This is a genomic window from Streptomyces sp. NPDC028910 (assembly GCF_055564955.1).
The window spans coordinates 1-97,504 of sequence record NZ_JBVHVF010000029.1; the positions used below are offsets into that span (position 1 = coordinate 1).

General features: G+C 72.2%; 81 protein-coding genes. 42 read left to right on the top strand and 39 right to left on the bottom strand.

Going from position 1 to position 97,504, the window contains the following annotated elements; translation table 11 throughout:
- The first annotated feature begins 193 nt into the window (after positions 1-193).
- Positions 194-841: a TetR/AcrR family transcriptional regulator gene (locus ACZ4TV_RS27875; RefSeq protein WP_468137767.1), complete on the top strand. Its 648-nt coding sequence runs from the start codon at positions 194-196 to the stop codon at positions 839-841.
- Here the strand turns inward: ACZ4TV_RS27875 and ACZ4TV_RS27880 are convergent.
- The gene (locus tag ACZ4TV_RS27880; protein ID WP_468137768.1) at positions 805-2,463 is read right to left on the bottom strand and encodes an FAD-dependent oxidoreductase; all 1,659 of its coding nucleotides are present in this window, start codon (positions 2,461-2,463) and stop codon (positions 805-807) included. The two genes, ACZ4TV_RS27875 and ACZ4TV_RS27880, sit on opposite strands and share 37 nt — an antisense overlap.
- Positions 2,464-2,610: 147 nt before the next feature.
- Here ACZ4TV_RS27880 and ACZ4TV_RS27885 point away from each other — a divergent pair, with 147 nt between their 5' ends.
- Both ACZ4TV_RS27885 and ACZ4TV_RS27890 read left to right on the top strand, forming a co-directional pair.
- Positions 2,611-3,786 (top strand): SchA/CurD-like domain-containing protein, encoded by a 1,176-nt coding sequence (locus ACZ4TV_RS27885; RefSeq protein ID WP_468137769.1) that lies wholly within the window; start codon positions 2,611-2,613, stop codon positions 3,784-3,786.
- Between the two features lie 13 nt (positions 3,787-3,799).
- The gene (locus tag ACZ4TV_RS27890) at positions 3,800-4,057 is read left to right on the top strand and encodes an acyl carrier protein (RefSeq protein ID WP_468137770.1); all 258 of its coding nucleotides are present in this window, start codon (positions 3,800-3,802) and stop codon (positions 4,055-4,057) included.
- Positions 4,058-4,155: 98 nt separating this feature from the next.
- On the opposite strand, the gene ACZ4TV_RS27895 is transcribed toward ACZ4TV_RS27890, so the two are convergent.
- Together ACZ4TV_RS27895 and ACZ4TV_RS27900 are read right to left on the bottom strand one after the other, a co-directional pair.
- Entirely contained in the window at positions 4,156-5,262 is a 1,107-nt protein-coding gene (locus tag ACZ4TV_RS27895) for a methyltransferase (protein ID WP_468137771.1), read from the bottom strand.
- A 34-nt stretch (positions 5,263-5,296) separates the two neighbouring features.
- Entirely contained in the window at positions 5,297-6,415 is a 1,119-nt protein-coding gene (locus tag ACZ4TV_RS27900) for a right-handed parallel beta-helix repeat-containing protein (protein WP_468137772.1), read from the bottom strand.
- A gap of 378 nt (positions 6,416-6,793) precedes the next feature.
- Between ACZ4TV_RS27900 and ACZ4TV_RS27905 the strand changes: the two genes are divergently transcribed.
- Positions 6,794-7,156 carry a hypothetical protein gene (locus tag ACZ4TV_RS27905; RefSeq protein ID WP_468137773.1) on the top strand — a complete coding sequence of 121 codons (363 nt, stop codon included), beginning with the start codon at positions 6,794-6,796 and terminating at the stop codon, positions 7,154-7,156.
- 149 nt (positions 7,157-7,305) lie between these two features.
- Positions 7,306-11,097 carry an nSTAND1 domain-containing NTPase gene (locus ACZ4TV_RS27910; protein ID WP_468137774.1) on the top strand — a complete coding sequence of 1,264 codons (3,792 nt, stop codon included), beginning with the start codon at positions 7,306-7,308 and terminating at the stop codon, positions 11,095-11,097.
- 175 nt (positions 11,098-11,272) lie between these two features.
- Here the strand turns inward: ACZ4TV_RS27910 and ACZ4TV_RS27915 are convergent, their stop codons facing one another.
- Together ACZ4TV_RS27915 and ACZ4TV_RS27920 are read right to left on the bottom strand one after the other, a co-directional pair.
- Positions 11,273-12,067 (bottom strand): hypothetical protein, encoded by a 795-nt coding sequence (locus tag ACZ4TV_RS27915; RefSeq protein WP_468137775.1) that lies wholly within the window; start codon positions 12,065-12,067, stop codon positions 11,273-11,275.
- 202 nt (positions 12,068-12,269) lie between these two features.
- Entirely contained in the window at positions 12,270-12,845 is a 576-nt protein-coding gene (locus ACZ4TV_RS27920; RefSeq protein ID WP_468137776.1) for a GNAT family N-acetyltransferase, read from the bottom strand.
- A gap of 444 nt (positions 12,846-13,289) precedes the next feature.
- On the opposite strand from ACZ4TV_RS27920, the gene ACZ4TV_RS27925 reads away from it, so the two are divergent.
- Together ACZ4TV_RS27925 and ACZ4TV_RS27930 are read left to right on the top strand one after the other, a co-directional pair.
- Positions 13,290-13,841, top strand: coding sequence for a streptavidin (locus ACZ4TV_RS27925; protein WP_468137777.1), 552 nt, complete (start codon positions 13,290-13,292; stop codon positions 13,839-13,841).
- Positions 13,842-14,058: 217 nt separating this feature from the next.
- Positions 14,059-15,303 carry a cytochrome P450 gene (locus ACZ4TV_RS27930; RefSeq protein WP_468137779.1) on the top strand — a complete coding sequence of 415 codons (1,245 nt, stop codon included), beginning with the start codon at positions 14,059-14,061 and terminating at the stop codon, positions 15,301-15,303.
- A gap of 40 nt (positions 15,304-15,343) precedes the next feature.
- Here ACZ4TV_RS27930 and ACZ4TV_RS27935 read toward each other — a convergent pair whose 3' ends face one another.
- The 6 genes from ACZ4TV_RS27935 to ACZ4TV_RS27960 all read right to left on the bottom strand — a co-directional run bounded on the left by ACZ4TV_RS27935 (position 15,344) and on the right by ACZ4TV_RS27960 (position 22,072).
- On the bottom strand, positions 15,344-16,543 hold the full coding sequence (locus ACZ4TV_RS27935; protein WP_468137780.1) for a thiolase family protein: 1,200 nt from the start codon (positions 16,541-16,543) through the stop codon (positions 15,344-15,346).
- Positions 16,540-18,081, bottom strand: a complete 1,542-nt coding sequence (locus ACZ4TV_RS27940) for an AMP-binding protein (RefSeq protein WP_468137781.1) — start codon at positions 18,079-18,081, stop codon at positions 16,540-16,542. Before ACZ4TV_RS27940 ends, ACZ4TV_RS27935 begins: the two co-directional genes overlap by 4 nt.
- Before the next feature lie 50 nt (positions 18,082-18,131).
- Positions 18,132-19,295, bottom strand: coding sequence for an 8-amino-7-oxononanoate synthase (locus ACZ4TV_RS27945; protein WP_468137782.1), 1,164 nt, complete (start codon positions 19,293-19,295; stop codon positions 18,132-18,134).
- Positions 19,296-19,311: 16 nt separating this feature from the next.
- Positions 19,312-20,493, bottom strand: coding sequence for a beta-ketoacyl-[acyl-carrier-protein] synthase family protein (locus ACZ4TV_RS27950; protein ID WP_468137783.1), 1,182 nt, complete (start codon positions 20,491-20,493; stop codon positions 19,312-19,314).
- Positions 20,493-20,735 (bottom strand): acyl carrier protein, encoded by a 243-nt coding sequence (acpP, locus tag ACZ4TV_RS27955; protein ID WP_468137784.1) that lies wholly within the window; start codon positions 20,733-20,735, stop codon positions 20,493-20,495. The genes ACZ4TV_RS27950 and acpP overlap by 1 nt, the downstream gene beginning before the upstream one ends.
- Positions 20,736-20,836: 101 nt before the next feature.
- On the bottom strand, positions 20,837-22,072 hold the full coding sequence (locus ACZ4TV_RS27960; RefSeq protein WP_468137785.1) for an MFS transporter: 1,236 nt from the start codon (positions 22,070-22,072) through the stop codon (positions 20,837-20,839).
- Between the two features lie 370 nt (positions 22,073-22,442).
- Here ACZ4TV_RS27960 and ACZ4TV_RS27965 point away from each other — a divergent pair, with 370 nt between their 5' ends.
- The 15 genes from ACZ4TV_RS27965 (at position 22,443) to ACZ4TV_RS28035 (ending at position 39,615) form a co-directional block, all read left to right on the top strand.
- Positions 22,443-23,756, top strand: a complete 1,314-nt coding sequence (locus ACZ4TV_RS27965) for an adenosylmethionine--8-amino-7-oxononanoate transaminase (protein ID WP_468137786.1) — start codon at positions 22,443-22,445, stop codon at positions 23,754-23,756.
- A 387-nt stretch (positions 23,757-24,143) separates the two neighbouring features.
- A complete protein-coding gene (locus tag ACZ4TV_RS27970) occupies positions 24,144-26,198 on the top strand; it encodes a chorismate-binding protein (protein WP_468137787.1) in 2,055 nt (684 codons plus the stop codon).
- The gene (locus ACZ4TV_RS27975; RefSeq protein ID WP_468137788.1) at positions 26,195-26,671 is read left to right on the top strand and encodes a GNAT family N-acetyltransferase; all 477 of its coding nucleotides are present in this window, start codon (positions 26,195-26,197) and stop codon (positions 26,669-26,671) included. The genes ACZ4TV_RS27970 and ACZ4TV_RS27975 overlap by 4 nt, the downstream gene beginning before the upstream one ends.
- Positions 26,668-27,606 (top strand): arginase family protein, encoded by a 939-nt coding sequence (locus ACZ4TV_RS27980; protein ID WP_468137789.1) that lies wholly within the window; start codon positions 26,668-26,670, stop codon positions 27,604-27,606. The genes ACZ4TV_RS27975 and ACZ4TV_RS27980 overlap by 4 nt, the downstream gene beginning before the upstream one ends.
- Entirely contained in the window at positions 27,603-27,926 is a 324-nt protein-coding gene (locus ACZ4TV_RS27985; RefSeq protein WP_468137790.1) for a chorismate mutase, read from the top strand. The genes ACZ4TV_RS27980 and ACZ4TV_RS27985 overlap by 4 nt, the downstream gene beginning before the upstream one ends.
- A complete protein-coding gene (locus ACZ4TV_RS27990; protein ID WP_468137791.1) occupies positions 27,923-28,510 on the top strand; it encodes a hypothetical protein in 588 nt (195 codons plus the stop codon). Before ACZ4TV_RS27985 ends, ACZ4TV_RS27990 begins: the two co-directional genes overlap by 4 nt.
- Entirely contained in the window at positions 28,507-29,667 is a 1,161-nt protein-coding gene (locus ACZ4TV_RS27995; RefSeq protein WP_468137792.1) for a LeuA family protein, read from the top strand. Before ACZ4TV_RS27990 ends, ACZ4TV_RS27995 begins: the two co-directional genes overlap by 4 nt.
- Entirely contained in the window at positions 29,664-30,437 is a 774-nt protein-coding gene (locus tag ACZ4TV_RS28000; protein WP_468137794.1) for a class I SAM-dependent methyltransferase, read from the top strand. Before ACZ4TV_RS27995 ends, ACZ4TV_RS28000 begins: the two co-directional genes overlap by 4 nt.
- A complete protein-coding gene (locus ACZ4TV_RS28005; protein ID WP_468137796.1) occupies positions 30,427-31,674 on the top strand; it encodes a GNAT family N-acetyltransferase in 1,248 nt (415 codons plus the stop codon). Before ACZ4TV_RS28000 ends, ACZ4TV_RS28005 begins: the two co-directional genes overlap by 11 nt.
- On the top strand, positions 31,671-33,737 hold the full coding sequence (locus tag ACZ4TV_RS28010; protein WP_468137797.1) for a LeuD/DmdB family oxidoreductase small subunit: 2,067 nt from the start codon (positions 31,671-31,673) through the stop codon (positions 33,735-33,737). The genes ACZ4TV_RS28005 and ACZ4TV_RS28010 overlap by 4 nt, the downstream gene beginning before the upstream one ends.
- Positions 33,737-34,807, top strand: coding sequence for an isocitrate/isopropylmalate dehydrogenase family protein (locus tag ACZ4TV_RS28015; RefSeq protein ID WP_468137799.1), 1,071 nt, complete (start codon positions 33,737-33,739; stop codon positions 34,805-34,807). The genes ACZ4TV_RS28010 and ACZ4TV_RS28015 overlap by 1 nt, the downstream gene beginning before the upstream one ends.
- Positions 34,808-34,810: 3 nt before the next feature.
- Entirely contained in the window at positions 34,811-35,716 is a 906-nt protein-coding gene (locus ACZ4TV_RS28020; protein WP_468137800.1) for an aminotransferase class IV, read from the top strand.
- Positions 35,716-37,077 (top strand): hypothetical protein, encoded by a 1,362-nt coding sequence (locus tag ACZ4TV_RS28025; protein WP_468137801.1) that lies wholly within the window; start codon positions 35,716-35,718, stop codon positions 37,075-37,077. The genes ACZ4TV_RS28020 and ACZ4TV_RS28025 overlap by 1 nt, the downstream gene beginning before the upstream one ends.
- The gene (locus tag ACZ4TV_RS28030) at positions 37,074-38,342 is read left to right on the top strand and encodes an MFS transporter (protein ID WP_468137802.1); all 1,269 of its coding nucleotides are present in this window, start codon (positions 37,074-37,076) and stop codon (positions 38,340-38,342) included. The genes ACZ4TV_RS28025 and ACZ4TV_RS28030 overlap by 4 nt, the downstream gene beginning before the upstream one ends.
- A 55-nt stretch (positions 38,343-38,397) precedes the next feature.
- Positions 38,398-39,615, top strand: coding sequence for a 3-deoxy-7-phosphoheptulonate synthase (locus ACZ4TV_RS28035; protein ID WP_468137803.1), 1,218 nt, complete (start codon positions 38,398-38,400; stop codon positions 39,613-39,615).
- A 62-nt stretch (positions 39,616-39,677) separates the two neighbouring features.
- On the opposite strand, the gene ACZ4TV_RS28040 is transcribed toward ACZ4TV_RS28035, so the two are convergent.
- On the bottom strand, positions 39,678-40,319 hold the full coding sequence (locus tag ACZ4TV_RS28040; protein WP_468137858.1) for a 4'-phosphopantetheinyl transferase family protein: 642 nt from the start codon (positions 40,317-40,319) through the stop codon (positions 39,678-39,680).
- 140 nt (positions 40,320-40,459) lie between these two features.
- Here ACZ4TV_RS28040 and ACZ4TV_RS28045 point away from each other — a divergent pair, with 140 nt between their 5' ends.
- On the top strand, positions 40,460-41,815 hold the full coding sequence (locus ACZ4TV_RS28045; RefSeq protein WP_468137804.1) for a cytochrome P450: 1,356 nt from the start codon (positions 40,460-40,462) through the stop codon (positions 41,813-41,815).
- A gap of 97 nt (positions 41,816-41,912) precedes the next feature.
- On the opposite strand, the gene ACZ4TV_RS28050 is transcribed toward ACZ4TV_RS28045, so the two are convergent.
- The 5 genes from ACZ4TV_RS28050 to ACZ4TV_RS28070 all read right to left on the bottom strand — a co-directional run bounded on the left by ACZ4TV_RS28050 (position 41,913) and on the right by ACZ4TV_RS28070 (position 51,183).
- Positions 41,913-43,622 carry an AMP-binding protein gene (locus ACZ4TV_RS28050; RefSeq protein ID WP_468137805.1) on the bottom strand — a complete coding sequence of 570 codons (1,710 nt, stop codon included), beginning with the start codon at positions 43,620-43,622 and terminating at the stop codon, positions 41,913-41,915.
- A complete protein-coding gene (locus ACZ4TV_RS28055; protein ID WP_468137807.1) occupies positions 43,619-48,331 on the bottom strand; it encodes an amino acid adenylation domain-containing protein in 4,713 nt (1,570 codons plus the stop codon). Before ACZ4TV_RS28055 ends, ACZ4TV_RS28050 begins: the two co-directional genes overlap by 4 nt.
- Positions 48,332-48,373: 42 nt before the next feature.
- Positions 48,374-49,198 carry an SDR family NAD(P)-dependent oxidoreductase gene (locus ACZ4TV_RS28060; protein WP_468137808.1) on the bottom strand — a complete coding sequence of 275 codons (825 nt, stop codon included), beginning with the start codon at positions 49,196-49,198 and terminating at the stop codon, positions 48,374-48,376.
- Between the two features lie 30 nt (positions 49,199-49,228).
- Complete coding sequence (locus tag ACZ4TV_RS28065) at positions 49,229-50,380, bottom strand: MFS transporter (protein WP_468137809.1); 1,152 nt, start codon at positions 50,378-50,380, stop codon at positions 49,229-49,231.
- A 224-nt stretch (positions 50,381-50,604) separates the two neighbouring features.
- The gene (locus ACZ4TV_RS28070) at positions 50,605-51,183 is read right to left on the bottom strand and encodes a streptavidin (RefSeq protein WP_468137811.1); all 579 of its coding nucleotides are present in this window, start codon (positions 51,181-51,183) and stop codon (positions 50,605-50,607) included.
- 15 nt (positions 51,184-51,198) lie between these two features.
- Between ACZ4TV_RS28070 and ACZ4TV_RS28075 the strand changes: the two genes are divergently transcribed.
- From ACZ4TV_RS28075 to ACZ4TV_RS28120, 10 genes are all read left to right on the top strand, one after another.
- The gene (locus tag ACZ4TV_RS28075) at positions 51,199-51,471 is read left to right on the top strand and encodes a hypothetical protein (RefSeq protein WP_468137812.1); all 273 of its coding nucleotides are present in this window, start codon (positions 51,199-51,201) and stop codon (positions 51,469-51,471) included.
- An 83-nt stretch (positions 51,472-51,554) separates the two neighbouring features.
- On the top strand, positions 51,555-53,738 hold the full coding sequence (gene asnB, locus ACZ4TV_RS28080; RefSeq protein ID WP_468137813.1) for an asparagine synthase (glutamine-hydrolyzing): 2,184 nt from the start codon (positions 51,555-51,557) through the stop codon (positions 53,736-53,738).
- Positions 53,739-53,850: 112 nt separating this feature from the next.
- The gene (locus ACZ4TV_RS28085) at positions 53,851-54,549 is read left to right on the top strand and encodes a class I SAM-dependent methyltransferase (RefSeq protein WP_468137814.1); all 699 of its coding nucleotides are present in this window, start codon (positions 53,851-53,853) and stop codon (positions 54,547-54,549) included.
- Complete coding sequence (locus tag ACZ4TV_RS28090; protein ID WP_468137815.1) at positions 54,546-55,403, top strand: isocitrate lyase/phosphoenolpyruvate mutase family protein; 858 nt, start codon at positions 54,546-54,548, stop codon at positions 55,401-55,403. The genes ACZ4TV_RS28085 and ACZ4TV_RS28090 overlap by 4 nt, the downstream gene beginning before the upstream one ends.
- Entirely contained in the window at positions 55,400-56,518 is a 1,119-nt protein-coding gene (gene aepY, locus ACZ4TV_RS28095; RefSeq protein WP_468137816.1) for a phosphonopyruvate decarboxylase, read from the top strand. Before ACZ4TV_RS28090 ends, aepY begins: the two co-directional genes overlap by 4 nt.
- A complete protein-coding gene (locus ACZ4TV_RS28100) occupies positions 56,515-57,288 on the top strand; it encodes a metallophosphoesterase (protein ID WP_468137817.1) in 774 nt (257 codons plus the stop codon). Before aepY ends, ACZ4TV_RS28100 begins: the two co-directional genes overlap by 4 nt.
- 76 nt (positions 57,289-57,364) lie before the next feature.
- The gene (locus ACZ4TV_RS28105) at positions 57,365-58,633 is read left to right on the top strand and encodes an ATP-binding protein (RefSeq protein ID WP_468137818.1); all 1,269 of its coding nucleotides are present in this window, start codon (positions 57,365-57,367) and stop codon (positions 58,631-58,633) included.
- 1 nt (position 58,634) lies between these two features.
- Complete coding sequence (locus ACZ4TV_RS28110; protein WP_468137820.1) at positions 58,635-59,555, top strand: TauD/TfdA family dioxygenase; 921 nt, start codon at positions 58,635-58,637, stop codon at positions 59,553-59,555.
- The gene (locus ACZ4TV_RS28115; RefSeq protein ID WP_468137822.1) at positions 59,552-60,613 is read left to right on the top strand and encodes a methyltransferase; all 1,062 of its coding nucleotides are present in this window, start codon (positions 59,552-59,554) and stop codon (positions 60,611-60,613) included. The genes ACZ4TV_RS28110 and ACZ4TV_RS28115 overlap by 4 nt, the downstream gene beginning before the upstream one ends.
- 53 nt (positions 60,614-60,666) lie before the next feature.
- The gene (locus tag ACZ4TV_RS28120) at positions 60,667-61,836 is read left to right on the top strand and encodes a GNAT family N-acetyltransferase (RefSeq protein WP_468137824.1); all 1,170 of its coding nucleotides are present in this window, start codon (positions 60,667-60,669) and stop codon (positions 61,834-61,836) included.
- A 128-nt stretch (positions 61,837-61,964) separates the two neighbouring features.
- Here ACZ4TV_RS28120 and ACZ4TV_RS28125 read toward each other — a convergent pair whose 3' ends face one another.
- The 13 genes from ACZ4TV_RS28125 to ACZ4TV_RS28185 all read right to left on the bottom strand — a co-directional run bounded on the left by ACZ4TV_RS28125 (position 61,965) and on the right by ACZ4TV_RS28185 (position 78,859).
- On the bottom strand, positions 61,965-63,176 hold the full coding sequence (locus ACZ4TV_RS28125; protein ID WP_468137825.1) for an MFS transporter: 1,212 nt from the start codon (positions 63,174-63,176) through the stop codon (positions 61,965-61,967).
- Positions 63,173-63,838: a thymidylate kinase gene (locus ACZ4TV_RS28130; protein WP_468137826.1), complete on the bottom strand. Its 666-nt coding sequence runs from the start codon at positions 63,836-63,838 to the stop codon at positions 63,173-63,175. The genes ACZ4TV_RS28125 and ACZ4TV_RS28130 overlap by 4 nt, the downstream gene beginning before the upstream one ends.
- A 62-nt stretch (positions 63,839-63,900) precedes the next feature.
- Positions 63,901-65,370, bottom strand: a complete 1,470-nt coding sequence (locus tag ACZ4TV_RS28135; protein ID WP_468137828.1) for a nitrosuccinate lyase — start codon at positions 65,368-65,370, stop codon at positions 63,901-63,903.
- Positions 65,370-67,343: an FAD/NAD(P)-binding protein gene (locus tag ACZ4TV_RS28140; protein ID WP_468137829.1), complete on the bottom strand. Its 1,974-nt coding sequence runs from the start codon at positions 67,341-67,343 to the stop codon at positions 65,370-65,372. The genes ACZ4TV_RS28135 and ACZ4TV_RS28140 overlap by 1 nt, the downstream gene beginning before the upstream one ends.
- Entirely contained in the window at positions 67,333-68,874 is a 1,542-nt protein-coding gene (locus ACZ4TV_RS28145) for a glutamine synthetase family protein (protein WP_468137830.1), read from the bottom strand. The genes ACZ4TV_RS28140 and ACZ4TV_RS28145 overlap by 11 nt, the downstream gene beginning before the upstream one ends.
- Positions 68,871-70,370 (bottom strand): amidase, encoded by a 1,500-nt coding sequence (locus ACZ4TV_RS28150; protein ID WP_468137831.1) that lies wholly within the window; start codon positions 70,368-70,370, stop codon positions 68,871-68,873. Before ACZ4TV_RS28150 ends, ACZ4TV_RS28145 begins: the two co-directional genes overlap by 4 nt.
- Positions 70,360-72,069, bottom strand: a complete 1,710-nt coding sequence (locus ACZ4TV_RS28155) for a hypothetical protein (RefSeq protein ID WP_468137832.1) — start codon at positions 72,067-72,069, stop codon at positions 70,360-70,362. The genes ACZ4TV_RS28150 and ACZ4TV_RS28155 overlap by 11 nt, the downstream gene beginning before the upstream one ends.
- A gap of 28 nt (positions 72,070-72,097) precedes the next feature.
- Positions 72,098-72,502 carry a GNAT family N-acetyltransferase gene (locus tag ACZ4TV_RS28160; protein ID WP_468137834.1) on the bottom strand — a complete coding sequence of 135 codons (405 nt, stop codon included), beginning with the start codon at positions 72,500-72,502 and terminating at the stop codon, positions 72,098-72,100.
- Positions 72,489-73,802 (bottom strand): adenylosuccinate lyase, encoded by a 1,314-nt coding sequence (gene purB / locus ACZ4TV_RS28165; RefSeq protein ID WP_468137835.1) that lies wholly within the window; start codon positions 73,800-73,802, stop codon positions 72,489-72,491. The genes ACZ4TV_RS28160 and purB overlap by 14 nt, the downstream gene beginning before the upstream one ends.
- Positions 73,803-73,875: 73 nt before the next feature.
- A complete protein-coding gene (locus tag ACZ4TV_RS28170) occupies positions 73,876-75,843 on the bottom strand; it encodes an AfsR/SARP family transcriptional regulator (RefSeq protein WP_468137836.1) in 1,968 nt (655 codons plus the stop codon).
- A 63-nt stretch (positions 75,844-75,906) separates the two neighbouring features.
- Positions 75,907-76,227 carry a PqqD family protein gene (locus tag ACZ4TV_RS28175; RefSeq protein WP_468137838.1) on the bottom strand — a complete coding sequence of 107 codons (321 nt, stop codon included), beginning with the start codon at positions 76,225-76,227 and terminating at the stop codon, positions 75,907-75,909.
- Positions 76,227-77,009: a hypothetical protein gene (locus tag ACZ4TV_RS28180; protein WP_468137839.1), complete on the bottom strand. Its 783-nt coding sequence runs from the start codon at positions 77,007-77,009 to the stop codon at positions 76,227-76,229. Before ACZ4TV_RS28180 ends, ACZ4TV_RS28175 begins: the two co-directional genes overlap by 1 nt.
- A 710-nt stretch (positions 77,010-77,719) precedes the next feature.
- Positions 77,720-78,859: an MFS transporter gene (locus tag ACZ4TV_RS28185; RefSeq protein WP_468137859.1), complete on the bottom strand. Its 1,140-nt coding sequence runs from the start codon at positions 78,857-78,859 to the stop codon at positions 77,720-77,722.
- A gap of 215 nt (positions 78,860-79,074) precedes the next feature.
- Between ACZ4TV_RS28185 and ACZ4TV_RS28190 the strand changes: the two genes are divergently transcribed.
- The 4 genes from ACZ4TV_RS28190 to ACZ4TV_RS28205 all read left to right on the top strand — a co-directional run bounded on the left by ACZ4TV_RS28190 (position 79,075) and on the right by ACZ4TV_RS28205 (position 82,666).
- Positions 79,075-79,899, top strand: a complete 825-nt coding sequence (locus tag ACZ4TV_RS28190; protein WP_468137840.1) for an NAD-dependent epimerase/dehydratase family protein — start codon at positions 79,075-79,077, stop codon at positions 79,897-79,899.
- A gap of 83 nt (positions 79,900-79,982) precedes the next feature.
- On the top strand, positions 79,983-80,972 hold the full coding sequence (locus tag ACZ4TV_RS28195; protein WP_468137841.1) for a YdcF family protein: 990 nt from the start codon (positions 79,983-79,985) through the stop codon (positions 80,970-80,972).
- Positions 80,973-81,047: 75 nt separating this feature from the next.
- Complete coding sequence (locus ACZ4TV_RS28200) at positions 81,048-81,719, top strand: HAD-IA family hydrolase (RefSeq protein WP_468137842.1); 672 nt, start codon at positions 81,048-81,050, stop codon at positions 81,717-81,719.
- Positions 81,716-82,666, top strand: a complete 951-nt coding sequence (locus ACZ4TV_RS28205; protein WP_468137843.1) for an ROK family protein — start codon at positions 81,716-81,718, stop codon at positions 82,664-82,666. The genes ACZ4TV_RS28200 and ACZ4TV_RS28205 overlap by 4 nt, the downstream gene beginning before the upstream one ends.
- A gap of 6 nt (positions 82,667-82,672) precedes the next feature.
- On the opposite strand, the gene ACZ4TV_RS28210 is transcribed toward ACZ4TV_RS28205, so the two are convergent.
- The 7 genes from ACZ4TV_RS28210 to ACZ4TV_RS28240 all read right to left on the bottom strand — a co-directional run bounded on the left by ACZ4TV_RS28210 (position 82,673) and on the right by ACZ4TV_RS28240 (position 89,898).
- Entirely contained in the window at positions 82,673-84,241 is a 1,569-nt protein-coding gene (locus ACZ4TV_RS28210; protein WP_468137845.1) for a hypothetical protein, read from the bottom strand.
- A gap of 129 nt (positions 84,242-84,370) precedes the next feature.
- The gene (locus ACZ4TV_RS28215; RefSeq protein WP_468137846.1) at positions 84,371-84,565 is read right to left on the bottom strand and encodes a hypothetical protein; all 195 of its coding nucleotides are present in this window, start codon (positions 84,563-84,565) and stop codon (positions 84,371-84,373) included.
- A 99-nt stretch (positions 84,566-84,664) separates the two neighbouring features.
- Entirely contained in the window at positions 84,665-85,324 is a 660-nt protein-coding gene (locus ACZ4TV_RS28220; RefSeq protein ID WP_468137848.1) for an ABC transporter ATP-binding protein, read from the bottom strand.
- Complete coding sequence (locus ACZ4TV_RS28225; protein ID WP_468137861.1) at positions 85,317-86,237, bottom strand: oligopeptide/dipeptide ABC transporter ATP-binding protein; 921 nt, start codon at positions 86,235-86,237, stop codon at positions 85,317-85,319. Before ACZ4TV_RS28225 ends, ACZ4TV_RS28220 begins: the two co-directional genes overlap by 8 nt.
- 191 nt (positions 86,238-86,428) lie before the next feature.
- Positions 86,429-87,295, bottom strand: coding sequence for an ABC transporter permease (locus ACZ4TV_RS28230; RefSeq protein WP_468137849.1), 867 nt, complete (start codon positions 87,293-87,295; stop codon positions 86,429-86,431).
- The gene (locus ACZ4TV_RS28235) at positions 87,288-88,253 is read right to left on the bottom strand and encodes an ABC transporter permease (protein WP_468137862.1); all 966 of its coding nucleotides are present in this window, start codon (positions 88,251-88,253) and stop codon (positions 87,288-87,290) included. The genes ACZ4TV_RS28230 and ACZ4TV_RS28235 overlap by 8 nt, the downstream gene beginning before the upstream one ends.
- A gap of 46 nt (positions 88,254-88,299) precedes the next feature.
- Positions 88,300-89,898 (bottom strand): ABC transporter substrate-binding protein, encoded by a 1,599-nt coding sequence (locus ACZ4TV_RS28240; RefSeq protein ID WP_468137850.1) that lies wholly within the window; start codon positions 89,896-89,898, stop codon positions 88,300-88,302.
- A gap of 180 nt (positions 89,899-90,078) precedes the next feature.
- Between ACZ4TV_RS28240 and ACZ4TV_RS28245 the strand changes: the two genes are divergently transcribed.
- Together ACZ4TV_RS28245 and ACZ4TV_RS28250 are read left to right on the top strand one after the other, a co-directional pair.
- On the top strand, positions 90,079-91,053 hold the full coding sequence (locus ACZ4TV_RS28245; protein WP_468137851.1) for a fibronectin type III domain-containing protein: 975 nt from the start codon (positions 90,079-90,081) through the stop codon (positions 91,051-91,053).
- A gap of 62 nt (positions 91,054-91,115) precedes the next feature.
- Complete coding sequence (locus ACZ4TV_RS28250) at positions 91,116-93,215, top strand: ATP-binding protein (protein WP_468137852.1); 2,100 nt, start codon at positions 91,116-91,118, stop codon at positions 93,213-93,215.
- 158 nt (positions 93,216-93,373) lie between these two features.
- Here the strand turns inward: ACZ4TV_RS28250 and ACZ4TV_RS28255 are convergent, their stop codons facing one another.
- Positions 93,374-93,559, bottom strand: a complete 186-nt coding sequence (locus ACZ4TV_RS28255; RefSeq protein WP_468137853.1) for a DUF5999 family protein — start codon at positions 93,557-93,559, stop codon at positions 93,374-93,376.
- A 154-nt stretch (positions 93,560-93,713) separates the two neighbouring features.
- Between ACZ4TV_RS28255 and ACZ4TV_RS28260 the strand changes: the two genes are divergently transcribed.
- Positions 93,714-94,151: an SRPBCC family protein gene (locus ACZ4TV_RS28260; protein ID WP_468137854.1), complete on the top strand. Its 438-nt coding sequence runs from the start codon at positions 93,714-93,716 to the stop codon at positions 94,149-94,151.
- Between the two features lie 297 nt (positions 94,152-94,448).
- Positions 94,449-95,228 carry an LppU/SCO3897 family protein gene (locus ACZ4TV_RS28265; RefSeq protein ID WP_468137855.1) on the top strand — a complete coding sequence of 260 codons (780 nt, stop codon included), beginning with the start codon at positions 94,449-94,451 and terminating at the stop codon, positions 95,226-95,228.
- 87 nt (positions 95,229-95,315) lie between these two features.
- Here ACZ4TV_RS28265 and ACZ4TV_RS28270 read toward each other — a convergent pair whose 3' ends face one another.
- Positions 95,316-96,545: an acyl-CoA dehydrogenase family protein gene (locus ACZ4TV_RS28270; RefSeq protein ID WP_468137856.1), complete on the bottom strand. Its 1,230-nt coding sequence runs from the start codon at positions 96,543-96,545 to the stop codon at positions 95,316-95,318.
- 191 nt (positions 96,546-96,736) lie between these two features.
- Between ACZ4TV_RS28270 and ACZ4TV_RS28275 the strand changes: the two genes are divergently transcribed.
- Complete coding sequence (locus tag ACZ4TV_RS28275) at positions 96,737-97,381, top strand: TetR/AcrR family transcriptional regulator (protein WP_468137857.1); 645 nt, start codon at positions 96,737-96,739, stop codon at positions 97,379-97,381.
- Positions 97,382-97,504: the final 123 nt, after the last annotated feature.

The following is a 97,504-nucleotide window of genomic DNA, read 5'->3' on the forward strand; positions in this document are numbered from 1 at the left end:
TGTCCCCTCCCCCCCCCTTCTCCCCCCCCCCCCCCCCCCCCCCCCCCCCCCTTCCCCCCCCCCCCCCCCCCCCCCCCCCCCCCCCCCCCCCCCCCCCCCCCGGCCGCCTTCCGCGGCACGACACCGCACGGCACGACACGGCACGGCACCACACGGCACCACACCGCACCACACCGCACGAAGGGACCCGCCCATGGCACGGATGCCGTCGGCCGAGCGGCGCCGGCAGCTGACCGAGGCCGCGATCCGGGCGATGACCCGCGACGGCGTCGCCGCGACGACGACCCGGTCGATCTGCGCCGAGGCGGGCGTGTCACTGAGCGTCTTCCACTACTGCTTCGACTCCAAGCAGGCCCTGCTGGAGTCCGTCATCGCGGCGATCACCGATCACAGCATCACCGTGGTGAGGGAGGCGATCCAGCCGAAGGCCACCCTTCGGGAGACGGTCCGGGCCGGCTTCCAGGCGTACTGGGACCACGTGTCCGCCCATCCCGGCGAGCACATGCTCACGTACGAACTCACGCAGTACGCCCTGCGCCGGCCGGGCTTCGAGCACCTGGCACGACGGCAGTACGCGCTGTACGCCGACACCTACGCCGAGCTCGTCGAACAGCTCCGTCACCACATGGGCTTCGAGCTCCGCGTCCCCGTCCCCGTCCTGGCCCGCTATCTGGCCGCCATGACCGACGGACTGACGCTGAACCACCTCGTTCTCGGCGATGCGGCGATCTCGGCGGACATCCTCGACACGATCACCGACCACGTGGCGGGCCTCGTCGGCGGCGACTCCCGCCGGGGAGAGGGTCAGGACCGGTCCAGCAGGGTGGCCAGGACCTTGTAGAGGACCGATTCCGGATCCTGCACGGCCTCCGCCGAGCGCCAGGCCACGAAGCCGTCGGGACGCACCAGGACCGCGCCGGCCGCGGTCGTGCCGTGCGCCTCGGCCCAGTCGGCCCCGTTCTCCGGGATCAGGTCGGCCTCCGGCCCGGTGCCGATCGCGTACGCGTCCAGGCGCAGCTCCAGCCGCTTGGCGACGGACAGCGCCGCACCGCGCCAGGGCGTGCCCTCGGAGCTGAGCACGACGAAGGACCGCTCGTAGAGGTCAACGGTCGACTTCGGCTCCCGCTCCCCCGGTCCGCGCAGCCACAGGTGCGGCGCACGTGTGCCCGGATCGCCGCACAGCCGCATCCGTTCGGGCACGACCGGCAGGTCCGGGTCGGCTCCCACGACCGCGCCCTCGTTGTAGCGGTAGCCCATGGCCACGGAGAGGACACCGCTCTGCCGTCCGCCGCCGCGCGGGGCGGGCGCGGGGACCGACTTGGGGTCGGGCTCGTACCCGGGGTGGCTGTGCTCCACGGAACGGGCCGAGGCGCGCTCGCTCGTCGCCCGCGCCACCGGCAGGCGCTCGGCCTCGTACGACTGCAGCAGGCCCGGGCCCGCCGCACCGTTCAGCACCGCGGCGAGCTTCCAGGCGAGGTTGTGGGCGTCCTGGATACCGGTGTTCGAGCCGAACGCCCCGGTCGGGGACATCTCGTGGGCCGCGTCACCGGCCAGGAAGACCCGGTCGGCCGCATAGCGCAGCGCGACCCGCTGGGCGGCGTGCCACGGAGCCTTTCCGGTGATCTCGACGTCCAGGTCGGGTGCGCCGACGGCCCGGCGGATGTGCGCGACGCAGCGCTCGTCGGTGAAGTCGTCCAGCGTCTCGCCCCGGTCGGGGTGCCACGGCGCGTGGAAGACCCACCGCTCGCGGTTGTCGACCGGCAGCAGGGCCCCGTCGGCGTCGGGCTTGGTCAGGTAGCAGACGATGAAACGCCGGTCGCCGATCACGTCCGCCAGCATGCGGGACCGGAAGGTGATGCTCACGTTGTGGAACAGGTCTCCGGGACCGCTCTGGCCGATCCGGAGCTGTTCCCGCACCGGGCTGCGCGGCCCGTCGGCGGCGACGAGGTAGTCCGCGCGGACCGTGCTGTGCTCCCCGGTCTCCCGGTTCTTGACGAGCGCGGTCACCCCTCGCCCGTCCTGCTCGAAGGAGAGCAGTTCGGTGGAGAACCGCAGGTCCGCCCCGAGGGAGGGGGTGACGGACATCAGGACCGGCTCGATGTCGTTCTGGCTGCACAGGCACCATGCCGACGGGCTGAAGCGCGCGAGCGCGCCACCCGGGTCGATCTGCTCGAACAGCCACTCCTGGTCGTCACCGGTCAGCGAGCCGCCTTGCATGATGCCGTGGTTGTCCGCCAGGACCGAGGCGGCCTCGCGGATCCGGTCCTCGACGCGGGCGACCCGGAACAGTTCCATCGTCCGTACGTTGATACCGCGTCCGCGCGGATGCGTGGAGGTACCCGCGTGCTTCTCGACCAGCATGTGGGTGATGCCATGCCGGCCGAGGAACAGCGAGGTGCACAGGCCCACCAGCGAGCCGCCCACGATGAGGACTGGGACGCGGTGGTCGACGTTTTCCTTCATGGCTCTTCCATGCCCTGTACGAGCGCGGTTCCCTCGCTCGTTCACCCGCTTGGTTCTCTCCTCTCGCGCCGCAGGGATTACGGGACAACGATCGGTTCCGGTGGCGCCGCCCCGTGGCGACCGCGTGGTCTCGAAGGAGTGTGAACGATGACGACCTTGTCGGAACGGATATCCCAGTCCGCCTTCGACGACTCGAGGCTTCGGGTCGTGCTGCTGCTGGATCTGTACGACGGTGCGCAGAACAAGTTCCTGGAGGTGTACGAGAACCTCCGCAAACAGGTGTCCTCCGTCCCCGGACACATCCGCGACGAGTTGTGCCAGTCGATCGAGAACCCCTCGCAGTGGCTCATCACCAGCGAATGGGAGAGCGCACCGCGGTTCTTGGCCTGGGTCAGCAGCGAGGAACACGTCGCATCCGTCCAGCCGCTCCACGGCTGCGTACGGGACACGCGCTCGCTTCGCTTCAGCGTGCTGCGGGAGACCGGAAAGAATCCCGTGTCCGTCTCCGTCCCCGCCTTCGGCTCGTCCTCCGCCTCGCTTTCCGCTTCCACGGACGCCGCGGACCGGCCCGGGGGCCGCCTCCAGGTCGCTCCGCGACGCGGGGACGGCGTGGTCCGCCACGCCCTGACCTTCACCGTGAAGCCGGGCAGCGAGCCCGAAGTGGCGCAGCTGCTGGGCGGGTACGCCTCCCCGCAGGCGCAAGTCGACGGGAGCACCCGGCTGCGCCGCACCTCTCTCTTCATGCACGGCAACCGCGTCGTACGGGCGGTGGAGGTCGAGGGCGACCTCCTCGTGGCATTGCGCCATGTGGCCCAGCAGCCCGAGGTCAGGGCTCTCGAAGAAGCCATCAACCCGTACCTGGAGCAGGACCGGGATCTCAGTGACCCCGAATCCGCCCGGCTGTTCTTCACCCGTGCGGCGCTCCCGGCGGTCCACCACGTGGCGGCCGGCGGCCCCGAGGCCGCGGGCGTCGGGCGGCACGCGCTCTTCTACCCCGCGAAGGACGGGTGCGGCACGGCACTCGCCCGGCTGCTCGCCGGTCAGGACGATGCGGCCGTGGGCGACCCGACGAGTCCCATCGAGGCCAGCACCGTCTTCCAGCGCGACGACGTCGTCGTCCGGCTCCTGGACGTGCGGGGCCCTCTCGATGCCCGGCCCGCTCTGGCGCTCGGCGTCGAGGGCGGTCACAAGGCGGCCGTGCTCGCCCGGTTGCTCGACAGCGCCAAGGACGGCGTCCCCACCACAGATCAGGAGATCTCACGCTTTCTCGCGCGCTCTGCAATGCGCCTGATCACCGACCGGCGTACGCCGGCGCAAGCCTGAGGAGATGTCCGTCATGACCGCTCGACTGACCATGGAAGAACTGGCCGCTCTGATGAAGAAGGGCGCGGGCGTCACCGTCGATCCCGCCGACATGGCGGGCCGCCCCGACGCGAAGTTCGACGAGTGGGGGCTCGACTCCCTGGGGCTCCTCGGCATCGTCGGCGAGCTGGAGAACCGGCACGGGCGGCCGCTGCCCGCCGAGGCGGACCGGTGCAAGTCGCCGCGCGAGTTCCTCGACCTCGTCAACAACGCCCTGACCGCCGGGACCTGAGGGCTTCGGACGGACAGGCACGGCCCGGCCCGCGTGCCGACGCCCCGAGACCGGCTCCTCGCCGGTCTCGGGGCGTTCGTGGCAGAGGCCGGCCGGGATCAGCCCGGAACGGTGCACTCGAATGCGTGCAGGTACGCGTTGACCGGACGGATGTCGCCGATCACCAGGCCGGCGTCCTCCATACGGGTGCGGAGGCTTTCCTTGGTGTGCTTGGCCCCGCCGACGTTGAGCAGCAGGAGCAGGTCCATGGCCGTGGTGAACTTCATCGACGGCGTGTCGTCGACCAGGTTCTCGATGATCACGACCCTGGCTCCGGGGCGGGCCGCGCCGACGACGTTCCGCAGGGTCCTGCGGGTGCTGTCGTCGTCCCACTCCAGGATGTTCTTGATGATGTACATGTCGGCTTCGACTGGGATGGACTCCCGGCAGTCCCCGGGAACGATGCCGGTCCGCTCGGCGAGCGGACCGCCGTCCCGCAGGCGGGGGTCCGCCTTCGCCACCACGCCCGGCAGGTCGAGCAGCACCCCCCGTACCGTCAGGTGCTTCTCCAGCAGACTCGCCAGTACGTGTCCCTGGCCGCCTCCGATGTCCGCGACCACCGAGACGCCGGTCAGGTCGAGGAGGTCCGCGACGTCCAGCGCCGACTGCATGCTGGACGTGGTCATGGCCCGGTTGAACACGTGGGCCGACTCGTGGGCGTCCTGGTGCAGGTAGTCGAAGAACCCCTTGCCGTACAGATCGTGGAACACGCTCCCGCCGGAACGCACGGCGTCGTCGAGCCGTGGCCAGGCCTGCCAGGTCCAGGGTTCCGTGCACCACAGGGCGATGTAGCGCAGGCTGTGCGGATCGTCGTCGCGCAGCAGCCGCGACATCTCCGTGTGGGTGAACGTCCCGTCCTCGGTCTCCGTGAAGATCCCGTAGCAGGACAGGGCGCGGAGCAGCCGTAGCAGGGGCTGCGGCTCGCAGTGCACCGCCGTGGCGAGCTCGGCCGCGGTGGCCGGCGAATCCCCCAGGGCGTCGGCCACGCCGAGACGGGCCGCCGCTCGTACGGCCGCGGCGCAGGCCGCTCCGAAGACGAGCTCCCGCAGGCGCATGGCGGGCTGGGGGGTGTGCGCGGGGGCCGGGATCGGGGTGGCGGTGGTGGTGATCTGGGTGGTGGGGATGGATGTGGAGGTGGAGGTGGAGGTGGAACTTACCGTGGTCATACGGTCTCGATTCTCCTGATGAGGGGGAACACGGTCAGCACAATCCGGCCGGTACGGAGGTCTCGCACCGATTGCGGAGGAACTGGTTGCCCGTTCCGCTTCCCTGGTCGACCAGGTCGGCCGGCTGGTTGTCCCTCACCTCGTTGTCATAGATGACGTTGTCGGTGTTCGTCGCGCCCACGAAGCTCTTGAACAGCAGGATTCCGCCCGACAGCGGTGAGGACCCGACGTTGCCGCGAATGGAGTTCGCCCGCACGATCGTCTCCTCGGCCCCCGTGAGGACGATGCCCACGCCCTGGATGGCGGGGAGGCGGCTGGTGCCCTTGCAGAACTTGTTGTTCTCGTGGATGCGGTTGCCACGGATGGTCATGTCACCGGCGCCCGGCTCGCCCTCGTCGCCGACGACGAACACGCCAGCGCAGTTGCCGGTGAGGGTGTTCCAGTTGACGGAGAGGTTCCTGACCCGCCTGACCGTGACACCGATCCGATTGCCCATCAGCCTGTTGTTCCGGATGACGGTGCCCAGGGTGTCGATGGCGCCGCCCTCCCGTTCGACGGTGTTGGCGATGAAGATTCCCGCGTCGGTGTTGTCGCGGGCGACGTTGTCGCGGAACAGCCCGCGGGTGGACCTCTCCTGGGCGATGCCCCAGATGCCGTTGTTCTCGGAGATCACCCGCTCGACTCTCAGCCGGTCGGTGGAGGAGGCCCAGATACCGTTCCGCTTGAAGCCGGAGACGGTCAGCGACCGGATGTTCACCCCGTCGACGGGCTGATCCTCCGTGCCCATGACGCAGATGCCGGTGTCGGCCTGCGAGCAGGCGCCGGCCTGCCTGGCCTGGGCCTTGGCCCGGGCCGCCGGTGCGGTCTGTGTGGTCCGTGTGGTCCGTGTGGTCCGCGCGGTCGGTGGCTTGATCACCGTCTCGGCCCCCCACCCCCGCAGGGTCAGCCTCTTCGTGATCAGCACGTTCTCGTAGTAGGTGCCGGGCATGACGGTGATGATGTCGCCCGGCCGTGCGGCGTTCACCGCGTCCTGGATCGAGTCGCCCGGACGCACCCTGGCCGCGGCCGCGGCCGCGGGTGGCGCGAACACGCCGAGACCTGCGGCCATGACGACTGCGATGGACGTGAGGGACTTGAGTTGTCGATTCGTCACGATGCCGAAGTTATGGGCGTTTGCGACGATTCGCCACACCGAGTAAGCGGATGGATACATCCGGTGGGCAAACGGCCGCATTTTGCCGTCCGGAGGAGTGGATCGAGGGACCGGGGGTGACACCGGCCCGGGTCGTGACGCCGGATCAGGTCCGGCCTTGCGGCCTGTCGCCCGCCCTGACGGTCCCAGGGGGCACGTCACACGGCGCCGTGGCGGCGCGGGCCCCGGGCGGCTGTTGCCTCCCGTTCGGTGACGGCGCTGGTCACAGGGGGTTTCCCGCGCGCTCCGGTGACGGGCAACAGGCAACCCGTCGACTCCGGGTCCCGCCGGCGGAAGGCTGAAGCCGTCCACACGAGGCAAGAACCGCAAGGGGAAATCATGCGCAAGATGTTCCGCGGCGCCGCCGCTCTCGCGACCTCCGCCGCCGCCGTGATCGCGCTCAGCGGTACGGCCCTGGCCAAGCCGGTCGACGCGTGGGCCGGATGCCCGGACGGGGCGGTCTGCATCTACCCCCAGAACCAGAACCCCGCCGTCAAGCCGACCCACGTCTTCTACAGCTACGGGGCCCACAACGTGAACAACCAGTTCGGGAACCACTGGGTCCTCAACAACCAGTACGGCGGTGCGACCGCAAACCTGTGCACGGGTTACGGCGGCTCGGGCTGCGGGCACCCCATCGCCGCGAAGACCGGCGTCTACGCCGACCTCACGCCGATCAACTCGGTCCGCCTCAACCCGTAGCACCTCTCGTCAGGACGGTTCCGGAGCCGCCGTTCTTCGACGGCTCCGGACGTTCCTGTGTTCGTCATACCGGGCCGAAGGTCCGGTCTTCCGTCCGACCCCCGCTGTAGCCTGGGCACTGCCATCTCGGTGCCTGGGCGCGCATTGCCATGGGGGATGTTTTGGGGGATCCGGACCGCCGGCGGAAGACCGATCACCAGCACGCATCCGGCGACACCGCGATGCCCTTCCCCGTACAGCTGAGACGTCTGCGGATGCAACGCGGCCTGTCCCTCGCGGACCTCGCACGGCAGACGCACTACAGCAAGGGCTATCTGAGCAAGATCGAGACCGGCTCGAAGCGCGTCACCGTCGATGTCGCGCGGCGCTGCGACGACGTACTGCGGGCAGGGGGCGAACTGCTGCGGATGGTCCAGGAGACGGGACCGCCCGACGCCGACCCCGACCCCGACCGCGACACCGGCGCTGGCGCGGGCGGCGATGCCGATGCCGATGCCAGTGTCGGGTCGCAGGCGGGCGGCGCATGTCCCTACCGCGGCCTGCCCGCCTTCACCGCGCGGGAGGCGCGGTGGTTCTTCGGGCGGGAGCGGGCAACGGCCGAGCTGGCCGAACGGGTCTTCGAGCGGATCGGCAGCGGGCCGCTGATGCTGGTCGCCCCGTCGGGCGCCGGCAAGTCCTCCCTGCTCAACGCCGGTCTCGTCCCGGCCCTGCGGCGCGGCGACTTCCCGATGCCGGGCGCCGACAGCTGGCCGGTGGTGAGGTTCACCCCCACCGCGCATCCGCTGGAAGAGCTGCTGGACCGTGCCGGGAAGGTCCTGGGCAGCGATCTCGGCATCACGGCGCGGGAGTTGCGGGAACGGCCGCACGCGCTGCTCGAAGCCGTCCACCGACTGGCGGACCCTCCTCCCGCGGATCCTCTTCCCTCGGGGGTGCGGGACCGGCGGCCGCCGCCGCTGCGTCCGGTGCTGCTCGTCGACCAGTTCGAGGAGCTGTTCACCCTCTGCTCCGACGAGGACGAGCGGCGCGCGTTCGTACGGGTGCTGTGCGCCCTGGCCGCCTCCCGCCCGGCGCCGACCGCTGAGGACCCCGCCGTCGTGGTGCTCGGCGTACGGGCCGACTTCTCCGGGAACTGTCTGGACCTCCCGGAGCTGGCCCCCGTCTTCACCGGAGGGCTGTTCGTGCTGCCACCGATGACCCCGGCGGAGCTCCGGGAGTCGATCATCCGCCCGGCGGAGCTCGCCGGGCTCACCCTCGAACCGGGCCTGGTGCCCCTGCTGCTGCGCGACGTCGGCCTGCGCGACGATCCGCCGGACCGGACCCCCTCCGGTGCGCTGCCCCTGCTCTCCCACGCCCTGATGGCCACCTGGCGGCAACGCGAGGGCGCCACCCTGACCGTCGCCGGATACGAGCGCACCGGCGGCATCCAGGGGGCGATCGCCCGTACGGCCGAGGAGGTGTTCGCCCGCCTGTACCCGGCCGAGCAGAACACGCTGCGCCGCGTCCTGGTGCGGCTGGTCCACGTCGCCGACGGTACGGGGGCCGCGCGGCGCCGGATGAGCCGGACCGCCCTGATGGAGCAACTGGTCGACGCGGGGTCCGCCGCGGCCGCGCTCGACACCTTCGTACGGGCCCGTCTGATCACCATGGACAGCGACACCGTCGAGATCACCCACGAGGCCCTGCTGCACGCCTGGCCACGGCTGCGCGGCTGGATCCGCGCCGACCGGGCCGGGCTCCTGATCCACCAGCAACTGGCCCACGCCGCCGCCGAATGGGAGCGCGAGGGCCGCGATCCCTCGGCCCTCTACCGCGGGACCCGGCTGGAGACGGCCCGTTCCTGGGCCGACGAGCTCGACGGCCGGAGCCGGCTCGGCGCCCGGGAAGCCGCCTTCCTGCGGGCGAGCCAGGCCGCGCAGGACGGCCGTGAGCGGCAGGCCGGGCGCCAGCTGCGGTTGCGTCAGCGGATGCTGGCCACGCTCGTGGTCCTGCTGGTCCTCGCCGTGGGCGCCGGCGCTCTGGCGTACCAGCAGCGCGCGGGTGCGCTCGGCCAGGAGCGCGTCGCCCGTTCGCGGGCGCTGGCCCTGCAGTCCGCGGCGCTGGCCGCGGGCCAGCCGGAGGCGTCGATACTGCTCGCCGGGGAGGCCTACCGGACCGCGGCGACGAGCGAGGCGCGGGGGGCCCTGCTGAGCACCCAGGCCCAGCCGTTCATCGCCCGCCTGGGCGGGCACGGCGGGCCGGTCAACGCGGTGGCCTTCGCGCCGGGCAACGGTTCGCTGGCGACGGCCAGTTCCGACGGGACGGTGACCCTGCGCCGGGTGGCCGACCGCCGGACGACCGCGACCCTCACCATGCCCGGCCGCGTACGCGCGGTCGCCTTCAGCCCGGACGGGCGGACCCTCGCGGCGACCTCCGCGGACGGCCCGGCGCGGCTCTGGGACACCGCCGGTCACGGCGCGACGGCGGTTCTCCCGGCGGCCACGGCGGGCGCCCGGGCCGTGGCCTTCGCGCCCGACGGGCGGACGATGGCGATCGCCGGCCCCGACGGGACGATCCGGCTGTGGGAGGCCGCCGGGGACCGCCGCGCCCTCGCGTCCCTCGCCGGCCATACGGGGCGGGTCAACGCCCTGGCGTACGCCGCGGACGGCCGGACGCTGGTCTCGGCCGGCGCCGACCGCACCGTACGGCTGTGGGATCCGGTGGACGCCCGTCCGCTGGCCGTCCTCGCCGGGCACACCGACGAGGTGCTGGGGGCCGCGTTCGCCCCGGACGGCCGTACGGTCGCCACGGGAGGCGTCGACCGGACCGTGCGGCTGTGGGACGTGGGCGGGCGCCGGACGACCGCGACCCTGACCGGGCACAGCGACGACGTCAACTCGGTCGCGTACACGCCGGACGGGACGACGGTCGTCAGCGCGGGCGGCGACGGTACGACCCGGCTGTGGGACGTGGCCGGAGGCCGGCTGACGGCGACGCTCGCCGGGCACACCGACTACGTCCTCGGGGTGGCCGTGGACACCCGTGGCGCGGTGCTGGCCACCGCCGGCTTCGACCAGTCGGTGGTGCTGTGGGACCTGCGGGGCGCGGTGCTGACCTCGCGGCCGTTCACGGAGATCTGGCACGCCGCGTACAGCCCGGACGGAAAGCTGCTGGCCACCGCGGAATCGGATCACGCGGTGCGGCTGTGGGAGGTGGCGGGGCGCCGGGTCCTGGCCACGTTCTCGGGGCACAGCGAGTCGGTGTTCTCGGTGGCCTTCGCCCCCGACGGACGGACCCTGGCCTCGGCCGGCTCCGACGGCACGATCCGGCTGTGGGACGTGGTGACGCACCGCCCGCTCGCCGTCCTCGCCGGGCACACGGACTTCGCCAACGACGTGGAGTTCAGCCCGGACGGCCGCACCCTGGCGAGCGCCGGCGACGATCTGACGGTCCGGCTCTGGGACGTCCCCGGGCGCCGCCCGCTGGCCGCCCTCACCGGCCATACGGGTGCGGTACGGGGGGTGGCCTTCAGCCCGGACGGGCGGACCCTCGCGAGCAGCGGCAACGACGGGACCGTACGGCTGTGGGACGTCCGGCGCCGCCGCTTCGAGGCGGCGCTGGCCGGTCACACCGGCTCCGCGCGGGGCATCGCCTTCTCCCCCGACGGCCGTACGCTCGCCAGCAGCGGCAACGACCGTACGGTGCGGCTGTGGGACGTGGCCGGGCGCCGGACGGTGGCCGCGCTGTCCGGTCATGCGAACGCGGTGTGGGGCGTCGTCTTCGCCCCCGGCGGGCGCATGGTGGCCAGCAGCAGCACGGACGGCACCGTACGGCTGTGGAACCTGGACGTCGGGGCACGGCTGGCGGCGATCGACCGCTTGCGGCAGGGCCTCGCCCCCGGGGAACCGGACAGACCGGAGCGGGCGCCCGCTACGAGTTCGGGCTCGGTTCGACGCCGGACGTAGAGGGCGAGCTCAGGCACTGCGGCGCGGCTTCCCCTTCGAGGCCGTCTTCTGGGCGCCGGGCTTCTTCGCGGCGGCCGCCGCGCCGTTGGACTGGGGCCGCGGTCCGGCCCGCACGGGTGAGCCGGACGTGCACCGGAGCGCTGAGCGTGGTCGTTCACCTGTGCGAGCGCCGGTGTCAGGCTGCCTCGCGGCGCCTGAGGGCGTAGAAGGTGATGGCGCCGAGCAGGAGGATCCCGGCGCCGACGCCGGCCAGCGGCGCGAGCTTGCCCACAGGCGAGTCGTCGTCCTTCGCGGCAGCCGCCACGCCGCCGGTCCCGCCCTGTTCGCCGGTCCCGTTCGCACCGGCCGGCGAGGGACCCTGGGCGGCGTCGTCACCGAAGAAGAACACCGGGCTGTTTCCGGAGCTCGGTGTGCCGGAGACATCCACGGTCAGCGAGATCGGTACGACGATGCCCTTCGCCTCGCTGTGCGGCTCGGCGACCTGCGCCTGGATGTAGTACGTGCCGGGCACGTCGTATCCGTTGGAGTCGGGGCTCTTCGCGCCGTCCTGCTCGGTGATCGCCCAGGGCCCGCAGACCCGCTCGAAGTGACCGGTCTTCCCCGTGAACAGCTCCGCCGCGCGGTGGTCCTGGTTGCACAGCGTCGACTCACGCTGGGCGTTGTAGACGGTGACGCTCCACCCGCTGGTGGCGGAGTGGGGGAAGTCGACCGGGACGTCCACGCCGGCCTTGACCGTCAGTTTCTGGCCCGCCTTCAGCTCCACCCGCCAGAAGGGGGCCTCACCGACGACGATGGACTGCCGGTGGGTGCCCGGTCCGATCGGGGTCGCGCTGTTGAAGGAGAAGCCGCCCTCGGCGGCGGCCCCCGTGCGGGGCTCCGGAGTCCGCGCGCCGGCCCCCTGGGGCGTCTTGTCCGCGACGGCGCCGCGGTCCCCCTCCCGTTCGCCGACGGCTCCGAACTCCCGTTCCACCACGCCGTCCGCGGCCCCGGCCGCCTCACGACCTGCCTTGCGGAGCCCATCCTCGCGCCCGGCGCCCGGATCAACCTCAGCGTCTTCACGCCCGACGACCCGGACCACCGGGAGTGACCGGCCCGACCGCGCCGCTCAGGACGGCGGTCCGCCGACGGGCCGCTGGAGGTCCCGGCAGTCCATCAACGTCGTCCTGCGGGACTCAACGACCCCCCTCACCGAGCCGACGAGCCTGCCATTGGTCCGCCGTCATCCGCCAGACGACATCGATGCCCACTTCGCCAGGAGCGACGGGTCCCTCGGGGGCCTGTCTGCGTGCGACCTCGGCGAATCCCAGGCGTCGGGCGACGGCTCCGCTGGCGGGGTTGGCAGCATCGTGATGGATCTCGATGCGGTCGATGCCCGCCCACTGGAAACCCTGGCGCACCAGGCCCCCGGCGGCCATCGTGGCCAGACCACGTCCGGTGTGGTGAGGGTGAAGCCAGTAGCCGATGTCGAGGCCGCCCGCGCCGACGCGGCGCATGAGACCGCAACTGCCGATCACCTCGGCATCCGACGTGATCGCATAGCCGAAGGCCTGCCCGGTCTCCCACTCTTCCTCGGTCCGGGCGAGGAAGTCCGAGGTTCGCTGTCTGCCAGGGTCCGCGGCCCAGGGCATCCACGGCACCAGATGGTCCAAGGACTCGCAGATCGCCCGTTGCAAGGCGTCGAGATCGCTCATGCGCCACCGGCGCAGCTCGACCTGGTCACAACGGAGGACTTCGGCAGGCTCTTCCATGCGCCGGATGTTCTCCCGGTCCACGTGGTCGCGACAACGCATTATCGGCTGCCCGTCACCCAACCGGGCAGGGCACGGCCCCCGAGGCGACCGGCGTAGCGGCGCCATCCGCTCCGCTTCCCTGGCCGGGACGGAGTTGACGAAGTAGCCGTCGATACTCGGCCATAGTTTGGCCGAAACTCCTTTGCAGAAAATGTTGTTGAGAACCCTCGGATCAATAGTACGATTTCCACCGAACATGTGCCCTTGGCAACCATCGACCCGGACCTCGACCATCCTGTTCTGCCGCCAAAGGGCCATGCCGCATTACCGATTGTTCACCGGCACCACCAGGTGTACGGCCGAGGTCACAAACCTTCACGGGTGAGATGCGGCCCGACGCGCGCAACATGCGCGTCGCGCGTCTCGCCGGGCAACAACTAGGGGAGTTTTTCCGTGTCTCACATGCGTAAGATCGTGGTTGCAGCCATCGCCGTTTCCCTTACCACCGTCACGGTTACGGCCAGCGCGTCGGCGGACACCGTCAAGGCCTCCAAGACGCAGGCCTCGACCGTCAGCGCCGGGATCACCGGCACCTGGTACAACCAGCTCGGCTCGACCTTCATCGTCACCGCCACCCCCGACGGCGGCCTCACCGGCACCTACGAGTCGGCCGTCGGCAACGCCGAGAGCCGCTACGTCCTGACCGGCCGCTACGACAGCGCCCCCGCCACCGACGGCAGCGGCACCGCCCTCGGCTGGACGGTGGCCTGGAAGAACGACTACCGCAACGCCCACTCCAACACCACCTGGAGCGGCCAGTACGTCGGCGGCGCCGAGGCGAAGATCAACACCCAGTGGCTGCTGACCTCCGGCACCACCACCGCCAACGCCTGGAAGTCCACCCTCGTGGGCCACGACACCTTCACCAAGGTGAAGCCGTCGGCCGCTGCCATCGACGCCGCCAAGAAGCTGGGCGTCAACAACGGCAACCCCTTCGAGGCCGGCCAGCAGTAACCGCGTCCGGGCACTGAGGTGCCGAGGCGCTGAACCGAACGCGTGCGGGCCGTCCCGGGGAGTCCCTTCGGGCGGCCCGCACGTGCGCGGCCGCACCCCCGGGCGGCGTCCGCACGAGACGCGTCTCACACAGGTTCGGCCCCGGCGGGTATTCAGCGTGATCATGAACGCTTGGTACCGTCGATCGGGGGAAGGTGGAATTGACGTGATGGTGGCAATGCCCGTTGACAGTGTGGATCTGTTCGACCAGGGGTATGCGCTCGACCCATATCCGGCGATGGCGGCGCTCCGCGAGAACGAACCCGTGAAGTACGACGAGAACACGGGGCTTTGGCTGATCAGCCGGTACGAGGACGTGCGCGCGATTCTGCTCGACCCGGAGAATTTCCTTCCGGACAATGCGATCGACGCGATCGGAAGATTCTCCGTGCAGACGCTGCGCGTTCTCGCACGGGTCAAGTTCGACCTCCCTCAAACGCTTGCGAACAACGGCTCCGAGAGCCACGCCGGTTACCGGCGCATCATGACCAGACTGCTCAACGCCCAGGCCGTCAACGCCTCGGTCCCGATGGTCGAGAAGGTCGTGGCGCAATCCCTCGACGAGGTCGAGCAGCGGCTCGCCGCCGACGGCGTGTGCGATCTGGCGACGACCCTCGCGCGGGACGTGCCGTTCCGGGTGATGCTGCGGCTCCTCGGTCTGGAAACCGCCATCGATGTCGGCATAGACACCCTGGCCCGGTGGAGCGACGCGTCCCTGGAGCTGTTCTGGGGGCGGCCGCGGGGCGAGCGCGAAGTGCAGCTGGCCCGCGAGGCCGCCGAGTTCTACGCCTGGCTCACCGCGCTGGTGTCGAAGCCGGCGCCCGAGGAGGCCACGCTGCTCGGCGCGCTCGCCGCGCACCGGCTGCCGGACGGGAAGCCGCTGAGCGTGACCCAGGCGGCGGCCGTGGTCTACTTCATGATCATCGCCGGCCAGATGACGACGACCCAGATGCTGAGCACCATGTACCGCAGGGCGCTCGAGGAGCCGGGCCTGTGGCAGCGGTTCGCCGCGCAGCCGGCCACCGTGGAGCCCTGGACCGAGGAGGTGCTGCGGCGGGATCCGCCCATCACCACCTGGCGTCGGGTCACCGGCCGGCCGATGACCCTGTCCGGCGTGGATCTCCCGGCAGGGGCTCCGCTGCTGCTGATGCTGGCGTCCACCGGATCGGACGCCGAGGTCTTCGAGAACCCGGAGCAGATCTGTCCGCACCGGGCCAACGTGCGCAAGCACCTCTCCTTCGGGGTGGGGCGCCATCGCTGCTCCGGGGCCGAACTGGCCAGGATGGAGGCCGACGTGGTGATGCGGATGACCGCCGCCCGGCTGCCGGACCTCCGGCTCTCGGTACGGTCCTCGCCCGAGATGCTGGCGCTGCTCTCCTTCCGCGCCCCGCTGCAGGTCCTGGTAGAGCGGGACACCCCGTAGGCCCTGTCCGGGGCCCGCGCACCCGGCGTCCGGCCGGTGGTCAGTCCCCCGGAAAGCGTTCGAACAGGGTGGCGATGCCCAGCCCACCCGCCGCGCCGAGCGTGGCCAGGCCGTACCGGGCCTGGCCCGCCAGCGGGTCGACGGTCCCGAACATGTCCGAGAACATCCGCGTCACCAGTACGGCCCCGGAGGCCCCCCAGGGATGGCCGAGCGCGAGCGCGCCGCCGCCCCGGTTGACGCGCTCCTCGGGGATGCCCAGTTCGTCCAGGCAGGCCAGTACCTGTCCGGCGAAGGCCTCCGTGAACTCCACCAGGGGTACGTCGGCCAGGTCCAGGCCGGGATTGCGCTTCAGCAGCCGCCGCACCGCCGGCACGGGCCCCCAGCCGAGGATCTCCGGGTCCACGCCGCTCACCGCCGAGTCGGCCACCCGCAGCCCCCGGGACAGGCCCAGCTCGCGGAACTTCCGCTCGGACAGGACCGCGACCATGGCCGCGCCGTCGTTGACCGGGCAGGAGTTGCCCGCGGTGACCGTGCCGCCCTCGACGAACGCGGGCCGCAGCCGGGCGAGCTTCTCCAGGCTGGTGTCCGGGCGAGGGCACTCGTCCGCCGTCACCACCACCGTGCCCGCCTTGCCGACGCGGACCTCCACGGGCACCAGCTCGGCGTCGTAGCGCCCCGCCCGGGCGGCTTCGACCGCCTTGCGGTGGCTGGCGAGGGCGTACCGGTCCTGCCGCTCCCGGGTGATCCCGCCCCGCCGTGCCACGTTCTCCCCCGCGACGCCCATGTCGGGGTCCCCGAACTCGGCGGGCACGAAGTGCGGGCGGGCGTAGAACCGTGGCGTCCCGTGGGGCACCGCCGGGCGCTCCACCCGCCAGGGCGCGGTGCTGGCGCTCTCCGCGCCGCCGGCCAGGATGACGTCCCCGGCCCCCGAGGCCACCAGCCGGGCCGCCAGGTTGACGGCTTCCAGGCCGCTGCCGCACTGCCGGTCCACGGTCGTCGCCGGAACGCCGATGCCGAGGCCCGCGCTGAGCGCGGCGTACCGGGCGGGGTTGCCGCCTGAGCCGCCCGCGTTGCCGACGATCACATCGTCGACGTCGGCTCCGGTGAGGCCCACGTCGTCCAGCACTGCGGTGAGCACGGGCCCGAGGAGCTCGTGGATCGGTGTGGCGGCGAAGGCGCCGCCGATCCGGCCGATCGGGGTCCGCCGCGCCGCCGCGACGATGGGCTGCTGCCCCTTCACGAAACCTCCCGCATGCAGTGGCGACCCTCCAGGAGGATGCTCCGCACCCGCCCGTGGTCGATCTTTCCGCTGGGTGTGCAGGGCAGCTCGTCCGTCTCGAAGAGCCGCCGGGGGCACTTCTGCCGCGACACGTGGGCCGCGGCCCGGTCGCGTACCTCGGCCAGGCCCAGGCGGGCCCCGGGCCGCCACCGGACCACGGCGCACACCAGGTCGCCCCAGTGCTCGTCGGGCAGTCCGACGACCGCGGCCTCGGCGATCTCCTCCAACTGGAGCAGGGCGGCCGTGACCTCCTCCGGGTACACGTTGAGCCCGCCGCTGATCAGCATCCCCTTCTTCCTGCCGAGGAGATGCAGATAGCCGCGCTCGTCGACGCGGCCGATGTCCCCGACGCTGAACCAGCCGTCCTGGTCCGGGGCCTCACGGTGCTCGGCGGACAGGTAGCGGGTGAAGAGCATGTCGCTGCGCACGTACACCTGGCCCGTCTCGTTCACGCCGACCTCCTCTCCCGAGGGGGAGCGCAGCGAGAGCTCGACCCCGGCCGCCGGCCGGCCGACCGACTCCCGCGGACCGTCGTCGTCGCCGTGGAGGACGGAGACGAGGCTGAGTTCGGTCACCCCGTAGAACTCCACGGCGTCGGCGTCCGGGAAGAGGTCCGCGGCCAGGGCGCGGCGGGCGGGGGACCATTTCGCACCCACCGAGAGCAGGGAGCGCACGTGTGGGATCCGGCGGCCCGGGTGCCGGCGCGCGTGTTCGAGCAGCGCCTGGAACATGGTCGGCACCAGGTAGAGCCGGGTGACGCGGTGCCGCTCGATGTGGTCGAGCGCGCGGCCCGCGTCGAAGGCGGGCATCAGGCAGACGGTGGCGCCCACGTGCAGCCCGTGCACCAGGCCGAAGAGGAAGTGCGAGTGCGCCAGGGAGCCCGGCAGCAGGATCGTGTCGGTCGCGCCGATGCCGAACTCGGCGGTGTAGCGGTCGAAGGTGCGCAGCCAGGACCGGTGCGAACGGACCACCCCCTTGGGGCGGCCCGTGCTCCCCGAGGTGAAGCCCACGTAGAACGGCGCGCTGTCCGATACCTCGATGAACTCCTCAGCTCCGCCGGGGAGTTCGCTTATCCCGTGGTGGCGCAGCCATTGCTCGAAGCCGGGTCCGGCCACTTCCACCAGGGTGGACGGGGGTGCGTGCTCCGCGACCGGCCCGTCGGCGGTTTCGCAGAACAGCCGCACCGGCGGTGTGTCGCGCAGGACGGCGCCCAGTTCGGCGCCGCTCCACGCCGGGTCGAGGACCATCACCGGAATGCCGGCGACCGCGGCGCCGAGGAATATCCGCGGGAACTCCTCGCTGTTGCCGAGGAGTACGGCGATCCGGACCTCGGGGCCGGGCGCCGGGCCGAACTCGGCGCGCAGCGCCCGGGCGACGGCGAGCGCGCCGCGCCGCAGCGCGCCGTAGCTCCACCGCCGCCCGGGGCCGTCGCCGATGGCGAGCGCGGCCCGGTCGGGTGACGTCGTGGTGTGCGAGAGGAATCCGCTGGCGATCGTCATGACACCCTCAATCGCTCGGCCCGGGCCACGGTCGTCCCGGGGCGACTGCCTTACCAGGGACTGTGCTTGACCACCACTTCGATCGCACGGTCGATCTCGGCCTCGGTCAGGTCGGCCCGGGAGGTGAGCCGGATGCGGGAGAACCGGTCGGGCACCGACGGCGGGCGGAAGCACGCCACCTTGAGGCCGTCGGCCAGGCAGTTCTCCGCCCACTGCGCGGTCTGTGCCGCGGAGGGCCCGCGTACGGAGACCACGGCCGCCTGCGCCTCGGTCACCGGCAGTCCGGCGGCCGCGAGGCGTTCGGCGAGGGCCACCGCCACCGCGCGGGTACGCGCCGGACGGTCCGGCTCCGCGCGCAGTACCCGCAGCGCCGCGAGGGCTCCGGCGGCGGAGGCCGGTGCGAGCCCGGTGTCGAACAGGAAACTGCGGGCCATGTTCATGACGTGGTCGATCACCCGACGGGGGCCGATCACCGCGCCGCCCTGCGCGCCGAGGGATTTGGACAGGGTGATGGTGGTGACGACGTCGGGGCTGCCGGCCAGTCCGGCGGCGGCCACGGCGCCCTCGCCCCGCTCACCGATGACGCCGAACCCGTGCGCGTCGTCGACGAGCAGACCCGCGCCCTGTCGGCGGCAGACGCCGAGGACGGCCGCGAGGTCCACGAGATCGCCGTCGACCGAGAACACCGACTCGGTCACCGCCACCGCACGCTGCTGTTCCCGTTCCGCCAGCACCCGTTCCAGCGCCTGCGGATCGGCGTGCGCGATGTCGACCACGTCCGCGCCCGACAGCCGGTAACCGTCGATCAGCGAGGCGTGGTTGAAGGCGTCGGAGGCGATCAGGGTGCCGGGGCGGGCCAGTGCGGTCACCGCGCCGAGGTTGGCCAGGTAGCCGGAGGAGAAGACCAGCGCGGCCTCCGCACCGCTGAACTCCGCCAGCTCCCGTTCCAGTTCGGCGTGCACTTCCGTCGTGCCGGTGGCCAGCCGGGAGCCGGTCGACCCGGCCCCCCAGGTCAGGGACGCGTCGGCGACCGCCTGGACCACGTCGGGGTGGCGGGTGAGGCCGAGGTAGTCGTTGCCGCCGAAGTCGATCACACTCGGGCGGGCGCCCCGGACCTGGAGCCGGCGGGTGAGGCCGGCCCGGTCCCTGCGCCGCGTGCTGTCGTCGATCCACGCGAACACGTCGTGCGGATCGCTCTTTCGCTCTGCTTGCATCGCTTCGCTCCGAACGCTATCCGGCAGGGCCGAGGACGAGGACGCCGTTGTGGCCGCCGAAGCCGAACGACTGGGTGAGGGACGGTCCGGGCTGCCATTTGCGGCCCTCGCCGGTCACCACGTCCACGGCCAGTGCCGGGTCGACCGTGGCGAGGCCGATCGTGGGCGGTATCAGCTCGTGCCGCATGGACAGGAGCACCGCTACGGCCTCCAGCGCACCGCCGGCGCCGAAGGCGTGCCCGGTCGCCCCCTTGGTGGAGGTCACGGGCGGGCAGTCCTCGAACACCGAGAGGATGGCGTTGGTCTCCGCCTCGTCGTTGCGCAGTGTTCCCGTACCGTGGGCGTTGATCTGCCGTACGTCCCTCGGGTCCACCCCGGCGTCCTGGAGGGCCAGCCGGATGCACCGGGCGGCGTCGCCGCCGCCGGGGGCGGGCATGGTGATGTCGTGCGCGTCGGCCGTGCTGCCCGACCCGAGCACCTCGCCGTAGAGGGTGGCGCCGCGCGCCACCGCCGTGTCCCATTCCTCCAGCACGAGCACCGCGGCGCCCTCGGCGATGGCGAAGCCGTCGCGTTCGGCGTCGAAGGGGCGGGTGCGGCCGGAGGACGACAGGGCCCGCATGTTGGTGAAGCCGGCCACGATGGTGGGTGTGATGGCCGCCTCGGTGCCACCGGCGAGCACCCGGTCACAGGTGCCGTCGGCGATCATCCGCGCGGCGTGCCCGATGGCGTGGGTGCTCGCGGCGCAGGCGGTCTCCAGGCTCTCGCACGGGCCCCGCCATCCCTGGCGCATGGCCACCGTCGCGGCGGCGGCGTTGGCCATCATCATCGGCACGAGGAAGGGGGAGACCCGCCTGCCGCCGCGCTCGTGGTGGATGACGCTCTGCCGTTCGAAGGTGCTGACACCGGCGAGGGCCGTGGCGACGACGACGCCGCTGCGTTCGGCGTCCACCTCCGTGAGGCCCGAGTCGCGGTAGGCCATATCGGCGGCCGCGACGGCGAATTGGGTGAACCGGTCGGTGTGCCGGGCTTCCCGGACGTCCATCCAGGGGGACGGGTCCCAGTCCGTCAGCTCCCGGTGACCCTCCGGCGGTACCTGGAAGAGGCCCTCCCAGAAGGCCTCCGCCCCCGTGCCGCAGGCGCTCACGACGCCGAGTCCGGTGACCGCGACGCGGCGCGCCCCGTATGTCCCGCCCTTCATCAGGCGACCAGCGACAGGATGAGCCGGTGCAGGTCGTCGACGGTCTGGATGTCCTCCACCGCCTCGTCGGGCACCGATATGCCGAACTCTTCCTCGATGGCCATGACCAGCTCCACCTGGATGAGACTGCTGGCGCCGAGATCCTCGGTCAAGCTCGCGTCCGGGGTCACGGACTCCTGCTTGACCTGCAAGACGTCGACGGCGCAGGTGGTGAGCCGGTCGAAAACGTCGTCGTTAGCCACGGGTGGCCAACCTCCCCCAGAATCAGATGAATTGTCTGTGTTCTTACTGTTCCAGTCCCGTTGCCGCCGTGTCAGCGCCGCAAGGCCGGAAGTCATCAAGGTCACACTTTCCGCGCGGGCTCCGGCAGCGCGGAGGCGGGCGTCCCGGCCCGGCCCGCGCGGCCCGCGCGGCCCGCGGACACCCTCGGCAGGACGACCAGGGCCAGAGCGATCAGCTCCAGGCACGCACCGGCCCACCCCAGGGCGGCCGGTGAGAGCCGGTCGAGCACCGCCCCGCCGACCGCTCCGCCCAGGGCCACGCCGAGGTACGACGCGGAACTGTTGACGGAGATGGCCACGCTCGGGGCCGTCGGCGCCAGGTCCAGCACGCGGTGGATGGCGGTGGGCGGTTCGGCCCAGTAGAGCGTGCCCCAGGCGACCGTGACGGCGAGAAAGACCGCCACCACGGCTGCCGAGTCGGAGGCGAAGTAGCTCGCCAGTACCGCCAGCAGCGCCATGCTCACCACGACACCCGACACCGAGGCGGTGAAGGTGCGTTCGGCCCCGATGCGGTCGCTGAGGCGGCCGCCGATCGCGTTGCCGAACGCGCCCGCGACGCCGAACACCAGCAGGACGACGCTCACGCTGGCGTCGTCCATGCCCGTGGTGGCCCGGGTGAAGGCGGCCAGGTAGGTGAAGACGGTGAAACAGCCCGCCACGGCGAACAGGTTGGCCAGGACGGACAGGAGCACCGGTCGCTGGGCACCGATCCGCACCCGGTCGCGCATGCTGATCACCGGCGGCTGGGGCACTGCGGGCAGCACCAGGAAGAGGCCGATGAACACGGGCAGGGCCAGCACGACGACCAGCACCAACGTGAGGCGCCAGCTGCCGAGTTGCCCGACCAGCGTACCGCCGGGCACACCGAGCGCCGTGGCCACCGTGAGCCCGCCGATGATCAGTGACACCGCCCGGCCCCGGTAGCGCTCCCCCGCGAGCGCCGTCGCGGTGGCCGCCGCGGTGTTCATGTAGAGCGCGGCGCTGATCCCGGCCAGGATCCTGGCCGCCATCAGCACCCCGTACGTCGGGGCGAGGGCGCCCAGTACGTTGGCGAGCAGGAAGGCCAGCATCGAGCCGCGCAGCATGACGCGCCGGGACAGGCCGGCGGTCAAGGTCATCAGGACCGGGGCGCTGATCGCGTAGCTCAGCGCGAAGGCCGTGACGAGCTGTCCGGCCACCGGCTCGGACACGTCCAGTTCACCGGCGATACGGGGAAGAATCCCGCTGATGACAAAGCCGTCGGTTCCGACGGCAAAGGAGCCGATGGCGAGAAGCGCCAGAATCACCTTGTGGGGCATGACGCCTCCCGGGGACCCTGCGCGGGATCACGCATGTCAGGATCGTGAATTTCCCAGCTCCCCTTTCCAGTGGAGCCGATCTCGTGAACCGGCTTTACGAACGGGGTTGTTCGGATCAACGTACCAGCAAGCAAGTCCCGACAATAACGGCATCGGCGTGAGGGCGATCACGCTGACCCCTGGCCGAAAACCTTCCCCCTTCCAGCGGCCTAATCTGGAAGGGAAGCCGATTTCCAGTCAAACCCCGCCCGCTCTCACCGGATGTGGCTTGAAGTCGACGGGTCGGTCGTTATATTCGGACCGTTTGTCAACCCTTGATTCCGGCGAAGCGTCCTCAAGAGGACGAAGCGTCAGGGAGGATTCGGATCACATGACTTCAGCCGTGCCGCCCATGGATCCCGGGCAGCTCATCGCCCTCGACCGGGCCCATGTGTGGCACCCCTACGCACCCATGCCGGGGCGGACCGACCCGGTGATCGTCGAGTCGGCCTCGGGCGCACGACTGCGGCTCGCCCGGCCCGTGGAGGGCGTGGACGAGCTGGTCGACGGAATGTCCTCGTGGTGGGCGGCCGTCCACGGCTACGGACACCCGGTGCTCGATGAGGCCGTGCGCGATCAGCTCGGCAGGATGAGCCATGTGATGTTCGGCGGCATCACCCACGAGCCCGCCGTACGGCTGGCCGCGAAGCTCGTCGAGATCACGCCCGAGCCGCTCAGGCACGTGTTCCTGTCCGACTCCGGATCGGTGTCGGTCGAGGTCGCGATCAAGATGTGCCTGCAGTACTGGCGTTCCGTCGGCCGCCCGGAGAAGCGGCGGCTGCTGACCTGGCGGGGCGGCTACCACGGCGACACCTTCCAGACGATGGCCGTGTGCGACCCGGACGGCGGCATGCACAGCGCCTGGTCGGGCCTCCTGCCGGAGCAGGTGTTCGCGGACCGCCCGCCGGCCGGTTTCGACGCCGGCGTGGACGAGGCGTACGCCGTCCACCTGGCCGACCTCGTCGAACGGCACGCCCATGAGCTGGCCGCCGTGATCGTGGAGCCGGTGGTGCAGGGAACGGGCGGGATGCGCTTCCACTCCCCCGGCTACCTGAAGCTGCTGCGCGAGGTCGCCGACGCCAACGACGTCCTGCTGATCTTCGACGAGGTGGCGACCGGATTCGGCCGCACCGGCGAGCTGTTCGCCGCCGACCACGCCTCGGTCGCCCCCGATGTGATGTGCCTGGGCAAGTCCCTGACCGGCGGATACCTGTCGATGGCCGCCACGCTGTGCACCTCCCGGATCGCCGACGGCATCTCTCGCGGCGAGCTTCCCGTGCTGGCGCACGGCCCGACCTTCATGGGCAACCCGCTGGCCAGCGCGGTGGCCAACGCCTCGATCGAGCTGCTGTTCCAGAACGACTGGCGCGCGCAGGTCAAGCGGATCGAGGCCGAGCTGAGGACGACCCTGGAGCCGGCCAGGGCGCTGCCCGGCGTGCTCGACGTCCGGGTGCTCGGCGCCATCGGCGTGGTCCAGCTCGACCACGACGTGGACGTGGCGGCGGCCTCCCGGGCGGCGATGCGCGAAGGGGTGTGGCTGCGCCCCTACCGCGACATGGTCTACTCCATGCCGCCGTTCGTCACCGGAGACCAGGACCTGGCCAGGATCGCGGCCGGCGTTCTGGCGGCCGCCGCAGCGGGCTGATGGTTCCTCACCCACCCCTGAACCAGCGGCTCCTGATGCCCCGGACAGCTGACTCGAGTCACAACTCCGGCCGTTACCGCAGGTCGCAGTGGGTTGAGTCACACAAGGGTGCGTATTCGGCCCGTCATGACTAGCATCGAACACCGGAACGGCCTTCCCGGACCCGCGCATCGACGACTTGACCATTCTGCGCATCCGGGAAGATCCGAGCAGTGACAGACATTACGGGGGCTTGAAACATGTCACTTTCATCCGCACCGCCATGCGCACCTTCTGCTTGAGCATGCGCCGCCGTGCGCTCGATACAGAGCGATCGATTCACCGATGAATCACATATGAACCACCGGTGAATCACCACCGATAGAAAAGTCGGTCAGCCGGATCACTGTGCCCAAAAGGCCGGTTCCGGCCATCAAGGAGCTCGACCACATCGTGATAGACCTGCGGATCCTTCTCGTAGACAACTATGACTCCTACACGTGGAACCTCTTCCAGCTGATATGGAAGGTGGCAGGCGTGCCTCCGGTCGTCGTGCGCAACGACGAGGCGACGGCGGACGAACTGCTGCGACAGGACTTCACCCACGTCGTCATCTCCCCTGGCCCGGGTACCGCGGCCAGGGAAGAGGACTTCGGGCTCTGCCGGGCCCTGCTGGAACAGGCCGCGGTGCCCGTCCTCGGCGTGTGTCTCGGCCACCAGGGCCTGGCCCTCGCCTTCGGGGGCGAGGTCGGGCACGCGCCGGAGATCGTGCACGGCCAGACCAGCGCGATCACCCACACCGGGACCGGTGTCTTCGCCGGGATCCCGCAGGGCTTCCGCGCGGTGCGCTACCACTCCCTCACCGTCGCCGAACCGCTGCCGGAGGACCTCGTCGCGACGGCCTGGTCCGAGGGCGGCCTCCTGATGGGCCTTCAGCACCGCGAACGACCCCTGCACGGGGTGCAGTTCCACCCCGAGTCGGTGGACAGCGAGTACGGCGAGCAGATCATCGCCAACTTCCTGGGCATCGCGCCCACCCTCCGCTGGAGCGAGCTGGAGGTGGAGCTGAGCGCCGAGGACCTGTTCCTGCGCGCCTTCGCCGACAGCCCGTACGGCTTCTGGCTCGACAGCTCGCGGGCGGCGTACGGGATGGGCCGCTACAGCTACCTGGGCGCCTGCGCCGGAGACGGTCTGGAGGTGCTCCGGGCGTACGCGGGGGCCGATGTCGTCGAACGCGAGACCCACGAGACCGTGGAGCGCGTCCGCGGCACCGTCTTCGAGCACCTGCGGTCCGGTCTCGCGGCCACGCCCGTGCCGCTCGGCGCGTCGCCCGTACCCTTCGCCGGCGGCTACCTCGGCTATCTCGGCTACGGCGTCAAGGGAAGCGTCGGCATCGGCCGGGCGGGCAGCGGTGAGCGGCCCGACGCCGAGCTGCTGCGGGTCGACCGCTTCGCGGCCTACGACCACGAGACCGACCGGCGCTACCTGATCACGGTGGGCCTCGGCGCCGAGGAGCACGACGCCTGGTGCGAGGAGGTGCGCACGCTGGCGCGCCGCCCCCTGGTGCCCCGGCCCCGGCGGGAGAGCGCACCGGCCGTGCTGGAACCCGGCGTCGACCGGGAGACGTACCTGCGGCACTTCGACACCGTGCAGCAGTGGCTGCGTGACGGCGAGTCGTACGAGGCCTGCTACACCTACCAGATCAGCGGCACCAGCGAGGCCGACCCGCTGGACACCTACCTGCGGCTGCGGGCGACCAACCCGGCGCCCTACGCGGCGTACGTCCGCCTCGGCGAGCGCTCGCTGCTGAGCTCCTCGCCGGAACGCTTCATCACGGTGGCCGGCAACGGCGAGGTCGAGGCCAAGCCGATCAAGGGCACCGCTCCCCGGCATGCCGACCCGGTGGCCGACGAGGCCGCCCGCGCGGCGCTGGAGACGGACCCCAAGATCCGCAGCGAGAACCTGATGATCGCGGACCTGCTCCGCAACGACCTCGGCCAGGTCTGCGACAACGGCACGGTGCACGTGCCCAAGCTGATGGCCGCGGAGTCGTACGCCACCGTGCACCAGCTCGTCACCACGGTGCGCGGGAAGCTGCGCCCCGACCGCGACGCGGTCGACTGCGTGGAGGCGCTCTTCCCCGGCGGGTCGATGACCGGTGCGCCGAAGAAGCGGACGGTGGAGCTCCTTGACGACCTGGAGCCGGAGGAGCGCGGGGTGTACTCCGGCAGCCTCGGCTACTTCGGTTTCGACGGGGCGGCGGACCAGTCCATCGTCATCCGCACCATCGTCTGGGAGGGCAACCGCGTGCGCATCGGCGTGGGCGGGGCACTGATCGTGCTCTCGGACGGCGAGGAGGAGTTCCAGGAGACGCGGCTCAAGGCCCGCGCGCTGCTGCGGGTCCTCGGCGTCGAGGAGCTGCGCGAGGCCACATCGGGAACGGTTGCGAGGTACCAGGGATGAGCACGGTGGAATTCGAGACGGGTCCGGCCGGGCAGCACGAGGCGCAGGCGGTGGCCGAGGCGGTCACCGCCCTCCTGCGGGAGCTGCGCGGGGACCCCGAGCACACGATCCCGGGGCTCGGCGCGGCCGTGGCCGAGGCCATCGCCGGCAAGGACGGCTCCGGTGTGCTGGTCGCGCGGGACGGGGAGGGTCGCGTGGTCGGCGTACTGGGATACACCACCCAGACCGCTCTGCGGCTCGCCGCCCCGTACCGCCACGTCCAGGAGCTGTGGGTGGAACCGGCGCTGCGGTCCCGGGGCGTCGCGGCTCTGCTGCTGGACGAACTGGACGCGCTGTGCGCCCTCGACGGCGTCCGGCGGGTCGAAGTCTGCCTGCCCGCCGAGCAGTTCCCCTCGTTCCCGCGGACGCTGGCGTTCTACGAGCGCTCCGGTTTCCGCGCCATAGGCCCGCGCGTGATCAAGGATCTGTCATGACCCTGCATGTGGTGGTACCGGAGGAGTCCGAGGCCCTGCCGTTCACGGTCGAGCCGTCCGGCGTCCAGGTGGCCAGCAAGGAGGTTCCCGAGCGGATCCACCAGATCCTGGCCGGACTGCGGGACGGCGGCGCGGTCCTCGCCGCGCTCGGCGCGGACAGCCTGAGCCGCGCGGAGCGCCTCGTCGGCGCCGTGCACGACAAGGCCCTGCTGGAGCACCTCCGCCACGGGGTGCCCGAGGGCGGGGAGTCGGTGCTCGACAGCGCGTTCTCGGCGCCCGGCCTGGAGCAGGAGACGCCCGTCACCCGCGGGGTCTGGCCCGCCGCTCTGGGTGCGGCGGCCGCCGCGGTCCGGGCGGCCGAGCTGACGGCCCGCCGGGGCGAGAACAGCTACGCGCTCGTACGGCCCCCGGGCCACCACGCGGGCCCCGGCTGGTACGGCGGGTACTGCTTCCTCAACAACGCCGTCGTCGCCGCCCGGACGCTGCGGGAGGAGGGCGTGGCCCGCGTCGGCATCCTCGACGTCGACTACCACCTGGGCAACGGCACGCTCGCCTGCGTGCGGGACGATCCCACGCTGCCGTTCGCCTCGGTGCACTCCAGCGATCCGAAGGACTTCCCGTACACCTTCGAGCCGGCGCCCGGTCTCTTCGGAGCGGAGTCCGATCCGGGCCCGGAGGGATTCCTGGCGCTCGTCCGGGACGCCGTGTCCCATCTGCGCCGGGAGAACGCCGAGGCGCTGGTGGTCTCGGTCGGCTACGACGTGCTCGCCAACGACCCGCACGGCTCCTGGACCCTCGCGCCCGAGGTGTTCGGGCCCGTCGCCGCGCTCGTGGCCGAGCAGCGGCTGCCCACCGTCTTCGTCCAGGAGGGCGGATACGGACTCCCGTCCCTGCGCGGCGCGGCCCGCGCCCTGGCATTGGAGGCCTCGCGATGAACACGACCCCCGAAGAGATCCTCCGGCCGTTCCGGGAGCGGCTGGAGGTACTGGACCAGCAGCTCGCGGAGCTCGTCGCGGCGCGCCTGGCGATCTGCTGCGAAGTGGCCGAGGTCAAGCGGGCCCACGGCATCGCGATGATGCAGCCGCAGCGGGTCACCGCGGTCCGCGAGGCGTACGCGGCCCGCGGCGAGCGGCTGAACCTCTCCCCCGACTTCATGCGCTCCCTGGCGACCCTGCTCATCGACGAGGCGTGCCGCCTGGAGGACGAGATCATCGACGGTCCCGTGGCGTCGGCGACCGTGGAGGTACGACGATGACCCTGACGTTCACCACCCTCGGACCCGAGGGAAGCTGCCACGAGAACGCCGTGGAGCACTACTTCAAATTCCAGGGCATCGAGGGCGAGGCCAAGACCGACCTCACCATCGACCTGCACGACGGTCTGGAGCGCGTGCGCCGCGGCGAGAGCGACTACCTGGTGCAGTGCAGCGCGCACCCCGAGGTGCACCTGCTCACCGAGCGGTACTTCAACGAGGTCAAGGTGGTGGACACCTTCGTGTACCCCACCAAGGAACTGGTGCTGCTCAGCCGGACCGACGTGGAGCGGCCGAGGTCCCTGGGGCTGGTGCCGGCGACCGCCGGCTACGTCGACGTGTCGCAGTGGGAGGAGGTCGTCCGCGAGCCGTCCAAGCCCGTGGTCGGCGCCAACCTGCTGGCCGGGGCCTACGACTCCGGCCTCACCCACCTGGAGTACCTGGAGCAGTCGAACGGGGCGCTGCGCCTCGACCGCTACATCGGTGCGGTCACCACCACCTGGGTCGTCTACGGACGCCGCGCCCGGTTCTCCGGTGAAGTGATCGGCACCAAGTGCCGCGAGTACCTGTTGGGAGAGGGCGAATGACCGGGACCGCATCCCCGGCGAGGAAGATCCTCGTCTGTGACACCACGCTGCGCGACGGCGAGCAGACCTGCGGAGTGGCCTTCCAGGTCGAGGAGAAGGTGAAGATCGCCCGCCTTCTCGACGAGATGGGCGTCGACTGCATCGACGCGGGCTTCCCCGCTTCCTCTCAGGCCGATCAGGACGCCGTGCGCGGTATCGCCGCCCTGGGCCTGCGCGCCCGCGTGGTGGCGTTCTGCCGGCCGAACCGCACCGAGATCGACCTGGCCAAGGCGTGCGGCGCCAACGCCATCTACACCTTCGTGCCGACCTCCGACGTGCACATGCGGGTCAAGTTCGGCGGTAAGGACAGCGCGGTCCGCGAGCGGCTGAAGCGGGAGATGGCCGACGGCATCGCGTACGCCAAGGGCCTCGGCATGTTCGTCGGCTGCGGCTCCGAGGACGCCACCAGGACCCCGTACGACTACCTGGAGGAGGTCCTCGTCCTCGCCCAGGAGAGCGGCGCGGACCTGGTGGGTGTCGCGGACACCGTCGGCTCCACCACCCCCGACGACTTCCGCACCCTGATCTCGAGGCTGCGCTCGCGGATCAGTGTGCTGCTCTCGCTCCACTGCCACAACGACTTCGGTCTCGCCACGGCCAATACGGTCGCCGGCATCCTCGGCGGCGCGGACGAGGTCCAGTGCACCGTCAACGGCCTCGGCGAGCGGGCGGGCAACGCCTCCCTGGAGGAGGTGACGGTGGCCCTGACCCAGCTGTACGGCTTCGAGACGAACGTCGACCTGTCCCGGCTCAAGCCCATGTCGGAGCTCATCGCCGGCCTGTCCGGCATCGAGGTCAGCCCGATGAAGCCGATCGTCGGCGGCAACGCCTTCTCGCACGAGTCGGGCCTGCACGTGTCCTCGGTGATGAAGGACTCCACCGCCTACGAGCCGCTGCGGCCCGAACTGGTCGGCCACACCCGGCGGATCGTCATGGGCAAGCACTCCGGCAAGGGGATCATCGCCCACGTCCTGGACGCCCACGGGCTCGCGTACGACGACGAGGTCCTCGGCGCGGTCCTGCGCGAGGTCAAGGAGGCCTCCGTACTGACGAAGTCCAGCGTCACCGAGGCCCAGGTGATCGGGATCTACCACAAGCGAACGGCCCTGGCGGTATGAGCGCGGAGCACGACACCTCCGCCTGGTTCGAGGACCAGGCGTTCTGGAACGACTTCTACCCGCACCTGTTCTCCGCGGAGCGCGCCGCGCAGGCGGTGCGGATCGTGGAGCGGTCCCCGCTGTTCCGCTTCCCGTCCGGTGCCCGTGTCCTCGACCTGTGCTGCGGGCCGGGCCTGTTCACCGTGCCGCTCGCCCGCGCCGGCCACGCGGTCACCGGTGTGGACCTCAGCGCGGCGATGCTGGAGCGCGCCCTGGCGAACTGCCGGGACGCGGACGTCGAGGCCCGGTTCGTCGAGGCGGACATGCTCGGCTTCACCGAACCGGGGGCGTTCGACGTCATCGTCAACATGTTCACCTCCTTCGGGTACCACGACCGGCACGAGGACAACGTCCAGGTGCTGCGCAACGCCCACACCAGCCTCGCGCCGGGCGGGACCCTGCTCGTCGACGTCGTCGGCAAGGAGATCCTGGCGCGGCTCGACGAACGGGTCTCCCTCTCCGAGCAGGACGGAAAGCTGCTCGTCCAGCGCGACACCGTCCTCGACGACTGGACCCGGCTGCGCAGCGACTGGTACTCCATCGACGGCCCGCACGCGGCCAGAGGGTCCATGACCCTCCACCTCTACAGCGCCGCCGAACTGCGGGACATGCTGCGGTCCGCCGGCTTCGGCGACGTGCGGTTCCACGGGGACTACGACGGCGGGCCCTACGACCACCGGGCCGAGCGCCTCGTCGCCGTCGCCACGAAGGGCGTGGACCGTGGGGACTGAGGTCGTCGTCGTACGGTCGGCGTCCGCCGTCGACCGTGAGGAGTGGGACGCGCTCGTCCCCGCGCCGCAGGTGTACCTCTCCTACGACTGGCTGCGCGCGGTCGAGGAGTGCTTCGGCTTCGAGCTGGTCCTCTTCCTGCTGCGCGACGGCGGGCGCACCGTGGCCGGGGTGCAGGGCCTGCTGGTCCGGGACCCGGACGCGTTCCCGTACCACGATCCGACGGGCGCGCTCTTCGGCGACTACGAGATGGACCACCTGCGGCAGGCCCTGGACCGGGACCGGTCGCGGGAGGAGTCGGCCGAGGCCGCCGCGCTGCTCGCCGCCGTCGTGCGCACGGAGGCCGCCCACACGCGGGCGGCCGGCTATCCGGCGCTCGTGATGACCAGTCCGTACGGGTACGCGAGCGACGTCCTCACCCTGCCCGGGGTCGACCGGCAGGGTGCGATCGGCGAACTCCTCGTCGCCGTGGACGACTTCTGCCGGGCCGAGGAGATCCCCTCGCAGTCCTTCCTGTGGCAGTCCGGCGCGGACGGGGACCTGCACCGCGCCCTCGCCGGCCACGGCTACCTGGAGTTCCTCTCGGATCTGGAGTACGACCTCGACACCGGGTCCCACGCCTCCCTGGAGGAGTACCTGAACAGCCTGGAGCGCAAGCGCCGTACGGTCGCCCGCTCCGAGATCCGCAAGTTCGCGGAGGGCGGGATGCGGGTCGAGCAGATCGCGGACCCGGACCCGGCGGTGATCGCCCGCTGCGCCGAGCTCTCCGAGGGACAGCAGAAGAAGTACGGCCTGCCGGTCGACCGGGCCGCGATGGAGCGGCTGTTCACCACGCTCCTCGGGGCGCCCGGGCTGGGCGCCGCGCTGTACGTGGTGCGGCGCCGGGACGCGCAGGGCTCCGACATCGGGGGTTTCCTGCTGTGTCTGGAGGCCGGGGGCGTGCTGCACCCCAAGTTCCTCGGCTTCGACAGCACCGCCGTCGGGGCCACCTACGCCTACTTCAACCTCGTCTTCTACCACCTCGTCGAACGGGCCGTGGCGGGCGGCGCCCGCCGCATCGCGTACGGCATGGGTTCGGCGGACGCGAAGCGGCTGCGCGGCTGCCGTTCCGCACCCGTGCGCGGCTGGATCCGGTTCTCCTCGCCGGCCGCGCACCGGCGGATCGAGCCGTACGTCACCGTCTTCGACTGCCTCAAGAAACAGCTTCTCGGTAACCAGGATGGACGCGTTCTGCGATGACTCTCGTACGACAGCTCTTCGAGCACAAACTCGGCCGTCCCGTCAGCACCGGCGAGGTCGTGGACCTGCCCTTCGACCTGTGCTGGGGCAGCGAGATGACCGTCAAGTGGGCCCTGGACATCCTGCGCGACTCCGGCTTCGACGACGATTACATCGCCGCGGGCCTCGCGGCGCAGCGGGAGAGGACCGCCTTCGTCTTCGACCACGTCGTCCCGACGCACACCGCCTCCATGGCCTCGATCCTCGTCGAGCTGCGGCGGTTCGCCCGGCAGCACGGCATCAAGGTGTTCGACGTCGGCTACGACGGCGGCATCCAGCACAAGATCCTCATCGAGCAGGGTCTGATCCGCCCCGGCGACGTCGCGGTCGGCGCGGACTCGCACAGCTGCACCGCGGGCGCGATCGGCTCGCTCGCCACCGGCATCGGCTCCACGGACCTGGCCATGGCCCTGGTCCGGGGCAGCTGCTGGATGCGGGTGCCCGAGGCGACGCTGGTGCGCTTCCAGGGGAGCTTGCGTCCGCACGTGCAGGGCAAGGACGTGGCGCTGTACCTGTGCGGGCTGATCGGGGTGCACGGCGCGGTCTACCGCAGCCTGGAGTTCGGCGGCCCCGGCCTCGCCTCCCTGGCGATCACCGACCGGCTGTCGCTGAGCAACATGGCGGTGGAGATGGGCGCCAAGTACGGCCTGTTCCCCACGGACCAGGTGCTCGCCGACTACCTCGGCGACGAGGTCGGCTACCCCGCCTTCACCATCGACGAGGACGACGCCGAGTACGTCGAGGTGATCGACGTCGATCTGAACCTGATCGAGCCCACCGTCGCGCTGCCGTTCTCCCCGGACAACGCCATCGGCACGCACCAGCTGCAGCACCTCCTGCGCCACTGGGAGGAGTACGAGGGCCGCGAGGACCTGATGACGGGTGTGGCGCCGCTGGCCCGCACCGCCAACGCGAACGGTGAGATCCCGGTCGACCAGGTCTTCATCGGCTCCTGCACCAACGGGCACCTGGAGGACCTGCGGGTCGTCGCGGAGGTGCTGCGGGGCAAGCGCGTCAAGGACGGCGTACGGACCATCGTCATCCCCGCCTCCCAGCAGGCCTACCGGGCGGCGATGAAGGAGGGCCTGATCGACGTCCTGCTGGAGGCGGGCTGCTACGTGGAGTCCTCCAGCTGCGGGCCGTGCATCGGCATCAAGTCCGGTGTGCTCGGCAAGGGGGAGGTCGCGGTCTTCACCTCCAACCGCAACTTCCGCGGCCGCTGCGGCGACGTCGACGCCAGTGTCGTCCTGGCCAGCCCCGCCATCGCGGCGCGGGCAGCGCTGACCGGGGTACTCGCCCCCATCGGCGACCGGAGCGACTACTACGCCGACGAGGCCGCGGTGCGCGGCGGCATCGACGAGCTGTTCGCGCTCCACTCGGCGCGCGAGGGCAGGGCCCCGCTGACCGGTGCGGCGGCCGGGCTCCCCGTACCGGCCCAGGGCTCCGGCGGCGCGAACGACACCGGAAGGGCCGGCACCGCAAGCGCCGGCGCCAGCGCCGGCGCCGGAAGCCTCGCCTGGGTCTTCGGCGACCACATCAACACCGATGTGATCCTTCCCGGCGTGTTCTGCCAGATCCCCGACCCGGCCGAGTACAAGAAGCACATCATGGCCCACGCGGGCAACCAGCCGTTCCTCGACCACTACGCGAAGACCGGGCACGACCTGAGCGGCTCGGTGATCGTCGGCGGCATGAACTTCGGCTGCGGCTCCTCCCGCGAGAACGCCCCGATGGGCATCAAGGCCTCCGGCGCGCCCTTCGTCGTCGCGCACAGCTTCGCCCGGATCTTCTTCCGCAACGCCCTCAACATCGGCCTGCGGCTGGTCGAGGTCGGCGACTTCGCCTACGAGATCCAGGAGGGAGACCGGCTGGTGGTCGACGACGAGCGCGGCGAGCTGGTCAACGTGACCCGGGGGACCTCCGCGCCGATCACCCCGCCCTCCGACTTCGAGCGCGAGCTGCTCACCGCGGGCGGCCTCGTGGCCTACGCCGGTGCGCAGGTGCGGGCGGAGGCGTCGGCCTGATGGGATCCGTCGCGGTCATCCCGGGAGACGGCATCGGTCCCGAGGTCATGGCCGAGGTGCTGAAGGTGCACGCGGTGGTCGAGGAGACCTTCGCCACCGGCCTCAAGACCGAGGTGCTGCCCTACAGCGCCGACTACTTCCTGGAACACGGGGATGTGGAGATCGACATCCAGGCGATCGGCAGCGGCTACCGTGCGGTGCTGCTCGGCGCGCTCGGCGATCCCCGCATCCCCGACAACCGGCACGCCAAGCAGATCATCGGCGGGCTGCGCCAGCAGCTCGAACTGAGCGTCAACCTGCGCCCGGTGCGCCTGCGCACCCTGGCGCACTGCCCCCTCAAGCACGTGAGCTCCGTGACGGACGTGGACCTCGTCATCGTGCGGGAGAACACGGAGGACGTGTACGTCGGTGTCGGCGGCACGGTACGGGGCGGCCGCCCCGGCCACGTCGCCATGGAGGTCGGCGTCCACACCCGGTGGGCCGTGGACCGGGCGCTCACGGCCGCCTTCGAGCTCGCCCGCTCCCGCCCGCGCCGCAGGCTCACCCTGGTGGACAAGAGCAACGCCATGCCGAGCGCCGGCCCGCTGTGGCAGAGCCGGTTCCGCGCCGTCGCCGCGTCCTACCCGGACGTGGACTGCGACCACCTGTACGTCGACGCCGCCGCCATGGAGCTGATCCGCGACCCGGCCCGGTTCGACGTGGTGGTGGCCGGCAACCTCTTCGGGGACATCCTCAGCGACGAGGCCTCCATGCTCGCCGGCGGGCTGGGAGTCGCGCCCTCGGCGAGCTACGACCCCGAGGACACCGCGTTCTTCGGCGTCTTCGAGGCGGTGCACGGCAGTGCGCCGGACATCGTGGGCACCGGGCGCGCCAATCCCCTCGCCTCGGTGATGAGTTACTCCCTGATGCTGGACCGGATGGGGCTGCGCCAGGCGCACGCCGCCGTGGAACGCGCCGTCGACCAGGTGCTGTGCGGCGACCTGCTGACGCCCGACCTGGGCGGCACCGCACGCACCGACGAGGTGGGCGACCTGATATGCCGGGCGATCGCCCGGCGCGACAAGGACTGAGAAATGAACCGACCAGCGAAGCTCATGTGGTGGCAGGGAAGTGTGGTCCCCGCCGGGGACACCGCGCTGACCCTCGCCAACCACAGCCTCCACTACGGGCTCTGTGTCTTCGAGGGCATCTCCGCTTTCCCCTCGGAGGACGGCGGCCACCACGTCTTCCGGCTGGAGGAGCACATGACCCGGTTCGCCGAGTCGTGCCGTCTGGTGGGGACGACGCTCGCCCAGTCCCCCGCCGAACTGGCCGCCGCCTGCCACGAGACGCTGACCGCCAACGGGCTGCGCCGGGCCTACCTGCGCCCCATCGCCTTCCTGGGCGACGGGGTGCTCGGCCTGGCCACGCCCGGCGCCGAGGCCCAGGTGGCCGTCCTGGCCTTCGACGTATCGGCCTTCGACGAGGTGATCCGCGCGCAGCGGCCCCGCCTGACCCTGTCCTCGGTCGCCCGGCTCAGTCCGCACGCCTTCCCGACCAAGGCGAAGGTGTCCGCCGGCTACCTCAACTCCAGGATCGCCTGGATGGACGCCCAGCGGCGCGGCTACGACGACGCGCTGCTGCTGGACGACACCGGCTTCGTCGCCGAGTGCACCGTGCAGAACGTCTTCGGGGTACGCGGCCGCACCCTCCTGGTGCCCGACTCCGCGGCCGCCCTCGACGGGATCACCGTGGCCTCCGTCATCGAGATCGCCGGCGATCTCGGGTACGAGGTGGACCGGAGCCCGCTGACCGCCGCGGACCTGGCGGCCTGCGACGCGCTGTGCGTGGCGAGCACCGCCGGCGGGGTGCGCCCAGTCCGGTGCGTGGACGGGACCGAGTTCGACACGGACAACCCCGTGGTCGCCGAGATCGTACGGAGCTACCAGCGGGCGGAGCTCGGTCGGCTCCCGGGGTACGCGAAGTGGGTGTCGGTCTGATGCGCGACGCACCCGTGGTGGACCTGTACGACACCCTTCCCGAGGAGGTGCGCGGGAAGGTCGCCGCGCTCGGCAGGGACCACTGGCGCCGGGCCCACGCCGGAGTGCCGCGCCTGGCGGACTCCTGGTGCCCGACCCGGCCCCTCATGCTGGGCGCCGACGCGTACGAGCTCGTCGGCGCGGTCGCGGACCGCGCGGCGGGTCTGGTGCTCGACGCGTGCCTGCGCCGGGTGAGCACGGCCGGCGGGCTGCTCGACGCCCTGTCCATGCCCCGGGAGCAGTTCCCGCTCCTGGATCCGGCCGAGCCGCTCACCGCACGGCTGCTGACCTCCCTGCGCGCCGACGTGATGGTCGAGCGCGGCGTCCCCAAGGTCGTCGAGCTCAACATCGACGGGGCGATCGGCGGAGCCATCGAGGCGGACCTCATCGCCGCGCAGTTCCAGGAGGTCTACGCCGGCCCCGCCGGCGCCGGACCGGGCTCCTCGGCGGGTCTGCTGCGCACCCCGCCCTCCGCGGTCGACGCGTTCTTCGCCGAGCTGGTCGCCTTCCTCGGCCTGGCCGGGGGCACGTGCCTGCTCGTCCCCGTCTTCCACGAGGACGGCCTGGACTCGCTGGCCGACCTGGACGACTTCATCTCCTTCCTCGCGCCCATGGGGGAACGGGGCGAGGCGTACGGCATCACCGTCGTCGGGTATCCGCTGGACGAGCTGACCCTCGACGACCGGCAGCGGCTGCGCGCCGGCGAGCAGATCGCGCACGGGGTGTTCCGGCTCTTCATGCCCGTCGAGCAGGCGGGTCCCGGTCTCGACGCCCTGGGACAGGCCCTGAAGGCGGGCACGGCCGGGATGTACACCCCGGAGGCCACCAGCCCCGTCAGCGACAAGCGGGTGCTGGCCTGGATCTGGGAGGACCTCGCGCTGCTCGATCCGGCCGATCAGGACTTCGTACGCCGGCACATCCCGCACACCACCATGGCCCGGGCCGACGCCCTCGGCGAGGACCGGACCTCCCTGGTGCTCAAGCCCGGCGACGGCTACGGCGGCGCCGGGGTGACCATGGGCCGCTCGGTGACCGAGGAGGAGTGGCGGGAGCTGCTCCTGAAGGCCGCCGAGAAGGAGGACCACATCCTCCAGCGGGTGGTGGACGCCGACCTCGTCACCTTCGAGTTCGCGCACGACACGACCGGCGAGATCCGCAGCGCCGCCGTCCCCTGCGTACTGGGGCCGATGATGTACGGCCGCCGGCTCTCGGGCGTCTACGTCCGGCACGCCACCCCCAAGCCGGGTGAACTCATCAACACGCATCAGGGCGCTGCCTCCAACAGCGTGCTGATCGTGGAGAGTCCGACGGTCGGGCCGTGAGCGGCGACGGCACCCGCGCGCCCACTCTGCTGGACCCCCTGCGGCAGCGGAACTTCCGCTGCCTGGCGGGGGGGCGCATGGCCACGTACTTCGCCAACGCGATGGCGCCGATCGTGCTCTCGTTCGCGGTGCTCGACCTGACCGGCTCCCTGATCGACCTGGGGATCGTCGTCGGGGCGCGGTCGGTGGCCAATGTGGCCCTGCTGCTGTTCGGCGGCGTGATCGCCGACCGGCTGCCGCGCAGGCTGGTCCTCCAGGGGTCGAGCGTGGCCGCGGGGCTGGCCCAGGCCGTGATCGCCGCGAGCGTGCTGCTCGGCTTCGCCTCCATCCCGGTCCTGGTCGTCATCAGCGTCATCAACGGCATGGTGTCCGCGGTGTCCCTGCCGGCGGCGGCCGCGCTGGTGCCGCAGACCGTCCCGTCCGGGATGATCCGGCCGGCCAACGCGTTCGTCCGGATGGCCGTCAACGCGGGCATGGTCCTCGGGGCCTCGACCGGCGGCATCGTCGTCGGCTTCGCGGGCCCGGGCTGGGGCATCGCGGTGAACGCGGCGGTGTTCCTGGTGGCGGGGCTGTGCTTCGCGGGGATCCGGGTGGCGAAGGCCCCGTCGGCGGCGGGGGGTCCGGCCCGCCCGCTGGCCGAACTGCGCGAGGGCTGGTCGGAGTTCACCTCCCGCACCTGGGTGTGGGTGGTGGTGCTCCAGTTCCTGGTCATCAACGCGGTCGTCGCCGGCGGGCTGCAGGTCCTCGGGCCCACCATCGCCGACCAGTCCTTCGGGCGGACGACCTGGGGACTGCTGCTCGCCGCGCAGACGGCGGGCGCTTTCGCGGGCGGCGTCATCGCGGCCCGTACCCAGCCCCGGCACGCCCTGCGGATCGGTGCGGCCGTCGGCGCCTTCGAGGCGGTGCCGCTGCTCGCCCTCGCGACCACCTCGCACACCGCCCTGCTGCTGGTGGCGATGTTCATCAACGGGATCGCCCTCGAACAGCTCGCGGTCGCCTGGGACGTGTCGCTCCAGGAGAACATTCCTCCCGAGCGACTGGCCCGCGTCTACTCCTACGACGCGCTCGGCTCCTTCATCGCCATCCCGATCGGCGAGGTGGCCGCCGGCCCGATCGCGCTGCACGTGGGCATCGACACCACACTGGTGGCCGGCGCCGTACTCGTCGTCACGGCCACCGGCCTGGCCCTGTGCAGCGCCAGCGTGCGCGGCCTGACCATCAAACCCGCCGCACCCCGCCTGCCGGCCGGGAAGCCGGCCACATGACACCCACCACCACAGCACCATTCGCGAGAACAGCACCGCACACAGGGGGAACACGATGCCGCACGGCATATCTCTTATCGACAAACCGGGCTGGTCCGGAGGCGCGCCCTACCCGGCCGAGGCCCTGGAACACATCGCCGCGCTGCCGGCGTCCCAGCAGCCCGACTGGGCCGGTCACCCGGCGCTCGGCGCGGCGGTCGGGGAGCTGCGCGCCGCGCCGGGGCTCGTCGGAGCCCGTGACATCGGCAGGTTCGGCCTCCTCGTCGCCGAGGCCGCACAGGGCACCGTGAGCGTCCTGCAGGCCGGGGACTGCGCCGAGGACCCGGCCGACAGCACCCCCGGGGCCGTGCGCGACAAGGTCCGCATGCTCGACGTCCTCGCCTCGGCCCTCTCAGAGATCACCGGCAAGCCGACGGTACGGGTCGGCCGCATGGCCGGACAGTACGCCAAGCCGCGCTCGCGCACGACGGAGCGCCACGGGGACCGGGAACTCCCCGTCTTCCGGGGCCACATGGTGAACCGGCCGGAGCCGGACGCGGCGGCCCGCGCACACGACCCGCGCCGCCTCACGGACTGCTACCGCGCCGCCCAGGCCGTGCACGCGGCGCTGCGGACGGACACCGGATGGGACTTCACCACCACCTGGACCAGCCACGAGGCCCTCGTCCTCGACTACGAACTCCCGCTGGTGCGCGGGGACGGGGCGGGGCGGGCGTTCCTCTCCTCCACCCACTGGCCCTGGATCGGCGAGCGCACCCGCTCCACCGGCGGAGCCCACGTACGCCTGCTCTCCTCGCTGCACAATCCGGTCGCGTGCAAGGTCGGGCCGACGATGACCCCGGCGGAGCTGGTCGAACTGTGCGGGCTGCTCGATCCTGACCGGCAGCCCGGCCGGCTCACCCTGATCGCCCGTCAGGGCGCCGGGGCGGTGGGGCGGAACCTTCCCGCCCTCGTCGACGCCGTACGGCGGGCGGGGCATCCCGTGGTCTGGATGTGCGATCCGATGCACGGCAACACCGTCACCACCCCGGGCGGCCGCAAGACCCGCCTCGTCGAGGAGATCGTCCGGGAGGTCCGGGGCTTCCAGCACGCCGTGGAATCCTCCCGCGGGACCGCCGGCGGGCTGCACCTGGAGGCCACCCCCGACGAGGTGCTGGAGTGCGTCACCGACAGCGGCGGCCTGACCGGTCTCGAAGGCCGGACCACACCGCTGTGCGATCCCCGGCTGAACCTGGACCAGGCGCTCGAAGTGGTGTCCGCCTGGCGCGGCTGAGACACAGAGCCGGTCGACGCACCGGTCGGACGCACCGGTCGGCGCACCGGTCGACGCACCGGTCAGCGCTCCGGCACCACGACGGCGGCGAGGAGCAGCCCCCCGGTGGCCGACCAGCGCCCCTCGAAGAGGGTGAGGGCGGACGCCCCCCGTTCGGTGACCTCAGCACGGAAGGTCCCGGCCGACCAGTCGAAGGCGACCGACGCGTCCCCGAAGCCCAGCCGACGACGTGTCATCGGGAACCACGCCTTGTACACGGCCTCCTTCGCGCAGAACAACAGCCGGTCCCAGTGCACCTGGGGGCACACGGCGGCGAGGGCGGACAGCCGCTCCCGCTCCTCGGGGCGGGCGACGGCACCCAGGACCCGCCCGGGCAGCGCCTCATGGGGCTCGGCGTCGATCCCCACGGCCCGTACCTCCGCACTGCGCGCCACCACCGCCGCCCGGTACCCGGCACTGTGCGTCATGCTCCCGACCACCCCGCGCGGCCAGGCCGGCGCCCCGCGCTCGCCGGGCAGCACCGCTACGGGCGGTTCGCCGAGCTCGGCCAGGGCCCGCCGGGCGCAGTGCCGGACCGTGGCGAACTCCCGCCGCCGCCCTTCGTGGCGGGCCGCCCCGAGGGCCGCCAACTCCTCGGGGTACAGGGTGGATTCGGGTACGTCGGCAAAGCTTTCGGCGCACACCACAGTGGTCGGCAGGATCATTTCGAGCACCTCGGGACCCTAACGACCGGAACGGTTCTTCCGCCATTTCTGCCCATCCGTCCGACTGCTAGCGTGAGTCGGGACCAGCACGTGCACGCGAACGAAACGCAGAAGTTCGTTCACCGAGGGGGATGTCCGCTATGACCAGCGGTATTGATGACGTGTCGACCGCCATGGGTGTGACCGCGACGGGCTCGGCGAAGCGGCCGCCGGGTCTGCGCCTGCCCGCGGTGGTCCAGACCCTGCTGTTCGCCCAGTACCGGCACCGGCTGTTTCCGCTGCTCCGCCGCAAGCACGGGGACATCTTCACCCTCCGGCTCACCACTCCGACCCGCCATCTGGTGATCCTCACCAAGCAGGAGGACATCAAGACCGTCTTCGGCGGTCCGGTGGACGTCCTGCACGCGGGCGAGGGCAACGCGATCATGGGACCGGCTCTCGGTGACCACTCGGTGCTCCTCACCGACGAGGGCGAGCACCGCAGGTCCCGGCGGCTGCTGATGCCCGCCTTCACCGGCGCCGCGCTGGCCGGCTACCAGGAGATGGTCGGCGAACTGACCAGGGCGGAGGTGGAGAGCTGGCCCGAGGAGACCGTCTTCAGCTCCCACGAGAGGATGCAGGCCCTGACCCTGGAGGTGATTCTCCAGGTGGTGTTCGGGGTGACCGACGAAGCCAGGCTGAAGCGGATGCGCCCGCTCGTGCGCGGCATCGCGGACATCGGCCCGGTCACCCTGCTGGGGCTCCCCTACCCGCTGCTGCGGCGCTTCGGGCCGTGGCGCCACCACGTCAACCTCCAGCGGGGGCTGGACGAGCTGCTGTACGCGGAGATCACCGACCGGCGCCGCGCCGCCGACCTGCACAGCCGGACCGACGTGCTGTCACGCCTGCTCCAGGCGGCGGAGAAGGAGGAGGGCGGCGGCTTCAGCGACGCGGAACTGCGCGACCAGCTCATCACGCTGCTCCTCGCCGGGCACGAGACCACGGCCACGGGTCTGGCCTGGGCCCTGCACGAGCTGGTCCGCGAGCCCGAGCAGCTGCGCCGGGCGCAGCGGGCCGCGGACGAGGGCGACGACGCCTATCTCACGGCCGTGGCCAAGGAGGCGCTGCGGCTCAAGCCCGTGGTGTACGAGGTGGCCAGGCAGCTGACGAAGCCGCTCACGGTCGGCGGCTACCGGCTGCCCGCCGGAGCCACGGTGATGCCGGCCATCGGGATGGTGCAGTCGGACCCGGAGTACCACCACCAGCCGGACGAGTTCCGTCCCGAGCGCTTCCTCGACGGCCAGCCGCCGGCCAACACCTGGATACCGTTCGGCGGTGGGGCCCGCCGCTGCATCGGTGCCGGTTTCGCGCTGCTGGAGGCGACGGTGGCGCTGCGCGAGGTGCTCGTACGGTACGAGATCCGGCCCGACCGGCCCGCCCCGGAGGAGCAGAAGGCCCACCACGTCACGCTGATCCCCTCCCGGGGTGCGCGTCTGGTGGTGAGCCGGCGGCGCTGACGCCGCCGGGGCGACGGAGACGACCGAGGCCGCGGCTGCCCCGTACGGGGCGGCCGCGGCCTCGGTCGTTGGTGTCAGCGACAGTGACAGTGCCAGTTCAGCGGGCGAGTTCCGCCAAGACCGGCAGCCGCCCCGTGAGGTACCGCTCCCGGCACAGGGCGCGCTGGACCTTGCCGGAGGAGGTGCGCGGTATCGCGCCCTTGTCCAGGGCCACCACCTTGTCGGGGGCGTGGCCGAGGTGCTCGCGCAGCCGCTTCATCACCAGGTGCGCCAGCTCCGCGTGGTTCTCGAAGCCCTTCGCGGTCTCGAAGGCCACGATCATCCGCTCCGTGTCCGGCACCGCGAACGCCGCGCACACGGGCCGTACGCCGTCCACCTTGGCGGCGACGTGCTCGTAGTCCTCGGGGTACAGGTTGCGGCCCGAGACGATGATCATGTCCTTGACGCGGCCGCAGACCACCAGGCCTCCGTCCTGCGTCCGGTAGCCGAGGTCGCCGGTGCGCAGCCAGCCGTCGCGCAGGACGGCCGCGGTCGCCTCGGGGTCCTCCCAGTAGCCCTGCATCAGGGAGGGGCTGTTCACGCAGATCTCGCCGACCTGCCGCTCGCCCTGCGGCGTGCCGTCCTCGTCCCTGATCTCGATCCGGACTCCGGGAACCGGGGGGCCGCAGACCGCCAGCGCGCGGGCGTCGGGGGCGTCGGCGGGCACCGGGCGGGCGACCGCGCCCGCCTGCAGGCCCTCCCGGGACACGTGGTCCCAGACCAGCGGCCGGGTGGCCTCGCCCATGGCGACGGCCAGGGTCGCCTCGGCCAGCCCGTACATCGGGGTCATCGCCTGCGGCCGGAGCCCGTAGGCGGCGCCGGCCTCCACGAACTGTTCGAGGGTGGCGGCGCGGATCGGCTCCGCGCCGTCCCCGCACACCTCCAGGGCGGACAGGTCCAGTGCGCGCGGGCGCAGCCGCATGCCCTGCGCGGCGAGTCCGTAGGCGAAGTTCGGAGCGACCGTACTGGTGGCCTTGAACCGGGACAGGGCGTCGACCCAGGAGTCCGGCCGGGCCAGGAAGTCCTCCGGCGGCTGCAGCACCAGCTTGATCCGGTAGGCCATGCCGGAGAGCACGGAGATCAGGCCCATGTCGTGGTAGAGCGGCAGCCAGCTCACGTGCACGCTGCGGTCCCGCTCCAGCTCCAGCCGCTCACAGCAGACGGCGGCGTTGGTGAGCATCTGCCGGTGGGTGAGGGCGACCGCCCGGGGCAGACCGGTGGTGCCCGAGGTGAACTGCAGGTACGCGAGGTCCTCGGGTCGGGTCTGGACCGGCCCGCTGATCTCCTCGCGTTCCGCGGCCAGTTCACCGCAGGTCAGCACGGGCCGGTCGCCGGTGATGCGGCCGGTCACGAAGTCACCGAAGGCATCGGCGACGACCACGCAGCGCGCGTCCACGTGGTCGAGCCGGCGGTTGATCTCGGCGACGAATTCCGGCAGGTCCGACAGCCGGTGCGGCAGCGGCAGGATGACGGGCACGGCGCCCGCCCGCCAGACACCGAACAGGCTGAGCAGGAAGCCCGGCGAGGTGGAGGAGACGATGGCGACGCGGTCTCCCTTGACCACGCCCGCCCTGGCCAGCCCGCCGGCCACCCGCCGGGCGCCGGCGGCCAGCAGCGCGTACGGCAGCGGGGTCTGGTCGAGCTGCCGGTTCACCACGGTGATGCCGCGCGCGGTGGTCGCGGCGAGCTCCAGCACCTCGGGCACGGTCACCGCGCCGAACATCTCCTCGGGACGCGGATGGTCCATGATCTTCTCTTCCCCGTTCATGCGGCGCTCCGCGCCAGCGTGTGCAGTTCTTCGATGAAGCGGTCGGCCAGGGCCCGGATGGTCGTTTCCGTGTGCAGGTTGGCGCTGTACGTCCACACCAGCCGCAGGGTGCCGTCCGAGACCATCGCCATCAGGTCGAGCGTCCTGGTGCGGTGGCCGAGGTCGCTGCGGTGGTGGCCGAACGAGTCGACCACCGGGCGGGCGTCGCCGGTGAAGTACTCGCTGACGTCGCCCCAGTAGTTGAACCCGATCTCCGGTACCGGAACCTCGGCCATCCGGGCCCGGACCGCGGGGTCGGGGTGCAGGTACCGCAGCAGGCCGTAGCCGACTCCGTGGTGGGGCATCTTCCGCACCTGTTCGCGCACCGAGGCGAGGTCGCCCGGGCGCAGGGCCAGCGGCGACAGGGTGGAGAACCGGGCGACCGTGCGGGAGATGTCCAGCGAGCCGAAGGCCCGCTGGCGGCCGTGCCCCTCCACCTCGACGAGCAGTTCCGGCTGGCCCGTCCAGTCGGTCACGGTCCGGGCCAGCGCGGTCAGCAGGACCTCGCGGATCTCGGCACCCTGCCGGCGCGGCAGCCCGGTCACCACCGCGGCGGCGGTTTCGCCGGTCACTTCGGTGAAGTGGCGGACGGCGGAGGCCTGCGTGTTGGCGCCGAGGCGGTGGTCGACGGGCAGCGGTGCGGGCGGGAGATCGGCGAGCCTGCTCCAGTACGGGAGTTCGGCCTCGACCTCCTGGCTCGCCGCATGGGCGTGGAGCTGCGCCGCGGCCTGCGGCAGCGAGGCCGTCTTGGGCGGCAGGACCGGTGCGTCGCCCCGCTCGATGGCGAAGTAGGCGGTGCGCAGGTCCTCGTAGAACACCCTGGAGGAGTAGTAGTCCATGACCAGCCAGTGGGCGCTGACGAGGAGCCGGGGGCCCCGCCGCGGGCCGAGGTCGAACTGGGTGAGCTGGACGGTCATGCCCTCGGCCAGGTCGAGCCGGCCGTTGCGGAGCGCGACGTACCGGGCGATCTCCGCCTCGACGTCGGCGTCGGCGACCTCGCCGAGGTCGACCTCCGTGACCCTGGACCCGTCCAACGGCCGCACGCCGGGAAGTTCCGCGTACGGGCCCTGCTCGTCGGTGCGGAACCTGGCGCGCAGTCCGTCGTGGTGGGCCAGCACGGTGGCGAGGGCCTCCCGCAGCGCCTGCGGTTCCAGCCGCCGGTCCAGTTCGAAGACCGGCCACATGCCGTTCCAGTGGTCGGCCGCGGCGAAGTCCTGCTCGAAGAACCAGAGCTGGCTCGGCGACAGGCCGGCCCGCCCGGTGATCTCCGTCTGGTCCGCCGCGGCCGCCGGCCGGTCCGTCGCGAGTTCGGCCTGCCCGGCGACGGTCGGATGGGCGAAGAAGTCCGCGAGGCTGAGGTGGAGGCATTGTTCGGCGGCCTTGGCCACGACGCGTACGCCCAGGAGGGAATCCCCGCCGAGCGCGTAGAAGTTGTCGTGGCGGCCGATCCTCCGCACCGGGAGTACGGAGGCCCAGGCGCGGGCCAGGGTCTCCTCCGCCGGGGTCGCGGGCGGCTCGTCTCCCGGTGCGGTGGCCTCCGGCACCGGCAGCGCGCGCCGGTCGAGCTTTCCGTTGGCGCTCATCGGCAGCCGGTCCAGGGTCACGACGACCGAGGGGACCATGTACGAGGGGAGCTTGGCGGCGAGGTGCGTGCGCAGCTCGTCGTCCGCGAAGGCGGCGCCGGTCTCGGGTACGGCGTAGGCGATCAGCCGCCGGGCGTCCTGGGCCACGACGACCGCCGTCCGCACCCCCGGGTGGCCGCTGAGCACGGCCTCGATCTCGCCCAGCTCGATCCGGTGGCCGCCGATCTTGACCTGGAAGTCGTCCCGGCCGAGGAGTTCGAGGGTGCCGTCGGGCCGGTAGCGGCCGAGGTCGCCCGTCCGGTAGAGGCGCTCGCCGGTGACCGGGTGGACGACGAACTGCGCCGCGGTGCGCTCGGGGTCGCGCCAGTACCCCTGGGCCACTCCCACGCCCCCGATGTGAAGGTCACCGGTGACGTGGTCCGGCTTGTCGGTGAGATCGGCGTCCAGGACATGGAAGGTCTGATTCCGCAAGGGGGTGCCGTACGGAATGCTGTGCCACGAGGGATCGATGCGGTCGATCGGGTGCCAGATCGACCAGATCGCCGCCTCGGTCGCGCCGCCGAGGCTGATCAGCTCCGGCGCGCCGGGGGCGATGGCCCGGACCCGGCCGGGCAGGGTCAGCGGGATCCAGTCGCCGCTGAGCAGAGCCGTCCGCAGCGATCGCGGGAACGCGGCGTCCTGCTGCTCGCAGTGCTCCACCAGCAGCTCGAGCAACGGAGGGACGGTGTTCCACAGAGTCACCCGGTGCTCGTCCGCCAGCGCGGCCCAGCGGCCGGGGTCGCGGTCCTCGCCGGGCGCGGGCAGCACCAGCGCTCCACCGGCTCCGAGCACGCCGAAGACGTCGTACACGGACAGGTCGAAGCTCAGCGAGGACAGGGCGAGGACCCGGTCCTCGCGGCCGACGGCGAAGCGGGTGCTGATGTCGTCGACCGTGTTCACCGCGGCACGATGACTGATCATCACGCCCTTGGGGCGGCCGGTCGATCCCGAGGTGAAGATGACGTACGCGAGGTCGTCGGGGCCGGTGTCCGGCGCCGGGGCCGGTCCGTCCGGCACGTCCTGCCAGGGCTGGGTGTCCACGACCAGGGCGGTGACGCCCGCCGGGACGTACGCTCCGGGCTGGGTGAGGGCCACCGTCACCTCGCCCGCCCCGATCAGCTGGTCGACGCGCTCCCGCGGCAGGCCCGCGTCCACCGGCAGGTAGGCCGCGCCGGAGCGGAGCACTCCCAGTACGGCGGGGACCTGCTGCCATCCCTTGTGCATGAGGACGGCGACCAGCGTGTTGGGCGCCACGCCCAGCGCGCGCAGCCGGTGGGCGATCTGGTCGGCGCGGCGGTCGAGTTCGCCGTAGGTGAGCGTGCCGTCGGCCGTGATCACGGCCGGCGCGCCGGGGTGCGCGGCGGCTTGCCGGCCGACGGCGGCGTGCAGGAGCTCGTCCGGCAGCGGGCCGGCGGTGTCGTTCACAGCGGCGCGCACGGCGAGCTGCTTCGACGGCGGGGTGACCGGGGAGGGCGTCTCCTGCTCCGCGATGCGCTCGACCAGGTCGAGGTAGGCGGCGAACATGTCGTCGAGCACGCCCTCGGGGAACATCTCCTCCACGGCGTCCCAGCTGATCAGCAGGTCGCTGCCGCGGGCCACGACCTGGTTGTCCAGGTAGACCTGCGGCGTCTGCGAGAGGGCGTACGCGGTCTCGAAGACCATGCCTTCGAGGGAGCCGAGGCTGTCCTGCTCGCGCAGGAGGCTGGTGAAGACGACTGGCATCCGCGCCTGCGTGCCGTCGCCGCGGCGGCCCAGCTCGCGCTGCACCTCGACACCGCTGAACCGGGCGTGGGCCAGGTCCTGGCGCAGCTGCGTCTGGATCCGGCCCGCGGCCGTCGCCAGGTCCCGGGCGCCGCCGAGATCGCACTCCAGCAGGATCGTGCTGGTGAAGTCGCCGATCAGCCGGTCGATGTCGGCGTGCCAGGCCGGGCGGTCGGCGAGCGTGAGATTGAGGGTGAACCGGGACGTGCGGCTCCAGGTGCGCAGCACCTGCGCGTACGCGGCGCACAGCAGCACGGAGGGGGTGACGCCCAGGGCGTTCGCGCGGTCCCTGATCTGCCGCCACACCCGGCCGGGCACGCGGCGCTCGCGGCGCACGAAGGCGGGGGCCTGGGCGTCGGCGACGCTCCGGACGGGCAGCTCGGGAGCCGGCGGCAGCGCATCGGCGCGGTCGGTCCAGTAGGCGCGGGCCAGCTCGTAGCCGGGCTGCGTACGGTGTGCGGCTACGGCTTCGAGGTAGTCGCGGAAGGTCGGCTCGGGGGCCGGGCCGAGGGATTCGGGGTCGAGGACGAGGCGTATCCACTCGGCCAGCAGCACCTGGATGCTGCCGGCGTCGACGAACAGCAGGTCGATGCTGATGTGGAGGCGCAGCCGGCCGGCTTCCAGCTGGTGGCTGCGGATGTCGTACAGGGGCCAGGTGTGCGGGTCGAAGACCTGGGCGGCCATCTCCTCGCGTGTCTCCTCCAGGCGACATCGGCGGTCGGCCTCCGGGAGCCCGCTCAGGTCGCCGTGGCGCAGGGGGTAGTACGGCACCTCGCGCGCCACCTGCTGGCGGCCGTCGGGCAGCAGGGCCGCCCGCAGCATGCCGTGGCGGCCGATCAGGGTGTTGAACGCCTCCTCGACGCGTTCGCGGTCCGCCGCGAACAGATCCACTTCGACGTAGAAGTGGGCGGAGCGCCCGCCGAGGTCGAATCCCCGGCTGCCCAGCCAGTACGCCTGCTGGACGTCGGTCAGGTCGAAGGGCTCGTGGTCGCGCTCGGGTGCCGGAACCAGCTGCGGGACCGACCCGCCGTCCGTACCATGGTTGAGCAGCGCCTCCGCGAGCGTTTCGAGCGTGCAGTGGCCGAAGAACATCTCCAGCGGAAGGTCGACGGTGCACGCGGTGTCGATCGCGGACTTGAACCGTACGGCGTCCAAGGAGTCGAGGAACAAAGGCTCCTGCGGATCGACCCAGCGGTCGTAGTCGCTGTTGACCCCCGCCAGCAGGTCTCGGATCTGGTGCAGGCGCCCGTCCTGGTCGGGAGTGGGCGCAGCGGATATCTCGGACATCAATCCCCCGTATCAACCAGCCAGTCATGCTGGTTCAGCGTGTTATTGCGATGTGGCCTGCGCATCGGCAACCTTGCGCAGATAGGCGTAGATGCCGCCCTTCCGGGCGATCCAGGCGGTAAGGCGGGGAGAGAGGGCGCTGACCACGTCGGCGACCTTCTCCATGACGGGAGCCACGGTGATCTCCACCTTGTTCTCCCTGACGCACTTCAGCACGGCGTGCGCGACGTCGTCGGGCCCGACCCGGCCGAGCAGCGGCGGGCGCCGGCCGGCCTGCCAGCCGGCGGAGATGCCGACGTCGGCGATCAGTGTGGGATACACGGCCGACACCCCCACCCCGGTCCCCCGCAGCTCCTCGCGCAGCGACCAGGTGAAGCCGACCAGACCGTGCTTGGCCGAGGAGTTGATCGTGGCGTACGGATAGGCCGTACGTCCGCCCACGGAACCGATGTTGACCACGTGCCCGCGCCCGGCTTCGAGCATGTGCGGCAGCACCAGCCTGGTCATCGCCTCGGCACCGAAGAGGTTCACCAGCAGGACTCTTCTGATGCTCTCGACCGAGGCGTCCTGGAACCGGGTGATGTGCTCGATGCCGGCGTTGTTGACCAGCAGCCCGGGCGGCCCCAGTTCACGGCAGACGGTTTCGACGATCCGCCGCTGCGCCTCCTCGTCGGAAACATCGGCGGGCACCACGAGCGGCTTGGGACCGTACGCTCCGATCCTGTCCGCGGTGGCCCGCAGGCCCTCCTCCGAGCGGGCGACGAGTGCCAGCCGGACACCGGCCTTCGCCAAGTGCTCGGCGATGTGCGGGCCGACACCGCGCGACGCCCCGGTGACGATTCCCACGACATTGTTCAGTTCGCGCACGACCATCGTCCTTTGCCGAGTGGGACAGAGTTATCGAGACGGCTGCGGAGCAGCACGCCTGCCGGACAGCATGTGGATCACGACCGCGACACAGCACAGCAGTGCTCCGGTCAGCGCCACCGCGGCGATGCCGACGTGATCCAGCACGGCACCGCCGACGACCCCGGACAGGCCGATGCCCAGGTACAGGGCCGACGCGTTGAGCGCGAGCAGCAGACCGCCGGCGCCCGGGGAGAGTTCGAGCAGTCGGCGCTGCACCGGCGGGTTGAACGCCCAGCTCGATACGCCCCACACGAACAGCAGCGCGGCGGCGATCGCGGTGCTGTGCACCACGGACAGCGCCGACAGCGCGAGCACGCTGCCGGACACGGCCACCAGCAGCGGCATCCGGTAGCCGTACCGGTCGGCCGCGACACCGCCGATGACGTTGCCGATGGCACCGCCGATCCCGTAGCCGAACAGCAGCAGGCTCAGCCCGGTGCCGTGCGCTCCGACGGTGTCGGCCAGCACCGGGGCCGCGTACGTGTAGACGGTGAACACCCCGAGGCTGGCGGCCAGGGTGATCCCGAGGACGGTGACCACCCGGGCGTCCGAGGCGGCCTCGACGCGCCGGCGCAGCGTCACCCTCGGGGGCGCCGCGACGTGGGGCACGGCCACCGCGACGGCCACCGCGGCGAGCGCGCAGAATCCGGCGACCAGCCAGAAGACGCCCCGGTAGCCGAGGGGGCCGACGAGCAGCGTTCCGGCGGGGACACCGACGATGGTGGCCGTGACCAGTCCGCCGAACACCCAGGCCGCCGCGCGCGCCCTGCGTTCCGGCCCGCTCAGCTCGGCGGCGACCGCGGTGGCCGCCGGGGTGAACACCGCCGCGCCCACGGCCGTGAGGATCCGGGCGGCCATCAGGACGCCGAAGTCCGTCGCCAGCGCGGCCAGCGCGTTGCCGGCCGCGGCGACCAGCAGGGCGGCGATGATCAGCGGGCGGCGGCGCCACCCGCCCAGGGCCACGGCCAGCAGCGGGGAGCCGATCGCGTACGCCACGGCGAAGGAGGTGGTCAGCAGCCCCGCCGTGGACAGCGAGACGGACAGCTCCTCGCTCAGCTGTGGCAGCACGCCGGTGACGACGTAGCCGCTCGTCCCCACTGCGAACGCCCCGAGCGCGAGCGTCGAGATCTTGCCCAACACGAAAAGAACCCCCTGCCCCCGGCTGGTCAGTGCCGAATGTGATCATGGCACGGGTCGCGGAGACCGCGCGAACCGGAGTCGGAACCACACTCCCACAACGGAAGTTGCAGGCCAACGGCGGATCTGCGCCAAGATCGCCCGAATCCGGCCCGGACATGCGTGAACCGCCCACCGCGGAACAACCCTCGCGGCGGGCGGATCACTTGGCCGGCGCGGCGGCCGGATCAGTCCTGGCCGGCGGCCGGCGGATTCGCATCGGCTACGCCCAGCCGCCGGGCCTTCTCGATGTCGGCGGCGGAGGGCTTGACCCGCGTGAACTCGTCGTGGCCGACCACCGTGGACCTCCACTGGTTGGCGGCGGTGGTGCCGGAGGTCAGCAGCCACTGGGTCACGATCCGCTCCTGGCCGCCGCCGACGTACTGGCCGCTCCACGTGGCGACGGAGTGGGCGTTGCGGTAGGCGTTGCGGTAGGCGACCGTCCAGCCGATGGCGGTGCCGCTGCCGTCGGCGGCGGGCGCGCTGTCGTAGCGGCCGGTCATCACGTACTGGTTCTCGGCGTTGCCGACCGCGGACTCATACGTTCCGACGAACCCGCCGTTCGCGGCCCTGGTCACGACCATGGTCGAGCCGAGCTGGTTGTACCAGGTCCCGACGATGGCCGGGCGGGCGGTCGTCCCGGACCCGGCTTCCGCGGTGTCGGCCGCCACGGGCCCCCGGGTGTCCGCGGAAGCGCTCGCGGACACGGTGACGAAGGTCAGGAGCGTGGCGCAGAGCGCGATGGAGACATGGCGTAAACGCGTCATGAGATGGATCCCCCTGTGAAGGTCGAAGGCCCTTTCGGGCGGCAGCGTAGTGTTCCGCCCGCCCTTTTGTCCGGACCTTCGAACCGAAAACCGAACTCCGTCCTTCGAAGCCCGGATGCCGCGACACCCGCGCGCCACCTCCGCGCCACCGGCGCCACACCGCCCGCATGGATGCTCTTCATCAGCAAAGACCGCAGGGCATCGGAGGAGGTGAATGCAATGAAGGTTTACACCAAGCCGGAGGCCAAGAAGGTCGACCAGGGCACGATCGTCGCTTCCGTTCGATAGCGATGACGACATGCCACGCCTCCCCACGGGAGGCGTGGCATGTTCCGCTCCACCGCCCCAGAGACAGAGGAATCGGAAGCCACATGTGCGGAATTGCCGGATTCGCTCACACCGACGGAAGCGCCCTCGCGGGGTCGGCCGACCAGATTCTGCGCGACATGGCCCGTGCGCTGCGTCCCCGTGGCCCCGACGACATGCAGTTCCATCACACGGACCCGGCCTGCATGTCCTTCACCCGGCTCGCACTGATCGACCCCGAGGGCGGACGCCAGCCCTTCATCAGCGAGGACGGGAATGTGATCCTCGCCTGCAACGGCGAGATCTACAACTACCGTGAGCTGCGCCGCAACCTCGCGGGCCGGGCGGCGTTCCGCAGCGAGTCCGACTGCGAGGTGCTGCTCCACCTCTACCTGGAGAAGGGCATCGACTTCCTGGACGACGTCCGGGGCATGTTCGGCATCGCGGTCATCGACCTGCGTGAGCAGCGTCTGCTGCTGGCCCGGGACCGGCTCGGCATCAAGCCGCTCTTCGTCCACCGCCGCCGCGGCAGCGTGCTGTTCGGTTCGGAGGTCAAGGCGCTCTTCGCCCACCCCGACTGCCCGCGCGAGGTCGACTGGGCGGGCGCGCTCGCCGACCAGGCACTGAGCGCCGCCCCCGTCATGGTCGACGAGGAGCCCGTGACCTGGTTCAAGGACGTGGACCACGTCCCGGCCGGCGCCATCATGAACATCAGCCTGCGCGACGGTGCGACCCGCGTGCACCGCTACTGGGAGCTGCCCGAGCCGGCCGAGGCGGGCGACCTCCCCGAGAGCTTCTTCGTGCAGAGCATGGGCGACCTGCTCGCGTCGTCGGTCCGCGAGTGCCTGAACGCCGACGCCGAGATCGGTGTCTTCCTCAGCGGCGGCCTGGACTCGGCGGCCATCAGCGCCCTGTCCGCCCACACCGACCTGCACACCTTCTCCGCCCTGACCGGCAGCACGGTGGTCAACAAGGACGCCCAGTACGCCCAGGAGACCGCGGGCCTACTCGGACTCCCCCACCACCAAGTGGTCTTCGGCGCGGACCGGGTCCCGTCCCCGAGCGAGTGGCGCCGCCTGCTGTGGCTGATGGAGACGCCGCAGTGCGGGCCGGAGCAGTTCTACAAGAGCGAGATGTACCGGTTCGCCCGCGCCGAGCGGCCCGGCCTCAAGGCGATGCTGCTGGGCTCCGGAGCCGACGAGTTCAGCGGCGGCTACAGCGTCGCCCTCTCGGGTGGCGGCGACTGGGACGACTTCGACGGCAACCTGCGCACGCTGGCCCGCCGCAAGGCGCTCGGCGCCCAGTCCCCCGTGTCCATCTGGTGGGAGGGGACCGATCTGCCGCTGCTCAGCGACGCCGCGGTGGACGCGTACGCGCCGGGAGCGGTGGACGATCCGTACGGCTCCTACCTGGCGTGGAAGTTCCGCGACATGCAGCAGTACAACTTCTGGGTCGAGGACCGCACCGCCTCCGGCAACGGGGTCGAGGCCCGGGTCCCCTTCCTGGACCACCGCATCATCGAGCTGCTGGCGAGCGTGCCCCGCGCCTACCGCAAGCGGCTGTTCTGGAACAAGCAGATCATCCGCGAAGCCGTCAGCGACATCCTGCCGGGCGAGGTGACCAGCCGCCCCAAGCTCGCCTTCTACGAGGGCGAGGGCGTCCGGCACACCCACCGGACGTTCACCCGCATGCTGGCGGGGGGCGGTGACGAACTGGTCGAGGAGGCACTCTCCTCGCCGCGCGCCGCGCAGTACCTCGACAAGGCCAACGTCCGCCGGACGCTGCGCAGGCTGGAGAAGGACCAGGACTCCGGCCACGTGGAGCTGCTGCTGCGGGTCGTCAACCTGGGCCTGCTCGACCTGATGACGGTCGATCCGCCCGGCAGCCGTCCGGCTCCCGGCCCCGCACCGTACGAGCTGCGCGTGAACGATTTCGAAGGCCCGGAAATCCAGGAGCTGTTCCCGCAGACCCGGATCGAGGGCGTCAGCGTCCTGCGGCTGGCCGACGGGGTCCTCGTCCTGGACGACTCGCCCGAGGCGAAGACCTCGTACGTCGTGATCGACGGCACGCTGCGCTTCACCATCGACCAGATCACCCACGGGGACTGGCTGCGGCTGCTGCGCGCCTTCGACGGAGTGCGGCCACTGGACTCGGCGGTCGCCGAGGCCGGCTGCGCCCTGGAGGAGATGCGGCCGCTGCTCGACGAATCCCTCGAAGCCGGTCTGCTGGAACTGGTCCCGGCGCGGTGAGCGCCACGAACTGAGCCGCGGGTGCGGCTCGGCCCCCTACAGGTACCGGCATCCGGATGTGGATGTGGATGTGCGGAAGTAATCACGAGTAACCACGAGTGAGGTCAACCCGATGACAGCCCATCTCTACTGGGACGAGGTCTGGCGTACCGACAGCGGACGAGCGGACTGGTCGCGGCCACACCCCTGGGTCGTGGACGAGGCCGCCCGGCTGCGGGCGCTGGGCGCCAAGGACGTACTGGACCTTGGCTGCGGTGTTGGCCGGCACGCCCTCTTCTACGCGGAGCAGGGTTTCGTCAGCTCGGCCACCGACCGCAGTCCCGAAGCCGTCCGCGTCGGTCTCGACGAGAGCGCCCGACGCGGTGTGAACATCGCCTTCGAGGTGGCCGACTTCACGGAACTGCCCTACGAGGACGCGAGCTTCGACCTCGTCCTGGCGTTCAACGTGGTCTACCACAACGACGAGGCCGGCCTGGCCAGGGTGCTGGCCGAGGTCCGCCGGGTGCTGCGCCCGGGCGGCGTCTACCAGTGCACGATGCTCTCCAAGCGCAACGGGGAGTACGGGCGCGGGGACGAGGTCAGCCCCAACACCTTCTGCCAGCCCGGGGCGACGGACGACAAGGTCCACCCGCACATGTACGCCGACGCCGCCGACCTGGTCCGCCTGCACGAGGGATTCCGTCTGCTCAGCGCCGTCGATGCCGAGCACGCGAAGCCCGGCTCCTTCCACTGGCACTGCGTCTTCGAAACGCCCGGACAGGAGGTGGCGGGCACCCGTCACGGACGGTTCGCGCAGAGGGCTGGGGAATGATGCCGAAAGCGGCGCGACTGCGCGAGTTGCTGGAGCGCGAGGAGATAGCCCGGATCGTCGGGTCCCGGGACGCGCTCACCGCACTGCTGGTGGAGGAGGCCGGCTTCGACGGGCTGTGGGCGTCGAGCTTCGAGATCTCGGCCTCCCGGGCCCTGCCCGACCTCGGCCTGCTGACCATGGCCGAACTGCTGGAGGCTTCCTCCCACGTCAACGAGGCCACTTCGCTGCCCCTGCTGGCGGACTGCGACACCGGATTCGGCGGCAAGATCAACGTCGTTCGTACGGTCCAGCGGTTCGAGGCGGCGGGCATCGCGGGCGTCTGCTTCGAGGACAAGGTCTTCCCCAAACGCAACAGCTTCCTCGTCGGCGGGCAGAACCTGGAGGACGCGGAGGAGTTCGCCGGACGGATCGAGGCCGGAGCGCGCGCCCGGCGCAGCGAGGACTTCACCCTGGTCGCCCGGACCGAGGCGCTGATCGCGGGCCAGGGTCTGGACGAGGCGCTGCGCCGTGCCCACCTGTACGCGGACGCCGGCGCCGACGCGATCCTGATCCACTCCAAGAAGCCGACGCCGGCCGAGATCATGGAGTTCCTGCACGCGTGGCAGGCCCGTACCCCCGTGGTGGTGGTCCCCACGACCTACCCGCACTGGGACCTCGCGGAGGCGCAGGAGGCCGGTGTGTCGATGGTGATCTACGCCAACCACGCGCTGCGCGCCTCGGTCGCGGCGATGCGCGACGTCCTCGGCGAGATCCACCTCCAGGGCGGTACCGGCGGGGTCGAGGACGGGATCGCCCCGATGAAGGAGCTGTTCGGGCTGACGGGCGTCGCGAAGTGGGAGGGGTGGAGCGCGTGATCAGCGCCGAGTTCTTCTGCGCGGAGCTGGACCGCCGCGGTTTCGGGTTCTTCAGCGGGGTGCCCTGTTCCTTCCTCAAAGGGCCGTTCGCGCTGCTCGAACAGCGCGGCAGTTACGTTCCGGCACCCAACGAGGGCATCGCCCTGTCGATGGCGGCGGGCGCCGAACTCGGCGGCACGAAGGCCGTGGTGCTGGCCCAGAACTCCGGACTGGGCAATCTGCTCGACCCGTTGACCTCGCTCGTCATGGCCTACGAGATCCCGCTGCTGCTCTTCGTCAGCCTGCGCGGCTGGCCGGACGCGGCGGACGACGAGCCGCACCATGCCGCCATGGGCGCGGCGACCCTCGGCGTACTGCGATCCGTAGGGGTCGAGCACGGCATTCTGGAGCCCACCGAGGCGAGTCTGAGGGCGCTCCTGGACCGGGCCGCGCGGGAGCGTGCCGAACGCCGCTCCTTCGTCGTGCTGGTCCCGGCCGCCACGGTGGACACCTGCGCCGTGCCCGCCGCGCCCGCCGCGCCCGAAGAGTCGCCGATGACCCGGCAGGAGGCCGTGGAGGCGGTCGCCGGACATCTGGACGGCGCGCTGGTCTACAGCACCACCGGCATGATCAGCCGTGAGCTCTTCGGCGTACGGGACCGCGCGCGCACCTTCTACATGCAGGGCTCCATGGGGCATGCCATCGGCCTGGGGCTGGGCACCGCGCTGAACCGCCCCGACCAGCGGGTCGTCGTGCTGGACGGGGACGGGGCGGCCCTGATGCACATGGGCGGGCTGGCCCTGGTCGGCGAGCGGCGCCCGGCGAACCTGACGCACCTGGTGCTCGACAACGGGGTCTACGACTCCACGGGGGGACAGCGCACCCGGGACACCGCGATGCGCTGGGACGAGCTGGCGCTGGCGGCCGGGTACCGCAGCGGGCGGATCTGCCGTACCGCCAAGGAGGCCGACGCCCATCTCGCGGAGATCGCGGACCTGCCCGGCCCGCACCTGGTGGCGCTGAACATCGGCCGCGGCGGACCCACTCCGCCGCGGGTAACCTCGGCGCACACCAACGCCGAGGTCAGGGCTCGCTTCCAGGCCGCGGCGGCCGATACGTCGAAGGGCCTCAAGTGACCGTCATCGCTCATGTCAGCGACCTCCACCTCGACTTGGGGGAGCGGGCGACCCGGCGCGCCGAGCGGGTGCTGACCTACCTCCGGGAGATCCCCGGTCCCGTGGACGCGGTTCTGGTCAGCGGTGACATCGCCGACCACGGGACCGCGGAGGAGTACGAGCAGGCGCGGGCGCTGCTCGACCTGCCGTGGCCGGTGCTGGTCCTGCCGGGCAATCACGACAAGCGGGCTCCGTTCCGGGCGGGGCTGCTCGGCGGGACGGCCGAAAGCTCCGAGGACGCCCAGAACGCCGACGACGAGCTGAACCGGATCGTGCGGCTGCCCCAGGGCGTCTTCGTGCTCTGCGACTCGACGATTCCGGGCAGCGACGAGGGCGAGCTCAGCGACCGTACCCTCCAGTGGCTCAAGGACGCGCTGGCCGGCGAGGCGGGGCCGGAGTCCGGCCTGCCGGTCTTCGTCTGCTTCCACCACCCGCCGGTCGAGCTGCACACCCCGTACGTGGACCGGGTCCGGCAGTTCCGCGAGGAGCGGCTGGCGGCCGTACTGGCCGGCCACCCGCAGGTGGTGGCGCTGCTCTGCGGCCACGCCCATGTGGCGGCGGCCACCACCTTCGCGGGGCTGCCGCTGCTGGTCGGCCCGGGTGTCGCCTCCACCGTTCCGCTGCCGCTGGAGGGGAGGGACGCCGTGGACTACGACCTGGCCCCCGCGCTGGCCTTCCACGTCCTCGACGGCGAGCGGCGCCTGGTCACCCACTACCGGGCGCTCGGCTAGCCGTTCACCCCCCTCCCCTCCCCCGCACTCCCCGCGCAGCCCGCACTCCCCGCACCCCGGAGACTGAGAGAAGGCCATGAGAAGAGTGCTGATCGCCAACCGCGGTGCGGTCGCGGCCCGGGCCGTCGAGACCTTCCGGTCGCTCGGATGGTCCCCGATCGCCGTCGCCGCCCTGTCCGATCCTCAGCGGCTGCACGCGGTGGGCGCGGACGGCTGCGAGTACCTCGAGGGCGAGGGCCTTGCCGAGACGTACGACCATGTCGGCCGGATCGTGGCGGCGGCCCGTCGGTGCGGGGCCGCCGCCGTCCACCCCGGCTACGGGGCGCTGGCCGAGGACCCCGAGCTGCCCGAGCAGCTCGCCGCCGCGGGCATCGCCTTCATCGGGCCGTCCGCGCAGGTGCTCGCGGCCGCGCGGGACAAGGAGCACGCCGTCGCGGCGGCCGAACGGCTCGGGCTGCCGGTGCTCCCGCACGCCACCGGCCGCGAGGACATCACCGCGCTGGTCGAGGAGATCGGACTGCCCGTCATCCTCAAGCCCGTCGACGGCTGCGGAGGGCTGGGAGTGCGCATCGTACGCACCGAGGCGCAGGCGCGGGAGGCCCTCGATGCGGTGGCGCGGGACGAGGGCACCCGGTGGTACGCCGAGCGGTACGTCGAGCGGGGCCAGGTGGTCGGGGTGACCGTCGCCGTGGACGCGGCGGGCACGGTGGTCGCGCTCGGCGAGCGGGAGAGCCTGCTGGTCGAAGGCAGCATGAAGCTGTTGGAGGCCTCGCCCGTGGAAGGGGTCGCGCCCGCGCTGCTCGCACGCATGCGGGCGGACGCGGCCCGGCTCGTCACCGGCATGGGGCTGCGCAACGTCGCCACGGTGGAGTTCATCGTGGGCCCGGCCGGGCACTACTTCCTGGAGGTCAACGGCCGGCTGCCGCTCGCCTACCGGATGTGTGAGGCGCAGACCGGGACGGACCTGATCGCACTCCAGGTCGAGCTGGCCGAGGGGCGGTCGATCCCCACGGGCCGGATCACGGCGGACCGGGGCGTGCACTGTCTGGAGGCCCGTCTCTTCATCGAGGGACCCGGCCGCGTGGACCGCCTGGAGCTGGCCCGCGAGGCGGACGTGACCTACAACTGCGCGCTCGACGTGACGCGGCCCGTGGTCCTGGACAACATCGTCACGCAGGTCCTCGCCACCGGCGGCGACCGCGAGGCAGTGGCCCGCACGGTGCTGCGGGCCGTCGAAGGCAGTCGGATAACGGGGGTTACTCACTGCTCGGAAGAAATAGCGGCGTGTCTGCGGGAGTCGGTCCTGGTGGCCGACCGCCTGGGAAGCCACGCACTGGGAGTCTGACATGAACACGAACGATCCGTTCTCGACCGTCCGCGTCCCCGTCGACCCGGACCTGGCGACGGCCGTCGCGGCCGCCCCGGAACCCGACGCACGCCAGGACTGGTACCCGCGGTTCCACGCCACCCTCCAGGACCTGGTGGGACGTCATCTGGACGGCCTGCCCGGCTACTTCGTGCTGACCGGACTGGGCCACCTGACCGAGCGGCAGGCCCGCGACTTCACCGTGGCCGTCTCCCGGATGACCGGTGACCTGCTGCCGCAGGACGGGCACGGGGCCCTGCTGCGCGACGTCCGGGACCGCGGGGTCAAGCTCGGCGAGGGCCCGACCGGCCGCTACTCCGACAGCCGCCAGGGCGGCAGCCTGCACACGGACGCCGCACACCGGCCGGGCCGCCTTCCGGACGTCTTCACGCTGTTCTGCTTCCGCCAGGCACGCAGCGGCGGCGAGCTGGTCACCGTCCACGTGCGCGACCTGCTGGAGGCCCTGGCGGACCATCCGCGGGAGCTGGAGACACTGCGGCTGCCGGTGCACTTCGACACCCGGGACGACACCCCCGGGGTGCCGCTGACGACCGAGCGCCCGGTCTTCGAGTACAAGGACGGCCGGGAGCGGATGTACTACCTGCGGGACTACATCGAGATCGGTCACCGGCATCCGCACGTACCGCCCTTGACGACCGCCCAGACGGAGGCGCTGGACCTGCTCGACGCCCTGCTGGACAAGCGGGAGATGCAGAGTCACGGCCGTCTGGAACCAGGCGAGATGATCTTCATCGACAACCGGTCGATCGTGCACGGCAGAACCGCCTTCGAGGACGACGAGGCGCCCGCCGACGGCGGGCGGCTGATGCTGCGCACCTGGATCGGGTTGCCGCGGACCGCGCCGACGACCGGCCGGGCTCCCCTGGGCACGCTCTCATGACGGACCCCGCCGCCGCTCTGACTCCGGCGCTCGAACGGCTGGGGCTGGGCGAGTTCCTGGCCGGCTTCGACAGCGACGTCCCGGACCGCCGTCAATGGGCCGCCGGGGTCGAAGGCCTCGACGGCGCGCTGCGCAGGACGGCCGGGTTCCTCCTGCTCGGCGAGGCGACGGCCCTCGACGCGCTGCCCCCGGCGGTGTCCGCCGTGGTGCCGGAACTGGTGGCCTGCGCGCTGGCGCAGGAGCAGGGCGGACGGGCCCAGTTGATCGATGTCGCCCTGTTCCGGTCCCAGGGGCTGTGGCTGCTGGCCGAGCCGCCGAGCCCCTTCCCGGTGCGCCACTACTTCGGCGCCGACTCGGTCGCGCTGGCCAGACGGGGCACGTTCCCGCCGGGGTCCCGGGTCCTGGACCTCTGTTCCGGACCCGGCTTCCAGGGCCTGCTGGCCGCCCAGCGGGGCGCCGCCGCCACCCTGGTGGAGCTGGTCCCGGAGGTGGCCGCCGCGGCCCGGCTGAACGCCCGCCTCAACGCTCTGGCCGGGCGGGCGGACGTGCGGACCGGTGACCTGTACGAACCGCTGGACGCCGGCGCGGGGCCGTACGACCGCGTCATCGCCAACATCCCCTTCCTGCCCACCGTGTCGCCTCCGGGACGGGAGGCCCCGCACGAGGGCGGCGCCGACGGGTTCTCGGTGGGCCGCCGGGTCCTGGACGGCCTGCCCGCGCACCTCGGCAAGGGCGGGACGGCGTACCTGACGGCCCTCCTCCTGGAAGCGGACGACGCGCTGCTGTCGGCCGGGGAGTTGCGCGAACGGGGGGCCGCCGACGGCTACGGCCTCACCATCACCCTCACCGACCGGATGGACATCGCCGCGGCGTCGGACCTCGTGCAGACGGTGGTGTCGGACCACCTGGACGGCGACCCCGGGGCCGACCCGGCGGCGCTGGCCGCCGAGGTGACCGGCGCCTTCGCGCGGCGCGGCGCGACCGCCGCCCGGCTGGCCTATCTGCGGGCGGACCAGGGAATGGCCGACTTTCGCATCATCGACCGCGCCCGGACGTGACCGCCGCCTACCGTGGGGCCGGACAGCGATCAAGACCTGAAGGGACCCCTGTGATGGCGACCACGGACGGCGAAAGCGTCAACGTCACCGAGCTGGCCTCGATACGCGACACCGGGGCCGCGCAGTGGGACGCACTGGCGCGGGACGCCGCCCTGTACTCCAGCCACCTGTGGCTCAAGTACGGGGAGGAGCTGGGCGACTGCGACCACCGTCATCTGGTGGCCTCGACGGGCGGCCGCCCCGTGGCGGCGATCCCCACGCACCGGTTCACCGGCACGGTCCCGCACTTCTACGATCCCTCGGTGCTCTTCCCGGGCGCCGCCGAGCCTGCTTCCCCCGAGCGCCCGCTGCTGCTGGGCGGCACCCGGCTCGGCTACACCAGCGAGGTCCTGGTGGCCCCGGGTACCGCGGCGCCCGTGGCCGACGCCGCGCTGCGGGCTCTGCTGGAGCGGCTGCGGGCGCTGGCGTCCGCCTCGGGCGGCCTGGCGGCCGCGCTCTACCTCACCGACGCCTCCGTGGAACGCCTGCTGCCCCTGCTGGGCTCCGACGACCAGCTGGTGCTGATGGACGCGGGAGCCGTGCTCGACGTCGATCCCGACGGGCTGGAGGGCTACCGCAAGCGGTTCACCGCACGGCAGTTCAAGTCCCGGCGGCTGGAGATGCGGCGCTACGACGAGGCGGGCTGCCGCACCGAGGTGCGCAGGCTGTCCGAGTGCCACCAGGACATGGGCCCGCTGTCCGCGCAGGTGCTGCGCCGGTACGGGCATCCGGTGACGGACGAGGGGGAATCCGAGCGGTTCGCCCTCCAGGCCGGCCTGTTCGACGAGGACTGCCGGATCCTGGCGGCCTACCAGGGCGAGCGGATGGTGGGCTTCACCCAGTTCTTCTTCTGGGGCCGGACGATGTACGCGCGCTCGCACGGGCTCGACGACTCCATCGGCCGGGAGGCGAAGCTCTACTTCAACCTGACGTACTACAAGGCGGTGGAGTACGCCGCGGCCCACGGCTACCGCTCCCTGGACCTCAGCTGTGACGCCTTCGAGGCCAAGGTGACCCGGGGCGCGCGGCTGGAGCCGCTGTGGGGCCTGGTCCTGGACGCGCCGTGGCGGGGCAAGGTCCTCGACGAGGTCCGCGCGGCGGAGGCGGCGCGGCGGACCGAGTTCGCCTCCTTCGACCCGGGCGTCGAGACCCGGGTGGCCCGGCTGGTCGCGGCCCGGGGCTGACTCAGGGGATGCGTCCCGGATCCGCGTCCGGGATCCGCGTCCCGGATCCGCGGTCCCGGATCCGCGGCGTCGCGAGCCTGTGTCCCGGGGACATCCGGGACACACCCCCTGGTCCCGGAGGGCGCCGGTCAGGCCGCGGGCTTCGCCCCGCTCAGCGTGCGGCCGCGCTCGGCGATCCGCGCCACCGGCGGGACCGCCGCCCCGGCCGCCACCATGAGTCCCGCCAGGGCGATCCAGCCCGGCGGTCCCGCCACCAGGCAGAGCGCGTTGAGCACGGCCGGCGCCACCGCGCCCCCGATGCCCACGCCCACGGCGAACACCCCCTGGTACTCACCCTGGGCGTGCTCGGGCGCCAGCCCGAAGGACAGGGCGTACTCCCCGGCCGTGAAGAGCATCTCGCCGAAGGTCAGGGCCACCGTGCCCAGTACGATCAGCCCCACCGCCACGTGCCCGGGCACATGGGCCGCCGCGAAGACGGTCAGCATGGCCGCCGCGATCACCGGGCCGCTGCGCCGCATGGCCACCGCCCCGTGGCGCGGCGTCTCGATCCCCTTGGCCACCTTGGTCTGCAACAGGACCACCAGGGTGCAGCTGACCGCGAAGACCAGCGAGACCGTCCAGCGCGGCGCGGCCGTGTACTCGGCGATCCACACCGGCATCAGCACGGTCATGAAGACGTCGAACATCACGAGGGTGCCCGCGAGCATGCTGACCGCGAGGAACGGCCGGTCCGCCAGGGCGTAGCGGTGTTTGCCGCCCTGTTCCCGGGGGACGGGTGGCAGGTGCGGCAGTCGGGCCACGAGCAGAGCGGCCACCAGGTAGGACACCACGTCGGCCAGGATGGCGATGACGTAGGCGGTGCGGGTGTCGGCCTGGAGTGCCAGCCCGCCGAGGAGCGAACCCGTGACCATCGCGAGGTTCTGCAGGGAGTAGATCCGGGCCCGGTACGCGACCCGGTCCTCTCCCCCGACGTACGCGATCAGCGCCCCGCTGATGGCCGGGAAGGCGCCCCGCCCGAGGGAGATCAGGGTGATCACCACCAGGAATCCGGCCATTCCTTCGACGGCCAGCAGCGCGGCCGCCGCCCCGGCCTGCGCGAGCAGTCCGGCGATGCCCACCTCGCGGGGCCCGAAGCGGTCCGCGAGCCTGCCGACGACCGGGCCGGCCACCAGCCCGGCCAGCCCCGCCGCGGTCAGCCCGATGATCACGTTCCCCGGCGAGAGGCCGACGGAGCGTACGAAGAACAGCACCTGGAGCGGCGCCCAGCCGCCGGCCCCCAGGTAGCGGACGAACAGGGCGGTGGCCAGCCCGCGCCGGAGCCGGCGTTCGCTCTCCGTCATCCGCGCCCGGCCTCGGCGTCCGCGGCGAGGGGACGCGGGTTGACCTTCACCCCCAGCTTCGGCGCCAGGAGCTTGCGCATCTGCTGCGCGGCCGCCTCGGCCGTGTTGGCCCGCACGACGTCCCAGCCGCGGCGGTCGGCCCACTCCAGCATGACCTCCCGGACCGCCGCCTGGTGCCTCAGGAAGCTCTCCGGCCGGCACTCCGGGTCCCGGCCGCACTCGTACGGGGTGATGTCCCCCTTCTTGCGGCGCAGCGCCTCCTCGGGCGTGACGTCGAAGAAGACGACCATGTCCACCGGGGCCATGGCCTCGACGATGGCGTCGACCAGGTTCTTGGGACAGCCCGCGAGCAGTTCGGTGGCGGCGTGCTTGATCCAGTAGCCGTCGAGGATGACCACGTCCTCCCGCGCGGCGGCGGCGCGCTCCGCGGCGAGCGTGTTGAGCCAGCCGAGGAAGAGCATCCGCGCCGGATTGGGCATCTCCGCAATGCAGACCCGCAGTTCGTCGAGGGACGAGCCGCGCAGGAAACGGGCCTGCGGCACCTGGGCCTCCTCGAAGACCTGCCACTTGCCCACCACCCGGAACGACAGTCCCTGGCCGCGCGCCCAGCTCTCCAGCCGCTTGACCTGGGTGCTCTTGCCCGCCCCGTCGGGTCCGTCCATCGCAATGATCATGTGGTTCTTTTCCCTTCTCATCTCCGTCACGGGCCAACGCCGTACGGAAGTCAGTCGCGCGGCCCGGCGGGCAGGGTCGCGCGGTGGTGGGCGAGCGCCCGGTCGGTCAGGGCCGTTGCCGCCCCCGTGTACCCGGCGGGCGCGAGCAGTTCGGCCAGTTGCTCGCGGGTGAACGCGGCGGCCGCTTCCGGGGCGGCCGCCAGCACCGCGTCCACCAGCGAGTCGGCCGCCGTCGCCCCCACGGACACCCGGGCGACCAGCCGCTTCGCGCCCGCCTTGCCCAGCACGGGCGTGAGGACGGCGGCCAGCCGCTCGGCGACGATGGCGCCGCCGGTGATGCCCAGGTTGACCCGCATCCGCTCGGGGTGCACCACCAGTCCCTCGGCGAGCTCCGCGGCGGTGGCGGCCGCTCCGCCCACCAGACGCAGTGCCTCGCGCAGCGGCTGCCATTCGGCGTGCCAGGCACCGGCGGGTCGCTCGTCCTCGGCGATCGCGCAGTGCGTCAGCGTCAGGACCAGGGAGGGCACTTGCAGGGCCGCCGAGCGGATCATGGTGGCGAGCACCGGGTTGCGCTTCTGCGGCATGGCGGAGGAGACGCCCCGTCCCGCCTCGGCGGGCTCGCCGACTTCGGCGAGTTCGGTCCGGGACAGGTTCTGCACGTCTGCCGCGAACTTCCCGAGGGTGACGGAGGTCAGCGCCAGGACGGCCCCGAGGTCGGCGACCGGGGTCCGCGCCGTGTGCCAGGGCAGCACGGGTGCGGCCAGCCCCGTCTCGGCCGCGAAGAGGGCGATCAGGTCGTCGGTGTACGCGCCGACGTCGAAAGGGCCGGCAGCGGCGGGCGATCCGGTGCCCGTGTGCGCCAGGCGCGCGTACTCCACGTACCCGGCCAAGGTCCCCGCGGCGCCGCCCAGTTGTACCGGCAGGCCGCCGTCGAGGAGGGCCGCGGTCCTGCCGCGCACGTCCAGCACCGCGACGAGCCAGCCCGCCGCGCGCAGCCCGAAGGTGGTGGGCACCGCGTGCTGGCCGAGGGTGCGGGCGGCGGCGAGGGTGTCCCGGTGCTCGTGGGCGTGCCGGGCCAGCGCGTCGGCGGTGCGGTCCAGTTGGGCGAGCACGAGCCGCAGCGTGCGCGCGGCGATCAGCATGGTCGCGGTGTCGAGGACGTCCTGGCTGGTCGAGCCCCGGTGGACGTAGTGCGCCGCCTCGGGGTCGGCCGCCGCCACCACCGAGGTGAACTCCTCCACGAGCGCGACCACCGGGTTGGCCGCGCCACGGGTCCGAAGGGCCAGTGCGGGCAGGTCGATCGCCTCGGCGCGGGCGCAGCCGGTGATGGTCGCGGCTGCCTCCGGCGGGACGGTGCCCAGCCGGGCCTGGGCGCGTGCCAGGGCCGCCTCGGCGTCCAGCATGGCCTGAACCCAGGCCTCTTCGGTGAGTCCCGCCTCGGTGTCGGCGCCCGCCCTGACGGGCGAGAACAGACCGGTGTCCGGTCCGGCCGGGGCCGTCTTCCTCGTCACGCCGGCCATCACACGCTCCTCGTCAGAGAGTCGAGGCAGGGGTCGGCATGCGGCGCGGGGGTATGCCTCACTTCCCCGGGACCGCTCAGCGCCAGGATGCAGTGGGCCATCGCGTCGGAGTCGCCGAGGATCACGGAATCGACCCCCGGCCGGGCCCCGGCCGCCGTCACCCAGTGGACGCCCTCGGTGGGCACGCCGTAGGCGAAACGTCTCGGGTGCGGTACGCCGGACGCGTCGATCAGCCGGTAGGGGCGCTCGGTCACCGCGACTCCCCCGGTGCGCAGCGGCGCGTGCTCGTCGTCGATCACGTACTGCGTGCACTGTCCGGTGTCCCGGAGGTACTTCAGCAACGGGTCCTCGGTGCGCGCCAGGTCGGGTTCGGGCAGTCTGGCCTCGATCAGCACCCGTGAGGTGACCGGGTCCTCGCCCACGCGCGGCGAGGACGCGCTGAAGCGGCCGCTCTCCTCGTCGGCGCCGAACCTCGCCCGCGGGCCCAGCACGGTGAGCACGCCGGCCTCGATCAGCGCGATGGTCTCCTCGATCCGCAGCGCCGGGGGGCCGATCGAGGTGTACGCGTTGAGCGGCGTGTAGCTGCCCAGGAGTTCCTCGCGGTAGTCGCCGCCGGAGATCCCCCCGTGGTCGACCAGGAGCCGCACCTCGTTGCGCAGGTCGCGCAGCACGTCGAGTGCCGCCTTGTACGGGTTGCTCACGTTGCCCTCGTGGGCGTCGGCGACGTCCCGGCGCAGGTGTTCCAGCAGCCAGGAGGTGAATTCCCGGCGGTCGGTGAAGGACCGGCCGCCGCACGGGCGGGCGACCGCCGCCCAGTCCCAGCGCAGGGCGGGTTCGACGCCCAGCGTGTCGAGCAGCCCGTCGCGGGTCTCGGCGGACCAGGGGCCCGCCGACGCGGCGCGCTGGAGCTGTTCGGCGGCCCGGGGCCGGCCCCGGCGGCGCAGCAGGGTCGTGTAGTAGACCGTCTCGACCTCCTGGGCGACGAGGGGCCAGATGTCGCGCTGGAACGAGGGCCGGGGCCGGCCCGGCCCGCCGCGCAGCCGGGCGATGGTCCGCGGGGTGAGCAGCAGCGGGACGTGCCGTTCGTGAGCGCCCTTCTCGTTCTCGCCGCGGGCCTGGTAGGGCACTCCGCGACGGGAACCGGCGTACAGCACGGGTTCGAGACCGGAACGGTGGTACACCAGGCCGGTCCCCTTGGGTTCGAACACGCCGCCACGGCCGACGGTCAACAGGGCAGCATAGTCACAGAAGTTCAGGCCGAGACCGCGCAGCAGCACGTTCTCCCCCGCCTCGATCCCGCGGAGGTCGGCCTCGGCCGGGTTCCCGGGCGGGAGGTAGCGCAGTCCCCTGCGGCGGGCGAACCGCGCCAGCGCCGCCTCACCGGGGGTCGGCGCGACCGGCAGGTGGCCCTGCGCCAGGACGACCGCGTCCAGGCCGCCGAGCTCGGTCCCGTTCTCCAGGCGCACCCGCTGGCGTCCGTCGGGCTCGTCGTCGAGGCGGACGGCCCGCGCGGGGTGGGTGAGGATCTCCGTCCCGCCCCGGCGCACGAGGCTGCGCAGCACCCATTGCAGGTAGCGGCCGAACAGGGCCCGGGTGGGGTAGTCGTTCGCGCCCGGGCCGCCCTCGTCGGCCGGCAGCCCGGCCTGGGCGCGCCGGCGCGGGTCGGCGGCCCATTCGTAGAGGCTGGGGCCGGGCACCACGGGTCCGGCCATCCGCACGCTCTCGTCGGTGAAGAGGGTGACCTGCGAGGCGACCGTGTTCATCAGCAGCTGCTCCGACTGGTCGGGGCGCCACACGCGGCCGCTGCCCGGCAGCGGATCGACGAGGTGGACGCGCAGGCGCGCGCCGCGGGCCCGGAGCCGGTCCGCGGAGGCGGTGAGCCGTTCGAGTACGGAGAGGCCGCGCGGTCCGGAGCCTATGACGCAGACCTCGGACCAGCTTCCCCCGTCGGGCCGGGGTGCGTCAGTAGGCACCGAAGTACTCACGGTGCTCCCATGCGGTGACGTTCCCGGGGGCGCTGGGCGGGGCGGTGGCCCGCCACTGCTCGAACCGGGCCAGCTCGGTGCGCTTGAGCTGCACGAAGCAGTCGTGGAGGTGCTTGCCGAGCAGGGTCCTGGCCAGGGCGCTGTCCTGCGTGGCGGCGATGGCGGCCGCCAGGTCGCGCGGCAGCGCGGCCGCCGAGTCGGCGTGCGGGTCCTGGGCCAGGTCGCCCGGATCCAGGCCGCGTTCGATGCCGTCCAGGCCGGCGGTCAGCTGCGCGGCCAGGTAGAGGTAGGGGTTGGCGCAGGGTTCGCCGATGCGGTTCTCCACGTGGGTGGACTCCTCGCCCGGGCCGCCCAGCACGCGCACGAGCGCGCCCCGGTTCTCCGCGCTCCACACGATGCGGTCCGGGGACAGGGAGAACTGCCCCTCGAACCGGCGGTAGCCGTTGACGGTGGGTACGGAGAACAGCGTCGTCCCCGGGGCGTGTGCGAGCAGCCCCGCCACGTAGGAGCGGCCGAGGGGGGACAGCGGCCCGGCCCCGTCCCGGGGTACGAAGGCGTTGGTCCCGGCGGCCCGGTCGAACAGCGACTGGTGCAGGTGCCAGCCGCTGGGGTCGAAGCGGTCCAGGCCCGGCAGGGCCATGAAGGAGGCGTGGTATCCGAGTCGGGCGCAGATCTGCTTGGCCACCGTACGGAACAGCAGCATGGCGTCGGCGGCGTCGAGGCCGTTCATCGGGCTGAAGGTGAACTCCAGCTGGCCCGGGCCGGATTCGTGCTCGACGGTGCGCAGCGGCAGTCCCAGGTCGCGCAGTGCGCGGGCCAGCGGGGTGATCACCGGCATGAGTGCGTCGGTGAAGTTGTCCAGGTTGAACTGGTAGCCGCTGTTGACCGGTTCGACCGCCGGCGGCTCCCCCTGGAGTCCGAACCCGCCGACCGAGGCGCCGGTCACCGAGCCGGTCAGCCGGGTCACGTACCACTCGACCTCCAGCCCGACCACGTAGTCCAGTCCGTGCCCGGCGGCACGCTCGCAGGCGCGGCGCAGCACCGCCCTGCTGGAGAGCGGGTGGGGACTGCCGTCGCGCAGGTACTCGTCCGCCACGACCCATCCGGTGGCGGCCTCGGTGTAGGGCAGTACCCGGAAGGTGAGGGGATCGGGCACGATGAGGAAGTCCCCGGCGCCGGTGAGCTCGGTGATGCCGAGGCCGCCGCCGGGGGCGAAGAAGTCGACGCCCACCGCATGGCCGGTGTCGAAGACGAAGGGGCCCGGGCTCATGTCGATGCCGTTGCGCAGGGCGGTGCGGAAGGAGTCCACCGTCAGCGTCTTGGAGCGCATGAGGCCGTGCGGGTCCCCGAAGCCGACACGGACGAACTCCAGTGAGTCCAGGCTGCGTTCGATCTCCGCCGCAGCGGCCTGCCGGGCCTCGTCCCACAGGCGGTGCCGCTCGACGAAGCCGACGCTCCCCGTGTCGAAGCGACCGTAGGGCCGCTCGGGGAGGCGTGGCGCTGTGCGGTCCTTGGTCATGTCGGTTCCTCTTCCGGCCGTGGTGCTGTGAGTCGCGGGTACCAGTGGTGCCAGGGGGCGCTCTGCTCCAGCTGGCGGGCGGCGGCGAGGACCCGCATGTCCTGGTGCGGGGGGCCCACCAGCTGGAGCCCGACCGGGAGGCCGGCCGGGGTCAGGCCGGCCGGCACCGAGACGGCGGGCTGGCCGGTCAGGTTGAAGGTGTAGGCCTCGGGGGCCCAGGCCAGCCAGGAGGGGCCGCCCCCGGGCTTCGTGCCGCCGGGCGGCGGGGGCGGTGCGTGCAGGTCCGCGGCGAACGGCTCGATGCCGACGGTCGGCATGGCCAGCAGGTCGTAGCGGGCCATCAGGGACAGGCTGCGGGCCCGCAGCAGCGCCCGGGCCTCGTAGGCCCGGGCCAGCGCCGCGGCACTCAGCCCGCGCCCGTAGCGGATGATCTCCAGCCGGTCCTGGTCGAGCAGGCCGGTGGTCCCCGGCTCGTCGTACGGGTGCGCCGCGGCCTCCCAGCCGGCCAGGATCGTCACCAGGGCCGGGTACGCGTCCTCGAAGGGCGGGGCGATCTCCTCGACGTGGTGGCCCCGGGCGGCCAGCCGCTCCACGGCCTGCCGGGCGACGCGGGCGATCACGGGGTCCGGCCCCGGCCCGCCCAGGGAGGGGAGCCAGCCGATCCGCAGCGGCGGCAGCCGGTCGGCCGCCGGGTCCGGATCGCCGCTCACCTCCCCGGGCAGCCCGACGGAGAGCGGATCGCGTGCGTCGGCCCCGGCCATCACCGCGAGCAGTTCGGCGGCGTCCGCGACGGTCCGGGTGAGCGGTCCCAGGTGGGAGAGCTCGTCCGGGCTCTGCGGGACGTACGGGACCCGGCCGAGCGAGGGCTTGAAGCCGACCACGCCGCAGAACGCGGCGGGCAGCCGGATGGAGCCGGCGCCGTCGGTACCGGTGGCACCGATGCCGATGCCCACGGCCACCGAGGCCGCGGCTCCCGCACTGGAGCCGCCGGACGTGCGGGTCAGGTCCCAGGGGTTGCGCGTGGGGCCCTGGAGCCGGTTCTTCCCGGCCGCGCTCCATCCGCCCTCCGAGGTGTTGGTCTTGCCCACGACGATGGCGCCGGCCGCCCGGAGCCGGGCGACGGCGGGCGCGTCCCGATCCGGCACCGTACGGACGTCCAGCAGCGATCCGCGGGTGGTGCGGATCCCCTCGGTCCGCGTCAGGTCCTTGACCGTCACCGGCATGCCCAGCAGCGGCCTGCCGCGCCAGGCGGCGCGGCCCTCCCGGCGCAGCAGCCGGTCCGCGGCCCGGGCCTCGGTGCCCGCCCGCTCGCGGGCGAGCGTGAGGAAGGCGCCGAGGTGCGGCTCCCACCGGTCCAGGAGCTCGAACGTGGCGGCCACGAACTCCGAGGGCAGCACGCTGCCGTCGCGGTAGAGCGCCCGGAGCGTGCGGATGTCGGAGAACCGCGCGTCGCGCGCGCGTATCCCCCGGCTGCGGACGTCGGTGTCAGGAGACATGGAAGTCCCGGTACCAGGCGTTGTCGAAGTCACTGACCGTCAGGTTCCGGTCGGCCGCCGCCTGGTGCACCATCGCCTGCACCCGTCCGATCGCGGTCGCCGTGCGCAGGTGGGACAGCTCGAACGGGTCGCCGTCGGTACGCATGAGCCGCAGGTCGTACAGGCCCTGCCGGAACCGGTCCTCCAGCACGATGCCCAGCGGCACGCGCAGCGCGTGGCGCACCCCGAAGGCGACGTGTCCGGTGTGGTGCTGGTCGGACCAGTTGGTGATGTCGGGCATCCCCGGCGCGAAGAACCAGTCGTCGCGGCCCTGCTCCTCGTTCGTCCACGACATGCTGTGGGGCAGGTAGTGCCAGGTGTTGTAGCGCATGCGTGCGCTGTACGCGGACAGGGCCGTGGACAGGCCCGCCCGGTCCTCGCCGAACCTCGTCCGGAAGGACGGGCCCGCCGCCACGCAGCAGTAGAAGTCCCGGGTCGCCAGGGCCGCCCGGCGCTGGGCGGGCAACGCGCTGTGCAGGACGCGGACGTCCTTGGGGCCGCGTCCCATCACCACGTCGCAGTGCAGGGCGTCGGCCACCGTCTCGAAGAACCGGTGCAGGAACCCTTCGTACGCGGTGGTGAATCCGGCGGGTACCGGCCCGGCGGCGACCCGCTCGACGAGGTCGCGCGTGGCGGAGCCGAGCTCGTCGGGGCCGGCGTCGTACGGGAGCGGCTGCCCGGCGGCCTCGGCGAGCAGCGCGGTGAGCTCGGGCGGCAGCTCCGCCCAGGTGACCGGCTCGGCCATGAGCCGCTCGCGCTTGTGCAGGGACGCGCCGTTGATCTCCCGGTAGAAGACCGCGCCCTCGGCGAGCCTGGCCGCCCTCGCGCGGGCGCAGGCGCCGGAGAGCAGGTCGAGCCCGGCGCCGGCCGGCTGGGCGGCGATGTCCGGGGCCTGCTCGCCGTACGCCGCTATGCGCTCGCGGAGGAACTCCCTGAGCACGTCGGGGGCGAGCTGGACTCCGTTGAACTCCTCGGCGCGGACCGGGGAGCCCGAGTGGATGAGCGCGTACACGCAGGCGACGAAGGTGGCGTCCTCGGCCGTCCAGCGTGCCACCGGTGTGTCGCGCAGGACCGTGAGGACCGACCCCTCGGCGCCGGGGGCCATCGAGCGCCCGGGCAGATTGCTGAACCGGCCCAGGTTGCTGTAGCAGCGCTCGCCCACGTACAGCAGGACGGGGGCCATGTGGAGGAGGGCGTGGGCGATGGCGTCGAGCCGTGCGTGCAGGTCCGCCGTGTCCAGTGTGGCGACCCAGCGGTGGATCTCCTCGAACTGGAGCCGCTGGACCTCCTCCGCGAGGGTCCAGAGGCGGCCGAGGGACTCCGGCCGGGCCTGCCACTTGAGCGTGCCGAGCGGGGCGCCGCCGGCCTCGGGGTCCCGGCGCTCACCGGCGGGCACGACGCGCAGCCGCCCGGTCTCGGTGAGCAGCAGCAGCTCCCCCTCGGTGGTGTCGGTGGCGGCGTCCAGGCCGGCCGCGTGGGCCTCGGCGAGTTCCAGGTACATGCGCTCGCCGAGGCCGAGGGCCGCCCTGCCGACGTGTTCGGGGATCATCCCGTCGAGCGTCGCCGCTATCCGTACCGCGTCGGCGGCCAGCCCGCAGCCGCGTGCGCGCTCGGCGGCCGCCTTGACCTGGGCGTCGAATCCGGGCGTCTTGAGAAGCATCGTGGTTCACCTCTTCCGGAGGTCCGGTTCACCCGAGCGCATCGAGCGTCCAGGCGGACTCGTGGCGGGTGAAGCCGATGTGGGGGTAGTAGTCGACCGCCGCTGGAGCGGAGAGGAGGACGAGCTTCGCGCGCGGCGCGGCCTCGCGGGTGGCCCTGATCAGGTCGCGTCCTACCCCTCGGCGCTGGAACTCGGCGTCCACCGCGATGTCGCTGAGGTAGGTGACGTACGCGCCGTCGGTGATCGACCGCGCGATGCCGATCAGCCGCCCGTCGATGCGCGCGGCGATCACGAGGTTGGCTCCGGCGAGCATCCGGGTGAACCGCTCCACGTCGTCCACCGGGCGGCGTTCGGCCAGGGTGGACGCCCGGTAGAGGGCGGTGACCTCGGCCACGTCGAGGCTGGCACCGACGACGGGCTCACACTTCCACATGGTTCTGCAACTCCTTGTCGAGACGGTCGAGTCGGGCCTTGAGGTGGGCGCGGTTGGCGAGGAAGCGCCCTGGGACGAGGAGTTCCTCCGCGACGTCGACGCCCCGCGCCGCGAGGCCGGCGACGAGGGTCGATCCGGACTCCCAGGCCTCGGTGGCGGCGTGCTGGACCAGCCGGTAGGCCTCTTCGCGGTCCCGGCCACGGGCGACGAGGTCCAGGAAGACCTCGGAGCTGTAGACGAGGCCGCGGGTGGCGTCGATGTTGCGTGCCATCCGCTCGGGGAAGACCCGTAGCCCCGCGAGCAGGTCCGCGGCCGACACCAGCTGGTAGTGGGCGACGGTGAGGCTGTCGGGGAGGATGACCCGCTCCACGGAGGAGTGCGCGAGGTCCCGCTCGTGCCAGAGCGCGACGTTCTCGTACGCGGCGCCGGCGTTCGACCGGAGGATCCTGGCGAGGCCGCACAACCGTTCGCTCGTCGTCGGGTTGCGTTTGTGGGGCATCGCGCTGGAACCCTGGTACGCGCTGGTCCGCGGTTCGTCCACCTCGCCGACCTCGGTGCGCTGGAGCATCCGCATCTCCAGGGCGAACTGTTCGACCACCGCACCCGTCACCGCCAGCGCCGAGAGCAGCTCGGCGTGCCGGTCGCGGGCCACGACCTGGGTCGGCATGTCCTCGACCTCCAGGCCCAGTTGCGCGCAGACCCACTCCTCCACGTACGGGGAGATGTGCGCGTAGGTGCCGACGGGGCCGGAGAGGGTGCCGACGGCGACGGCGGCGCGGGCCGCGGTGAGGCGTGCGAGGCTCCGGCGCATGGCGAAGGCGTGCACGGCCAGCTTCTGGCCGAATGTGGTGGGTTCGGCGTGGATGCCGTGGGTGCGGGCGATGCAGGGGGTGTCCCAGTGTTCGAGCGCGCGCGCCGTGAGCAGTTCCAGGAACGTTCGGGCGGCGTTCAGCACGAGGTCGCACGAGCGCGCGAGGATGAAACCGAGGGAGGTGTCGACCAGGTCGTAGCTCGTCATCCCGTGGTGCACCCAGCGCGCGGAGTCCGGGGGCATGGTCTCGGTGTAGGCGGCGAGGAAGGCGAGGATCTCGTGGTCACGGGTGAGTTCCAGCTCGCGGATCCGGGACACGGACGGGACCGGCGCGTTGCGGATGTCCTCCAGTGCCCGCCGGTCCACCAGGCCCAGTTCGGCCTGGGCCGTGCTCGCCAGGACCTCGACCCTGACCCAGGTCGCGTACTTGTGTTCCTCTGTCCAGAGTTCGGCCATCTCGGGATGTGAATAGCGTTCGATCAACGACACTTCTCCTTGGCTGTCGGTCGGGCACCGGCAAGGCTCCGTGCGGGACGGCCCTGGCTGGGCGGCGGCAGGGCGCTCAGGCGGTGAAGCTGAGTACCGTGGGTGCGGCGGCCTCGCCGTGCGCTCTGCCCGCGGGACCGGTGGTGTGCCGAGCGGTGAGGAGCCCCGGCCGCGGCGGGACCGCGTACCAGGCCGCGAGTGCGCTCTGCACGGCCGCGTGCCGGGCCTGCGCCGAGTCCACGTCGAAGGTGAGTTCGCGGGCGTAGAGCCGCACCAGCGGGTGGTAGGCGAAGCGCACTCCGCTGGCCTTGACGAAGTCGGCCTCCAGCAGGTGCTGTGCGGTCAGCCGCTCCAGCAGCTCCTCCGTGCTGTCCTGCGGCAGCCCGAGCGCGGCCGCGGCGACGGCCACCGGGAAGGAGTCCGCCTCCAGCAGGCTGAGCAGGCGGAAGGCACGGCGTTCGGCGCTGCCGAGCGCGGCCTGGCCGACCGCGAGGCTCGCCCGCACGCTGAGGTTCCCGACCTGGAGCTCGTCCAGCCTGCGCCGCGTGGAGGACATCCGCTCGGCGAGGTGGCGGACCTGCCAGTGCGGGCGCTCCAGCAGTCGGGCGCCGACGATCCGGATGGCCAGCGGGAGCCGGCCGCAGTACTCCACCAGGTCGGCGGCGGCCTGCGGTTCGGCCGCGAGCCGGTCGGCGCCGATGATCCGGCCCAGGATGTCCCGGGCCTCCTCGGCGGTGAGCAGGCCCAGCCGGGTGTGGCTGGTGCCGCCCAGCGTGGACAGCATCTGGAGGCTGGTGACCAGGGCGGCGCAGGTGGGCGACGCGGGCAGCAGCGGCTGCACCTGGGCCTCGTCGAAGGCGCCGTCGAGGACGATCAGGGCGCGGCGCTGGGAGAGCAGGCCCCGGTAGAGGGCGGTGAGTTCACCGGTCCCGGCGGGTACGGCCGCCGGGCTGACCCCGAGGGCGCGCACCAGCTCGCCGAGGACGTCCTCCGGCGGCCGCGGTCCGTCGTCGCCCTGGAGCTCCACGAACAGTTGTCCGTCCGGGAAGGCCGGGCTTACGGCGTGCGCCACCCGGACCGCGAGGGTGGTCTTGCCGACGCCCGCCTCCCCGTAGAGCGCGAGGGTGCGCGGCGGGTCGCCGTCCTGGACTGCCGCCCCCTCCTGCGGGGTGTGCAGCAGCCGCCGGATCAGCCTGGACTCGATGTCGGGACGGGCGAATTCGGCGAGCCGTGGCGGGAGGGTGAACGGGGTGGCCGTGCGCCGGGGCGGGTGGGCCGGCGACGGCCCCTCCTCCCACCGTTCGTCGTCCGCGGCGGGTCCGGCGAGGATCTGCCGGTGTGCCGCTCGCAGCTCCTGGCCCGGATCCACACCGAGTTCCTCGGCGAGGACGCGGCGCGCCTCCTGGTAGGTGCCCAGCGCCTCGGCCTGCCTCCCGGCCTGGTACAGGGCCTTCATCAGACGGCTCCAGGCACTCTCGCGGAAGGGGTGCTCGGAGACCAGTGCCCGGAGCCGGGGCAACACCTCGGCGTGCCGCCCGACCGCCATCTCGGCGTCCGCCCAGTTCTCCGTGGCGTTGAGCCAGCGCTCGACCAGGGCCGCTCCGTCGCCCTGCCGCAGGTACTCGGAGGGAACGTCGACGAGCGGGGTTCCGCCGGCCTCGCCCATCGCCCTGCGGAAGAGGCGGGCTCGCTCGGCCGGGTCGTCGGCGATCTCGGCCTGCTGGACGGCGTGGTTGAAGCGGTCGAGGTCCAGCCGGTCGCCGTCGGTGAGGATGGCGTATCCGGAGGCGCGGCTGACGACGACGTCCGCGCCGAGTACCTTGCGCAACCGCGCTATGTAGCCCTGAAGCGTCTTGCGGGCGGTCAGCGGCGGGTCGTTGCCCCACAGCTGCTGGATGAGTTCTTCCGATGTCACCGCACGGTTGGCGCGCAGCAGCAGGGCGGCGACGAGGACCCGGTGTTTGGCTTGTGGAATTTCGACGGCACGTCCGTTCCGCCTTATGGTCAGCGGACCGAAAACACCGAACTGGAGATCGTCCAGCATGTATTTCCCCCGGTTGTCGAACCGGACGCACGAGAAATCAGAGCCCCCGCTCGTTCACGTGCGTCACTGGAGTCGAGAACTGCTCTCGGAGATCTTCACGACGTCGTGTGCCGCGAGTTCGGCGAAGAGCTCGATGATGTCCTGCATCACGGATTCCTGATCGATGTCGTATTCCCGGGCGATGAGCGTCGCGATATCGCTCACTGTCCGGGTTCCGTCGATCTGGCGCCAGATGTGGGCAGCGGAGTCCGTCAACTCGAAGAAATGCTGGTATCCGCCGACGACCGTCGTACCGCGATGGTTGCGGATCTTGACGTTCAGCGGGAGGGAGGCGACGGATTCCGGACCGATCACGAGGGGGGCCGCGTTGTCCTCGGGTGCCATCAGACCGACACCTCCATGGAGATCCGCTGGCAGACCGCGATGGTCTCCTCGATCCACTTCTGCGGGTTGTCGGGGTCGAAGGAGCGCATCGTCTCGATGGCCCAGTACTCCTCGAAGGGGAGCAGTGCGGGATCGACGATCTGCATGCGGCGGGCCCGCCACTTGGGCCACAGACTGCCGAACTGGCCGTGGCTCGCGGTCAGCGCGTCCACCGCGTGGTTGAAGGCGTTGCGCGAGGCGATGACCGCGCTGTAGAGGTCGCCGCGGGCGATCTGGCCGGCGGTGTCCTCCGTATAACTGTCCGCCTGCTTCAGGGAGTTCACCACGAGGACGGAGTGGTGGGCGGAGTCGGCGAGCCGGGCGCGGATGGATTCCAGCCAACTGCCGGAATCGGCGGCGGCGGCGTAGGGAAGGCGTTCCAGCAACGCGATCTCGTGGTAACTGAGGGTGCGCCAGGTTCCCTGGTCGTCGCCGAACTGCTCTGTCGTCACCTTCGAGAGGACCTGCTCGACCTGGCCCGCGGTCCAGTACTCGATGTCCCAGCGGCGGCCGTCGACGAAGATCTGCTCGTACTGGAGGGTGTTCGGCTCCAGCGCGACATGGTTGGTCTCGTCGATTCCACTGACCCAGTGGTCCCGGGTGACGACGTGGACGTCCAGGTCGCTGGTGGGGTTGCCCCAGCCTCTGACGAGGGATCCGCTGGCGAACACGGTGTCGTAATGGTCCGGGAGAAGCGACCGGCTGCTGAGCTCGGCGATTACCCCGGATACGTCATACGTCATGGAGCACTACCTTTCCCGTTGCAGGTCCGCGATCACCTGAGATCATCAGGGCCGGCGAACATCCGCACATCCTAGATCAAGGCGGTCGAATCGCCTTGAGCCAGGTGGTTAATTTTGGACTCTAGCAACGATCTTGAGGAAGAAGTCAGGCGGCAAGGGTGCGACGTCAGTCACACGGTCGGCCGCTTGAAATCGATACTGCACAAGCGTACTGACGGAACGCCAGGTGCCAGCCAACTCGAATCTGGCAAATAATCACCTCACTTGGCCGATTTCATGCGGGGGCCTCCGCGAGAAGGCCGTAAACCCGCCCCACCCGCCGCGAAGGTGAGGGAAAGGGCAAGCCGACCAGGAACTCCCTGGCGGTCACCTGTGCGCGGCACAGTGTCGGCCCGGGCGGTGGTGCGGTGGAGGTTTCCCGGTGGTGCGCCGGATGGGCCGGATCCGGTCTGGACAGCCCTTCGAGGACCCCTCCGAACAGGCTTGATGTGGCGGGTGTTGTCGGCCACTCTGGAACAGTCGAACTCGATCACCCGTACGGACCGACCGCGAACCGAACCGCTTGGGAGAACCCGAATGCCGACCACCCCCCACCGGACCCGACAGAGACCCCCGGCCCTTCCGTAGCCCGTCCCGGCGTGCGCCCCGGCTCGACACCCGACACCCTCGACCCGCCCTTCGCTCCCCCACACCCCTCTCCCCCACACCCCTCACTTCGAAGACGTGGCCGTCCAGCGGGCCGCGAGCGCCGCGGCGAGCGCGATGCCGGCGATCGCCACCGGTACCGGCCCGGGTCCTCGGACGGCGACCAGCCACCCGGCGGCCGCCGGGAAGACGATGCTCCCGACCATCGAGGACGATGCGGCGAAACCGGTGACGCGCCGGTCCCCGCCCGCCTCGGCGATCCACGCGAGGCCCGTCGGGAAGACGGGTCCGAGCGCCAGCCCGGCCACCGCGTAGCCGATCACGGCGGCCCCGGGCACGGTGGCGAGCAGCAGCCCGCCCGCCGTGCCCAGCAACCCGAGCGGCACCACGACGGACGCCGACACCCGGGACGCCAGCGGAAACATGAGGAACTTGGTCAGCGTCGTGCCGGCCCAGAACACGGCGAGGACCCGGGCGGAGGCCGGCTCCGAGAAGCCGGTGTGCACGATGTGCTTCGCCGCCCAGCTCGCGATCCCGGTCTCGACCCCGCCGTAGAGCGCGTAGAGAAGGAAGAACCCCGCGAAGGTCCGGACCGGCCGCGGCGCTGAGGGGGCGGAGGGCGCGTCCTCGTCCACGGCCGGGGCACGGAACGCGGCCACCTTCCCGGCGCGCAGGCACAGCAGCGCCCCCACGGCGGCGACGAGGAATCCGTAGGGGCGTCCCTGGGGAATCGAGACGCTCGCCACGAGGGGGCCGACAATCGTGCCCGCCGCAAACATTCCATTCACCAGATTCACAAGTGAAACGCCGTCGTCCTGTCGTGCAAATATGCTGTTCACGGCCAGAACGACGACACCCGAACCGAATCCGGAGAGGAGACAGGAAGCGGCCGTAAGCCATAGCTCACCCGAAAAGCAGACACCAGCACTGCCGAGTGCGTACATCACGACGCCCGGCAGAATGATCCTGCCCTCCGGCAGCCGGCTCGCCGCCGTGAGCACCATCGCGGCGAAGGCACCGACGAAATAGGACGTGATGAGGAGGGAGGCGCCGCCCGCCCCTGCCCCGAACCGGTCCTCGAACAGCGGCAGCAAGGGCCCTGTACTGGACTGAGAGATCCCGACGAGGAAGAACGCGATCAGTGCGGCACCGAAGCCCGGAGCCTGTCTCAAACTCGCCCCCTCCGGCCGAATGGCTGCCTTCATTTTCTTCACCGAATCACCTCTTCTATAAGCCTGGATTCCACTTTGGTCTGCCATAAAGCGCGCTCATGGATACCACGACCGAGACCTTTCCCAGAAGTGGCGCGGCTCACATGAAGATTTCACCAAAGGGTCTGGCGGTGCCCCGGAGATATCTCCTACGTTCCTGTCCAGTACAGCTCACGATTGCCTGTGCAATCACGGACGGGGAGTACCTCATGCGCATTGCTGTTACTGGTGGAGATGGATTCATCGGCCGTTACGCGGTCGACTACCTCAAGGAGAACGGTCACGAGGCGTTCGCCATCGACCGGGCTTCCGGCATCGACATCCTCGAAGACAAACTGGAGACCGCGCTCAAGGACGTGGACGGGGTCATCCACCTCGCGGGCGTGCTCGGCACCGACGAGTTGTTCGACATGGTGGAGACGGCCATCGACGTCAACGTCAAGGGCACCTACCGGGTGCTCGAGGCCTGCCGCAAGAACGACGCCCGGTTCGTCGGGATCACCATGCCCCAGGTGTGGAAGAACGTGTACCAGACCACCAAGCTGTGCGCGCAGAACCTGTCGTACGCGTGGCACGAGAACTTCCAGGTGCCGGTCAGTCACGTGCGGGCGTTCAACGCCTTCGGTCCCGGTCAGAAGCACTACGGCGTGCAGAAGATCCTGCCCACCTTCGCCCTGAAGGCGTGGCGCGGAGAGGCCATCCCGGTCTGGGGCGACGGCACTCAGACGGTCGACCTGGTCTACTCGGCCGACCTGGGCCGGATGCTCGCCGACGCGCTGCAGTTCGGCGACTGCGAGGTCTTCGACGGCGGTACCGGCATCGCCTTCACGGTCAACGAGGTCGCGGAGATGGTCCTGGAGGTCACCGGGTCCAAGGCCGGCATCGAGTACCTTCCGATGCGCAAGGGCGAGACGAAGACCGACCTGGTCGCGAAGGGCGACGGGTGGGAAAAGCTGGGCTGGCGGCCCGAGTTCCGCGCCTCGGACCTGGAGCAGACGGTCCTGCACTACCGTCGTTTCGCCACTGAGTCCTGACGAGCCCTGACGAGCCTGACGAGCCCCTGACGAGTCCGGCGGAACTCTGAGGCTCCTGCCGGTCCCATCGATCCGAAAGTGCCATGGACCTCTTCATCGACGCCCTCGACCACCTGCCACCGACAGCGCCCGGCCCGGCCGGTGATTCGCTGAGCGTCCAGATCGTGGCGGAGGGCCGGGGCGGCGAGCGCACCTGCTGCGGCGTGGTCCTGGGCACCTCGGACCTGGTCGGCCGCTGGCACGGCGACGTGCCGGCGGCCGACGTACGGCTCGAAGTCCCCTACGACGCACTGCGCGACGCAGCTTCGGGCCGTGCGCTCGGCACCGGCCTGGTCATGTCCGGCCGGGTCGGAATGCTGGGCGACTGGGCCGCCCTCGCCGCGTTCGGCGGTACGGCACGCGGCGCGGGCCTGCGGACCTACGTCACACGTCTCGCAGCGGCGGCCACGCCCGGCGCGGGCGGCGGGCCGGCCGCCCCGGGGGCGCGGGGGGCGCAGCAGGCCGGCGCGGACGAGCTGGTCGTCGTACTGGCCGCGCCCAACGACGAACACGGCGAGCTGAGCGTGATGGCCCAGGACCGCTCCCGCGCGGCCCTGGCCCTCGTGGGTTCCACTCCCGGCGCCCGGCTGGTGCTGACCGGAGGCTTCGGCGCCCAGTTCAACACGACCGACGTTCCGCACTGGCGCCACTGCGCACGCTGGCTGCGGTCCCAGGGCATGGGTCCCGACGCGTTCGCCGGCTGCCTGGAGACCCGCCACAGCTCCGACGACGTGCTGTTCCTGCGGGAGTTCGCCCGACGGCTCGGCGCGGACCGGATCACCGTCGTCACCTCGGACTACCATGCCGCCCGGATTCGCTTCCTGCTGGACCTCGTACTGCCCGTGGCCACCGTCCGGGAGGTGGCCCATCCGTCCCTGCCACCCGCGCGGCGGGCCCAGTTGCGCGAGCACGACGAGACGGCACTCGCCAAGTCCGTGGCCGCGACGCTGCTGTTCGGCCCCGACCGGCTACTCGCCCCGCTGCGCGTGACGGTGGAGGATGGCATCGAGCGCTACGCGGTGACCGGGGCCTGACCGCCCGACCGCACCCGCACCCGCACCCGTACCTGAGACCGCGCCGTACCCGCGCCGACCACGACCGGAGGCTCCGTGACCGAGATCCCCTGCGACGCCGTGCTGTTCGACCTTGACGGTGTGCTGGTGCGGTCGATGGGTCTGATCGAACGGATCCTGCGCGAGTGGGCCACCGGGCACGGCCTGGACGCCGACGCCGTCGTCGCCCTCTCGCACGGCCGCCGCGACCTCGACCTCGTCCGGCTGGTCGCCCCGCACCTCGACGCCGAGGCGGAGACCGCCCGCATCACCGGACGCGAGGAGCGGGACTTCGCCGGGCTCGAACCGGTACCCGGCGCCCGCGAGCTCGTCGCGGCACTGCCCCGCGACCGCTGGGCCATCGTCACCTCCGGCACCCGGGCCGTGGCGCTGGGCCGGCTGGACGCCTCGGGCGTGCCGCGTCCGGTCCACCTGGTGGCCGCCGAGGACATCACCCGGGGCAAACCGGACCCCGAGGGGTACCTCCTGGGCGCCGCGCTCCTGGGCATGGACCCCGCCCGCTGCGTGGTCGTCGAAGACGCCCCGAGCGGCGCCGCGGCGGCCGCGGCGGCCGGCATGCGCTGCGTCGGGGTCGGCGACGCGGCCGCCGACCCCGCCGTGCCGCTGACCGCGCGGGTGGCGGACCTGCGCGCGCTCGCACCCCTGCACGGACCCGGCGCACCGGGACTGAGGATCCTTGCCCCGACCAGGAAAGGCCCCGCAGCATGAAGCACGTCATCGCCCTCGACGTCGGTGGTACGAGCATGAAGGCCGCCCTCATAGCCGAGGACCACACCCTCCTGCGCCAGGAACGCCGCCCGACCCCCGCCGCCGACGGGCCGGACGCCACCGTCGCCGCCGTCGTCGACTTCGCCGCGCACCTGCGGGCGTACGGCGAACGGACCTACGGGCGCGGCGCCGTGGCGGCGGGTGTGGGCGTGCCCGGCTTCGTGGACGAAGCCACCGGAACCGCCGTGTACGCGGCGAACATCGGATGGAGTGACGTACCGCTGCGCGCCCTCCTCGGCGAGCGCCTGGGCGGGATACCGGTCGCCGTCGGCCACGACATGCGCACCGGCGGTCTCGCCGAGGCCCGGCTCGGCGCCGGCCGGGGACTGGACCGCTTCCTCTTCATCGCGCTCGGCACCGGGATCTCGGCCGCCATAGGCATCGACGGCCGGTTCGAGGCGGGGGCCCACGGCGCGGCCGGGGAACTGGGCCACGTCATCGTGCGGCGGGGCGGCCGCGCCTGCAACTGCGGCCAGCACGGCTGCCTCGAAACGGTCTCCTCCGCCTCCGCGGTGGCGCGGGCCTGGGCGGAGGCGTCCGGCGACCCCGGTGCGAGCGCCGCCGACGCCGCCGCGGCGGTGCGCCGGGGCGACCCGCGGGCCGGGGCCGTCTGGGACGAGGCCGTCGCGGCGCTCGCCGACGGCCTGGCGGTCGGGGTGCAGCTCCTCGACCCGCGCGCCCTGGTGCTCGGCGGCGGTCTGGCCGAGTCGGGGGAGCTGCTGTTCGCCCCGCTGCGCCGGGAGCTGGGGGCCCGGCTGCCGCACCGCACCCCACTGCCGTCGGTCATACCTGCCGAACTGGGCGACCAGGCGGGCTGCCTCGGGGCGGGCCTGATCGCCTGGGACGCGCTGGCACGGACCGCCCGCCCGCGCCCCCTGGCCGGCTGAGGAGCGTCAGCCCGCGTCGCGGACCGCGACGATGCCGTTGAAGACGCCGACGTACGCGGTGCCGTCGGGGCCGAGGGTGATCGGGGCCCAGTTGTTGTCGTAGAGCGGGCCGGTGCCGGTCAGCCGGCGCCAGCGGCGCTCGCCGGTGCGGAAGTCCACGGCGGTGAGGTACCAGCCGTCGATCCCCCAGGAGTGGGGCTCCTTCTCGTAGAAGTAGAGCAGCCCGTTCGCGGTGGAGAGCTTCGGCACGGTGGAGGGCGAGCGGATGGCGCTCTCCCACACCGTGTCGCAGCCACTGCCGTCCGCGCGGACGTCGATGCGGGTCACACCGCCCACGACGGACTTGCCCAGCAGCAGGGTGGTGGGGTTCTCGTAGCCGTAGTTGTTCTCGACGACGATGCTGTTGCCCCAGGTGATCAGGGAGTTGTCGGTGGTCGAGGCGCCGGAGCCGAACACCGGCACCTTGCAGACCAGCCGCTGGTCGGCGCGGACGTCCACGCCCCGCCGGTAGACGAGGACGTTCATCCGGTCGTCGGCGTTGTCGGTGATGGCGACGTAGCCGTTGCCGAAGAGGTCCGGCGTGGTTCCCGAACCCTGGTTGACCGAGCCGGGCTTGGCGGCCGTCCCCCGGTCGTACGTCTGGCGCCACTGCACCTCGGGCGTGCCGTCGGCGGCGGCGCGGAAGCTGTAGAGCGCGTGGTCGGAGACGATGGAGACGCCGTCCTCGGCGACGGAGAAGGAGTTCTGGATCTCCTCGCCCCGCAACTGGACGGAACGGATCCGTGAGGTCGCCGGATCCACCGTGCCGACCCGGCCCTGGCGGGTGACCCACCAGATCCGGCCGTTCCAGTCGGGCATCACCGAGGTGACGGGGTCACAGGCGCCGCTGGGCCGGAGATTGGTCCAGGTCACGCAGTCGTGCGGGACGTGGCCGGTGAGGTCCCAGTCGTCGTCGACCGTGAACGTCCAGCTTCCGTCCGGCTCCTGGGAGTGGGCGAGGCGCAGGATGTGCTGGCGGGAGTCGGCCAGCACGGCCCGATCCTGGTCGTCCAGGTAGAAGTAGGCGCCGCCCGAGGTGTCCTTGAAGATCTTCGCGAAGTCGAGCGTCGTGATGGCCTCGACCGTCGAAGAGCGCTGCGGGAGCTGGTACTCCGCGAGTGTGTCGAGCGTACGGGGCTCCAGGAGCTTGACCTTGAAGCCCGAGAAGGTGCCGCACACCGTGACGAGCCGGCCGCCCGAGTCGAAGGTGGCGGTGGCGCACTCGCCGCCGAGGGCGGCGATCTTCCGGCTGGTCACCCGCGGGTTCTTGCCGAGCGGCCCCGACCAGGGGGACGTGGCGCTGCCCGCCGCGTCGGAGTGCATGCCGCTGCGGCCGTTGGGCGCGAGGAAGGGGTGCTGCGGCGGCGCCTCGCCGGGCAGCGGGACGGCAGCCGCGGGGCTACCGTCGTACTGGTTGATCAGGCGGTGGCCGGGGGCCTTGGGTATCTCCTCGGCCTGGGCCGGCGAACCTCCGTACATCACCGTGAAGACGGCGACGACCGGCAGCACGGCGCAGTTCAGCGTTCTTCGGAACATCCGGACTCCCTCCCTGTCTCTCCAGCTTGTCGACCTCGCGTCTGACATCGCGCCGCGGCCAGACGCTAGATCGCACTGCCTGAGGAGTCCATGGACGAGCCGGATGATTCACGAAGGCGCATCAGTCGATCAGGGGTTGAGGCTGGAGACCACGTTCGCGGTGGCCGTCAGGCCGTTGTGGATGGTCGCGGCCATGCTGCTGCTCGCGAGGTAGAAGCCGAGCAGCACGCAGACGACCGCGTGGGAGAACTTGAGCCCCCCGCTGCGCAGGAAGATCCAGGCGAGGATGAGGAGCAGGACGACCACCGAGAGGGAAATCACCATCGAAACCTCCTTGACTCGCCGTCATGGTGGCGCAGGAGGCGGTGCCTCCGGGCGAAAGACGTGTCCGCCGTACGGGTGTTGACGGTCCGTGACGGGTGGTCAGGCCTTGACGATCTCGTCCCAGTGGGTCGTACGGTCGCACCAGCGCTCCAGCAGCACCGGATCGTGGCCGACCGCGAGGAGCCCGGCGCCCGTCTCGGCGCGGTACTCCTCCACGACCGCGACCAGGGCGGCGGTGGTGGAGGCGTCCAGCATCGCGGTCATCTCGTCGCAGACGAGCCAGCGCGGACGCAGCACCAAGGCCCGTGCCAGGCAGGCGCGTTGCAGCTGACCGTCGCTCACCTCATGGGGACGGCGGGCGAGCAGATCACCACCGAGGCCGACCCGCCGGGTCCATGCGGCGACCGTCGCTTCCACCTCCGTACGGCGGCCCGTCGCGCGGAGCGGTTCGGCGACGAGGTCGCGCAGCCTCAGGCGGGGGTCGGCGGCGAGACGGGGCTGCTGGAAGACGACGCCGACCGCGGTGCGCAGGGAGCGCGGGGCCCGATGGGAGAAGCCGGTCACGGCGTGGCCGTCGAGCGCCACGGTTCCGCGGTCGGGGCGGTGCAGCAGGGCGGCGACCCGGGCCAGCGTGGACTTGCCGCAGCCGCTCGGCCCGAGCAGGCCGAGGGATTCGCCGGGGCGCAGGGTGAGGTGCGCGCCGCGGACGACAGGGGCGCGGCGATCGTAGCCCGCGGTGATGTCCTCCAGCTCAAGCATGGTGACAGGCCACCCCTTCGGTGAGCGCGGGCCGCCGGGTGCGGCAGAGTTCGTCGGCGGCCGCGCAGCGAGCGGCGAAGGCGCAGCCGGCCGGGAGCGCGCCGAGCTCGGGCGGAGCCCCGGGGACGGGGGTGAAGGCCCGCTCGGGGAGGGCGTCGAGGAGGCCCCGGGCGTAGGGGTGGCGAGGACCGGGCCCGCCGAAGAAGCCTTCGGCGGGGCCGAGTTCGACGATCCGCCCGGCGTACATGACGGCGACGGTGTCGGCGATCCGTTCGGCGGCGGCGAGGTCGTGCGTGATCATCAGCAGTGCCCGGCCGGCCTGGCGGGTGTGGGCGCGCAGCTCGTCGACGGTGCGCAGGACGAGGTCACGGTCGAGGCCGGTGGTCGGCTCGTCGGCGAGGAGGAGCGGCGCGTCGCCGACGAGGGCGAGCGCGGTGGCGGCCCGCTGGGCGAGCCCGCCGGAGAGTTCGTGGGGATGCCGGTCGAGATGGGTGGCGGGAAAGGCGGCCCGCTCGGCGGCCGCCTCCGCCGCCGCGCGCAGGGCGGCCTTGCCGAGCCGCCGGCGGCGGGCGGGCCGGTCGGACCCGCCGGCCAGTTCGCGGACGGTCTCCTCCAGGTGGGCGCGGATGGTGCGGACCGGGGTGAGGTGCGCGGCCGGGCTCTGCGGGACCAGGCCGACGCGGCGGCCCCGTACGGCCTCGGCCAGGGTCCGCTCATCGGCGGCGAGCAGGTCCAGGCCGTCGTCGAGCCGGGCCGATCCCGCGCTCTCGGCGTTCGCGGGCAGCAGGCCGAGCAGGGCGGAGGCGAGGACGGACTTGCCGCAGCCGCTCTCCCCGACCAGGGCGAGGCACTCCCCGGCCGCCAGGGAGAAGGTGGCGCCGGTGACGGCCTCGACGTACCGGCCGGCGGGCATGCGGAAGCGGACGGAGAGGCCCTCGACGCACAGGACGGGCCCGGCCGCGACGCCGGGACGAGGGCCGCCGGAGCCGCCAGAGCCGCCAGAGCAGCGGGCGGAGCCGGTCCGGCCGCCTTCGGTCGAAGTGCGGGGCGGCGGGCCCCCCGGGTCCGGCGAGGGCGCGGCGTCGGGATCGGCGGGGAGGCGGGTCACAGCGTCAGCTCCGAGCGGCGGCGGGGGTTCTGGCGCTCCCGCCAGGCGCCCGCGAGGCCGGCGATCGCCAGCGTCGGGACGATCAGCAGGAGGCCGGGGAAGAGCGTGGGCCACCAGTCGCCGGCGAGCAGCGAGCCGCGGGCGCCCTGTACGAGGTTGCCCAGGCTGGCCTGGTGGGCCGGGAGCCCGAGGCCCAGGAACGACAGGGCGGACTCGTGCCACATCGCGTGCGGGATCATCAGCACCGCGGCGAGGCCCGCCTGCGGGAGGACACCCGGCACCAGGTGCCGTACGGCGACCCGCCACCGCGAGGCGCCGCCCGAGATGGCCGCGTCCACGTAGGGGCGGCGGCGCAGGGACAGGACCTCCGCGCGGACGATGCGGGCCGTCGACAGCCAGTGGGTCACGGCCACGGAGACCACCACCGGCCAGACGCCCGGCCGGAACATCGCCACGACGAAGATGCCCAGGAGCAGGTGCGGGATCGAGGACAGGGTGTCCACCGCCCGCATCACCAGCCGGTCCGTCCAGCCGCCCAGCACGCCCGCGGCCGCGCCCACCGCCGTGCCGACCACGGTGGCGGCCAGCGCGGCCACCAGGCCGACGAACAGGGAGACCCGCAGCCCGTATACGCACCGCAGCAGCAGATCGCGCCCCACGTCGTCCGTGCCGAAGGGATGTTCCCACGAGGGCGGTTGGAGCTTTGCCGACAAGTCGACCGCCTGCTGGTCCAGTGGGGCCAGCGGCGGGACGACCAGCACCGCCAGCACGATCACCGCCATCACCACGGCCGACGTGCGGACCCGCAGGGTGCGCGTGGAGCGCCGGGCGCGCCCGTACGAGCGCCACGTCACCTCAGCCATCGAAGCCCACCCGCGGGTCGGCGAGCCCGTACAGCAGGTCGGACAGCAGGTTCCCGGCCAGTACCGCCGCGGTGGCCAGCACCGTCAGGGCCGCCAGCAGCGGGAAGTCCACCGCCGTGGCCGCCTGTACGGTCGCCGCCGCGATGCCCGGCCAGCTGAAGACGCTCTCCACCAGCAGTGCGCCGGTGATGAGCTCCGGTACCCGGGAGCCGATCAGCGTCAGCATCGGCAGCATGCCGGAGCGCAGCCCGTGCCCGAGCAGGACCCTGCGCTCCGCCAGACCCCGCGCGCGGGCCCCGCGTACGGGGTCCTCCGCCAGCGCGTCGGCCACGCCCTGGCGGACGTACAGGAAGAACCACGGCAGTTGGGAGGCGCCCAGCACCAGCGCCGGGAGGACCAGGTGCGAGGCGACCTGTCCGAAGGTGACCGCGTCGCTGCCCGCGTCCGTCAGGCCGCCCGAGGGCAGTGCCCCGAGCCGCACGGAGAAGAACCACATGGCCAGCAGGCCCAGCCAGAAGGCCGGGGCGGCCTCCAGGGTGTAGGCGAGCGAGGACACGAGCCGGTCCAGCGGGCCGCCCGGCCGGCGCGCGGCCAGCACCCCGAGCAGCGTGCCCGCCAGCACCGCGACCGCGAAGGCGCAGGCGGCGAGCAGGGCGGACCAGCCCACCCGCTCGGCGATCACGTCGGCGACGGGCTGGCGCATGACGGAGGAGTTCCCGAGGTCGCCGGTGAGCGCCGAGGCGAGCCAGTCCCACCAGCGCGCGACCAGCGGCTGGTCCACACCGAGGTTGATCCGCAGCTGGTCCAGCTCGGCTTGGGAAGCGGTGAGTCCGGCGGCGCCGGCGTAGGCCTTGACGGGGTCGAAGGGGGACAGCGCGGCGATGGCGAAGACGCCGAAGGTGACGGCGAGCAGGACCGGGGCGGCGAAGAGGGTCCGCCGCCCCGCCATGCGCGCCATCCTCCCCCAGGGCAGGCGGGCGGAGCGGGTGGTCACGTGGTCCGGCTCACTTCTGCTTCGGCTTCCAGGTCTCGACGTTCCACCACGGGCCGGAGCCGAGGCCGTGGTCGTGGGGCTCGATCTGGGTGCCGAGCCCCTCCCACGTGTCGTTCACGACGTAGAGGTGGTCGATGTGGGTGAGGAAGACGTAGCCCGGGTTCTTCACGAGCGCGCGCTGCACGGTGTCGTACGCGGCCTTGCGCGCCGCCGGGTCACCGCTCCTGCGTCCCTGCGCGAGGGCGGCGTCCACGGCCGGATCGTCGTACCAGGCCATGTTGTTGAAGCCGTCGCCGGCGAGCGAGGAGGTCAGCAGCTGGTACTGGTCGAAGTCCGGGTCGGCCGGGGAGCCGCCGCCCGCGAGGACGGCCTCGGTCTTCATCCGGGGCTCGATGACCTCCCAGGTGCCGGCCTCGGCCTTGACCTCGATACCGGCCTTCTTGGCGTCGGAGGCGAAGGCGAGCGCGTGGTCCTGGCGGATCTTGTCGCCGGAGGTGTACCAGAGGGGGAAGGATGCGCGGACCCCGTCCTTGACGCGGATGCCGTCCTCGCCCGCCTTCCAGCCGGCGTCGTCGAGGATCCTCTTCGCCCCGTCGAGGTCGTGACGGCGCTCCGTGCCGGCCGTGAACCACGGGCTGTCGGTCGGCACCGGGCCGTAGGCGGGCTTGCCCGCGCCCTCCAGCAGCTTGTCGACCATGGTCCGCCGGTCCACGGCGATGTCCAGCGCCTGCCGGACCGCCAGGTCACCGGTGACCTTGTGGTGCGTCGGGAGGGTCACGTTGCGGTAGTCGAAGGTCTTGGCCGCGTGGATCCGGCGCCCCCTGTCCTTGTCGAAGGCCTCGGCCAGGTTCGGCGGCAGGACGGCCCCGTCCAGCTCGCCGGAGCGCAGCCGGGTGGCGCGTACGTCGTCGTCCTTGATGACGGCCATGGTGAACTTCTTCACCGCGGGCTCGCCGCCCCAGTAGCCGGGGTTGGCCTTGAAGCTGAGCTTCTCGCCCTTGGACCAGCCGACGAGCACGTACGGGCCGGTGCCGACGGGCCGGGTGGTGAAGTCACCGCTGTTGACGTCCTGCCGGCCCGCGATGTGCTCGGGGGCGATCGGCAGCACGGTCCGCTCGGCGAAGGGCGCGTAGGGGTACTTCAGCGTGAAGACGACGGTGTCCTCGCCCCGTGCCTCGACGCCCTCGATCGCGTCCAGTTCGGTCTTGGAGGCGTTGTTCGTCCTCGGGTCGAGGATCGTCCTGTAGGTGAAGACGACGTCCTTGGCGGAGAAAGGCGCTCCGTCGCTGAACTTCACGCCCCGGCGCAGCTTGTACGCGTACGTGCGCCCGTCCGCGGAGACCTCCGGCAGGGCCTCGGCCAGGGCGGGCTTCAGCTTCATGTCCGCGTCGTGCGTGAGCAGCCCGTCGAAGATCTTGGAGTTGCCATCCTTGCCGTAGCCCAGCAGCGGGCTGAGGCTTTCGGGCTCGGTCGCGATGCCGACCACGACCGCGTCCGCGTCCGCGCCTGCCGCGCCCGGCGCGCCCGGTTCGGAGCAGGCCGCCATGCCCGTGATGAGTGCGGCGGCCAGGGTCGCCCTGGCCACTCCCCGTACTGTCCGGGCCGTCATGCGCTGCACATCCCTGTTCACGATCATCCGCTATTGCAAAGAGCTCGCAATAATGCCAGACGCGATCAGAAGACGACGAACCGGGTCACATGGAAGGCCCCGAGCCGCAGGGGTCTTGCGGGCCCCCATCCGCCGTGTCATATATGTCTAGACCTTTACCGGAGCGGCGGAAGGCACCCCGTGCGACGCAGCGCCCCCACGCTCGCCCTCTGCCTGGCCCTGACGGCCTTCACGGGACTCACGGCACTCGCAGGCCTCACCGCGTGCACCGTGCCCGACACCGAGCCCCCGCCCGCCCCCACCGGACTCACCGCGCAGGCCGGCAGCGCCACCACCGTGCACGTCATGTGGGAAGCCGCGGCCGGCCGGGACGGGGTGAGCGGCTATCAGGTCTTCGAAGGCGGCCGCCTGATCCGCGAACTCCCCGCCGAGAAGACCATGGTGGACATCACGGGCCTCGCCCCGCAGACCGGCTACGCCTTCACGGTCCGGGCCGAGGACGCCGCCGGGAACCTCTCCGTACCAGGCCCCTCCGCCCGGGTGACCACCCCGGCGGCCAAGGCCGAGGACCACCGGGCCCCGACCGCTCCGGCCGCCACCACCGGTCGCGCGACCGGGCCGCGGGCCGCCTGGGTGTCCTGGACGGCGGCGACGGACGACACGGGCGTGACCGCGTACGACGTCTACCAGGGCGGCGTCCGGATCCACACCGCCGGCCCCGGCGAGAGCGGCACCGCGCTGAGCGGCCTGCGGCCGGACACCGTCTACACCTTCACCGTCCGGGCCCGGGACGGGGCGGACAACTCCTCGCCCGACGGCCCGGCGGTGGACGTGACGACCCCGCCCGCCTCTGGCGAGGGGCCGGGCACCGCCCCCGCCGCGTTCACCGCGGCCGCCTCCCCCGGCACGGTCACGCTCACCTGGACCGCGCCGGACACCGGCCGCGAGACCACCGAGTACGAGCTGTACGTCAACGGACGGCCCACGACCGTCATCCAGTTCGGTGCGGGTGCGGTGCCCAGCGGCCGGGTGGAACACCGGCTCACGGTGGCCGAGCCGACCGGTACGGTGTGGGCCGTGAAGCTGCGGGCCAGGCTGCCCGACGGCAACTGGGGCGCCTTCTCCGCGGAGCGGCGGATCACCCTCGTCGCCTGAAAGCGGCCACCGATCCGGCCCGAACGGCACGGTCGGATAAGAAGATCACGCACAATACATCCGTGTTCGGTGCGTACTCGTTCCATGACGGTCAGGCAGATTCCGCGGACGGCGATCCCCCGCCGCACTCCGGCGACGCGCGGGGAAACCTGCCGCCGGATCCGGCGAGCTTCGTCGGCCGCGAGCGCGAACTGCGTCTCATACATGACCTGTTGGGCGAGCGGAGGCTGATCACCCTCACCGGGGTGGGCGGTGTCGGCAAGTCCCGGCTCGCCCTGCGGGCCGTAGCCGACGCCCGCCAGGAGCGGCCCGACGGCATCTGGTGGGTGGAGCTGTCGCCGCTGCGCGACCCCGGCCTGCTCACCGCGACCGTCTCCCACGCCGTCGGCCTCGCCGACCACGGCCCGCGCCCCCTCGACGAGGAGTTGTGCGCGTGGATGGCCGACAAACGCCTCCTCCTGGTCCTGGACACCTGCGAGCACCTGGTGGCCGGCTGCCGCCATCTGGTCGGTGAACTCCTCCAGTCCGCCCCCGGGTTGACCGTCCTGGTCACTTCCCGGGAGCCGCTCGGCTGTGCGACCGAAGAGGTCGTCGAGGTCCGCCCGCTGCCCTGCGAGGGGCCCGGCAGTGACGCCCTCGCCCTGTTCCGCGCCCGCGCCCTCGCCGCGACCCCGCAGGCCGCGGCCGCCTTCGCGGACCCCGGCCGGGCCGCGGTCGCGGCCGAGGTCTGCCGGCGTCTGGACGGCATCCCGCTCGCGCTGGAACTCGCGGGCGCCCGGCTGCGCTCATGGACGCTGGAACAGATCGCCGAGCGGATCGGCGAGCGCTTCGAGGTGCTGTCGGACGTCCGGGCGGCCCTGCCGCCCCGGCACCGGACGATGCGCACCACGATCGGCTGGAGCCACGAGCTCTGCGAGCCGCTGGAGCGGCTGCTGTGGGCCCGGCTCTCGGTCTTCACCGGTGACTTCGACCTCGCCGCGGCCCGCGCCGTATGCGCCGGCGGTCCGCTGCCCGCCGCCCGGGTGGAGCGCGTACTGGCGGGCCTGGCCGCCAAGTCGGTGGTCCTGCGCGCCGATGAAGAACGGGGTGCCGGGACCCGCTACCGGATGCTGGACACGATCCGCGAGTACGGGCACGACTGGCTGGCGGAGCTGGGCGAGGTGCGGCTCGTCGCCGACCGGCACGCCCACTGGTACGCGGCGCTCGCCCGGGCCGCCGACCGGGGCTGGCTGGGCCCGGGGCAGGTGGACTGGTACCGCAGGATCACCGCCGAGCACGCGCAGCTGCGTACGGCCCTGGAGCATCTGCTCGCGGCCGACCCGACGGCGGCGCTGGAGACGGCCGGGGCGCTGTGGTTCTACTGGTTCGCGTGCGGGCACGGGCACGAGGGCCGGGGCTTCCTGGAACGGGCGCTGCGGGCCGCTCCGGTCACGGGCGCCGCCTACAACCAGGCCCTGTGGGCCCTCGGGCTGACCGCGCTGCTCCAGGGCGACATGGACGCGGCCCGGCAGCTCGGCGAGCGGTGCGCGCGGGACGCGGCCCGGCTCGCGGATCCCGAGCGGGAGCTGCGCGCGGCGTATCTGCGGGCGGTATCGGTCCTGATGCCCGGCGACCCCGTACGGGCCCTCGACCTGGCCGGTCCACGGGCCCGGGCGGGCCACGACGGGCGGACCGGCGCCCCGGGCCGGCTCCTGTGCCAGCTGGCCACCAGTTACGCCCTGTGCGACCTGGGGCGCTTCGGCGAGGCCACCGCGGAGGCGCGGGCCCTGCGGCACAAGTGCGCGGAACTCGGCGAGCGCTGGCTGCGGGCGTACGCGGACTACGTCCTCGCGGTGGCCGCGCTGGGCGTGGGCGAACACGCGGAGGCCGCCCGGCACGCCCGCGCCATGCTGTCCGGGAAACGGCTGCTCGGTGACCGCTTCGGCATCGCGCTGGGCCTGGACCTGCTGGCCGCTGCGGTGGCCGGGCTGGGCGACGGGGAACTGGCGGCGCGCCTGCTGGGCACCGGGCACGCCTGGTGGCGCACGGTGGGCCGGCCGCAGATGGGCTCGCCCTCGCTGACGGCCCTGCGGGACCAGGGCGAGCGGCAGGCCCGGGCGGCGATCGGCGACGCCGCGTACGAGACGGCGTTCCGGGGCGGCGCGGCGGAGTCCACCGGCTGAGCACCGCGACGCCGGTGGACTACGTACTGGATGACCGCGCGGGGGGCTCCCGTCAGTACGGGAGGGGTCTGCCCGACGGTGTGCGCAGGTCCAGGTCTCGGGGGGCGGGCTTGGGGACGGGCTTGCGGATCAGCTGCTGGCGCATGCTGTCTCCTCGCTCAGACCAGGGCCGGGCGGCGTGGTTCCACCGTGCGGCGGTCGGGGAGCAGTTCACCGGTGTCGTCGAAGATGACGACTCCGTTGCAGAGCAGGCTCCAGCCCTGTTCGGGGTGGGAGGCCACAATGCGGGCGGCGTCGTGGTCGGCGCTGTCGGCGGTAGGGCAGGGGGGCTGGTGGGAGCACATGGCGCACCTCCTCGCAAAGTGGGGCGGGAGGGCCGGTGGTCACCCGGTCGAACCGCGATCCACGGTGGCGGTGAGTATTACTGATCGCCACCCCCCGACGGAACCCATATTCGCCGTCCAGTTCAGGGTGTGTATGCCCGATTACCATGCGCTCATGCCCGCTATCCGGATCGTTCACCGTACGTCCCTCGCGCCGGCCGAGGCATGGCTGCGGCTCACGGACTGGGAGCGGCACGGCGCACGGGTCCCGCTCACCCGGACGATCATCGGGACGGCGCCGCCGACGCACGTCGGAACGACCTTCACGGCGCGCACCGGAGTGGCCGGGATCACATTCGACGACCCCATGGAGGTGGTCGTCTGGCGGCCTCCCGCGCAGGGATCGCCGGGGCTGGTCCGGCTGGAGAAGCGCGGCCGGACGGTGACGGGCTGGGCGGAGATCGAGATCCGCCCCCTCGCCGCCGGCGGCGCGGAGATCCACTGGCGTGAGGACCTGCGCCTGCGCGGCCTCCCCCGCGCCCTGGACCCGGTGGTCGCGGCGGCCGGCCGGTTCCTCTTCGGCCGGGCCGTCGCCCGGCTGCTGCACGCCTGAGGGCGCGGGCCAGGGGGGTGTCCGGCGGATCAGGCCCACCGGGGCGCCGCGAACCCGGCATGATCGGCGCGACATCCCCTCGCTAGTGCTGTGGCCGGGAAGGTTTGCCGGGTCGCGGCGTCCGGTGCGGTGGATCGCAAGGCGGAGGACCGCGGCTCGTACTGGACGTACTTGCGCGGTCCGACAACGCCGCGAGGTGCCGTGCCGGGCGCCGTGACCCGGTGAACCTTTCCGGTCACAGCACTAGGGTGCCGTGATCACCGAGCCGTTGATCACTACGCGACTGAGGAGATCTCCGTGGCCACTCCGCCACCGCCGCAGCAGGGCGCCGGCCCGTACGGCCCCTACAGCCCCAACAGCCCCTACGGCCCGCAGCAGGGCGGCCCCGCCGGAGCGGCGCCCGCCGGACCGCAGCCGTACGGCGCGCATGGCGCGTACGGCGCGTACGGCGCGCACCCGCAGCCGGGCCGGTACGGCTGCCGCCTGTGCGGGGCCTGGCCCGCCGCGCCCGCGACCGTGCGCGGACACCAGGGCATGATCGTGCTGATGCGCTTCCTGAGCCGGAGCGGGCCGTTCTGCCGCGACTGCGGGCTCGCCACCTACCGCCGCATGTCCTCGGACACGCTGTGGCAGGGCTGGTGGGGTCCCCTGTCCGCCTTCATCGCGCCCGTGACCCTGCTCATGAACCTCGGCCCGCGGGCCGCCTTCCGCCGGCTCGCTGCCCCGGCCGGCGGCTTCCGGCCGGCGCTCGACCCGGGCAAGCCGCTGTGGCGCCGGGTCCCCGCGCTGCTCTTCCTCGTACCGGTACTGCTCGTCCTCCTCGCGATACCCACGCTCATCGTGACCGGCCTGGTGGTCGGTGACGAGCAGCTGGCCGTGGGCCAGTGCGTACGCAACGCGGGCAGCTGGACGGACCAGGATCTTCGGGTCGAGCCGTGCGACTCGCCCCGGGCCCGGTACAAGGTGACCGTGCTGCTGGACACACCCGGCGCGCACTGCGCCCCGCTCGACCACCTCGCCGACCCGAAGTACGGCCCCGACGAGTTCACCAGCGCCTGCCTCACACCACTGCGCTGAGACGCGGGGTGCGGGGGCGTACCCCGCACCCCGCACCCCGCACCCCGCACCCCGCACCCCGCACCCCGGCCGAGGCTCAGCGCCTGGCTAGCGGATCGGCATTCCCGAGATCGTGCGGGCGATCACCAGCCGCTGGATCTCGCTGGTCCCCTCGAAGATCGTGTAGATGGCGCTGTCCCGGTGCATGCGCTCCACCGGGTACTCACGGGTGAAGCCGTTGCCGCCGAGGATCTGGACCGCCTGGGCGGTGACCTTCTTGGCCACCTCGCTCGCGAAGAGCTTGGACATCGAGCCCTCCGCCGAGTCGAACGGCCGGCCCGCGACCGCCATCCAGGAGGCCCGCCACACCAGCAGCCGGGCCGCGTCGATCTGCGTCCGCATGTCGGCGAGCTGGAAGGCCACCCCCTGGTTGTCGATGATCGGACGGCCGAACTGCGTGCGGGTCTTGGCGTAGTCGAGGGCCACCTCGTACGCCGCGCGCGCGGTGCCCACGGCCATCGCGCCGACCGCCGGGCGGGAGGCCTCGAAGGTGGCCATGGCCGCGTTCTTGACCCGCTCTCCCCCGCCGCTGCGGGCGCGCTCGCGGGCCCGCGCGAGGCGCTCGTCCAGCTTCTCCTTGCCGCCGAGCAGGCAGGAGCCGGGGATCCGTACGTCCTCCAGCACCACCTCGGCGGTGTGCGAGGCGCGGATGCCGTGCTTCTTGAACTTCTGACCCTGCGACAGCCCCGGGGTGTTCGGCGGCACGATGAAGGAGGCGTGCCCCTTCGTGCCGAGCTCCGGGTCGACGACGGCCACGACGATGTGGACGTTGGCGATGCCGCCGTTGGTCGCCCAGGTCTTGGTGCCGCTCAGCACCCACTCGTCCTTGGCCTGGTCGTAGACCGCGCGGGTGCGCATCGAGCCGACGTCGGAACCGGCGTCCGGCTCGGAGGAACAGAAGGCGGCCACCTTCACGTCGTTCTGGTCCCCGTACATCTGCGGGATCCAGGTGCCTATCTGTTCCTCGGTGCCGTTGGCGACGACGCCGATGGCCGCGAGGCCGGTGCCGACGATGGACAGCGCGATGCCCGCGTCGCCCCAGAAGAGCTCCTCCATCGCCATCGGGATGCCGAGGCCCGTCGGGTCGAAGAACTGCTGGGCGTAGAAGTCCAGCGAGTAGATGCCGACCTTGGCGGCCTCCTGGATGACGGGCCAGGGAGTCTCTTCGCGCTCGTCCCATTCCGCGGCGGCGGGGCGCATCACATCGGCGGCGAAGCCGTGGATCCAGTCCCGTACCTGCTTCTGGTCGTCGTTCAGCTCCATGGTGAACTCCGCCATGTCCCCTCCACCTGTCTGTGCTCGTCCCTGCGCATGTTACTAGCGGTAACAGACGCGAAGGCCACAGTCTGTTACCGGCGAGTAAGCACTGTCAAGCACGGTCAAGCACCGGCGATAGGGGCGACGGCGTGTGCCGGGTGTTACGTTGCGTGGGCGTCAGGACATCGCAAGGGCGGGGAGAGAAACACGTCATGGACACCACTCAGCAGGCCGGCGAACCGGGAGCGGCCGAGCGCCGCCGGCGGGAGCTGCTCGAAGCCGCCGACCGGGTCGTGCTCAGGGACGGCCCCAAGGCCTCCATGAACTCCATCGCGGCGGAGGCCGGCATCACCAAGCCCATCCTCTACCGGCACTTCGGGGACAAGGCGGGCCTGTACCAGGCTCTCGCCGTCCGGCATACCGACGCCCTCCTCGACTCGCTGCGGGCGGCGCTCGACGCCCCCGCCGAGCGGCGCAGCCGGGTGGAGGCGACCCTCGACACCTATCTCGCCGCCATCGAGGCCCGCCCGCAGGTCTACCGCTTTCTCATGCACCCGGCCGAGGACTCCCACACCGCCGAACGCGGCTTCGACGTCGGCCTGCACTCGGCCCCGCTGCTGCGGCGGCTCGGCGAGGAACTGGCCGAGGTCATCGGCGAGCGGGTGGACCTGGGCCCCGGGGGCGAGCGGCTGGCCCGGGTCTGGGGCCACGGCATCGTCGGCATGATGCACGCGGCCGGTGACTGGTGGCTGGGTGAACGCCCCTGCGAACGCGCGGAACTCGTCGCCGGCCTCACCGACCTCCTCTGGGGCCGCCTCTCCACCGCGGGCAACCGCGTAAACGGCCCGGGCTTCTGACCCGCCTCAGCCTCGCCGGGGGGGGGGGGGGGGGGGGGGGGGGGGGGGGGGGGGGGGGGAGAGGGGGAGGGAGGGGGGGGGGGGGGGGGGGGGGGGGGGGGGGGGGGGGGGGGGGGGGGGGGG

What these genes read in the sequence shown, in the direction of transcription:
- ACZ4TV_RS27875 (WP_468137767.1), top strand. Translation starts at nt 194, where the DNA reads ATGGCACGGATGCCGTCGGCCGAGCGGCGCCGGCAGCTGACCGAGGCC.
- ACZ4TV_RS27880 (WP_468137768.1), bottom strand. Translation starts at nt 2,463, where the DNA reads ATGAAGGAAAACGTCGACCACCGCGTCCCAGTCCTCATCGTGGGCGGC.
- ACZ4TV_RS27885 (WP_468137769.1), top strand. Translation starts at nt 2,611, where the DNA reads ATGACGACCTTGTCGGAACGGATATCCCAGTCCGCCTTCGACGACTCG.
- ACZ4TV_RS27890 (WP_468137770.1), top strand. Translation starts at nt 3,800, where the DNA reads ATGACCGCTCGACTGACCATGGAAGAACTGGCCGCTCTGATGAAGAAG.
- ACZ4TV_RS27895 (WP_468137771.1), bottom strand. Translation starts at nt 5,262, where the DNA reads ATGACCACGGTAAGTTCCACCTCCACCTCCACCTCCACATCCATCCCC.
- ACZ4TV_RS27905 (WP_468137773.1), top strand. Translation starts at nt 6,794, where the DNA reads ATGCGCAAGATGTTCCGCGGCGCCGCCGCTCTCGCGACCTCCGCCGCC.
- ACZ4TV_RS27910 (WP_468137774.1), top strand. Translation starts at nt 7,306, where the DNA reads ATGGGGGATGTTTTGGGGGATCCGGACCGCCGGCGGAAGACCGATCAC.
- ACZ4TV_RS27920 (WP_468137776.1), bottom strand. Translation starts at nt 12,845, where the DNA reads ATGGAAGAGCCTGCCGAAGTCCTCCGTTGTGACCAGGTCGAGCTGCGC.
- ACZ4TV_RS27925 (WP_468137777.1), top strand. Translation starts at nt 13,290, where the DNA reads ATGCGTAAGATCGTGGTTGCAGCCATCGCCGTTTCCCTTACCACCGTC.
- ACZ4TV_RS27930 (WP_468137779.1), top strand. Translation starts at nt 14,059, where the DNA reads ATGCCCGTTGACAGTGTGGATCTGTTCGACCAGGGGTATGCGCTCGAC.
- ACZ4TV_RS27940 (WP_468137781.1), bottom strand. Translation starts at nt 18,081, where the DNA reads ATGACGATCGCCAGCGGATTCCTCTCGCACACCACGACGTCACCCGAC.
- ACZ4TV_RS27945 (WP_468137782.1), bottom strand. Translation starts at nt 19,295, where the DNA reads ATGCAAGCAGAGCGAAAGAGCGATCCGCACGACGTGTTCGCGTGGATC.
- ACZ4TV_RS27950 (WP_468137783.1), bottom strand. Translation starts at nt 20,493, where the DNA reads ATGAAGGGCGGGACATACGGGGCGCGCCGCGTCGCGGTCACCGGACTC.
- ACZ4TV_RS27960 (WP_468137785.1), bottom strand. Translation starts at nt 22,072, where the DNA reads ATGCCCCACAAGGTGATTCTGGCGCTTCTCGCCATCGGCTCCTTTGCC.
- ACZ4TV_RS27965 (WP_468137786.1), top strand. Translation starts at nt 22,443, where the DNA reads ATGACTTCAGCCGTGCCGCCCATGGATCCCGGGCAGCTCATCGCCCTC.
- ACZ4TV_RS27975 (WP_468137788.1), top strand. Translation starts at nt 26,195, where the DNA reads ATGAGCACGGTGGAATTCGAGACGGGTCCGGCCGGGCAGCACGAGGCG.
- ACZ4TV_RS27980 (WP_468137789.1), top strand. Translation starts at nt 26,668, where the DNA reads ATGACCCTGCATGTGGTGGTACCGGAGGAGTCCGAGGCCCTGCCGTTC.
- ACZ4TV_RS27985 (WP_468137790.1), top strand. Translation starts at nt 27,603, where the DNA reads ATGAACACGACCCCCGAAGAGATCCTCCGGCCGTTCCGGGAGCGGCTG.
- ACZ4TV_RS27990 (WP_468137791.1), top strand. Translation starts at nt 27,923, where the DNA reads ATGACCCTGACGTTCACCACCCTCGGACCCGAGGGAAGCTGCCACGAG.
- ACZ4TV_RS27995 (WP_468137792.1), top strand. Translation starts at nt 28,507, where the DNA reads ATGACCGGGACCGCATCCCCGGCGAGGAAGATCCTCGTCTGTGACACC.
- ACZ4TV_RS28000 (WP_468137794.1), top strand. Translation starts at nt 29,664, where the DNA reads ATGAGCGCGGAGCACGACACCTCCGCCTGGTTCGAGGACCAGGCGTTC.
- ACZ4TV_RS28010 (WP_468137797.1), top strand. Translation starts at nt 31,671, where the DNA reads ATGACTCTCGTACGACAGCTCTTCGAGCACAAACTCGGCCGTCCCGTC.
- ACZ4TV_RS28015 (WP_468137799.1), top strand. Translation starts at nt 33,737, where the DNA reads ATGGGATCCGTCGCGGTCATCCCGGGAGACGGCATCGGTCCCGAGGTC.
- ACZ4TV_RS28020 (WP_468137800.1), top strand. Translation starts at nt 34,811, where the DNA reads ATGAACCGACCAGCGAAGCTCATGTGGTGGCAGGGAAGTGTGGTCCCC.
- ACZ4TV_RS28025 (WP_468137801.1), top strand. Translation starts at nt 35,716, where the DNA reads ATGCGCGACGCACCCGTGGTGGACCTGTACGACACCCTTCCCGAGGAG.
- ACZ4TV_RS28035 (WP_468137803.1), top strand. Translation starts at nt 38,398, where the DNA reads ATGCCGCACGGCATATCTCTTATCGACAAACCGGGCTGGTCCGGAGGC.
- ACZ4TV_RS28040 (WP_468137858.1), bottom strand. Translation starts at nt 40,319, where the DNA reads ATGATCCTGCCGACCACTGTGGTGTGCGCCGAAAGCTTTGCCGACGTA.
- ACZ4TV_RS28045 (WP_468137804.1), top strand. Translation starts at nt 40,460, where the DNA reads ATGACCAGCGGTATTGATGACGTGTCGACCGCCATGGGTGTGACCGCG.
- ACZ4TV_RS28050 (WP_468137805.1), bottom strand. Translation starts at nt 43,622, where the DNA reads ATGAACGGGGAAGAGAAGATCATGGACCATCCGCGTCCCGAGGAGATG.
- ACZ4TV_RS28055 (WP_468137807.1), bottom strand. Translation starts at nt 48,331, where the DNA reads ATGTCCGAGATATCCGCTGCGCCCACTCCCGACCAGGACGGGCGCCTG.
- ACZ4TV_RS28070 (WP_468137811.1), bottom strand. Translation starts at nt 51,183, where the DNA reads ATGACGCGTTTACGCCATGTCTCCATCGCGCTCTGCGCCACGCTCCTG.
- asnB (WP_468137813.1), top strand. Translation starts at nt 51,555, where the DNA reads ATGTGCGGAATTGCCGGATTCGCTCACACCGACGGAAGCGCCCTCGCG.
- ACZ4TV_RS28085 (WP_468137814.1), top strand. Translation starts at nt 53,851, where the DNA reads ATGACAGCCCATCTCTACTGGGACGAGGTCTGGCGTACCGACAGCGGA.
- ACZ4TV_RS28090 (WP_468137815.1), top strand. Translation starts at nt 54,546, where the DNA reads ATGATGCCGAAAGCGGCGCGACTGCGCGAGTTGCTGGAGCGCGAGGAG.
- ACZ4TV_RS28105 (WP_468137818.1), top strand. Translation starts at nt 57,365, where the DNA reads ATGAGAAGAGTGCTGATCGCCAACCGCGGTGCGGTCGCGGCCCGGGCC.
- ACZ4TV_RS28110 (WP_468137820.1), top strand. Translation starts at nt 58,635, where the DNA reads ATGAACACGAACGATCCGTTCTCGACCGTCCGCGTCCCCGTCGACCCG.
- ACZ4TV_RS28115 (WP_468137822.1), top strand. Translation starts at nt 59,552, where the DNA reads ATGACGGACCCCGCCGCCGCTCTGACTCCGGCGCTCGAACGGCTGGGG.
- ACZ4TV_RS28120 (WP_468137824.1), top strand. Translation starts at nt 60,667, where the DNA reads ATGGCGACCACGGACGGCGAAAGCGTCAACGTCACCGAGCTGGCCTCG.
- ACZ4TV_RS28125 (WP_468137825.1), bottom strand. Translation starts at nt 63,176, where the DNA reads ATGACGGAGAGCGAACGCCGGCTCCGGCGCGGGCTGGCCACCGCCCTG.
- ACZ4TV_RS28130 (WP_468137826.1), bottom strand. Translation starts at nt 63,838, where the DNA reads ATGGACGGACCCGACGGGGCGGGCAAGAGCACCCAGGTCAAGCGGCTG.
- ACZ4TV_RS28135 (WP_468137828.1), bottom strand. Translation starts at nt 65,370, where the DNA reads ATGGCCGGCGTGACGAGGAAGACGGCCCCGGCCGGACCGGACACCGGT.
- ACZ4TV_RS28145 (WP_468137830.1), bottom strand. Translation starts at nt 68,874, where the DNA reads ATGACCAAGGACCGCACAGCGCCACGCCTCCCCGAGCGGCCCTACGGT.
- ACZ4TV_RS28150 (WP_468137831.1), bottom strand. Translation starts at nt 70,370, where the DNA reads ATGTCTCCTGACACCGACGTCCGCAGCCGGGGGATACGCGCGCGCGAC.
- ACZ4TV_RS28155 (WP_468137832.1), bottom strand. Translation starts at nt 72,069, where the DNA reads ATGCTTCTCAAGACGCCCGGATTCGACGCCCAGGTCAAGGCGGCCGCC.
- ACZ4TV_RS28160 (WP_468137834.1), bottom strand. Translation starts at nt 72,502, where the DNA reads ATGTGGAAGTGTGAGCCCGTCGTCGGTGCCAGCCTCGACGTGGCCGAG.
- ACZ4TV_RS28170 (WP_468137836.1), bottom strand. Translation starts at nt 75,843, where the DNA reads ATGCTGGACGATCTCCAGTTCGGTGTTTTCGGTCCGCTGACCATAAGG.
- ACZ4TV_RS28175 (WP_468137838.1), bottom strand. Translation starts at nt 76,227, where the DNA reads ATGGCACCCGAGGACAACGCGGCCCCCCTCGTGATCGGTCCGGAATCC.
- ACZ4TV_RS28180 (WP_468137839.1), bottom strand. Translation starts at nt 77,009, where the DNA reads ATGACGTATGACGTATCCGGGGTAATCGCCGAGCTCAGCAGCCGGTCG.
- ACZ4TV_RS28185 (WP_468137859.1), bottom strand. Translation starts at nt 78,859, where the DNA reads ATGAAGGCAGCCATTCGGCCGGAGGGGGCGAGTTTGAGACAGGCTCCG.
- ACZ4TV_RS28190 (WP_468137840.1), top strand. Translation starts at nt 79,075, where the DNA reads ATGCGCATTGCTGTTACTGGTGGAGATGGATTCATCGGCCGTTACGCG.
- ACZ4TV_RS28195 (WP_468137841.1), top strand. Translation starts at nt 79,983, where the DNA reads ATGGACCTCTTCATCGACGCCCTCGACCACCTGCCACCGACAGCGCCC.
- ACZ4TV_RS28205 (WP_468137843.1), top strand. Translation starts at nt 81,716, where the DNA reads ATGAAGCACGTCATCGCCCTCGACGTCGGTGGTACGAGCATGAAGGCC.
- ACZ4TV_RS28210 (WP_468137845.1), bottom strand. Translation starts at nt 84,241, where the DNA reads ATGTTCCGAAGAACGCTGAACTGCGCCGTGCTGCCGGTCGTCGCCGTC.
- ACZ4TV_RS28215 (WP_468137846.1), bottom strand. Translation starts at nt 84,565, where the DNA reads ATGGTGATTTCCCTCTCGGTGGTCGTCCTGCTCCTCATCCTCGCCTGG.
- ACZ4TV_RS28220 (WP_468137848.1), bottom strand. Translation starts at nt 85,324, where the DNA reads ATGCTTGAGCTGGAGGACATCACCGCGGGCTACGATCGCCGCGCCCCT.
- ACZ4TV_RS28225 (WP_468137861.1), bottom strand. Translation starts at nt 86,237, where the DNA reads ATGCCCGCCGGCCGGTACGTCGAGGCCGTCACCGGCGCCACCTTCTCC.
- ACZ4TV_RS28230 (WP_468137849.1), bottom strand. Translation starts at nt 87,295, where the DNA reads ATGGCTGAGGTGACGTGGCGCTCGTACGGGCGCGCCCGGCGCTCCACG.
- ACZ4TV_RS28235 (WP_468137862.1), bottom strand. Translation starts at nt 88,253, where the DNA reads ATGGCGCGCATGGCGGGGCGGCGGACCCTCTTCGCCGCCCCGGTCCTG.
- ACZ4TV_RS28240 (WP_468137850.1), bottom strand. Translation starts at nt 89,898, where the DNA reads ATGACGGCCCGGACAGTACGGGGAGTGGCCAGGGCGACCCTGGCCGCC.
- ACZ4TV_RS28255 (WP_468137853.1), bottom strand. Translation starts at nt 93,559, where the DNA reads ATGTGCTCCCACCAGCCCCCCTGCCCTACCGCCGACAGCGCCGACCAC.
- ACZ4TV_RS28260 (WP_468137854.1), top strand. Translation starts at nt 93,714, where the DNA reads ATGCCCGCTATCCGGATCGTTCACCGTACGTCCCTCGCGCCGGCCGAG.
- ACZ4TV_RS28270 (WP_468137856.1), bottom strand. Translation starts at nt 96,545, where the DNA reads ATGGCGGAGTTCACCATGGAGCTGAACGACGACCAGAAGCAGGTACGG.
- ACZ4TV_RS28275 (WP_468137857.1), top strand. Translation starts at nt 96,737, where the DNA reads ATGGACACCACTCAGCAGGCCGGCGAACCGGGAGCGGCCGAGCGCCGC.